This window comes from Pantoea sp. USMM079 (assembly GCF_037153115.1).
In the GTDB taxonomy this organism is placed as follows: Bacteria; Pseudomonadota; Gammaproteobacteria; order Enterobacterales; family Enterobacteriaceae; genus Pantoea; species Pantoea communis.
The window spans coordinates 1-115343 of sequence record NZ_JBBCKX010000008.1 but is presented as its reverse complement, the minus strand read 5'-3'; the positions used below and the strand labels follow the sequence as shown (position 1 = coordinate 115343).

Below are 115343 nucleotides of genomic sequence, written 5' to 3'. Positions count from 1 at the left end.
CCGAACGCCCGTCGTATGGCGGAAATGGTTCAGGCTGACTGGGCGAAAATTGGCGTGAAAGCCAAGATCGTCACCTTCGAGTGGGGCGAGTACCTGAAACGCGCCAAAGCCGGTGAACACCAGACTGTCATGATGGGCTGGACCGGTGACAATGGGGATCCGGACAACTTCTTCGCCACCCTGTTTAGCTGTGCCGCCGCCAAAGACGGTTCTAACTACTCACGCTGGTGCTACAAGCCGTTTGAAGATCTGATTCAGCCTGCACGTGCTGAAGCCGATCACAACAAACGTATTGAGCTCTACAAACAGGCTCAGGTAGTGATGCATGACCAGGCTCCGGCGCTGATTATTGCTCACTCCACCGTGTATGAGCCGGTGAGCAAGAAAGTGACTGGCTATGTGGTTGATCCATTAGGTAAACATCACTTCGAAAACGTCGATATCCAGGAATAACCTTTCGGATTATCGCGGTCTGGGCCAGCGCTGCTGGCCCTCGGGCGGCACCTTTGCCGCCCGGTCTCCGCACTTTTTTTCCGGCTAATTTCTTATATTGAAGCGCTTCTTGCGTCGCGATCGGCTTTGTCGATTGCGTGTTGTGAGCAATGTAGTCCCTGGCGGCAACGCCACGGGAAATGACTGAGAATCCGGCTTATGCTGCAATTCATACTTCGACGTCTGGGCCTTGTCATCCCAACGTTCATCGGTATTACCTTACTGACCTTTGCGTTTGTCCATTTGATCCCCGGTGACCCGGTGCTGATCATGGCGGGCGAACGCGGCATTTCTCCCGAGCGTCACGCCCAACTGATGGCCCAATTTGGCCTCGACCAGCCGATGTGGAAACAGTACATCACCTACATTAATGGTGTGCTGCACGGCGATCTCGGTATCTCGCTGAAAAGCCGCATCCCGGTATGGGATGAGTTTGTCCCTCGTTTCAAAGCCACGCTGGAACTTGGCATCTGCGCGATGCTCTTCGCGATTGCGGTGGGCATTCCGGTTGGCGTGCTGGCGGCGGTAAAACGCGGTTCGGTGTTTGACCACACTGCAGTGGGCATCTCGCTGACCGGTTACTCAATGCCGATTTTCTGGTGGGGCATCATGCTGATCATGCTGGTATCGGTGCAGCTCAACCTGACACCGGTATCCGGGCGTGTCAGTGACACGATTTTCCTTGATGACAGCCACCCACTCACCGGTTTTATGCTGATTGATACGCTGCTGTGGGGTGAAGAGGGCGATTTCAAAGATGCGGTGATGCACATGATTTTGCCGGCCATTGTGCTGGGCACTATCCCGCTGGCGGTGATCGTGCGTATGACGCGTTCTTCAATGCTGGAAGTGCTGGGTGAGGATTATATCCGTACCGCGCGCGCTAAAGGCCTGACGCGTATGCGCGTCATCGTGGTGCATGCGCTGCGTAACGCCATGCTGCCAGTGGTCACCGTGATTGGTCTGCAAGTCGGCACTTTGCTGGCGGGCGCGATTCTGACGGAAACCATCTTCTCGTGGCCGGGACTGGGTCGCTGGCTAATCGAAGCATTGCAGCGTCGTGACTATCCGGTGGTGCAGGGCGGCGTATTGCTGGTGGCAATTCTGATCATCGTGGTCAACCTGCTGGTTGATCTGTTGTACGGCGTGGTCAATCCGCGCATTCGACATAAGAAATAAGGGGGGCATCATGACAACTGTTGATCCCGCAAGCGTAAGCGCTGCACCCAAGCCGATGACCCCGATTCAGGAATTCTGGCACTACTTCAAACGCAATAAAGGCGCGGTGATTGGCCTGGTTTACATCATTCTGATGCTGCTGATCGCCATCTTCGCTGATGTGCTGGCGCCACACGCGCCGTCAGAGCAGTTCCGTGATGCGCTGCTGCATCCGCCGGTGTGGCAGGAAGGCGGCAGCTGGAAATTTATCTTTGGCACCGATGACGTGGGCCGTGATGTGCTGTCACGCCTGATGTTCGGCGCACGTTTATCGCTGCTGGTTGGCTGTCTGGTGGTGGTGCTGTCGCTGATCCTTGGCGTGGTGTTTGGTCTGATGGCAGGTTACCTCGGCGGCGTCGTCGACGCGGTGATCATGCGTCTGGTGGATATCATGCTGGCGCTGCCGAGTCTGCTGCTGGCATTGGTGCTGGTGGCGATTTTTGGTCCGTCGATTGTCAACGCCTCGCTGGCGATCACCTTCGTCGCGCTGCCGCACTATATCCGTCTGACGCGTGCTGCGGTGCTGGTGGAAGTAAACCGCGACTACGTCACCGCTTCCAGCGTGGCGGGTGCCGGTACGCTGCGCCAGATGTTCGTCAATATTCTGCCTAACTGCCTGGCACCGCTAATCGTGCAAGCATCATTAGGCTTCTCCAACGCCATCCTCGATATGGCGGCGTTGGGCTTTCTCGGAATGGGGGCGCAACCGCCAACGCCGGAGTGGGGCACCATGCTCTCCGACGTGTTGCAGTATGCGCAAAGTGCCTGGTGGGTAGTGACGTTCCCTGGTGTCGTCATCCTGCTCACCGTGCTGGCATTCAACCTCATGGGCGATGGTTTGCGTGATGCACTCGACCCGAAACTCAAGCAGTAAAGAGGCACCGAGATGGCACTATTAAATGTAGAAAAACTGTCGGTGCACTTCGGCGACGAAAAAACACCGTTCCGTGCAGTAGACCGTATCAGCTACCAGGTTGAACAAGGCCAGGTGGTGGGGATTGTGGGTGAATCCGGCTCCGGTAAGTCGGTCAGCTCGCTGGCGATTATGGGCCTGATTGATTATCCCGGTCGTGTGATGGCGGAAAAGCTGGAGTTCAACCAGCGCGACTTGCAGAAGATCTCTGAAAAAGAGCGCCGCCAGTTGGTGGGCGCAGAAGTGGCGATGATCTTCCAGGACCCGATGACCAGCCTCAACCCGTGCTACACCGTGGGCTTCCAGATCATGGAAGCGCTGAAGGTGCATCAGGGCGGCAGCAAAAGCACGCGCCGTCAGCGTGCTATCGACCTGCTGGATCAGGTCGGTATTCCCGATCCGGCCTCTCGTCTTGATGTTTATCCGCATCAGTTGTCGGGCGGTATGAGCCAGCGTGTGATGATCGCGATGGCGATCGCCTGCAAACCTAAGCTGCTGATTGCTGATGAACCGACAACTGCACTGGATGTGACCATTCAGGCGCAGATTATCGAGCTGCTGCTGGAGTTGCAGAAGCAGGAGAACATGGCGCTGATTCTGATCACCCACGATTTGGCGCTGGTGGCCGAAGCAGCCCAGCACATCATCGTGATGTACGCCGGACAGGTGGTGGAAAGCGGGAAAGCGGTGGATATCTTCAAAGCCCCGCGTCATCCCTACACCCAAGCGCTGCTGCGCGCGTTGCCGGAGTTTGCCGCAGATAAAGCGCGTCTGGCTTCGCTGCCGGGTGTGGTGCCGGGCAAATATGATCGTCCAACCGGCTGTCTGCTCAATCCGCGCTGTCCGTATGTGACCGAACGCTGCCGTCGTGAAGAACCTGAACTGCGTGACATTCCGGGTCGCCAGTCTAAATGCCATTTCCCACTGGATGATGCCGGGAGACCGACTTATGAGTCTTGATAATACTCAGCAGGATTACCTGCTGCAGGCGATCGACCTGAAAAAACACTACCCGGTGAAGAAAGGGCTGTTTGGCCAGGAGCGCCTGGTGAAAGCACTGGATGGCGTCTCGTTCAACCTTGAACGCGGCAAAACGCTGGCGGTGGTCGGTGAGTCGGGCTGTGGAAAATCCACACTTGGACGCTTGCTGACTATGATTGAAACACCGACCGAAGGCCAGCTTTACTGGCATGGTCAGGATTTGCTGAAACACGATCCACAGGCGCAAAAACTGCGTCGTCAGAAAATCCAGATCGTGTTCCAGAACCCGTACGGCTCGCTTAATCCGCGCAAAAAAATCAGCCAGATTCTCGAAGAACCGCTGTTGATTAACACCTCTCTGACTAAAGCGGAACGTCGCGAGAAAACGCTGGAGATGATGGCGAAGGTGGGCCTGAAAACCGAGCATTACGATCGCTATCCGCATATGTTTTCCGGTGGCCAGCGTCAGCGTATCGCCATCGCGCGTGGGCTGATGCTCGATCCGGACGTGCTGATCGCCGATGAACCGGTGTCTGCGCTCGATGTTTCCGTGCGTGCGCAGGTGCTCAACCTGATGATGGATTTGCAGCAGGATTTGGGTTTGTCCTATGTGTTCATTTCTCATGATTTGTCGGTGGTGGAGCATATCGCAGACGAAGTGATGGTGATGTATTTAGGTCGTTGCGTTGAGCGCGGCAGTAAAGAGGCCATTTTCAGCAATCCGCGTCATCCTTATACGCAGGCCTTGTTGTCAGCCACGCCACGTTTGAATCCAGATGAGCGTCGTGAAAGGATTAAATTGACCGGCGAACTGCCAAGTCCACTCAATCCGCCGCCGGGCTGTGCGTTTAACGCGCGCTGCCGCCGCCGCTTTGGTACCTGCGTCCAGTTGCAGCCCAAACTTAAGCAATATGGCGAGCAGCAAATTGCCTGTTTCGCGGTGGATCAGGACGAGAATCAGCCAGTGGGCGTGTAATTAACCACGCCAAAAATGAATAAAGGCTCCTGCGGGAGCCTTTATTTTTTCCTGCGTTATACTTCAGGAATGCTAACAAAAAAAATGTTTCTGCCAGAAGCGCCTGGAAATGTATTACTCCAGTGCATCAGTAATTGATTGGTCCTGATTAGGGGTTAAATCGTTAAGGCAAATTCCGAATAGCGTCAGGATTATGTGAGCATAATCACGCACCTGTAAAATCCGCAACTTGAACCACTTCTGCTTCATATCAGTAGCTTAGGTGAATATTTTTGTCGTTATTATTTCAGTTAATCGATATTAATAAATCTCCGGCCTTAAATATCTGCACGCTTTTTGCATTGCCAGAATTTCAATCATATTGATAAAAGTCTTTTGTTGAATACGCCGTTTTTGTAATCAGAATTCCCTCACTCTCTTTTAATGTGTGTGATATATTCGCGAAAAATTCCCTCCCGCTTTTACAGGCTCTGATCATGAAGAATTACGACGATCTGCAGCGTTTTAAAGAAAAGACCAAAACGCTCGATATCGCTTTTAAGGATATGTCTGGGCAATCGCAGGAAGCGGATCACAGCCAGTGGGCGATCATACGCCAATTAGCGACCGATAATGAGCCTGAGTTAGGCAGCGGCCAGCGTATTGACCTGCCACAGCCGCAGCCGATTCGCGGTGATGAGTTCAGCGCACCCGCTGCTGCACCGGCGGCAATTTCACCTGCGGCCAGCACTTCACGCGGTTCGATTCTCGACAGCCTGGCGGCCACTGCGCCTGCAGAACCTGCGCCAGCCACGCCGCCTGCGGGAGTCTCGTCTCTCTTCCCGCCTGCACCCGCGGCTAAACCGGCGCCTTCTGTGATCTCACAGGCACCGAAAGCGACCCATGTTGAGCGTCAGGCCACGACGTCGCTGTTTCCACCGCCGCCAGCGAAACCGGCGGCTGCACCTTTATCTGCATCCGCACCTATCGCTGCGGTACCTACAGTAACGCCGGCTCCCGCACCTGTAGCGAACTCTGCTCCAGCGCCTTTAGCCTCACCGATTGCCGCGACATCGGCTGAAGCGCCGCAGGCTACAACAACCTTCAGTGCGCCCGCGTCTACCTTTACCGCTCCGGTTGAACCGGCGCGTCCGGCAGCTTCTGCACCCTCACGTTTTGGTGCCCTGTTCCGCTCGCGTGCGACGGAACCTGCTAATCTTTCAAAAGAAACACCCTTAAAACCGCTATTGGAGAAGATTGCGCTATGCCGTTAGTTTGTGTGTGCTCGCCAAAAGGGGGAGTAGGGAAAACCACCATGGCGGCCAACCTTGCATGGAGCCTGGCTCGCGCTGGCAGCAAGGTGTTGGCAATCGATTTCGATGTCCAGAACGCATTGCGCCTGCATTTTGGTGTGCCACTGCACGATGGTCGCGGCTTTGTTGCGCGCTCTGAAGAGCAGGCTGACTGGAGCCAATCCATCCTCACCACCGGCGGTAATATTTTCGTCATGCCTTATGGCGATGTGACCGAAGATCAGCGTGAGCGTTTTGAAGAGAACCTGATTAAAGATCCGCATTTCCTGCGCCGCGGTCTGGACACGGTTTTAAATTACCCGGGACTGGTCATTATTGCCGATTTCCCGCCAGGTCCGGGTCCGGCACTTAAAGCTATGCAGGCATTGGCCGATATGCATTTAGTGGTGATGCTGGCAGATACTGCCTCGGTCTCTTTACTGCCGCAAATTGAAAATGACCGCATGATAGGTCAGCCGCTTAATAATAAGCGTGGTCATTATTTCGTACTTAATCAAAGTGACAATCGCCGCAATATTAGTCGCGAAGTCACCGGCTTTATGCAGCAGCGTTTGGGCGAAAATTTATTAGGCGTGGTGCACCGTGATGAAAATGTCGCGGAAGCCAATGCTTCACAACAATCAGTTTATGATTTCAGCCCGGCATCCGCCGCCGCATTTGATATCGAACTGGTGGCAAAGCGCGTAGCCAATATCCTGAATATTACCGTGGGTAACGGTGAAGTTCAGGCACCTATCCGCAGCCATTATTAATCGCCAGGCATTTGCCTGGCGGTATTAGCAATAATAACAACACAGCTTCTTTAGGGTGAATCATGAGTAAACTCGGGTTTTACCTGCTGCTGCTGGTGCTTGCACCTGTGGCTGCGGTAATCGTCATCACGCCTATGGACAGCCAAAAACAATATATTTTTGGCTTAATCAGCATCGGGATGATGTTTTTACTGGGCTTCAGCAAAAGCCGCAAAATAACTGTCATCATGGTTATCCTTTCTGCGCTGATGTCGACCCGATATATCTGGTGGCGCACCACGGAGACGCTGCAGTTTAATTCCGAGATTGAAGCGATTCTCGGCATCGGCTTATATCTGGCCGAACTGTATGTCTGGCTGATTCTGATTCTCGGCTTCCTGCAAACCACCTGGCCATTAAAACGCACCATTGAACCGTTGCCGGACGATACCAGCCTGTGGCCTACCGTTGACGTCTATGTCCCGACCTATAACGAAAGCCTCGACGTAGTGCGTGATACCGTGCTGGCGGCGCAGTGCATCGATTATCCGCGTGACAAGCTCAAGGTCTATCTGCTGGATGACGGCAAGCGCAGCGAGTTTGCGGTTTTTGCCGCCGATGTAGGGGTGGGCTATATCACCCGTGACGACAACAGTCATGCGAAAGCCGGTAACCTCAACCATGCGATGAAAATCACCAAGGGTGAGCTGATCTGCATCTTTGACTGTGACCACGTCGCCACTCGCACTTTCCTGCAGGCGACCGTCGGTCCGTTCCTGAACGATCCCAAGCTGGCGCTGTTGCAGACGCCACACTATTTCTATTCACCGGACCCGTTTGAACGTAACCTGCGTGCAGCGCGTACCATTCCGAACGAAGGCGCGCTGTTCTACGGCCCGGTTCAGCAGGGTAACGACAACTGGAACGCCACCTTCTTCTGCGGTTCCTGTGCGGTGATTCGCCGTAGCGCGCTGGAAGAGATTGGTGGATTTGCGGTGGAAACCGTGACCGAAGATGCGCACACCGCATTGAAAATGCAGCGCCTGGGTTGGGGGTCTGCCTTCCTGGCGATTCCGCTGGCTGCGGGTCTGGCCACCGAGCGTCTCGGTCTGCACGTGGTTCAGCGTAACCGCTGGGCGCGTGGCATGACGCAGATCTTCCGTGTGGATAATCCGCTGTTTGGCCGCGGTCTGAAATGGCAGCAGCGTCTCTGCTACCTCAACGCCATGCTGCACTTCCAGTTCGGTCTGCCGCGCGTGGCATTCCTGACCGCGCCGCTGGCGTACTTGCTGTTTAACCTGAACATTATTCACTCGTCGGCGTCGCTGATCTTCGCCTACGTATTGCCGCATCTGGTGATGTCGCTGTACGTCAACTCCCGCATGAACGGCAAGTTCCGTTACACCTTCTGGGGTGAAATCTACGAAACCGTGATGTGCTTCCACCTCGTGATCCCGACGTTGCTGACCATGCTGGCACCAAAGCGCGGTAAATTTAACGTAACGGATAAGGGGGGCCTGCTGGACCAGGGCTTCTTCGATTTCCACATCGTCCGCCCCCATGTGATTGTCGCGGTACTGCTGACCATTGGTATCGTCGCGGGTGTGGTGCGTGCAACGGCACATGATTACTTCGGTGTTGATCCCTATGTTATCGCCCTCAACGTCGGCTGGGCGGTGTTCAGCCTGATCATCCTGATGGCGGCGATTGCCGTGGCGCGCGAAACCAAACAGGTGCGTAAAACCATTCGTATCGAAGTGCAGATTCCGGCGGTGATTCACTACGCCAGCGGTATCTCATCACGCACCCAAACCAGCGACCTGTCGATGGGCGGCGCGCAACTGGATGCACCGGACAACCGTCATGAGCATGATGAAATTGAAGAGATTGATCTGCTGCTGAAATCCGGTGCCATCACTATTCCGGTGAGCAAAATCTCCGGCGATGAAGAGACCATTCGTCTGCGCTTTGGTGATATGCCGCTATCGCGTCGTCGTGAGCTGGTGCGTGTGGTACTGGCGCGCGCCGATGCGTGGATCCAGCCTGAGTATAAGCAGGACAACCCGCTGGTATCGCTGGGCACCATTATTCGTACCGTATTTGAGCTGTTCTGGCTGACCTGGAAAGATCGCCGTGAGAAGCATAAGCGTGAAAACCAGTCGGCAGTGAAAGAGGACAGCGCAGTATGAAGAATTTGACGCAAACGTTGCTGGCAAGCTCGCTGGCGACGGCGCTGATGCTCGCCCCGGCCTGGGCAGAAACCCCTGCGGTAACGCAGGATAGTTCGGCCTTGTCCAACGTGCCGCCACCGCAAGGCATCCAGAGTGAAGCGGATGCCCAGTTGCAGCAGGCGGCGGGTGCAACACCTTATGCGCCCACTGAAAATGCACCAGCAACTGAAAATACTGCCCCGGCTGTGACGGATATGCCAGCAGCCAACGCCACGAACTCGGCTGCACCACAGACGGAGCCGCCTGCTACCACGCTAGCGCCAGAGATGGTGCTGCCTGATGTGGCACCTGCGGCATCAGTCGCCGCACCCGTGGTTTCCGCTTCTGAGATGCTCAATCAACCTATCAGCAGCACCATTTCCGTGGCGCAGATGGGCCAGCCGCAGGGCATCACCTTAACGGGCGGTCAGCTGCAATCGGGCATCGTGTTTACTCTGCCGAGCGATGAAGTGATCACCAACGCGCGTCTGAATTTGTCGCTGCGCGTTTCAGCAGCACTGGCGGCGCGTAATACCTCGTTGCAGCTGATGCTGAATGGTCAGCCGCTGGGCACTTTGCCACTGGGTTCGAGCGACAGCGATGTCAGCGACTACCAGTTGGATATCCCAGCGGCAATGGTGGTCTCAAGCAACAACCTCAGCTTCAAAATTAACGATGCCGACAAACTGCTGTGCGAAAAAGAGAGTGCACAGCAGTATCAGGTGTCGATTCTGCCTAAAACCACGCTGAGCCTCGAAGGCCAGCAGTTGAATATCGGCACCAGCCTGCGCAACTTCCCGCGTCCGTTTATGGATGCGCAGCGTATGACGCCAGCCAGCGTGACCTTTGGCTTTGCCGCCAATGCCACGCCGGACAGCATCAGCGCGGCGGCGTTAGTGGCATCATGGATGGGTATTCAATCGGACTATCGCGGCATTCGTTTCCCGGTGGTGCGTGGCGATCTGCCTGAGCACAACGGCATTTTGATTGGTCATCCCGGTGAGAAGATCGGTTCTGTGACTTTACCTGCCACCAACGGTCCGCTGTTGCAGGTGATTGATAACCCGAACAACCCGGTTTACAAACTGCTGTTAGTTGTCGGTGCGGATGATGCTCAGCTGCGTCAGGCGGCAAACCGTTTGACCACGCAACCGCTGGCGACCGATGCCAGCAGCCTGAACGTGCAGCCGCAGCCGATTGGCCTGCGTAAGCCGTATGACGCGCCGCGCTGGATCAATACCACTCGTCCGGTGCGGTTGAGCGAGCTGCTGCGTAAAGATCAGAGTCTGACCACCACCGGCATCTGGCATGATGCGCTGAGCGTGAACTTCCGCGCGGCACCCGATTTGTTCATGTGGGATGGCGACACTATTCCGGTCGAGCTGCACTACCGCTTCCCGTCGGAAAGCTGGATTGATGAGAACAAATCGTTCCTCAACGTGATGCTTAACGGCACCTTCCTGCGCAACCTGACCGTAAACAAAGTCGGCTTGCTGGAGAGCGCCTGGCATCGTCTGGGCGGCGACGCCCGTCAGGAGCACTACACCCTGAAGCTAGAGCCGTATCTGATTTACGGTGATAACCAGCTGGCGTTGTACTTCAACATCAAACCGAAAGCGGACGCGCCATGTGGTGTGTTGCTCAACAACAACATCAAGAGCCGCATCGAAGATGATTCGTGGATCGACCTGAGCCACACGCGTCACTTCACCATGCTGCCGAACCTGTCGTACTTCGTTGGCGCATCATTCCCGTTCTCGCGTCTGGCGGACTTCTCGCAGACCACCTTGCTGCTGCCAGAAAAACCGACCGATGCAGAGATCTCCACGCTGCTGGATATGTCTTCACGTGCGGGTAACGCGACCGGTGTACCGCTGGTGCAGAACCAGGTGCTGTTTGGTTTGCCAAATGGTGGCACTAACCTGACACGCCTGCAGGACAGTGATCTGCTGGCGGTGAGCACCACACAGAACAGTGAATTCAATCAGCAGATGCTGGCTAACACGCCTTATCAGACCAGCGGTAATACGTTGGGCGTGAAAGATCCGACGACCTGGGACAAGCTGCGTGGCTGGCTGACCGGCGACTGGAACCTTCAGCAGCTGGATGCCGATCGTTACTTCTCCTCCAACGAAGCGTGGCGTGGCTTTGTCAGCTACCGCTCGCCGTGGAATGCCGATCGCCTGGTGGTGATGACGGTGGCAACCAGCGATCAACAGCTGCTGCGTTTGCATGAAGATCTCAACTCGGCGCGCATTAACGCGGGCATTCGTGGCGATACTGCCATCATCACTGATGAAAACGGTATTCGCAGTTTCCGCGTCGGCCCACAGTTCCCGAGTGGCGAAATGCCGTGGTACATGATGGTGGTGTGGTATGCCAACCAGCACTCGGTGCTGATGGCGCTGGCGGCTCTGGTGCTGGCAACGCTGGTCGGCGGTAGCGCGTGGGCGATGCTGAAGCGTCATGCATGGCGACGCCTCAACCCGAAAGCTGATAGCAAGTCCGGCAAGAAGTAAGGATAAAAACAATGAAAAAAAATCTGTTGAGTGCCGGTATTCGTCATGCCCTGATTCTGGGTGGGGCACTGGCGTTCTCTCAGCCGCTGCTGGCGGCGGAGAGCACCAATCCTGCGTTACAAGCGTTGTTTGATCAGGCGGCTTACTGGCATCAGAAAGCGCATGACGATTTGGCCAAATCTTCGCTGCAAAAAGTGTTGATGGTGGAACCCAACAACACTCAGGCGCTTTATTTGCTGGCGCTTTATTCCCAGCAGAGCGGCAGCAGCGCGGAAGCGGCGCAGTGGCGCGCGCGACTGAGTGCCGCATCGCCAAACGATCCGCACCTCACCGAGCTGGATAATGCGCGTCAGCTGCAAACCATCCCACAGGCGCAGCTGTCGTTAGCGCGCCAGCAGGCCCGCAGCGGCAATATTGCAGCTTCGCTGCAAACCTGGCGCAATACCTTTAATGGTAATGAGCCACCACCGAGCGTGGCGGCGGAATATTACCTGACCATGGCCGGAGACCGCTCGCTGCTGCCGCAGGCGGTCGAAGCGCTGCGTCAATTCGCGGCCGATCATCCACAAGATACCGGCGCGAAGCTGGCACTCGGCAAAGCACTGACCTATCAGGAATCGACCCGTCGTCAGGGTATTGATCTGCTGGGTACGCTGGCGGATGGCAATAAAGAGGCTGACCGTTCACTGCGTCAGGCGCTGCTGTGGCTCGGCCCGCAGGCGTCCGATGCCTCGCTATACCAAACCTGGCAGCAGCGTCATCCGCAAGACAATGCGGTGATGGATTACTACCGTAAAAATGTTGGCGGCGCTGAGAAGGGTGCTGGCTTCACCGCACTGAACAGTGGTGACGTCAGCAACGCGCAGAACAACTTTGAGAAAGTGCTGCAGGCGAACCCGCAGGATGCCGATGCACTGGCGGGTATGGGCTATGTGGCTCAGCGTGCCGGGCGCTATGCCGAAGCGGCTGATTATCTGACGCGCGCCGCGCAGATGGGCGGCGATCAGAGCGAGACGCGCCAAAAGCAGGCAGCCGATGCGCGCTTCTATGCTCAACTGGCGACCGCGCAGCAGGCGCTGAAAAACGGTGACAGCGCGCAGGCATTAGCCTTGAGTGAACCGCTGGCGCAGGCCGATGGCGAGAAAGGCGTTTCCGCTAAGCTGTTCCGCGCGGACGTGCAGCGTCGCAGCAATCAACTCGACCAGGCAGAACAAACTTATCGCTCTATCCTGCAAGCCGATCCGAACAACCGTAACGCCAAAGAAGGCCTGTTCTACGTGCTGCGTCAGCAGAACCGCAGCGCGGAAGCGAACACGCTGCTGGCTTCTCTGCCGGATAGCGTGCGCCAGAGCGTGGCCCCGCGCGGCAGCAGCACCGATCCGATTCGTGCGCAGGCTAAGCGTGAGCTGGCGGCGGGCAACAACAGCGCCGCGATAGCCACCTTGAACAGCGGTATTCAGCGCTTCCCGAATGATGGCTGGTTACGCCTCGACCTGGCGCGTATTTATCGCGCGCAAGGCGACAATATGATGGCTGCTAATATTATGCAGCCGTCGATGCGCAGCGGCGCCAGCACGGCAGAGCTGTATGCTGGCGCATTGAACGCCAGCGAGAGCGGTGCCTGGCAGCAGGCGAGTTTACTGCTGTCACGCATACCGAACGGCAGCAAGAGCAGCGATATGCGCGAGCTGGCGCAGCGTGTGAACTTCAACCTGCAGATGACCACCGCCGATCAGTATCTGGCGCAGGGCTCGAATGCTGCAGCGGCGAATACCCTGCGTGCGCTGGCCTCGTCACCTCCGTCCAACCCGGTGGATGCCGGTAACCTGGCACAGAAGCTGGCGAAAGCGGGCGATCTCACCACCGCTGTCTCTGTGGTGCGCAGCAATATGCAGCGCGGCATTCAGGGGAATGCCGGTGATTACGCTGCACAGGTTGCGGTGCTCAACCAGGCGGGTCTGAATACCGAAGCGCAGAGCTTCCTCAGCAGCCCGGAGTTGCAGGCGCGCAGTACACCAACGCAGCTGGCGGGTATTCGCAACGGTTACGTGATCAACGAAGTGGATCGTCTGCGTGAGCAGAAGCAGTACGCCGCGGCTTACGACAAGCTGGTGGGCGCGCTGCAGCACGATCCACAGAACCGCGATCTGATGTTCGCCATGGCGCGACTGTATCAGTCCGGCAAGATGAACAAAGAAGCGGGTGTGGTGTATGACTACCTGATGACCCAGGATACGCCAACGCAAGATGCGCGTACCGGTGCCATCAACGTGGCACTGGCGAACAATGACGTCAATAAAGCCAATACCCTGACACGCGGCTTGAACAATGAGCAGTCACCGGATCGCCAGCTGTTACTGGCGCGCGTGGCTGAAGCCAACGGCAATCACAGCCAGGCCATGAGCTATCTGCGCAGCGCGCGCGGGCAGTTGATTGGTCTGCAGGGTGCCACCAACGGTGATACGCCAAGCGTGGGTGGTCTGGCATTGGCGGATAACCCGTTCATCAACCGGGGTACTTCGCCGGTGGGGCGTTCTCCGTCTGCTTATGGCGCGGTGATGCCATGGCAATCGGCACCGGATGTCACCAGCAGCGCAACGGGGACCACGCTGGCCAGCAATACACCGGCAATCCAGCAGAGCCAGACGCTGCGCCAGATCGACAGTATGATGGACGATCTGCAAGAGAAAACCGGCACCTGGGTGCAGGGCGCAGTACAGGTGCGTGGGCGTGACGGAGAGTCGGGTCTGAGTAAACTGACTGAAGCGAAAGCGCCGTTGACGTTCTCCACCGTGCCATTTGGCGAATCGCGTTTCGATTTCACTATGACACCCGTATCTTTAACGGCTGGCAGCGCATCGGGTGATGCCTGGCGTCGCTTCGGAGCGAACCCCTTAATTCAGGGGCTAGTTGTCGCTACGGGTGGAGCCACCGTCAACGATGTACCAAGTGCATCTACCGATTCTCAGCGTGCGTCAGGCGTTGAACTTAACATGGCGCTTAAGGGCGACAGCTACAAGATTGATTTAGGGAGTACACCACTGGGCCAGGATCTCAGCACCCTTGTAGGTGGTGTGCAGTGGTCACCAAAACTCACTGATTTCCTGACGTTAGTATTGACGGGTGAACGTCGTGCGATGACGGATAGCCTGCTCTCTTATGTTGGCGTAACTGACAAGGCTACCGGTACGAAGTGGGGCCGCGTAACCAAGAACGGCGCAAACGCTTTACTTAGCTACGACAATGGCGATGCTGGCTTCTATGCTGGTGCAGGCGCTTATAGCTATATCGGTGAGAATGTTGCCAGCAACAATAGTTTGAATGCTACCGCCGGTGCTTACGTCCGTCCGTTCCACTACGACGATCGTGAGCTGAAAGTGGGCATGAGCTTGTCATGGATGGACTTCTCGAAAAACCTTAGCTATTTCACTTATGGTCAAGGTGGTTACTTCAGCCCGCAGAATTACGCATCGGTTTCATTCCCGATTGAGTTTTCGCGTAAATTTGACGACTTGAAAGTCAATGTAGGCGGTTCCATGGGTTACCAGACTTATAGCCAAGATAAAAGTGCATATTTCCCTAACGATCCTGATGCACAAACTGCCATGGAATTGCTGACTTCTGCAGGTTTTGCGAAAGAGGCTTATTACTCAGGCACTAGCAAGAACGGTATTGGCTATAACTTGCATGCTGGTGCGGACTATAAGATTAACAAAGATGTCACCATTGGCGGCCAGTTAGGCTACGACACCTTTGGCGATTACAACGAGAGCACAGCGAATCTGTACTTCCGTTATCTGTTCGGAGACAACTAAATGAGTGAGCAGGCAACCGCGCGCGTCAGCCATCCGCATCAGCCGGGTTGGTTTGATCTGGTCAGCGTGATGATTGAAGGGATGCTGGACAACGCGGGCGAGGAAGCCGAAGGCTTCCTCAACAATGTGGGCGCATCGCTGGCAGCACGCTATCCTTTAGCGGAAGCGCGCACCGTGCAGGATCTGGAACGCGAGATGAATCTGCAACTGGCGCGCTTTAGCTGGGGTTTCACCCAGCTTCAGCCGCTGGAAAATGCCATTCTGATTCAGCATCATGCGCTGCCGCAGGGCGCCAGCAAGGTGGGTGCAGAGCGCTGGCAGCTGGCGATGAGCGCCGTGCTGGCCGGTGTTTATTCACAGTGGCTGCAGGCACAGGGCGGCAGCGCTGCGGTGCCGGTCACCTTCGAAAAGAATGACGGCAACACGCTGCATTACCGATATCAATAGGATTGTTTGATGAGAGTCATGCGCTTCTGGCGTCAATGGATGCTGTGTTTCATGGTGATGTTTTTCAGCGCCCAGGCTGCTGCAGATGGCTGGAGCACCTTCAAAGGCCGCTTTATGAGCGGCGATGGACGTATCAGTGATACGGCCAACAATAATGTGAGTCACACCGAAGGTCAGGGCTATGGCATGCTGCTGGCCGTCGCGAACGACGACCGCACCACGTTTGATCTGTTGTGGAAGTGGACGCGCACCCATCTGCGTAATCCGCAAAACGATCTGTTCTACTGGCGTTACACGCCGGGTGCTTCAAACCCGATTGCCGACAAGAACAATGCCTCTGATGGCGATGTGCTGATTGCGTGGGCACTGCAGCGCGCAGGCCAAAAGTGGGGCGGTGATTATCAGTCAACTTCTGACCGTATTCAGCGCGCCATCGTCAAACAAAACGTGATCACGTTTGGCGGCCACACGGTGATGTTGCCAGGCGCACAGGGCTTCAATAAAAACAGCTATGTGGTGCTGAATCCCTCTTATTTCCTGTTTGCCGCCTGGCAGGAGTTTGCTGACCGCAGTCACCTGCGCGTGTGGAATAACCTGATCGATGACGGCATGGAATTGCTGGGTGATATGCACTTTGGCAAAACCGGTCTGCCACTGGATTGGGTGGCGCTGAATGCCGATGGTTCAGTGGCACCGGCAGTGGGTTACTCCAATCGCTTTAGCTACGATGCGATTCGTATTCCGCTCAATATCTGGTGGTATGACCCGCAAAGCCTGCGTCTGGTGCCGTTCCAGCGCGTCTGGCAGGGTTATGGTCGCCAGACGACTCCGGCCTGGTTTGATGTGCTCGCCAATACTCCTGCGCCATACAATATGGACGGCGGCTTGCTGGCGATTCGCGATCTGACCCTGAATCAAACCGGTTATCTCAGCGATCGCTTAGCGCCGGATCAGAATTACTTCTCCGCCAGCTTACAGTTACTGACCTGGCTGGCGTATCAGGAAAAGCGTTAAGTATTTCCAGGCCGCGACGCAGCGTCGCGCAATCTTAAAAGCCGCACCTCATTGATGAAGTGCGGCTTTTTTATTTCTGAATTTCACGTAGCAGCTCACGTTGTTTCTTTTTCTTACGACAATTTGTTTACGCTAATTGATCATGATCAAAGCTGAGCAACAAACATACATGTGAATTTGTCATGCTAAAATGTATAGACAAAAGTGTATGCTAAAATGCAAACGGAATTGGAGTTTGAATGGGATACCATCAAAGCGGAAACCAACATCCGCAAGCATGGCATCAGCTTTGAAATTGCAGCCAGAGTCTTTGATGACCCTTATCATATTGCTTGCCAGGATCGTGTTGAAAACGGCGAATATCGCTGGCAGACGTTGGGGAGTGTGTCGGGTTACCTCATCGTATTGGTTGCCCATACGGTCAGATTTGAACAGGGCACCGAGATTGTCAGGATCATCAGTGCTCGTTCTGCAACGCGAAATGAGAGGAGGCGTTATGAGCAAAGTCAGATTTAAACGCAGCGAACTGCCGCCGCTTACAGATAAACAGCAGTCGGAACTGGAAGCATTGAGTCAAAAAGCCGATGGTGACATTGATTTTGAGGACATTGCGCCCTTAGACGACACCTTCTGGAGCACTGCATCTCGCGGCCGCTTCTATCGTCCGATAAAAACGCAAGCATCGGTGCGGATTGATGCCGATGTGCTCGAATGGCTGAAAGCGCCAGGAAAAGGATACCAGACGCGCTTGAATGCGATTTTGCGCGCCGCCATGATGCGTGAGTTGCAAAGTAAATAGCCGTGCGATCTACTCTGCACATCATGGGGGCATTTTAGTCCCCCATGATGGCTACCGAACCGGGTGCATCCTTTGTCATCATTGAGTTATGTCGACTATTTAAAATCCGCGTACGGTTCAAGCGGTTGTGGTGGCATATCCATATCGCCATTCCAGCCGCCCATTGAATAACGCATGTAGATCAAGCCGTGGCTCGGGGTGTAATCCTTGGCTTGCTGAATATCCATCGCGAGACCGACTGACCAGTGCGGCGTGATGCGTCGCTCTACCACTGCTTGCAGGGTGTAACCAAAACCGTTGCCGGAGCTGCTGTCGGAGGTCGGGTTGGAAGCCAGCGTAAAGCCAGGATTGACCGGATAACGCTGCTGACCGTCGGTTTGCGATTGTGACCAGGAGACCGAGCCGCCCAGATCAAACGACCAGTTCTCGGTGCGCTGGCGATAAGTGACCGGCACCGCCAGCGAGAAATACTGCTGCGGACTGTAATAGCCCCCCTGGCCGAAGGTGTAGTCGCTAAGGTCTTTTTGGTAATGCCACAGCATGCTGTTCAGTCCGATGGTGGCACGGCGATTATCTTCGTTGATCAACTTGTAGTAATAGCCTGCCATCAGGCGTTCACGGCTGTTGTCTGCGACATTTTCCCCGGTAATTTGGTGGGCGCTGATATCGGCCCATACGCCATTCGCACCGCCCTGATCGTAACTCAGCCCCACCGAACCACCGGTTGCCACTACGCCGCCCCAGGTTTTACCGCCGTTGGCCGCCGGATCGCGTGCACCGGCATAGGCCAGCAGCGAGCTGGAGATCGGTCGGCGTGAAGCGGTGAACGTCACGCCAATATCTTCCACGTCGGTTTTCCAGCTCAGACCGCCCACCCAGTTAGTGACTTCAAAGCCGAGCGGTGTGGTGCCGATATCGCCAGACCAGCGATCGTTATGCCAGCCAACGCCTATCGCCGTGCCTTCATCACGCTGGGTAAAGTCGCGGCTACAGCCACCGGAGTTATCATCATTACAGCTACCAAAGCGTTCGCTGTGGCTGCCATTGCTGGTAGAGAAAGTGCCCGCTGATACCAGAACATGATCGACGCGTAAAAAGCTGCGCCCGTCGGCCAGCGGTGTCTCCGCCTGCATCATGGTGGTATGCGCGGTGAAATCGGAGATACCGCCGGTGCCTTTATCGCGCGAATAATCCTGTTCAAGCGTGAAGGTGGTGTCCTGCTGACGATAGAGATCGGCGGCATCGCTGCGAATGCCGCGCTTCAGCCAGTCATCACTGGCATCATTACGCGTTAGTCGGGTATAGCTGTCGTTATCCAGCGGCACGTCGGGGCTGATGCCGCTGGCCGTCATTGCCAGACGATAGTCCTGCTGCGCCGCATCCGGCTGTTGCTGCTGTGTTTCCAGCCGTGCGGCATCGCGATACACCAGCGCTTTGCTTTGCGACGGGGCTTCTTTTGCAGCACGGGTTTTTAAATCATTGAACAGCTGCTGCGCATGCGCCGTATCGCCGCTGTTTTGCCATGCCAGCGCCACGCGGCGTCCGCTGTTGATATTTTGCTGCGCCACGCTGGCGGGTAAAGCCTGCAGCGCTGTGCGTGCTTCGTCTTTGCGCTTCAGGGCGATGAGTGCTTCGATACGGCCCAGTGCTGCATCATTGTTGGTTGCATCCTGCTGCAGTACGTGTTGGTAACTCGCCAGCGCCGATTTCGCGTCGCCGCGTTCCAGAGCCCAATCCGCCAGGGTGATATCACGTCGCGTCGAGGCCGGTTGCTGCTGCAACAGTGCCAGCGCGGCAGATTCATTGCCGTTGGCGCGCAGCTCACTGGCACGGGCGTAGACTTTATCCTGCGTTAAGCGGTCCGCCAGCTCGTGCATATTGCTGTCCCAACGCGTTTCCGGCAGGCGATGCAGTGCCGCCAGTGCCGCATCATCCTGATCGCCGGACGAGAGCCACAGCGCCCAGGCATAGAGCGCGGCGGGTTCCTGCGCGTGCTGACGCACCATGGCATCCATCACCTGGGCGCCTTGTGCTTCTTCGCCACTGCTGCGTAGCGCACCGGCTAAACGATACGAGAGCCAGATATCGTTGGGGTTATCCTGCGCGGCCTGGCGATATTTTACCACCGCCTGATGCCACTGACCTTGTTGGGCCAGCGCATCGGCTTCTGCTCGCAGGCTGTCGCTGCGCAGTGAACGCAGCGTCTCCGCCAGCGACCGCTGTTGAGCGGCGGGCAGGGCATTGATAAACGCCATGGCGCGAGCAGGTGATTGCTGCTGATACAGCGCGGCCAGTCGGCGCACGGCGGTGGTATTGCTGCGATCCAGGCGCAGCGCCTGCTGCCAGTACTGTTCTGCCTGCGCGTCGTTTTTTCGCGCTTGCGCGACATCGCCGAGGCCAATCAGCGCCCAGCTGTCACGGTTATCGATGGCCTGTGCGTTGCGATACTGGCGCTCCGCACCGGCCACATCGCCTTTTTTCAGCGCGTCGTCACCGTTGTTGATCGCCAGCCAGTAGCGGTTGGTTTGCAACAGTGATTGCCACTTGCCAATCTGGGTGCTGGCCTGTCCGGCCTGAATCGCTTTCTGCAGCCAGCTTATTGCTGCTGCGCGGTTATTGGCTCGCGCCTGCGCCTGACCCATCGCGCCCATCAGTTCGGCATCATTCGGGTTGGCTTTCAGCGCGGCGCTGAGTGACGCGATGGCACCTGCGCCTCCACCAGCATCGACCAGCGCCAGCCCGCGCATGCGTTGACGATAAGCGGGATCGGCCAGCAGCTTCTGCTGTCGGGTCAGTTCTTCCTCGCCGCGTTGTTGCGCATCACCGGAAGTGAATACCTGCAGATACTGCTTCAGACTGGCAACCGTGCTGTCTGACACCGGCTGATTTTGAATCTGTTGCAGCCAGAGTTCGGAGGCGGCATCACGCCCGCCGTCACGATTGGCCAGACGACGCAGCTGCACCAGCGCCTCGCCTGGCTGATTGTTATCAAACGCCATGCGCGCCAGCTGCAGTTCAACCCCGATATTGCCGGGATAACGCGCTTCCAGCGCCTGCAACTGGCGATAAGCGGTGGGCTGCTGACCGGGTAAACGTGCCACCAGTCGCCAGTATTCCAGTTCAGTATTCACATCCGGGAACACGCCGTGGAACAAGGCATCCCAGGCCGTTTTCGCTTCTTCAACGCGACCTGCGGTGGCCAGCAAACGCGCCTGCTGCAGTTGCTGGCGCCCTTCAGCGCTCATCAGACGCAGGCCGGTTTCGGATTCACGCGTCGCCACGTCATTGGGCGCGACCTTCTTCAGTTCATCCAGCAGCGTCTGCGCTTTTGCCTGATCGCCCTGACGCAGTGCCATGCGAATTTGCGCTGCCAGCACCTGCGGATTATCAGGGTCGATTTTTTCCAGGCGATAAAGCGACTGCTGCACCAAATCATACTTGTTGGTGGATTCACCGGTGCGAATCTGCATGAGTAGCCATGCGACCGGTGACACCTGCGGACCCTCGGCAGCCATGCCGGAGCCCGCCAGGATAGTGGCAATCAGCAGACCGAGTGGCAGTTTATTCATCGTCTTCCAGCTCGGCCAGGCGGCGACGGCTCACCATGCGCATCAGGCGCCATGCCATCAGAGCAAACAAGATCACCACCACCACGGCACAAATCGCCAGCCACACCGGATGCGTTGCCAGCAGATTCCACAGCCGCTCCCACCACGGCAGATGACCGACGAAGTAGGTATCGCCGACGCGCACGCTGGTGACGCCCGACTCGCGCACAACGGTAGCAGACCCGAACACGGCGGCGCGCTTGCCGCTATCGAGCAGGGCATTATTCAGCAGATCCCAGCCGCGCGGGCTGTCGGCCAGCAGCGCAACCACGCTGCGCTGATCGTTAAACGGCGACTGGAAGCCGACGATGGCACCCATCGGGCCGCGTGAGCGGATACCGGTCTGGCTCTCTACCGCACGATCGCTGGCGGACACCGGTATGTTCTGCGCGGTAATCGGGCGTGATGGCATGTTGATCCAGCTACGCGCCGCATCCGCCAGCAGGTTGATCTTTTTGTCATCCTGCAGATCCTGCGGAATGCCGCCGATCATGAGCAGGTCTGCGTCTTTATCTTTTGCCTGGTTCCAGTCATCGCTCATCTGCACGCGCAGCGCCGGATAGCCGGTCTGGGCACCGATGGCGCCCAGTGCGTTCAGCATCGTGCTCACTTCACCGTTCGCGGGCTTCGGCTGTACTAACACCAGCGTCTGCGCCAAATCGGCATAACGGCTGTAAGGAAAACCGGCGTTGGCGTATGCACCCAGTGAAGGCATTTCGATGTAGTGGCGATAGCCGGAGAAGTCGATGCTGGAGTTGTCATCGATCACCACATGGTGGCCCACCGCGGTGACGGTTTCGCAACGGCCGTCGGCGGTGCCACCAATAAAGGTGTTGGCGTAATCAAAGCTGAAGCGCAGTTGGTTGACCACGCCGAGGCGCAGCGCCGGGATGGTCAACTGGCGGTTGCTGTCCTGCAGGCCTTGCATCAGCGGAATGCGCATGATCTGCTGGCCTGCCGTGTATTTCGGCGTCAGCGGGTAATCCTGCATGAACTGATTGTTCAGATGCACCGCCAGGCGCGAGCCATCTTGCTGGATCGGCGAGGTGTAACGGTAAATCAGATCCATGTCGATGCCGCGTGCGCGTACCAGGAACAGGTCCGGCGGCAGGTTCAGCGTCAGACTGATCGGGTTCGGTTGCAAACCATCGGCCTGTAGCTGGTTCTGATACTGCGTCAGCTCGGCAAACGTGGTGCGGCGATCGGTGCGCACCCAGTTTGGCGCATCATAGGCCTGACGCGGTGCCAGCATTTTTACACTGTCGATGGTTGAGGTATCCCCGCGCAGCAGCAGTTCGCCTTGCGCAATACCTTCGACGGCGGTCAGCAAATCGTTGTCATCGCGGCCGAGAATCAGCAGCATTTTTTCGTAGGGATTGTCCGGCTGGCTCACCATTTCCACCGTGGGTTTCTCCACCGGTGGCAGATCTTTCAGGAAGTCCGGGCGATGATCGTTGGTGGCAAACACCACCGCATGCTGTTCTTTTGGTAACTGGTTATACAGGACCGGGAAGGATTGACCACGCCACTGTGCTTTGCTGCCGAACCACGAAGCCAGAATCCCTGCGGCACGCTGCTGCAGCAGGTTAGGCTGATTGCTGAACACCATCGGCAATTGCAGTGGGCGGCTGTCGCGGGCATCAAAGAACGGTTCCGGGAAGTGCGACAGGTCGTTCTTCAACGGCAGCTTTTGCAGCGTCAGGTCGAGTTTGCTCTCTTTACCGATATCCATCCAGATGGTGCTGTTGGCCGGGTTTTCACACACGTTGGCGTAGTGGCCCACCAGTTCAAGGCGCACGCGGTTAAAATCGCCAATAAAACGCGGATCGATCGGCAACTGAGTTTGATTTTCTTTGCCCAGCTGATCGGCGGTCACGGTGACCAGTCCCACCAGCTCATCGTTGAGATAGACCTTGAGCTGCGACAGCGTCGGAATCAGCGCCGGTGAAGGGCGATAGCTGAGCGTCAGCATGGCGCGTGTCACCACTTCATCACTGCGCACGCCGAACTCGATCTGGCTGGTAGGCTCGGTGCCGCGCAGCGTCATGCTGCCCGGCGGCGGCGCGACCTGATTAAACAGCAGTTGGCTGTCGCGCAGCGGGGCATTGGCATCCAGCGGCTGGCTGACGACCGGCAGCGGTATCTGTGCGCTGGCGCGCGGTGCTTCAGGGGCAGAAGGCTGCGGTGCGGCCTGTGCCAGCGTTGCAGTGCCCAGCAGCAGGGCAGTAAACCAGCTCAGTTTTCTCGTCATGGTCATATCATCAACTTATGAAAAATCGGTTTTGATTGCCGCAGGTGCGCGGCTAATGCCCTGCGGCAGCAGTGTTGCCAGCCAGCTCACCAGGGAAGTCAGTGCACGGAAAAGACGGCGCAGCGGGGCAGGGCCATACTCCGCCAGACGCAGGTAACCTTTGAAACCCAGCACCATAATATCGGCCAGACTCTGCACCGGTTTATCTTCCGGGAAGCCGTCCTGCCACAGCGCCCAGGTGTCGGCGCGGGCGAAGGTACACTGGATAAATTCAATATGCTGGCGGGTGGTGAGCTGATGCAGGCGAATCCCCGCGCGACGGCCAAATACACGCTGAACCTGGCACGGGAAGCTGAACTCCTGCTGGCCACGGCGCAGCAGCAGCCACACCGGCTCATCCTCTTTCAGTGCATCCGCCTCACGCAGTTCAACACCGACACCACCATCTGAATAGTCGCGCAGGGTGCACGGCACCATATGGCCATCTTCACGTGCAATGGCGGCGGGCATGGCGATCTCCACGCGATGTGCTTCACGAATCTGGCGCGCTTCCACCGAAACGGCTACGGCACCGCCGAGAATAATCATGTTGTACACCACCCACACCAGGCTGACCCAGATGGTGAGTAACTCGTTAGCCGGGCCATACGCCATGCGCCAGAACGCCATGCCGATGCCCGCGATATTCAGCAGCACTAGCATCATGTAGGGTTTGGTGATCACCCAATCGAGGTGACGCTCTTCGACCAGGCCACCTTTTGCGGTGACGTTGAACTTGCCTTTGTGCGGGTTGAACAGCGCGACGGTGGTGGGACGCGCGATGTACCACGCCAGCACGGTTTCATACACTTCACTCCAGAACGAGTGACGCCAGCGTCCCTGAATTCGGGAGTTGGTCAGGCTGGTGTGCACCATGTGTGGCAGTACATAGATTGCAATCGCCAGCGCCGGCGCGTAGATGATGTAGGCGTGGCATAGCAGAAACGCCAGCGGTGCCAGCAGAAAGATCAGACGTGGAATCCCGGCGAGGAAGTGCAACATGGCGTTGACGTAGCACAGCCGCTGTACCAGCTTTAGGCCCTTGCCCATCAGCGGATTGTCGAGGCGGAAAATCTGCACCATGCCGCGCGCCCAGCGAATACGCTGGCCGATGTGTGCAGACAAACTCTCGGTGGCGAGGCCCGCCGCCTGTGGAATACGGATATAGGCGGAAGTGTAACCCTGACGATGCAGACGCAGCGAGGTGTGCGCATCTTCGGTTACGGTTTCCACCGCTATGCCGCCAATCTGATCCAGCGCGGTGCGGCGCAATAAGGCGCAAGAGCCGCAGAAGAATGCCGCATCCCAGGTATCGTTGCCGTCCTGCACCAGGCCGTAGAACAGCGATCCTTCGTTAGGCGTCTGGCGGAAGCGACCGAGGTTACGCTCGAACGGATCGGGCGAGAAGAAGTGGTGCGGCGTTTGCAGCATCGCCAGGCGGTGGTCTTTCAGGAACCAGCCCATAGTCATCTGCAGGAAAGAGCGCGTCGGTACGTGGTCACAGTCAAAAATCGCCACGTAATCGCTGCGGCAAGCCACTTTCAATGCATGGTTGATGTTGCCCGCTTTGGCATGCTCGTGAGTAGGGCGCACCACATAATTGACGCCCACGCTGGCGGCAAACTCGCGAAACTCCTCACGGGTGCCGTCATCCAGAAGATAGATGTTGAGCTTGTCCTGCGGCCAGTCGATGCCCATTGCGGCATAAATGGTCGGTTTCACCACGCTCAGCGGCTCATTGTAGGTGGGCACCAGGATATCTACGCTGGGCCAGGAGGTGATCTCTGGCGGCATAGACACCGGCTGGCGATTGAGCGGCCACAGCGTCTGGAAATAACCCAGCACCAACACCGTCCACGAATAGGTTTCAGCGCCAATCAGCAGCAGACCGAATGTCAGGCTGAGCGGATCGTCCCAGTTCAGGGTCTCGGTGTAGCGCCACCACAAATAGCGGCAGGAAATAGTGAGCGACAGCACAATCAGCATGATGGTGGAGAGGCGGCCCGGCACGCGGCGCACCAACATTGCCAGGCCCCACAGCAACAGCACGAAGACAAACTGCGTGGTGATGCCGAACGGCTGTGAAATGCACAATAGCGCCAACAGGCTGGCGACAATCGCCGCGACGATAAACAGCAACTGGCGCACCCGTGCAGGCAGCTTTTGCAACTGCTGTTCGGTGCGCAGGTGAATGCCCGTCTTAGCCACGCGCGCGGGAAGCGTTCCCAGCCATTGATAAAACTGCTGACGCCAGCGGAACAGGGGGCCAAACGCGTTAAACCGTTTACGCTCGCTGCGTGCGCTGTTGTCGAGCGGTAACACCAGCATCAGCCACAGGCTCTGCATGGCGTAACGCACAACGTCTAACGGGCGTGGACGTAGCGGCGAGATTTGCGGATAGTATCGCTGACGCTGTTGCAGCAAGCGCTGCCAGCCGGGCATTTCCAGCCGCAGCAGCGACCAGGCGAGCACGCACCATAGCAGATGCAACATCACGGTTAAGCGGCCCGCGCCGTGCTGGCGCGCCACGCCGGCACGGCTTTGCAGCGCCTGCCAGGCCTGAGGTACCAGCAGCCAGCGCAACGGATTCACGCCGCACCGCCCGCAACGTTCAGCAATAGCCAGTTCGCCAGCGTATTGATTTCTTCGCTTGCCAGCGCATGAGGACGATATTCGCCCACCGGTTGTTTCATCATCAAGGCTTCTGCCAGTGCTTCATCGCGGTGAATCACCTGCGGAATCAGATTCTTTAGCGTGCGCAGCCACAGCTGATGCAGATCCTGTTGCAGCTGACTGTTGGCGTTGAATTGATTGATCAGAAACAGCGTGTGCGGCAAAAAACGCGGATGGTGCAACCGCAACTGGCAGTTAGCATCCAGCGATAGCACCTGCAGCAGGCGATCGGCGTGGAGGGCGAAGGATCGTTGCCACGGCAGCAGATCCGCTGGAAGGTCGAGGATCACCCAGCGATAGTGCGATTTCAGGGCCGGCAACGCCTTCAGCAACGGCGTGGCGAACGAGGTGTCGGCGTTTTGCAGACTTAAGCACTGCTGAGAGGTTAATGCGCCAAACGGCAGGAAATCGAGACCGGTTTGATAGCGCTGCGCGCACTGCTGCCACGGCTGCTGTTCCAGCAGTGCGGGAACCCAGCCCAGGGTGTGATTGAGCGGCAAGTTAAAATGGGCAGCCAGTTGATTCGAATCAGAAAAGTCGATGACCAGCACCGACTCCTGTAAAGCATTGAGCGCCCAGCCAAGTGCCGCACTGAGTGATGTTGCGCCACAACCGCCGCGCAAACCTTGTAAGGCAATGACCGGCATTAGCGTTCAGGCTCCTGGTCGGCGGATAATTCACGCAGCAGCGGCCAGCGCGTCAGCAGACTATTCAGTCGCTCTTCGCGGGCAATATCAATGTAACGAAATGCCTTAAGGGAAAAGGCTTCGCTCAGGGTATTAATGTCATCCTGATCTTCAGTGGTAGACGCGATCAGCGAAAAGGCATTCTCTGTTTTCATTACTTTTTGCCACCAAAAAACAGCAATGGATGAATTGTGGTTCTATTTTTTGTAAAGTTTAAACCCGGAAAAATGCGCAGACTATGTAAAAATCGATATCATTTGAGATAGCGCAGGTTTTAATTATTTCAGCAGTTCCAATCGTTGCCGTCTATATTAAACTAGCCTGGATTGTTCTGATCGCGAAACAAATATGAAAAATCGCTATGCGCTTGGCCTACAACAGGTTCAGCAGGAATTAGTTACCCTGCAAAATCCGGGGTTTTATTGGATTACCAGTCAGCGTCAGGAAGACGCGCGGGTACTGCTGCGTCAGGTGGTGAGCCATCAACAGGCGGCAACCCTGGTCAGTTCAGATGAGAAGCCTCAGTCTTTACTTACGCCGGACCCATTGACGGGCCCAGCGCGCATTCCCTTATTTTCGCTGCCGGCCAATAAAACCGGCCTGCAGCATCTGGAGAATGATTTCGCGCGTTTACTGAATAGCCGCAGTGGTTTAGTGCTGTTTTACAGCAACGCTGCGCAGTGGAGTAAATTATCCGAGGATGAACTCACGCTCTGGGTGAAACGCATGCGGCGGTTGTTGATCAAAAAACAAATCACGCTGTTACTGATCACCTCGGGGGCGTCGATTATTCATCTGCGTAACCATCTACAGCGTTATTTTCGCCAACTTGATGGTGTCGCACATTTAGAATTTCAACAGGATAGCTGGCAATATCGAATTAACTGGTGGTACTCCGCAGACAAATTACTGGCTGACCGTGCGATTCGCCTGAGTTGTAATGATAATCAATTCATTGCCATTAATGACGTTGAGCAAACCACCCCCCTTAGCCTTAATGATGAAAATCAGTTTCTGGCACAAGAAGGGGTGCTGGAAGGCGCACCGCCGCTTTCCAGCCAGTGGCAGCTGTTTAGTGATAATGAAAGCGTATTTTCGCGTGCGCAACAGGCCAACGCCGCCACGGTCATTTTTAGTCTGGCCCATAACCAGGATATCAATGCCCTGGCAAAAATGGTCCACAGTTTGCGCCGCTCACGCGGTAACGCATTAAAGATTGTGGTACGCGAAATCAGTACCAGTCTTAGGTATAGCGATGAGCGATTGTTACTGGCGTGTGGTGTGAATGCCATCGTGCCCGGCGCTCAAACGCTGTCACGCTTTCTCACCACGCTGGAAGGGATTCAGGGCCAGCAGTTTACGCGTCATGTTCCGGCCAACTTGCCCGCGCTGATGCAGGCATTACAGCCGCTGCAGCAAAAAGGCTATTTGCAGCTGGAGCCGTTCTGCGCGGCGGTACAGCAGCTGATGAGCAATACGCTGCTGCCAGAAAACGACAAGGGGCTGATGGTGGCATTGCGCCCGGTGCCGCAGCTGAAACCTGAGCAGATTCTGACGCTGTGTAAACCGCGTCGTTTTGGTGATTTGGTGACGCTGATTAACGATCGCATCTATCTGTTTCTGTCATCCTGCCGCTTCAACGATTTGGATATCGCGTTGAAATCGATTTTCTCGCTGCCGCACGATGAGTTGTTTAGTAACCGCGTGGTGTGGTTCGAGGACAACCAGATTTTGTCGGAAGTGCACAAGATTCGCCAGCTGACGCCGGTGGCGCAGCGTGAAGTGCCGATGGCACCGATTGAGGCCCCGCGGGCAAACAAGGTGTCCGCTTCTGACCTGCGTGGGGCGCAAACCCCGCAACCTATTGTTCTCAACCTTGATGGAGATCGCCGCTGATGACACTGATGGATTGGGTGCAGGTGGCGATCCTGCTGTTATTAATTTTACTGTTCCTGAAATCGTTGTTTGTGCGCTGGTTACCGCGCAGTAGCACCAGCCTGCTGATGCGTCTGCTGCCACCGCGTGCGCTGAAGTCGGAAGGGCAGTGGCAACGCAAATCTGCTAAAACGGATACCAAACCGTAATGAGTGATAACAAACCTTCGACGCTGCACGCTTCGTGGTGGCGCGGTCTCGGCGGCTGGAATTTCTACTTCCTGATCAAATTTGGTCTGTTGTGGTACGGCTACCTTAATTTTCATGCGCTGAGCAATCTGGTGTTCCTGGCGTGGCTGCTGTTCCCGCTGCCGTCACGTCGTTTGCATCGTGTGCGTCACTGGGTATCCTTGCCGATTGGCTTTGCGCTGTTCTGGCATGACACCTGGCTGCCGGGGCTGGAATCGATCATGAGCCAGGGTAGCCAGGTCGCGGGCTTCTCCTCAGCTTATCTGCTCGATCTGCTGGAGCGCTTTATCAACTGGCAAATGATTGGCGCAGGCTTTGTGCTGCTGGTGATCTATATGTTCGTGGCGCAGTGGATCCGCGTCACGGTGCTGGTTTCTCTGATGCTGATCTGGCTTAACGTGCTGACCATTGCCGGACCGGCGATGAATCTGCTGCCAACCAAAGCGGCGACACCGGAAGTGGCATTGAATAACCCTCCAGCCGCGACCAAAGCACCGGAGGGACTGGACCAGTCTGCACCACCGACCAGTGCCAATCTGACCTCCTGGCTCAATCGTTTCTACGACAGTGAGCGCCAGCGCGCCACCCATTTCCCGGATGCGCTGCCCGCGGATTCTCAGCCGTTTGATATTTTAGTGATTAACATCTGTTCGCTGTCATGGTCGGACATGGATGTAGCACAATTGCGTGACCATCCGTTATGGAAGCATTTTGATATCCTGCTGGACAACTACAACTCTGCCACCGGCTACAGCGGTCCGGCAGGGATTCGTTTGCTGCGTGCCAGCTGTGGCCAGACTTCACACTCTAATCTGTATAAGGCCACCGATCAGCGCTGTTACCTGTTTGATAACCTGGCGAAACTGGGCTTTAAGCAGGAACTGATGATGGATCATACCGGCGTGTTTGGTAACTATCTCAAAGAGCTGCGTGAAGAGGGCAATTTGCAGGCACCGCTGATGTCACAAGCGGGAATTGCGCCAGAATTGACCTCCTTTGATGGTTCGCCAGTGTTCAATGACGGGCAATTGATGCAGCGCTGGCTCGACGATCGGACTAAAAGCAGCGATGCGCGCAGTGCCACCTTCTACAACCTGATTCCGTTGCATGACGGCACGCGCGAGTTGGGCAGCACGCGCACCGCTGACTGGCAGCCGCGCGCTAAAATGCTGTTTGATCAGCTGGATACATTCCTGACCAATCTGGAGAAATCAGGACGCCGCGTGATGGTGCTGGTGGTACCGGAGCACGGTGCTGCGCTGCAGGGCGATAAAATGCAGATGTCCGGTCTGCGTGATATTCCCAGCCCGAGCATTACGCATGTGCCGGTGGGCATTAAGTTTGTCGGGATGAAAGCGCCACACCAGGGACAGCCGTTGAGCATTGATACGCCGACCAGTCTGCTGGCGATTTCCGAAATCATTTCCCGTGTGGTGGATGGTCAGGTGTTTAACGCGCCGAACGTCAATATGTCGGTGTTAGCGGATAATTTGCCGCAATCACCGGTGGTGTCCGAGAATGATAATGCGGTGGTGATGATGTATCAGGGTAAACCCTGGATTCGTCTGAACGGCGGCGATTGGGTGCCTTATCCGCAATAGCAGGGGTCGCGGCGCAAACTTTGCGCCGCGACTTTAACGTGCACAATTCCTAATCACCACTTTATCTCGCCCTTCCTGCCTTTTTTCGACTTTATCCCGGCGCATAAAAATGCTGACCTGCGATATACTCGCTGCGCATTTCATCTATACCCGTCATTCTTCAAGTTGCAGGTGCGTTGGCTGTGCTCATTTATCCCAGTCACTTACCTGAGTAAGCTCCTGGGGATTCATTCCCTTGCCGCCTGCCTGCACCTTGAATAATTTAGGGTATACATAGTCGATTTAAGTGGTTGGGAGAGGGTTTTGTTGCGCGTCAGTCGCTCGTTAACGATAAAACAGATGGCAACGGTGTCCGCCGTGGCAATGGTGACCATCAGCATTTTTATCGTCATCCAGTTATTCCACTTTGTGCAGCAGCGCAGGATTGACTACGCCCAGCAGATGGAAAATATCGCGCATACGGTGCGCCAGCCGCTGTCAGAAGCCGTTCTGAAAGGCGATATTCCGCAAGCTGAACGCATCCTGAATACGTTGAAACCGGCGGGCATCCTGTCTCGTGCCGATGTAGTATTGCCGAATGCGTTTCAGGCGCTGCACGCCGATTTTTTGCCGGAAAAACCGGTGCCGCGTTTCGTGGCGCGTCTGTTTGAACTACCGGTGCAAATCACGCTGCCGCTTTATTCGGTTGAACGCACCGGGCTGCCCAAACCGATTGCCTATCTGGTGCTGCAGGCTGACTCGTCACGCGTTTATCAGTTTCTGCTGAGCACGTTATCGACGATGATCACTACCTATTTGCTGCTGGCGCTGATCCTCTCCGTGTCGATTAGCTGGTGTATCAATCGCCTGATCGTCCATCCTTTGAGAAGTTTGTCGCGTGATTTGCAGGAGTTGCCACCGCAGGCCATTCTCACGCACAAGCTCGACCTGCCGCATAATCATCGCGACGATGAAATCGGCATGCTGATCCGCAGCTACAACCGCAATCAACAGGTGCTGGAGTCGATTCATGATGAAATGAGTCGCATGACCACCCATTTTGCTGTCACCGATCTGCCTAATCGCGCCCTGTTCCTGGCGTTACTGGATCAGCATGCCAGTCATCGCCATAGCCGCCAGCCATGGGGATTGATGGTGATCCGCATCGAAACACTGCAGGAAGCCAATGGCGTTCTCAGTGATGAACAGCGCGACACCCTGATGCTGACGCTGGTGGAGAAGATTCGTAGCACCGTTGACGACCACACCCTGCTGGCGCAAACCGGACCCAGTGATTTCGCGCTGCTGATGAAGCGCGCGCACAACCCGTTCCGCGCCATGCGTCTGGCGCGCAACCTGATGATTCGCATTAACCAGCCGGTGAACCTGCATCAACTTCAGCTGCGTCCAAACGCCAGTATTGGCCTGGCGCTGCATGATGACAGCGTCGTCAGTGCCAGCGAGCAACTCGACCGCGCGACCTCGGCAATGATGTCGGCGCGTCATCAGGGCAAAAACCAGATTCTGTTCTTTGATCCGGCGCTGACTGAGCGGGCGCAAAAACGCCTGACGCAGGAGCACGATATCCTGCAGGGGTTGCAGGATGGTCAATTTGCACTTTATCTGCAGCCGCAAATCAATATGCAAACCGGTGAGCTGGCGGGCGCGGAAGCGCTATTGCGTATGCGTATGCCGGATGGCAGCTATGGTTTGTCAGAAGAGTTTATCGCCAGCGCGGAAGAGATTGGGGTGATTTCCGCGATTGGGCGCTGGGTGTTTGAAGAAGCCTGCCGCATCCTTGCCGCGTGGCAGAAGCTGGGCATCAATATTCCGCTGAGCGTCAATATATCGGCAGTTCAGTTGCGTGACCCCAGCATGGTGAGCCATTTGCAGGGCTTGCTGGAGCGCCATCGTATTGCACCCGGCAATTTCGTGCTGGAAATTACCGAAACCGCGCAGATTGGCGATGCCGAGCAAGCGATTTCGCTGCTGCGTTCATTGCAGCAAACCGGCGTGGCCGTGGCGCTGGATGATTTTGGCATGGGTTATTCCAATCTCAATTACCTGCATCAGTTTAAAGCGCTGCCGGTGAACAAGCTGAAGATGGACCGCAGTTTTGTCGCGGCGCTACCGGATGATGACACCATGGTGCGTATTGTCGCGGCGATTGCGGACATCATTCATCTGGATGTTATTGCTGAAGGCGTGGAAACCGATGAGCAGCGAGACTGGCTGCTGGCACGCGGAATTACTATAGGGCAAGGCTACTTATACGCTGAAGCGCTCCCTCTTAACGTCTTCAACCAACGCTGGCTTGACAGCTCGTCACATCCTGAATAATCACATTGTTTATTGATTTTCCTCACGAAATTGCAGTCAGATAGTTTGCTGAAGCGTTTCAGTTCATAGTTAGAGTTTTGTAACTTTTGTAAGGAATGTAAGGGTATATTAATCCTGTTATCGGAGTGTTATTTTCCCGCAATCGGTAAGGTTTTTCGCTTCCAGGCGGCTTGCCGCATGCGTTCTCCATAATAACGGCGGTGAATTCCGTCTATACCTGGACACCTGTTATGAAACTGTTCAAAAGCCTCTACTTCCAGGTGCTGGTTGCCATCGGCATCGGCGTCCTGTTAGGCCACTACTATCCTGAGTTAGGCGCGCAAATGAAGCCGCTTGGCGATGGTTTCGTTAAGCTGATCAAGATGATCATCGCCCCCGTGATTTTCTGTACGGTGGTGACCGGTATTGCCGGCATGGAGAGCATGAAAGCAGTTGGACGGACTGGCGCAGTTGCGCTGCTCTACTTTGAAATTGTCAGCACCATCGCACTGATTATTGGCCTGGTCGTGGTTAATGTGGTGCAGCCGGGCGCGGGGATGAACGTTGATCCCGCGACTTTGGATGCCAAAGCCGTGGCGGTTTACGCCCAACAGGCGCAAGAACAGGGTGTTGTTGCCTTCTTGCTTGATATTATCCCGGGTAGTGTGATCGGTGCCTTTGCCAGCGGTAATATCCTGCAAGTGCTGTTGTTCGCCATTCTGTTTGGTTTTGCCCTGCATCGTCTGGGTAACGCCGGTACTGTGATGTTCAACGTCATTGAGAGCTTCTCCAAAGTGATCTTTGGCGTTATCAATATGATTATGCGCCTTGCGCCGATCGGTGCCTTCGGTGCCATGGCGTTTACCATCGGTAAATACGGCGTGGGCTCACTGGTGCAGCTCGGTCAGCTGATCATCTGCTTCTACATCACCTGCGTGCTGTTTGTGGTGGTGGTGTTAGGTTTGATTGCACGCTGGGCCGGCTTCAACATCTTCAAATTTGTTGCCTACATCAAAGAAGAGCTGCTGATCGTGCTGGGTACCTCTTCATCTGAATCTGCGCTGCCGCGTATGCTCGACAAGATGGAGAAGCTGGGTTGTAAGAAATCGGTGGTGGGTCTCGTTATTCCAACGGGATACTCTTTTAACCTTGATGGCACCTCGATTTACCTGACCATGGCGGCGGTATTCATTGCCCAGGCCACCAATGCGCACATGGATATCTTCCACCAGATCACGTTGTTAGTGGTGCTGCTGCTCTCCTCAAAAGGCGCAGCGGGCGTAACCGGCAGTGGCTTTATCGTGCTGGCGGCCACCTTGTCTGCAGTCGGACATTTGCCGGTAGCGGGTCTGGCGCTGATTCTGGGTATCGACCGCTTTATGTCCGAAGCGCGTGCATTGACCAACCTGGTGGGTAACGGCGTGGCGACGGTTGTCGTGGCGAAGTGGGTCGGTCAGCTGGATGAGAAGCAGATGAAAGCGACGCTTTCTTCAGCGAAAAAGGTCAATAACGCCTCACAAACCAGCGTCTGATCGTCTATTTGCGTTAATTTCCCGAGAAATGCCCGCTGTCGCTTGCCCTGACAGCGGGCATTTGCATAATAAACCCCATTGATTTTTTTCCCGATTTTTTACCTCGTTGCGCGACATCCTGACCTTCCTGTGGTCAAAGAGTCTGTTCTTCATTAAACGTGGCGGCTATGGGCCGCGCCGGTCACCAAAGATGTGACCGTACATGTCGCGATAACGAGCGTTGATCTGTTTATGTAGGGGTTCACATGCAGGGCACCAGAATTCGACTTTTGGTTGGCGGATTAATCCTTGCGGCATCCGGCTTTGGCGCGCACGCCGAGACACTCCAGCCCGATCCCGCGTGGCAGGAAGGCAAACTGGACAATGGTTTTAGCTGGCAGTTACTCACCACGCCACAACGTCCAAGCGATCGTATTGAATTACGTCTGATTGTTAACACCGGTTCACTGGTGGAGAGCGCTCAGCAAACCGGTTTCAGCCATCTGATACCGCGTCTGGCAATGGTGCACAACACCGCGCTGGATACCAATCAACAGCGTGCACTGTGGCAGCAAGCCATGGATCCGCAACGCCCGTTGCCGCCAGCGATCTCATCGTACGATTACACCCAATATAACCTGAGCTTGCCCAACAACCGCCCGGAGCTGCTGAAAGAAGCGCTGAACTGGCTGGCGGCGACCGCAGGGAAAATGACCATCAATGAGCAGGTGGTATCAACCGCGCTGACCGCGACCGATCCGATTGCCACCTGGCCGCCAAATACCCAGGATGTCTGGTGGCGCTATCGCCTGAAGGGTTCAGCGATGCTGGCGCACGATCCGGGCGAGCAGCCGCGTGCGCCGGTGGATATTGCACAGCTCAACAGCTTCTATCAGCAGTGGTACACGCCGGATGGCATGACCCTGTATGTGGTGGGCAACGTTGACAGCCGCAGCATGGCAGAACAAATCAACAAAACCTTCTCCGCGCTGAAGGGGAAACGGGTTGCGCCCGCAGCGCTGCCTACGCTCTCTCCTTTGCCACATCAGCCTGTCAACCTGGTGAATGGCGGGATGAGTCAGGATCGCCTGTCTCTGGTGTGGGATACGCCGTGGCAACCGATTCGTGACTCTCAGAACTTACAGCACTATTGGCAGAGCGATTTGGCGCGTGAAGCGCTGTTCTGGCATGTGCAACGCGCGCTGGCGGACAGCAAAGCACAGAGCGTGCAGGTGGGCTTTGATTGCCGCGTGCTTTACCAGCGTGCGCAGTGTTCCATCAACATGGACAGCCCGAACGCATCGCTGGCGCAGAACATGAACCAGGTGGCGAAAGAACTGGCGGCAGTACGTGATAAAGGGTTACCGCAGGATGAGTTTGATGCGCTGATGGCGCAGAAGCTGCTGGAACTGAATAAGCTGTTCGCCACCTATGCGCGCACAGATACCGATATCTTGATGGGGCAGCGTCTGCGCTCGCAGCAAAATGCGGTGGTGGATATCGCGCCGGAGCAGTATCAAAAGCTGCGTCAGGCGTTTCTCAGTGGGTTGACGCGTGACCAGCTGAATCAGGAATTGCGCCAGCAGCTGACGCAGGAACTGACGATGGTGCTAATTCAACCCCAAGGTGAAGCTGAGACCAACGTGAAGATGCTGCAGGACGACTGGGATAAAGTGATGAAGGTACCGGATGCGCCTGCGGTACCGGCGGCTTCTGATGAAGCTAAACCGGAAAGTAACGGCAGCGCGAGCGCGACCGACCCGGCTCAACCCTCGTCATGACGCAGGATTTATCATTCATGGCCGAGTCATAAAGTCTTATGATTCATGGCATATGAGATCGCCAAAAAAATTTGAGTAGCAGCACAAAAGTGCCTTGAGGCGCTTTTGAACATCACATCCATGCAGCCACGTCGCTGCGTTTCAGGGCATGAATTATCCCTGAAATAATTTGAGCCGCATTAAGGCGGCAAGTATGTTCATCGCCAGTCACTGACTTAAGCCAGTGACTGGGGTGACTGCATGCAGCCAGCGCCGCTGCGGTTCAAATTATGAAGGGAATTATGTCTTAGCGCGTAGCCATTCGGTGACCAGCATCGGCCAACTGGCGAGGGGCAGATCCGCGACGCCGCGAATGCCAAATCCATGGCCGCCTTTCTGATAAAAGTGAATTTCCACCGGCACCTTGTGCTCACGCAGGGCGCTGAAAAACACCATGCTGTTGTTTACCGAAACCGCGTCATCATCGCTAGCGTGAATCAGCAGCGTGGGCGGTGTCTGCGCATGTACGCGCGTTTCCATGGAATACGCATCAATCAACCTCTGATCCGGCCATGCGCCGAGCAGGCGAGTGCGCGAGCTTTCGTGTGCCAGACCGTCGCGCATGCTGATCACCGGGTAGAGTAGCACCATGGCATCTGGACGTGGCGAGAAGCTGTCGGCCTGATCCTGCACTGGATAAATTTTCTCACCAAAGCGCGTCCCCAGGCTGGCAGCCACGTGCCCACCCGCTGAGAAGCCCATCATCACAATGTATTTGCCGTTCATGCCGCGCTGCGCACGATCGCGCAACACGCGCACCGCACGTTGTGCATCGGCCAGTGGGGCATCGGGACCTTCGTGATGGCCATCGTAGGGCAGGCGATAAGTCATCACTGCCAGCGTATACCCCATCGATGTGAAGAACGTGGCGAGGGCACTGCCTTCACGGTCAATCAGCACTCGCTGATAGCCGCCGCCGGGCGCCACCAGCAGCGTAATGCCGTTGGAGGTTTCCGGGTGCCAGATTGCCATTTCAGGGCAACGCACGCCGGTCGCGGCGCGGTCATAGGGTTCGTACTCTTTGGCGAGATCGACGATTTGCGGTTGAGCGCGCGAATCACTCGCGCCTGGCGCATCACCGTGTGGCCAGATATTAATGATTTCTGTGTGCATAAATCAGTCCTGAGCGAGTCGTGTTGTCATTATTTTGTTCGCGGCCGGATTAACAGCGTCCTGCTGTTGTTGATTAAAACATGGTCTGTTTTCGCGCTGGCGTCCAGCCGAAAACCCACCATTTCTGCAGTTTCGGACTATGCCTGGCGGCCCGATTTCTGTCCGTAATCTATTGAATTTAAATTGATATGGTAAGGGTTGCTAAACTGGCGTAGGCGGATATGAGCCAAAGATGGATCGCTGGCGAGGTTAGTTAAAATTCACAGTGTAATCTCGGGATTTAAGGCAAATTATCCTGTGCATTGTGTAAGTCGTGATTATCAAATCAACAGCGGCAAAGTGAACGATTGGCGCCATGTATCGTGCCAACGGATATCCAGCGGCGCCAGGCGTCGTGCCTGAAATAGCGCCGTTGGGAAATGCTGAAAGGAGGGTTATTGCGGCATAGCGCTTAAAGGGATAATGGCTCCGCGATGCTGGATCACCGTGCTGGCGGTGAGATGACCGCGCGCGGCCGCATATTCTGCCCTCCCTCCGGCTAAACGTACGGCCAGATAACCGGCGCTGAAAGAGTCGCCTGCGGCCGTGGTGTCGATCACCTTCTCTTTTGCCAGCTTGATGGCGGGCACTTCACGCAGCGGCTCATCGCCTATCGCTACTAAACAGGAATCGGCACCGCGTTTGATGGCAATTTCCTGCACACCGGCTTCGCGCGTGCGTGCAATCACTGCGTCCAGCGGCTGTTCACCCCACAGCAGGTGCTCATCATCCAGCGTCAGGAAGGCGATATCGGTGTGATGCAGCATCTCGGCATAAGCCTGTTGCGCGCTGGATTTGTCTGCCCACAGACGTGGACGGTAATTGTTATCGAAAATGACCTTGCCACCGTTTTGGCGACAGGCGCTGAGTAGTGCCATCAGTTTCTCTCGGCTGGTGGCCGGCAGAATCGCCAGGCTTATACCGCTGAGATAGAGGTAATCGTAGTGGGCCAACTGGGCGCAAATCGCGTCAGACTCTGGGCCATCCAGCCAGAAGCGCGCAGCGGCATCATTGCGCCAATACCAGAAGGTGCGCTCGCCGTGTTCGTCGGTTTCAATGAAGTAGAGGCCCGGCATTTTATTGTCGAGGCGCTGAATGAGCTGGGTGTGAACCTGCTCCTGCTGCCAGGCAGCGATCATCTGGTCACTGAAACTGTCGGTGCCCAGCGCGGTGACATAGTCCACCCGCAACTGCTGGCTATCTGACTGGCGTGCCAGATAAACCGCCGTGTTTAGCGTGTCGCCGCCAAAACCACGTTTGATGTTCTCACCTTTTTCGGACAGCTCAATCATGCATTCGCCAATGATGGCAATGTTCTTCTGCGTCATGGTCTTCGGCCTGTAGTGAATTCTGCCCTCGAGTCTCGCGTCTGGTATGGCAGCTGTCAATGGTTTTTAAAACGATGTTTTAATTTAACTTAAGGTGCCTGCACCCACTTTCCACGGCGATTTAACGGACAAAGCGCCGCTTGTTTTGCCGATTAAGCCTGAAACGCGCTGATACACTCAACTGCTCGTGAGGTGGCTGAGACCAATAAAGTTATCGTGTTACTCGCCGATACTTGCCGCTGAGAAACAATTTGCAGGCACCCACCACCTACCAGGAAAAAACCATGGTGATGAACAATTTAAGTCATCGGCTGCCTATTTCAATTGAACTGGAGCAACAACAGGAAACGCGTTTCTTCTGGCAGCAGTGCCAACGATTCTATACTTTCCAGCCGATTTACCAGGTCTCCGGCCGTTTACTGGCTATTGAATTACTGACTGCGGTGACACACCCCTCCGCACCAGAGAAAAGGTTGTCGCCCGAAACCTATTTTGATGCGCTGACTATCGCGCAGCGCCTTGATGTCGTCGAGGAACAGCTTGAGCTGTTATTACAGTGGTCACACTTTTTCAGTCAGCGTCAGCTGGTGGCCTCGGTGAATATTGATGGTCCGACGCTGTTAGCCATTGAGCAGCATGACGATATCCGCCAGTTGATTACGCAACTCCCCTGGGTGCGATTTGAACTCACGGAGCACCACGCATTGCCGCAGGAAGAGATGGTGGCGAAGATGCCTGAACTGGGCCCGCTGTGGCTCGATGACTTTGGATCAGGCATGGCAAACTTCTCTGCGCTGACTGAGCTGCGCTATGACTACATTAAACTGTCGCGCGAACTGTTCATGCTGCTGCGCTCTACCGATGAAGGCCGCTCGCTGTTCTCCATGCTACTGGCGTTGATCAATCGCTATTGCAACGGCGTTATTGTTGAAGGCGTGGAGACCGAAGAGGAGTGGCAGCAGGTACGCAATTCACCTGCAATGGCGGCACAAGGCTATTTCTTCTCGCGGCCTGTTCCCTTCAGCACGCTGGAATCCCTGGCGCTCGAGCTTCCCTGATCCCGATCCGCAACGTCTCGACTACAGTTATGTGAGACGTTGAGGGCAAGGAGGAAGCAGAATGTCACGTACGGGAAAAGTCCTGAGTTGGGTTTTCGGGATTTTATTGTTGTTGGTTGTGGTGGTGGTGGTGATTATCGCCACGTTTGACTGGAACCGCCTGAAGCCAACCATCAACCAAAAAGTCTCCACTGAGTTAAACCGGCCTTTCGCCATTCGGGGTGATCTGGGTGTTGCCTGGGTGCGCAATCGCGAAGAACCCGGTTGGCGCAGTTGGGTGCCGTGGCCGCAGGTGCATGCTGATGACATTATGCTGGGCAATCCGCCGAATATTCCCGATGTCACCATGGTGCATTTGCAGCGCGTTGAAGCTACGCTTGCGCCGCTGGCGCTCCTGCATAAACAGGTTTATTTGCCGTGGATTAAAATGCAGCTGCCCGATGCGCGGCTGGTGCAGACGGCGGATAAAAAGAATAACTGGACCTTCAACTTAGCCAGCAGCGAGAACAGCGATGCCAATGCGCCGCCTTCTGCCTGGTCTTTCCGCCTCGATAATATTCTGTTCGACAAAGGTCAGATTCGCTATCGCGATGCCATCAATAAAGCCGATGTGACCGTCACCCTTAATCCACTGGGCAAACCGGTGCCTTACGCGCAGGTAGCGGGCGGTAACGACCAGCAGAAAGGCGCGGGCGATTTTGTCTTTGGCTGGCAGGCGGAGGGGACATACAACGATCAGAAACTGACTGGCGACGGCAAGATCGGCGGCATGCTCTCGTTGCGCAGCAAAACCACACCGTTCCCACTGCAGGTGGATGTGCGCAACGGCACCACGCGCGTGCGCGTTGACGGGACGTTGCAGGATCCTTTAAATCTCGGCGGGCTGGATGTGCGTCTGCGCTTTGCTGGCGATACGCTGGCGAATCTGTACGGTTTAACCGGCGTGCTGCTGCCTGATACGCCGCCGTACGAAACTGACGGCCATTTGATCGCGCGCTTCAATGAAGAGAAAGGGCCGCTGTTCCGTTACGAAAACTTCAATGGGCATATTGGCGATAGCGATATTCACGGCTCGCTGGCTTATCACCAGGTGAAACCGCGCCCAACGTTGACCGGAGAATTAACCTCGAACCAGTTGCGCATGGCGGATTTAGGCCCGCTGATTGGCGTAAATTCGGGCAAGGGCAGTGAGAAAACCCAGCAGGCTAAAGCCCAGCGTGGTGACGCTTCGACGCAACCGGCCGATCGCGTTCTGCCACATGACAAGTTTGATACCAAAAGCTGGGACGTGATGGATGCGGATGTGAAATTCAGCGGAAAACGCATCGAACACAGCAGCAAGCTGCCGCTTAGCGACCTTTATACCCATCTGCAGTTGAAAAACGGTGACCTGCTGCTCGATCCGCTGCGCTTCGGCATGGCGGGCGGTAGTATCAACTCCACCATTCATCTGGAAGGGGATAAAAGCCCGATGCGCGGTCGCGCGGATTTGCATGCGCGTAAGCTGCAACTGCGTCAGCTGTTCCCGAATGTCACGGCGATGCAGCGTAGCCTGGGTCAGTTAAACGGCGATGCCAGCCTGAGCGGTACCGGCAACTCGGTGGCGGATATTCTGGGGACCAGCAACGGCGAGCTGAAACTGCTGATGAATGACGGATTGATCAGCCGTAGTCTGATGGAAATTGCCGGCCTGAATGTCGGTAACTATGTGGTCGGCAAACTGTTTGGCGATGATGAGGTGCGCATCAACTGTGCCGCCACCGATCTCAATATCCGTCAGGGTCTCGCCACGCCGAAAGTGTTTGTGCTGGATACGGAGAATGCGGTGATTAATGTCACCGGCAACGTTAACTTTGCCAATGAAAGGCTGGACTTATCCATTAATCCAGAGAGCAAAGGCATTCGTATCATCACCTTGCGATCGCCACTGTATGTGCGTGGCACCTTCAAAAATCCGGATGCGGGAGTGAAAGCCGGGCCGCTGATCGCACGTGGCGCTGCTGCGGTGGCGCTGGGCGCAGTAGTGGCGCCGGCCGCCGCACTGCTGGCACTGATTTCACCCAGTGATACAGATGCCAACCAGTGCAGCAACGTGTTGCAGCAGATGAAAAGTAAAAAGTGATCAGTTGCGCCACAGTACTTTGATGATGTGATAACCAAAGGCGGTTTTCACCGGCCCATAAGGTTGCAATAGCGGGCAGGAGAACACCGCCTTATCAAAGGCGGGCACCATCTGGCCTTTACGGAATTCACCCAGATCGCCGCCGTTACGTCCCGATGGACAGGTGGAGTGTTTTTTTGCCAGCTGCTGGAAGTTTGCGCCCTTTTCCAGCTGGGCCAGCAGGGATTTGGCCTGCGCTTCATCCTTGACGAGGATGTGCAAAGCTGCCGCGGTTTTCGCCATGTTGGTGTCTCTGTATGTATGTATAATGTTCGGCGCATTATATCCCCGTCCTACTTCAAATTGCAGGTGCGTTGGCTGCGTATGCTTGATACGGTGACTGATTGAGTCAGTTTCCGGGAGTCGCTCACCTGTCCATATTCCTGCCATGCGAAATCGTCAGGGGATCTCCTTTTCATTAGTTGAGTGATATTCCGTTATGCGTTTAAACCCCGGCCAACAACGTGCTGTCGAATTTGTCACCGGTCCCTGCCTGGTGCTGGCCGGTGCAGGCTCGGGTAAGACCCGCGTCATCACCAATAAAATCGCCCACTTGATCCGCGAGTGTGGCTATCAGGCGCGCCATATCGCCGCGGTGACCTTCACCAATAAAGCCTCGCGTGAGATGAAGGAGCGTGTCGCGCAAACCCTCGGGCGCAAAGAGGCGCGCGGCCTGATGATCTCCACCTTCCATACGTTGGGACTGGAGATCATCAAACGTGAATACAAAGCGTTGGGCATGAAAGCGAGCTTCTCGCTATTCGACGATCAAGATCAGCTGGCGCTGTTGAAAGACCTCACTAAACAGTGGCTGGAGGAAGACAAAACGCTGTTGCAGCAGCTGATTTCCACTATCTCCAACTGGAAGAATGATCTGGTCGATCCGCAGGGTGCGGCTGGCCTGGCTAAATCCCAGCGCGACCAGATTTTTGCCCACTGCTATCAGCTGTACGACCAGCATCTGAAATCCTGCAACGTACTGGATTTCGACGATTTGATTGCGCTGCCGACGCTGTTGCTGCAACGCAATCAGGAAGTGCGCGAGCGCTGGCAGCAGCGTATTCGCTATTTATTGGTGGATGAGTATCAGGATACCAACACCAGCCAGTATGAGCTGGTGAAACTGCTGGTGGGCGCGCGGGCGCGTTTCACCGTGGTCGGTGATGATGACCAGTCAATTTACTCCTGGCGTGGCGCACGACCGCAAAACCTGGTGCTGCTGAAAGAGGATTTCCCGACGCTGGAAGTGGTGAAACTGGAGCAGAACTATCGCTCAACTCAGCGCATTCTGAAGTCAGCTAACATCCTGATTGCCAATAATCCGCATGTGTTTGAGAAGCGCCTGTTCTCCGAGCTGGGTGAGGGCAGCGAGCTGAAGGTGCTGAGTGCCAACAATGAAGATCATGAGGCCGAAAGGGTCGCCGGTGAGTTGATTGCTCATCACTTCGTTAATAAAACCGCCTATAAAGATTATGCAATTCTCTATCGCGGCAACCATCAGTCACGCGTCTTTGAAAAGCAGCTGATGCAGAACCGTATTCCTTATCGCATCTCTGGTGGCACCTCGTTCTTCTCGCGGCCGGAAATTAAAGATTTGCTGGCTTATCTGCGTGTACTGACCAATCAGGAAGACGACAGCGCTTTCCTGCGTATCGTTAACACGCCGCGTCGTGAAATTGGCCCCGCCACGCTGCAAAAGCTGGGTGAATGGGCCAACCTGCGCAATAAAAGTCTGTTCAATGCCAGCTTCGATATGGGGCTGGAACAGACGCTGAGCGGGCGCGGTCTGGAGCATCTGCAGCGCTTTACCCAATGGCTTAACGAGATTATTCAACTGACGGAGCGCGAGCCAGTGAATGCGGTACGCGATCTGATTCGCGGTGTCGATTATGAAAGCTGGTTGTTTGAGACCTCGCCCAGCCCCAAAGCCGCTGAGATGCGCATGAAAAACGTCAATACGCTGTTCCAGTGGATGACGGAGATGCTGGAGGGCGATGAGCTGAATGAGCCGATGACGTTGGCGCAGGTGGTGACGCGCTTTACGCTGCGCGACATGATGGAACGCGGCGAGAGCGATGAGGAGAGCGATCAGGTGCAGCTGATGACCTTGCACGCCTCCAAAGGGTTGGAGTTCCCGTATGTTTATCTGGTCGGTATGGAAGAGGGGTTGTTACCGCATCAGAGCAGCATTGATGAGAACAACATCGAAGAGGAACGCCGTCTGGCCTATGTGGGCATTACCCGCGCGCAAAAAGAGCTGACCTTTACCCTGTGCCGTGAACGTCGTCAGTATGGCGAACTGGTGCGTCCGGAACCGAGCCGCTTCCTGATGGAGCTGCCGCAGGATGATGTGGTGTGGGAACGCGAGAAAAAAGTGATCAGCGCCGAGGAGCGGGTGAAAACCGGGCAGACGCGCGTCGCGGGTTTACGTGCGATGCTGGAGAATGCGAAGAAGGGGTAAATCCCCCGCCGTTCGTTCAGGCCAGGCCTGTAGCGAGAACCGTTGCGAGCGTAGCGGAGGCAAGACGAAAAGTTCCCGGCAAAGCGGAGTTCACATGCCGTCAATGAGCATTTAACGGGAGCTTTTCAACGCAGCATCAGCAAGCGCAGCAGGTTTAATTAAGAGATAGTCAGCAACCAGTGCACATAAGACTGGTAATGACTCTCTTGTTCCAGCAACTCGGCACGCAGCGGATGCGCATCCAGCCAGCCAGCAGGGAGTGTCAGGTGCAGCGCATCATCATCCGCCTGTAAACGAACCGCAGGCAGCGTGTCATCGCGACGACGGCTGGAGAAAATAATCGCCAGACGCAGTAAACGGCTTAAGCGTTCCGCCATACGTGGTGGCACAGCGTTCTGCTGCGTCAGTAAAGCGAGATCGATACTGCCACTCTGATTCTGCAGCAGGCAGGCGAGCATTTTTTTTTGTGCGGGCGTAAAACCAGGAAGATCGAGATGGCGAATCAGGTAAGCGGCGTGCTGGGGTGCCTGGCGGAAATCGACGCTCAGGCCTATTTCGTGAATTGAACAGGCGCTCAGCAGCAGATCGCGACATCGGTTATCCAGCTTCCAGGCAGTGCTCACCTGGCGGAAAAAGCTTTCAGCCAGCTGACGCACGCGGCTTGCCTGCTCCACATCGATAGAGAAGCGGCGCTGGACGTTTTGCAACGTGCGGCTACGAATGTCGCGGTCAATCGGCAGATGCAGCATGCCGTACACCAACCCCTCACGCAGTGCGCCACCGGCCAGCGTCATGCTGTCGATGCTTAGTTCATGGAAGATAGCGATCAGAATCGACAGGCCGCTCGGAAATACCAGCGCGCGCTCGAGTGTCAATCCTTCGATTTCCAGCTCTTCCAGCTTGCCGCACTGAATCGCACGCTGTTTTAGCTGCTGCAGCTTGCTCAGGGTGATGCGTTCATCCATGCCCTGCGCAACCATAATTTCCTGCAGTGCCTGCACGGTGCCAGAAGCACCGACGCAGATCTGCCAGCCTTTTTCGCGCAGTGCCGCCGCGACCGGACGAATCATGTCACGGGCCGCTAATTCAGCCTGCTCGAAATTCTCTTTCGCCAGGTGACGATCGCCAAAGTAGCGTTCCAGCCAGGTGACGCAGCCCATCGACAAACTAAACAACGTGGTCGCGTGCGAACCCTCGCCGGTGACCAGCTCGGTGCTGCCGCCGCCGATATCCACCACCAGGCGCTGATCAGAGCCTCCGGTAGTGTGGGCAACACCTTGATAAATCAGGCGTGCTTCTTCCTCGCCGCTGATGACATTCACCGGGCAGCCAAGGATTTCTTCGGCGTGAGTCAGGAAGTCCTGGGCATTTTCAGCAATACGCAGCGTAGCCGTGGCGACCACGCGGATTTGCTCGGGAGGAATATCTTGCAGCTGTTCAGAGAAGAGTTTCAGACATTGCCAGCCACGCTGCATCGCCTCGGCGGAGAGGTGATTGGCTTTGTCCAGACCGGCAGCCAGACGTACCTTACGCTTTATACGCGCAATGGTCTGAATACTGCCGGACACTTCGCGCACCACCAACATATGAAAGCTGTTAGAGCCTAAATCAATCGCAGCATAAAGTGACGATGCGCTCAGCATGGTGTGCTTAACTCGAACGTTTACGGTTGTTATTGCGCGGCGCGCCGCTACGACGGTTGCTGTTGTTCCCGCCACGGCGTGGGCCGTTTCCAGAACGGCTGCGCTGCAGACGTTTCGGCGGAGGCAGCTCACTCATCAGTGCTTCACTGCTGTACTTACTCACCGGAATACCGTGACCAATGTACTCTTCAATCGCTGGCAGGTTCAGTGCGTACTCTTCGCACGCCAGGCTGATGGAGTGTCCGCTGGCACCCGCGCGGCCGGTACGACCGATGCGATGCACGTAGTCTTCACGGTCGTCAGGCAGATCGTAGTTGAACACGTGGGTCACTGCAGGAATGTGCAGACCTCGCGCCGCAACGTCAGTCGCGACCAGAATATCCACATCACCTTTGGTAAAATCATCCAGAATACGCAGACGTTTTTTCTGTGCCACATCGCCCGTCAGCAGACCTACACGATGACCGTCCGCGGCCAGATGGCCCCAGATATCTTCACAGCGGTGTTTGGTGTTGGCGAAGATGATGGCGCGGTCGGGCCACTCTTCTTCGATCAAGGTTTGCAGCAGACGCATCTTCTCTTCATTCGAAGGGTAGAAAAGTTCTTCTTTGATGCGGTGGCCGGTTTTCTGCTCCGGTTCCACTTCCACGTATTCAGCGTTGTTCATATGTTCGAACGCCAGTTCACGTACGCGGTAAGAGAGGGTCGCCGAGAACAACATGCTCAGACGCTGGGTGGCCGGCGGCATGCGGCGGAACAACCAACGGATATCTTTAATAAAGCCAAGATCGAACATGCGATCGGCTTCATCCAGAACCACGACCTGAATGGCGCCGAGGTTGATGTGATTTTGTTTCGCATAGTCGATGAGGCGACCGGTGGTGCCCACCAGGATATCGACGCCATCGGCCAACACTTTCAGCTGTTTGTCGTAGCCGTCACCGCCATAAGCCAGACCCAGTTTCAGACCCGTGACTTTCGACAGTGGCTCTGCATCGGCATGGATCTGCACAGCAAGTTCACGCGTAGGGGCCATGATCAGCGCACGTGGCTGATTAATCTGGCGGCCTTCAGCGGCTGGATGAGAAAGAAGATGATGAAACGTTGACGTCAGGAACGCCATCGTTTTGCCGGTACCGGTTTGCGCCTGACCCGCAACATCACGCCCTGAAAGCGCAAAAGGCAGTGCCAACGCCTGAATAGGCGTGCAGTTAGAAAAGCCTTTGGTATCAAGGGCTTCAACCACCTGTGGGTGCAGGGCGAAGTCGGAAAACTTCTGTTCAGTTAAGTGTGTTTTGCTCATAGTGTGGTAGAATATCAGCTTACTAGCGCTTTACGAAAGCGTATCCGATGAAATAAAGTCAACCTACGTTGGTATATTTTACGCCAATTCGCCAGGCACAATCTTTGGAGTTAAACATGAGCAGCGATAAAATCGTTCACTTGACCGATGACAGTTTCGACACTGACGTGCTGAAAGCCGACGGTGTCACTCTGGTAGATTTCTGGGCTGAATGGTGTGGTCCTTGCAAAATGATCGCCCCAATTCTCGACGAAGTCGCAGAAGAGTACGACGGTAAGCTTACCATCGCCAAATTGAACATTGATGACAACCCGGGCACTGCGCCTAAATATGGCATTCGTGGTATCCCGACACTGCTGCTGTTCAAGAACGGTGAAGTGGCTGCGACCAAAGTAGGCGCCTTGTCTAAAGGCCAGCTGAAAGAGTTCCTGAACGCTAACCTGGCCTAAGCCCGGCGCGGTGTTGTTCCGCAGTGGTGAATTTTTTCGCCACTGCTGGACGTCTCCCTTCAGGCGTGTTAAGTTGACCTCACTGCATTACGCACTTACCTTGTAGTTTGCATCTAAAGTTTTCCCTTGTCAGACCCTGCTCGCATTGAACGTTATCGTGGTTTGGCAATCTGATGACTAGCACATTCGGCATCACCTTTCGACCATCTCTTCGTTTCCTATCGCCACATCAGACGATAATCGTCGAGCAGAGTTGAAAAAGAGCCATTAACGGCATGGAATTTTTGCCATACCACCCACGACAATCATTTCGAGAATTACCCCGAGTTTAAGAACCCTCACTATGAATCTTACCGAATTAAAGAACACGCCGGTTTCTGAGCTGATTACCCTCGGCGAAAATATGGGTCTGGAAAACCAGGCACGTATGCGTAAACAGGATATTATTTTCTCTATCCTTAAACAGCATGCGAAAAGTGGCGAAGACATCTTTGGTGATGGTGTGCTGGAGATATTGCAGGACGGATTTGGTTTCCTCCGCTCTGGAGACAGCTCCTACCTCGCCGGTCCCGATGATATCTACGTTTCTCCCAGCCAAATCCGCCGCTTCAACCTCCGCACTGGTGACACCATTTCTGGTAAAATTCGCCCGCCAAAAGAGGGTGAACGTTACTTTGCGCTGTTGAAAGTTAACGAAGTTAACTACGACAAGCCGGAAAACGCGCGTAATAAGATTCTGTTCGAAAACCTCACGCCACTGCACGCAAACAATCGTCTGCGTATGGAGCGCGGTAATGGCTCAACCGAAGATTTGACCGCTCGCGTACTGGATCTGGCATCGCCGATCGGTCGCGGTCAGCGTGGTCTGATCGTGGCACCACCGAAAGCCGGTAAAACCATGCTGCTGCAGAACATCGCACAGAGCATTGCGTACAACTATCCGGATTGCGTGCTGATGGTGCTGCTGATTGACGAGCGTCCGGAAGAAGTGACCGAGATGCAGCGTCTGGTGAAAGGCGAAGTCATCGCATCCACCTTCGACGAACCGGCTTCACGCCACGTTCAGGTCGCTGAGATGGTGATCGAGAAGGCTAAGCGCCTGGTCGAGCACAAGAAAGACGTTATTATTCTGCTTGACTCCATCACCCGTCTGGCGCGTGCTTACAACACCGTGGTACCGGCTTCCGGTAAAGTATTGACCGGTGGTGTGGACGCCAACGCCCTGCATCGTCCGAAGCGTTTCTTCGGTGCAGCACGTAACGTGGAAGAGGGCGGCAGCCTGACCATCATCGCGACTGCGCTGGTTGATACCGGTTCGAAGATGGACGAAGTGATTTACGAAGAATTTAAAGGTACAGGTAACATGGAACTGCACCTGTCGCGTAAAATTGCTGAAAAACGTGTCTTCCCAGCGATTGATTACAACCGCTCCGGTACCCGTAAAGAAGAACTCCTCACCACGCAGGAAGAGCTGCAGAAAATGTGGATCCTGCGCAAAATCATCCATCCAATGGGTGAAATTGACGCGATGGAGTTCCTCATCAATAAACTGGCGATGACCAAAACCAACGACGAATTCTTCGATATGATGAAGCGTTCGTAAGTTGGCGATATTGAATCGCTAAGCGAAGCGATTCGGTCGCACAATTTGCCAGGATTTATTGCTAACGCCACGTCTTAACGTGGCGTTTTTCATTTATGGGCATTAGGATTAGCCCAGTCAGGAAGAAATATAATGATTGTGCCAGAAAGGTGCTGGTTTTTTCAGCAATCAGACTTTTCTCAGGCAGAATTCGGACAAAGGATATACGGCAATGGCAAGAATCTTGCTTATTGTTGTCGATGATTTTAGCTGAGAGCGTTAACGTGAATTTACTCACTATGAGTACTGAGCTTGGTTTTGTTTTTCTGTTTACTTTAGTGTTCCTATTTTTTGCCCGTAAAGCCGCTAAAAAAATTGGGCTGGTAGACACACCTAATTCAAGAAAACGACACCATGGCGCCATTCCGTTAGTGGGTGGGATCTCCGTTTATGCGGGGATTTGCTTTGCTTTCGCTATTTCAGATTATTATTTACCCCATGCGGCACTCTATTTAAGTTGCGCAGGGGTGCTGGTGCTGGTGGGTGCACTGGACGATCGGTTCGATATCAGCGTTAAAATCCGCGCATTAGTACAAGCGGCGGTGGCCATCGTGATGATGGTCGGCTCAAAACTGTATCTGCTGAGCCTCGGATTTATCATTGGTCCGGTGGAATTGGTTGTTGGACCATTTGGCTATGTACTTACACTGTTCGCCGTTTGGGCGGCCATTAACGCCTTTAACATGGTGGATGGCATTGATGGCTTACTGGGTGGGCTGGCCAGTGTGACCTTTGCCGCCATGGGCATCATCCTCTTTTTCGACGGGCAAACCAGTCTTGCGATGTGGTGTTTCGCCATGATCGCCGCCACCATCCCCTATATTTTGCTCAATCTGGGTCTGATTGGTCGCCGCTACAAAGTGTTTATGGGCGACGCCGGCAGCACCATGATTGGCTTCACCATTATCTGGATCCTGCTGGAAACCACCCAGGGTCTGAGCCATCCGATTACGCCGGTCACGGCACTGTGGCTGATCGCCATTCCGCTGATGGACATGGTGGCGATTATGTATCGCCGCCTGCGTAAGGGGATGAGTCCGTTTTCAGCTGACCGCCAGCACATTCACCATTTGATCATGCGTGCCGGTTTCACTTCGCGTCAGGCCTTTGTGCTGATTACCGTGGCTGCAGCGCTGTTGGCCGGTATTGGTGTTCTGGGCGAATACCTTGCCTTCATCCCCGAGTGGGTGATGCTGGTGCTGTTCCTGATGGCCTTTTTCCTTTACGGCTATTGCCTGAAACACGCCTGGCGTGTGGCGCGCAAAATCCGTCGTATTAAACGCCGCTGGCAAAGCAGTGGCGAAGATAAAAAATAAATTACCCCGATCAGTACCCCGATAAGGACTTTTGTTATGACCTCTGTCGTTGTGGAGAACGAACTGGATGTGCGCGGCCTTGGCTGCACGCTGTGGCGCGGTAAGCGCTGGATCATCGGCTTTGCGCTGCTGTTTGCCTTACTGGCGTGGCTCGCCTCGATGCTGATGAAACAGGCATGGAGCACCACCGCCGTTACCGATCGTCCAACGGTTAACATGCTGGGTGACTTCTTCGTGCAGCAGCAATTCCTGAATAATCTTGATGTGCGTAACAACACGCTCAATCTCAACACGCCCGCACCCACCGTGATGGATGAGGTCTATCAGGAATTCACTATGCAGTTGGCCTCCTGGGACACGCGCCGTGATTTCTGGCAGCAGACCGATTACTTTAAAAGCCGCAAAAGTGGCAACGCGCATAAAGATGCCGCACTGCTGGATGATTTGATTACCAATATCCAGTTCACACCAGCGGATGCGGCGCATAACACGCTGGATAACATTAAGCTGATTGCCGAAACCGCTGGCGACGCGAATAACCTGCTGCGCCAATATATCGCCTATGCCAGCGAACGCGCGGCGCGCCATTTGAATGCGGAATTGAAGGGGGCATGGCAGGCGCGCAGCGCGCAGCTGCAAGCGCAGGTTACCCGTCAGCAGGAAGTGGCACAGGCGGTGTTTGATCGCCAGCGCCAACGTATTGAACAGGCCTTAAAGGTTGCTAGTCAGCAGGGCATCAAAGAAAACCGTGCACCGGCCATTGGCGAAGCGCTGCCTGACAGCGATCGCTTCCTGCTCGGGCAGCAAATGCTGCAGGCTCAGCTCGATACATTGCAGGCCAGCGGGCCCGCTTACGATTTGAGCTATGATCAGAATAGAGCGATGCTGGGCACGTTGCAGGCAGGCGCGCAGTTGGATAAGCCCTTCCAGACTTACCGCTATCTGCGTACGCCTGAAGAGCCGGTGTCGCGCGACAGTCCGCGCCGAGTGTTTATGATGATCATGTGGGGCGTCATTGGCGCGCTGGTGGGTGCAGGTGTGGCGCTGGTGCGCCGTCCTCGTCCAACGTCACCAACGAGCCATTAAGAGAAGCCACGTGAAAGTTCTGACCGTATTTGGCACGCGTCCTGAGGCGATCAAAATGGCCCCGCTGGTGCAAGCACTGGCGCAGGACCCGGCGTTTGAATCGCGCTTATGCGTGACCGCGCAGCATCGTGAAATGCTCGATCAGGTGCTGCGGCTGTTCAAGCTGCAGCCCGATTACGATCTCAATATCATGCGCCCGGAACAGGGGCTGACGGAGATCACCAGCCGCATTTTGCAGGGGATGAAAACGGTGCTCGCCGATTTTCAGCCCGATGTGGTGCTGGTGCACGGTGATACCACCACCACTTTTGCTGCTAGCTTAGCCGCTTTTTATCATCAGATTCCGGTGGGGCACGTCGAAGCAGGATTGCGCACCGGCAACCTGATGTCGCCTTGGCCGGAAGAGGCTAACCGCACCTTAACCGGTCATCTGGCGAGCTACCATTTCACCCCAACCGAGAGTTCGCGGCAGAATCTGCTGCGTGAAAATTTGCCGGATGACTGTATCGTAGTTACCGGCAATACGGTGATTGATGCGCTGCTATGGGTGCGCGATCGGGTGCTGGATGATGGCGATCTGAATGCACGTCTTGCAGCACGTTATCCGTTCCTTGATGCGGATAAAAAACTGATTCTGGTCACCGGCCATCGCCGTGAAAGCTTTGGCGGCGGTTTTGAACGCATTTGCAGCGCGCTGGCGCAGATTGCACGTCAGCATCCGCAGGCGCAAATCGTCTATCCGGTGCACCTCAATCCCAACGTCAGTGAGCCAGTAAATCGTATCCTGAGTGGGATCGACAATATCATTTTGATTGAGCCACAGGAGTATTTGCCGTTTGTCTGGCTGATGAACCGTTCCTGGCTGATCCTCACCGATTCCGGTGGTATTCAGGAAGAAGCGCCATCGTTGGGCAAACCTGTTCTGGTCATGCGTGATACGACTGAGCGTCCGGAAGCGGTGGATGCGGGCACAGTAAAACTGGTCGGTACCGATATCAACCGGATTGTCGAAGAAGTCAGCCTGCTGCTGCAGGACGAGGAAGCCTGGCAGAGGATGAGTCGCGCGCACAATCCGTATGGCGATGGACAAGCCTGCTCGCGCATCCTGCAGGCACTGAAACAACACAGAGTATAATTATGCGTTTTGAAACCATTTCCGTTATCGGACTGGGCTACATTGGGCTGCCAACGGCGGCCGTTTTTGCCTCAAAGGGAAAAAAAGTGATCGGCGTGGATATCAATGTCCGCGCGGTCGAGACCATTAATCGCGGCGACATTCACATTGTCGAGCCGGAGTTAGGTGACGTGGTGCGTGAAGCCGTGCAGGCAGGTTTTCTGCGAGCTACCACGCAAGCCGAAGCTGCGGATGCCTTCTTAATCGCCGTACCTACGCCGTTTATCGCCGGTCATCAGCCGGACCTGAGCTATGTACAGGCAGCCGCGTTGTCGATTGCACCGGTGCTGAAAACGGGCGATTTAGTGATCCTCGAATCGACCTCACCGGTTGGCGCGACCGAACAGATGGCCGCCTGGCTGGCAGAGGCACGTCCTGACCTGCGTTTCCCGCAGCACGGTGATAACTGTGACGTGTTTATCGCTTACTGCCCGGAGCGCGTGCTGCCCGGCAAAGTGATGGTAGAGCTGCTGGAAAATGACCGTGTGATTGGCGGCATGACGCCTGCGTGCTCAGCACGGGCCAGCGAACTGTATCGCATCTTCCTGCGCGGCGAATGTGTGGAAACCAACGCGCGTACTGCCGAGATGTGCAAACTCACGGAGAACAGCTTCCGCGATGTGAATATTGCGTTTGCCAATGAGCTATCGCTGATTTGTGCGGAACAGAAGATCAACGTGTGGGAGTTGATTGCGCTGGCGAACCGCCATCCACGCGTCAACATTCTGCAGCCCGGACCAGGTGTTGGTGGCCACTGTATCGCTGTCGATCCCTGGTTTATCGTGGCGCAAAATCCGGAACTGGCGCGTCTGATTCGTACCGCGCGTGAAGTGAATGATGCGAAACCGACGTGGGTGTTGGATCAGGTCAAACAGCAGTTGGCGGATTGCCTGACTGCCAGCGGCAAACGTGCTTCTGAGGTGACGATTGCCTGCTTCGGTCTGGCGTTTAAACCGAACATCGATGATTTGCGTGAAAGCCCGGCAATGACAGTGGCGCACCTGATTGCCGAGTGGCACAGCGGCAGCACGCTGGTGGTTGAACCGCATGTGGCAGAAATCCCTGCGCAACTGGCCCACGAAGCGGCTCTGGTTTCCACCCAGGATGCATTGCAGCAAGCAGATATCATCGTGATGCTGGTTGATCACGCGCAGTTCCGCGCTATCGATGCCAGCGAGATCACGCAGCAGTGGATTATCGATACCAAAGGTGTCTGGCGATGAAACAGTTCCTGGTGACAGGTGGCGCAGGCTTTATTGGTTCCGCACTGGTGCGATTTCTGATTGAGCAAACCGACCATCAGGTGGTGGTGGTGGATAAACTCAGCTACGCAGGCAACTTAGCCTCTCTGGCTCCAATACAGAATGATGCGCGCTATGCCTTTGAGCAGGTGGATATTTGCGACCGAGCCGAACTGGATCGTGTCATGGCCCAATATCAACCGGATTGCATTATGCATCTGGCCGCAGAAAGCCATGTGGATCGCTCGATTGATGGCCCGATTGCCTTCATCGAAACCAATATCGTGGGCACCTATCAGTTACTGGAAGCCGCACGCCATTACTGGAATGGTATGGCGGATGAGCGTAAAAAAGGCTTTATCTTCCATCACATTTCCACTGACGAAGTGTTTGGCGATTTGCATGGCAGCGATGATTTCTTTACCGAAACCACGCCGTATGCGCCCAGCAGCCCTTATTCAGCGACGAAAGCCAGCAGCGATCATTTGGTTCGCGCCTGGTTACGCACTTACGGCTTGCCGATCATCGTCACCAACTGTTCGAACAATTATGGCCCTTATCACTTTCCTGAAAAATTGATTCCACTGACTATCATCAATGCGTTGGCGGGTAAGCCTTTGCCGGTGTATGGCAACGGCAGCCAGATTCGCGATTGGCTGTATGTAGAGGATCATGCGCGAGCACTCTACAGTGTGGTGAGCAGCGGCAAAGTGGGTGAAACCTATAATATTGGTGGTCACAACGAACGCCGTAATATTGAGGTGGTGGAAACCCTGTGCGATCTGCTGGACGAACTGGCACCGCAGCAGCGCGCCACGCATCTGACGCGCTATCGAGATCTGATCACTTTTGTCACCGATCGTCCCGGTCACGATCTGCGTTACGCCATCGACGCCAGCAAAATTGCGCGTGAGTTAGGCTGGACGCCGCAAGAAACCTTCGAAAGTGGCATTCGCAAAACCGTGCAGTGGTATTTGGCAAACCCACAGTGGTGGCAGGCGATTCTCAACGGTAGCTATCGTGGCGAGCGGTTGGGTTTAACCACGCCGCGCTGAGGCGCAATACAGGAGCAGCAACGATGAAAGGTATCATCCTGGCGGGCGGTTCGGGTACGCGTTTGCACCCTATTACTCGCGCTATCTCAAAGCAGCTACTGCCGGTTTACGACAAACCGATGATCTACTATCCGCTGTCGGTGCTGATGCTGGCGGGGATCCGCGAGGTCCTGATTATCACCACGCCGGAAGATCGCGCGCACTTCGAGCGTTTGCTCGGTGATGGCAGCGAGTTCGGCCTGCAGCTAGAGTATGCTGAGCAACCCAGCCCCGATGGTCTGGCGCAGGCGTTTATCATTGGTGAGTCCTTCATTGGCAATGACAGCTGCTGTCTGGTGCTGGGCGACAACCTCTATTTTGGCCAGGGCTTCAGTCCGAAACTGAAAAAAGTGGCTGCGCGCAGTAGCGGTGCGACGGTGTTTGCCTATCAGGTGATGGATCCCGAGCGGTTTGGTGTGGTGGAATTTGATGACGACTTCAATGCGCTTTCCATCGAGGAGAAGCCGCAGCAACCCAAATCACGTTGGGCGGTAACCGGCCTCTACTTCTACGACAATCGCGTGGTGGAGTTTGCCAAACAGGTGCAGCCTTCTGCACGGGGCGAGCTGGAAATCACCGCGATTAACCAGATGTATCTTGAGCAGGGTGAACTCTCTGTCGAGTTGCTGGGACGAGGTTTTGCCTGGCTGGATACCGGTACACACGACAGTCTGATTGAAGCGAGTATGTTTGTTCAGACCGTGGAGAAACGTCAGGGCTTTAAAATTGCCTGCCTGGAAGAGATTGCGTGGCGCAATGGTTGGCTAAGTGACGAACAGTTGCTGGCGGCGGCGCAAGCGTTGACCAAAACCGGCTACGGCCAATACCTGATGGATGTTCTCCATGCCCGTCCGCGTCAGTATTAACCCCCTTGAGTGGGAAAGCGATTTCTTTGGCGTGAACAGCGCGCGTATCGACCTGGATGGCGACTTCACCCTTGCCGACGCGCTGCAACAGCCAGATACGTTGTGGCAGGCCAAAGTGCCCGCCGAGCGCACCGACGCCATTGATGCCTTAAGCCAGCACGGTTTTCAGTTGGTGGAAGGTGAGGCCGATCTGGCCATCAATATCAAACGCACCGAGCGCCAGGTTGGCGTGCGCATCGCGCGTGAAGCACAGATCCCGGCATTGCGTGAGGCGGCATCGCATGCCTTTCGCCAAAGCCGTTTTCGTGCGCCCTGGTTTAACGCCGATGACAGCGGTCGTTTCTATGCACAGTGGATTGAAAACGCGGTACGCGGCACCTTTGATCACCAATGCCTGGTGGCCAGCGACGAATCCGGCCAATTACAAGGCTATGTCTCGATGCGTGAAGTGAACGGTGATGCGCGTATCGGCCTGCTCGCCGTGCTGCCCGCAGCGCAAGGGCAGGGCATTGGTCAACGCTTGCTGTTGGCGGCAGCGGATTGGGGCCGCGTGCGGCAACTTGAACGACTGCGCGTCGCGACCCAGCTTAGCAATCTTACGGCGATGCGCCTCTATTTACGCAGCGGTGCACGCCTTGAAAGCACCGCCTACTGGTTTTACAGGACAGCTACATGATCCCATTTAATGCGCCGCCAGTCGTCGGCAGTGAACTTGAATATATGCAGTCGGCGATGGCCAGCGGCAAACTCTGCGGTGACGGTGGATTTACCCGCCGCTGTCAGCAGTGGATGGAGCAGCATTTTGGCAGCAAAAAAGTGCTGCTGACCCCCTCCTGCACCGCCTCGCTGGAAATGGCCGCACTGTTAATCGATATCCAGCCCGGCGATGAAGTGATCATGCCGAGCTACACCTTTGTTTCCACCGCCAATGCCTTCGTGCTGCGCGGTGCTGTGATCGTGTTCGTCGATGTGCGCCCCGATACGCTGAATATCGATGAAACGCTGATTGAAGCCGCGATCACTGAGAAAACCCGTGCGATTGTGCCGGTGCACTACGCGGGCGTCGCCTGCGAGATGGATAGCATTATGGCGCTGGCGGCGAAGCATCAATTATTTGTGATTGAAGATGCGGCGCAGGGCGTGATGTCGCTATACAAGGGGCGTGCGCTCGGCACGATTGGTCATATTGGTTGCTTTAGCTTCCATGAAACCAAAAACTACACCGCTGGCGGTGAAGGTGGAGCAACGCTGATAAATGACGCGAAGCTGGTTGAGCGTGCAGAGATCATCCGCGAAAAGGGCACTAACCGCAGCCAGTTCTTCCGTGGCCAGGTGGATAAATACACCTGGCGCGATATCGGTTCGAGCTATTTGATGGCGGATCTGCAGGCTGCCTACCTGTGGGCGCAACTCGAAGCGGCTGAGCGTATTAACCAGCAGCGTTTGCGCCTGTGGCAGCGCTATTATGATGCGCTGCAACCGCTGGCGGCGGCGGGACGCATTGCCTTGCCGGTGGTGCCGGAAAACTGCCGCCACAATGCGCACATGTTTTACATCAAACTGCGCGACAGCGACGACCGTCAGGCACTGATTAACTGGATGAAAGAGGCGGAAATCCTCACGGTGTTCCACTACATCCCCTTGCACTCTTCGCCAGCCGGTGAACGTTTTGGTCGCTTCCACGGTGATGACCGCTTCACCACCAAAGAGAGTGAGCGCCTGCTGCGCCTGCCGCTGTTTTATAACCTGTCGGATAACAATCAGCGCACCGTTATCAGCTCGCTGTTGAGTTTCTTTGCCTGATGTCGTTAGCCAAAGCTTCAGTCTGGACAGCCTCATCAACGTTGGTAAAAATCATTGCTGGTTTGCTGGTGGTGAAACTGCTGGCGGTCAGCTTTGGGCCAGAAGGGGTTGGCCAGGCCGGTAACTTTCGCCAGATGATTACCGTATTAGGTGTATTGGCCGGCGCGGGCATTTTCAACGGCGTGACCACCTACATCGCGCAATTTCAGCAGCAACCTGAGCAACTGCGTGCCGTGACGGGTACGGCATCCACCATGGTGATCGGCTTCTCCACGCTGGTGGCGCTGGTGTTCTTGCTGGCAGCGGGGCCGATCAGTCATGCGCTATTTGGTCACGACGACTATGCCAACGTGGTGCGCATCGTGGCTTTTCTGCAGTTTGGCATTGCCTGGGCCAATCTGACGCTGGCCTTGCTCAAGGGGTTTCGCGATGCGCGCGGCAATGCGCAGGCGCTGATTATCGGTAGTCTGGTGGGCGTGCTGGGTTATGTGTTGTGCTGGTGGCTGGGTGGATATGCCGGAGCGTTAGTCGGCTTAGCGCTAGTGCCTGCACTGTTGGTGTTCCCGGCACTGCTGATGCTGCGCCGTCATCGTCAGGTGCTGCCACTGCGCTGGTTAACACCGAGCTGGCAGCCGGATTTGGCGCGAAATCTGGCAAAATTCACCCTGATGGCGCTTATCACCTCCGTGACCCTGCCAGTGGCGTGGGTGATGATGCGTAATCTGCTGGCCGAACAGCAGGGGTGGGCGCAGGTAGGCCTGTGGCAGGGTGTGACCAGTATTTCCGATGCCTATCTGCAATTTATCACGGCGACTTTTAGTGTCTGGTTACTGCCGACGCTGGCGCGACTGGAAGGTAAGCCGCAGATTGCGCGTGAAATTGGGCGTGCGCTGCGTTTTGTGTTACCTGCAGTGGCGGCTGCGAGTTTCTGCGTGTGGTTACTGCGTGACATTGCCATCTGGCTGCTGTTTTCACCGCAGTTTACCGCGATGCGGGACCTGTTTATCTGGCAGTTATGCGGTGACGTCTTTAAAGTTGGCGCCTATGTTTTCGGATATCTGGTGATCGCTAAAGCTTCACTGCGCTTTTATATTTTGACGGAAATCAGCCAGTTTGTGCTGTTAACCGCGTTCTCACATTGGCTGATTCCCTTACATGGAACCGCCGGAGCCGCACAAGCCTATATGGCGACTTACGTGCTCTACTTCGCCATTTGCTGTGGCGCCTTTATGATTTATTGCCGAAAAAAATGACTTTATTTCACGTGCTGGGATCGGATATCCCACATCATAACCATACGGTGTTGCGCTTCTTTGATGAGGTGATGAGCACCGAATTGCCGGGTGCTGGACCGCGCCAGTTTATGGTGGTGACTTCAACGCCTGAAGCGATGCAAGCCTATACCGCGCTGCAAATCGAAAGCTATCCCAGCAAGCGCGCACTTGCACAGGCGGTAATGTCCCGTGCGGCTGATCGTGCGCAACGCTTCTTCTTTCATGGACAATTCAATCCGCAAATCTGGCTGGCTTTGCTCAGTGGTAAATTACGGCGTGAGCAGGCGTTCTGGCATATCTGGGGCGCTGATTTGTATGAAGAAGGGCGTGGCCTGAAGTATCAGTTGTTTTATCTGCTGCGCCGCCTGGCACAGCGTCGCATTGCTCACGTGTTCGCAACGCGTGGGGATTTGCACTTTTTTCAACAACGCCATCCGCGTGTGCCCACTTCACTGCTCTATTTCCCAACACGCATGCCCGATGCCGCAGTGCCGGGCGATAGCACGAGCGGTGATTTCACCGTACTGTTGGGTAACTCAGGCGATCGCAGCAACAACCATATTGAAGGCTTGCAGGCGATTCGAGCGCAGTTTGGCGATCGGGTGAAAATACTGATCCCGCTGGGCTACCCGGAAAATAATCATGAGTACATCGAAGAGATCAATACGGCCGCGCAGCGCCTGTTCCCCCAAGGTCAGGTAACCTTGTTGCGAGACAAGATAGATTTTGACACCTATCTGCAATTGCTCAGTGAATGCCAGCTCGGCTATTTTATGTTCGAACGTCAACAGGGTATTGGCACGTTATGTTTGCTGATTCAGGCCAACATTCCCTTTGTGCTGAACCGAAAAAATCCGTTCTGGCGCGACCTCAGCGAACAAGGGTTGCCGGTTCTTTTTAGTGAAGATGCACTGGATGCTTCGAGTGTGGCTGAAGCCCAGCGGCAGCTGGCGCAGTGTGATAAATCCGCGATTGCCTTTTTCGCCCCTGGTTATCTGGCTGGCTGGCGCAACGCGTTGAGCCTGAGTGAAAGGGAGAGAACATGAGCCTGATGCAGTTTAGTGGTCTGCTGGTGGTTTATCTGTTCTCGCTGGGCTTCATTTTGACGCTGACCTGGCGGGAATTTAAACGGGTGCGTTTTAACTTCCACCTGTTCTTCACCATCCTTTTTTTACTGACCTTTTATTTCGGGTTCCCCCTCACCAGTGTGCTGGTATTCCGCTTTAATGTTGAAGTGGTACCGCCGGAGTACCTGTTACAGGCGTTGCTGGCCGCGACCAGTTTTTATGCGATTTATTACGTCAGTTATAAAGTCCGGTTGAGGCCGATCAACGCTGCACCGCGCAAACCCTGGTTGCAGATGAACCGAGTCGAAACCCATCTTACCTGCCTGTTACTGGCGCTGGTGGCGATTGGCACGGTCACGGTGTTCTTCATGCACAACGGGTTACTGTTGTTCCGACTCTCTGCGTATAACCAGATTTTCTCCAGCGAAGTGTCCGGCGTAGCGCTCAAACGCTTCTTCTACTTCTTTATTCCGGCGATGCTGATTCGTTATTTCCTCAACCCCACGCAGCGCCAGTGGCTAGGGTTTTTGCTGGTATCGGTGGCATTTGGTTTACTGACCTATGCACTGGTGGGCGGGACGCGCGCAAATATCATCATCGCTTTTGCCCTGTTCCTGTTTATCGGTATTACGCGCGGTTGGATCACCTTGTGGATGCTGGTGGGCGCAGGCGTGATGGCGATTGCGGGTATGTTCTGGCTGGCACTGCGGCGCTATAACCTCGATGTGGTGGGCGATGAAGCGTTTTACACCTTCCTGTATTTAACGCGTGATACCTTCTCCCCCTGGGAAAACCTCGCGCTGTTGTTGCAGAACTACGACAAAATTGATTTCCAGGGCTTAGCACCGATCTGGCGTGACTTTTATGTCTTTATCCCGAGCTGGCTCTGGCCTGGCCGTCCATCGATGGTGTTAAACAGCGCCAACTACTTTACCTGGGAAGTGCTGAACAACCATTCAGGGCTGGCGATTTCGCCGACGCTGCTGGGTTCGTTGCTGGTAATGGGCGGCGTGTGGTTTATTCCGCTGGGTGCGATTGCCGTCGGCTGGCTGATGAAAGGGTTCGATAACCTCTATCTGCAAGGCCGTGATGCTTCAAACCGCTATAGCGGGGCGATTCTGCAGAGCTTCTGCTTCGGCGCGGTCTTCAATATGATCGTGCTGGCGCGTGAAGGGCTGGATGCTTTCGGTTCGCGCGTGGTGTTCTTTTGCATTATTTTTGCTGCCTGCATGGCGGTGGCTAAATTGCTGTACTGGCTGTTAGCGCGCGCGGGTTTAATTCGCTCACGTAGCGAGCCGGTGGTTCACAGCCTGTCTTAACCTTTGGGAACATGATTCATGAAAACCGATAAGCCGCGCTATAACCTGCGCGGTGTCGATCTTCACGCCTTTAACGACATGGACGGCTTCCTGCACTTCTTGCTGCCGGATGGCAAACCGCGCTGTGGCACGCTGGTGGCGATGAATGCAGAAAAGATGCTGACGCTGGAAGAAGATGCGCAACTGCGTGCACTGATTGCTGAAGCGGAATTTAAATATCCGGATGGCATTAGCATTGTGCGCTCCTTACGCAAAAAATATCCGCAGTTGCAGGTTAGTCGCATCGCTGGCGCCGATCTGTGGGAAGCCCTGATGGAGCGCGCAGGCCGCAGCGGCATTCCGGTGTTTCTGATTGGCGGTCGTCAGGCTGTGCTGGATGAAACCTGTGACAAACTGCGCCGTCAGTGGAATGTGAACATCGTCGGCAGTCAGGATGGCTATTTTGCCCCGGCAGAGCGTGAGGCGTTGTTTGCGCGCATTGCGGCCAGCGGTGCACAGATTGTCACGGTGGCGCAGGGCTCGCCGCGTCAGGAGTTGCTGATGCGTGATTGCCGCGCGCACTGGCCGCATGCGCTGTATATGGGCGTAGGCGGTACCTACGACGTTTTCACCGGCCACGTTGCGCGTGCACCGCGAATCTGGCAGAAATTAGGTCTGGAATGGCTCTATCGTTTGATTCGGCAGCCATCGCGTTGGCGCCGCCAGTTAAAACTGCTGAAATATTTGCGCTATCATTGGCGTGGCGATCTTTGATATCGCCGATTTATTCAGCAATATCATCAGTGCAGGCAGCAAAACTGCATTAATAATCGACGGAATGCACAAAGCGTAATCAAACGCGTTTTTTTTATAAAAAAGCGCTGGACAGTATGAGGTCAAGCCCGTAGTATGCCCATCCGCAACGGCGCTACGCGCCCGTAGCTCAGCTGGATAGAGCGCTGCCCTCCGGAGGCAGAGGTCTCAGGTTCGAATCCTGTCGGGCGCGCCATTTAGTTTGTGCGCAAGAGCTTCGGTGGTTGGTTTTAACCGCGTTATGCAGTGAAAATAGTAAGCAGAGATGCTTACGCACCAGAATTATGGTGGCTATAGCTCAGTTGGTAGAGCCCTGGATTGTGATTCCAGTTGTCGTGGGTTCGAGTCCCATTAGCCACCCCAAATTTTGCTGGGCACGCGATGGTGGCGGAATTGGTAGACGCGCTAGCTTCAGGTGTTAGTGTTCTTACGGACGTGAGGGTTCAAGTCCCTCCCTTCGCACCAGGCAAAATTACGCGGTAGCGTGAAGAAATAAGATACAGAAAAAATCGGCGAGTAGCGCAGCTTGGTAGCGCAACTGGTTTGGGACCAGTGGGTCGGAGGTTCGAATCCTCTCTCGCCGACCATATTCGAAAAGCCTGCTTGAAAAAGCAGGCTTTTTTTCGTTTTATCTTTCCCTAAACTGATCTTATCCTTTTCAGCAACTCAGCAACTCAGCAACTCAGCAACTCAGCAACTCAGCAACTCAGCAACTCAGCAACTCAGCAACTCAGCAACTCAGCAACTCAGCAACTCAGCAACTCAGCAACTCAGCATCCCGGCTTCTCAACACCATCCGGCTTCTTAAATCACGCCATCGGTTGTTGTCGTCATAATGAGACTCGCAACCCATTGATTTTAAATAGACTGACAATTCCTTGCATTGGTTGTCGTTGAGAGGAGACAGTTATTGAGGGGGAGTGTTGCGAGATCACGACACGCTTATCAGCTTGAAGTGAGCAAGCACAGTCATCTTGCTGATTTAAAATAACTTATCTCTGAATCTGCAATTCTGGCACGGCTTATGCAATAATAATCCTGTAGATGCTCATTCCACCTCTTATGTTTGCTGATGCTACATAAACCTGGGAATGATGCAGAGCCCCTTACGGTATCCGTTGTCCAGCCTGGCAGTTATTGCGCACGCTTTACTGCAGTAAGAAGGACATTACGTTGAGTCGGATACCATCAGTTGTCTGAACGACCTGATCTTACACCTGCTTATGGCAGGTGTTTTTTTATCTACGATTTACCCTCATGCCGCTCCTCTTCAGGCAAAAAAAAGCCGGGACAAGCCCGGCGTGCACAAAAGTAACAATCGTTAAATCAAGCGTTTGGATTCGTCTTCAAGGTGAGAAGCAGACCTTCACGGCGCATTTGAGCAGCGTCCTCGGGGCGATGCAGGCGATCATAGACATCGGCCAACCAGGCATAATCAAAAGCATCAGGGCGTTGTGCCAGTGCCTGCTGGAAAGCTTCAGCGGCCTGCTGCCACTCACCGTGGCGCATCAGCATCTGGCCCAAGGTGCTGTGCAGCAGCGGCGTTGCGCCATGTTGTTTGATTTGCTGGCGCAGCGCTTTCTCCAGCGATTGCGGATCGCCACTTTTAATGCGTGGCATTAACAGCACCAGGCGATCGTCATACTGACGCTTCAATCCTTCCAGCACGATGCTTTGTGCGGTATCAGGGTCATCACACTCAATCAGATGTTCCGCCATCGCCACCTGCAGCGCCGTTTCCTGACGCGTTTTACGGCTTTGGTTTTGCCACCACTTCTTCAGGCCTTCGCTGCCTTGATCGGCCATGGCCTGATTCATCATGCCTAGCCAGGCTTGCTGTTGTAGCGCCTCACGATGGGCTTCATCGTTAACCTGTGATTTCTGCATGGAGGGCAGAATATCCAGCAACGCGCCCCATGCGCCGGTGCGAATATAAGCCTGTTCAGCCAGACGCAGCACTTCCGGATGACGCGGTGCGACTTCCAGCAATCGGTCAATGCCATGACGGGCGGCGTGATCTTCATTACGTGCCAGTTGCAGGCGTACGCGGGTGATTTCAACCGGAATGGTGTCGTTCTCGGACAGCTCAGACGCACGTTCCAGATGTTGATTGGCACGCACTTCGTCACCACGCTGCTGCGCCGCTTCGGCTGCCAGCAGATAGTTAGCCACCGGCTGATCGGCGTGATCGGCATTCTTTGACAGCAGTTTTTCAACCTGCTTGTAATCACCTTCCGCCAGCTTCATCAGAGCGCTCTGCGTGTGACGCTGTGCGCTGCGGCGTTTACGTCCAGTGAACCAACCACGCGTGCGTGCACCGGTGCGGAATACGCGGCGTAAAATCCATTCAATGAACAGAATCACCAGCAGACTGAGGATCAGGATGATCGCCAGTCCTGTGACGCTGGTTTCCACGTTCCAGTTGTCGGTCTGAATCAGCACGTAGCCCTGATGGCCGGCAATCATCGGCCCTAAGACCACGCCCGCGATCAGCAGCAGGAAAAGCACCAATACTTTCAGCATGCTTAGCCTCCCTGTTGATCAGCCGGAACCGATGGCTGCGCCAGCAGGTTGCGCACGCGCGTCTGCATCAATTTTTCCAACAGCGCCTGACTTTCCAGCGTATCCGGCACATCCATTGAGATGTTTTGCTGACTCAGTTCATCCAGCTGTGCGAGGAAAGCTTTGGTGGCAGCGTCATTGGTGTCGTACCAGGCGCGCACCCAGGTCGAGACCGCATCAATCGACTGTTTGTAGATTTCATCCTGATGACGTGGCACAGCCTGGGCGGCAATCAGCAGACGTGAACGGATATTTTCACGCAGGTAAACGTCCTGATTCGGTGCCAGTAGCGGCTGTGCGGTGTTATCACGGCGGCGGATGGTAATGAAATCATCCATAAAGTTATGCCAGCTCTTCACCAGGTTTTGACGCCATTCGTGCAGCGAGCTGGAAAGCTCTCCGCCATCGGCATCCATCGGTGAATCATCACTGTCATTGTCGGCCAGACGCAGATTATCGACGCCGTTCGACAACTGATTGAGTTTGAGGATGATGCCATCGTAATCGACCTGGCTCACCGTTGAGAGAGAACTGATGTCCTGCGTTAAAGCACGACGCACATTCATCACGCTCGGGTCATTCATATCGGCGAGGCTGGTATCGGCGCTTTTCAACAGCGCGGCGGCGGTGGTGACATCCTGATCGCTCCACAGCTTGCGGCCCGCCAGTTTCACGAGATAATCCGCTTGCGCCAGCAGCCAGGTGCGGGTGTCATTGCCGGAGATCGTCGCGACTTTATCGCGCAGGGTTTCCAGCTCTTTGGCGCTGTTGTCCTGCTGGGTACGCGCTTCCTGCAACGCTGTGTTAGCGGTATCCAGTTGTTGCGTCAGCTGCTGTTTGTCGCTGCCCAGTTGCTGCTGCAGGGCGCTCAGCTGTTCACTCAGGTTCTGGTTTGTCTGAGCCTGTAATTCGGCCTGATGTTTCCCATTGAGGTAAAGTCCCGCGCCAATCGCCAGCGCAATCACGATCGCCACCGCGCTCAGTACTTTGCCATCGCTTTTTTTATCGCGAGGCTTTTTACCGTCTGGCGTGGGGGAAGTGTCCGCAGGGGTGGTTTCTTCAACCATGGCGGAGGAGGCTTTTTGTTCCGTCATTATGGCTCATCCCATTGTTAAGTTCAGCGTAACGCGCGCAGCAGCGCATCGTTATCAGCACCATCGGCTACCTCAATATCCTGCCAGCCTAATTCGGCGGCCTGAGTAGCCAAACGTTCACTGACGACCACCAGTCGACAGTGCAATAACCATTCCCGACGAACGATTGGCGGAAACAGTGCAAACAGTTGTTGTAACATCTCACCGCTGGTGACCACCAGCGTAGTAATTCCGCGATCGCGCCAGCGACGACCCTCAATCGCGCCCTCATAATACTTTTCACACCGTTGATAGCACTCGCAGTATTCCACCTCGGCGCCGCGTTTCAGCAGGGTTTCAGCCAGTAACTCACGGCCTGGGCTGCCGCGCAAAATCAGCGCACGCTTGCCTTTTACCTGTTGCAGACGGTTGAGGCGCACTAACTCTTCGCTGGTCTCCCGCGCATGAGGATAGTCTACTTTCAGATGACTGACGGTATGCAGTGCCAGCGCGGTGCTGCGCCCTATAGCATAGTAGTCGAGTGTTTCGGGCCAGGTGAGGGCACTCTGCTGTAGCGCTGGATGGGCAAACAGCACCACCTGCTGCGACAGCAAAAACACCAGATCGCCCGGCCGTAAAGCCGCCAGTTTTTGCGGCAATTGTTGCAGATCGCGACCCGGCGTGAATTCAATCAGCGGTAGAGTCCACGCCAGTTTTCCCTGGGTTCGCAGACGCGAAACCAGTTCACTGGCAGCGGGCTCCGGGCGGGTCACGAGAATGGTCATGCAGGCGTTTGCCCCTGATAAACGTCGCGCAGAATGTCGCGGGCGCCGCCATCCAGCAGCTCTTCTGCAAGGGAGATCCCCATTTGCACGGCGTTTTCGCGCGGACCACGGCGTTCACCTACCACCATTTGCTGGCCATCCGGTGAGCCGACTAAGCCACGTAACCATAGCTGATTATCTTCCAGCACGGCAAAGCTGCCGATCGGTACCTGACAACCGCCTTCGAGGCGTGTGTTCATCGCGCGTTCAGCGCGCACACAAACATCGGTGTCGGCGTGATTCAGCGCCTGCAATAAGGTAATCAGTTCGTGATCATCAAGGCGACATTCAATACCGACGGCGCCCTGGCCCACGGCGGGCAGCGAGATTTCAGCGGGCATCGCCTGACGAATGCGGTCGTCGAGGTTCAAGCGCTTCAGGCCTGCCGCGGCCAGAATAATGGCGTCATATTCTCCGGCATCCAGCTTACCCAAACGGGTGCCCACGTTCCCGCGTAACGAACGGATGATCAGATCGGGACGACGTGCGCTGAGCTGACACTGACGACGCAGACTGGACGTCCCCACAATCGCGCCCTGTGGCAGTTCATCAATGCTGTTATAAAGGTTGGAAACGAAGGCATCACGCGGGTCTTCACGCTCGCAGATGGTGACGAGGCCCAGGCCTTCCGGGAAATCCACCGGCACATCCTTCATGGAGTGCACCGCAAGATCGGCACGGTTTTCCAGCATTGCCAGTTCAAGCTCTTTAACAAACAGGCCTTTTCCACCGACTTTAGCCAGCGGTGTGTCGAGGATGATGTCGCCTTTGGTGACCATAGGCACCAGCTCAACCTGCACGCCCGGATGTGCTGCCATCAGGCGCTGTTGGACATATTGTGCCTGCCATAAAGCAAGGGGACTTTGTCTGGTAGCAATTCTGAAAATTTTGTTTAACATGCTGTTAACCATTTTGATCGTTCATCGATTATCCTATCATTGATAGGGGAATGCTGTCAGTTTCAACGGATTGAAAAGGCCTCGATGTCAGTTGTTACGCATTATTGCGTCATTTTCTGACGTCTAAGTCCGAAAAAGCAGGGCTACATGGGGAACGTGCTAAACTGTCATGTAGCGCAACTTTCTTTACGGTCAATCCTCCAGGTGTTAGATTGATCACGTTTCCAGCAATAATTTGCCCAACATCTTTATTATTAAGCGGCAGGTTTTGGAAACAGGGTGCTTAACACTGGGACAATCAGGCGAAACGTCTTGTACCTCTACATTGAGACACTGAAACAGAGACTGGATGCAATTAACCAGCTGCGCGTTGATCGCGCACTGGCTGCTATGGGACCTGCCTTCCAGCAAGTCTACAGTCTGCTGCCAACATTACTGCACTATCATCACCCGCTGATGCCGGGCTACCTTGAAGGTAGCGTTCCCCACGGCGTCAGCTTCTTCACGCCTGATGAAAACCAACAGCATCTGTTGCAACAGTTGGCGGGCGATCAGCCTCTGGATCTCAGCACTGCCGTCAAAGGTGAACGTCCGATTACCGGCATTTACTCGATGGGCAGTACCTCGTCTGTCGGTCAGAACAGCGTGTCCGATCTCGACATCTGGGTGTGTCATCAATCCTGGCTGGATAATGAAGAGCGCCTCAATCTGCAGCGCAAGTGTACCCTGTTGCAGAAATGGTGTGTGTCGATGGGTGTGGAAGTCAGTTTCTTCCTGATCGACGAGAATCGTTTCCGCCACAATGAGAGCGGCAGCCTCGGTGGTGAAGACTGCGGTTCTACCCAACATATTTTGCTGCTGGATGAGTTCTACCGTACCGCTGTGCGTATGGCCGGTAAACGCATCCTGTGGAACATGGTACCCGGCGAAGAAGAGCACCATTACGACGATTACGTGATGTCACTCTATTCACAAGGCGTGTTGACGCCGAATGAGTGGCTGGATCTCGGCGGCCTCGGCACGCTGTCAGCCGAAGAGTACTTCGGGGCCAGCTTGTGGCAGCTGTATAAAAGCATCGATTCACCGTACAAAGCGGTGCTGAAAACCCTGTTGTTAGAAGCGTACAGCTGGGAATACCCGAACACGCAGCTGCTGGCGATGGATATCAAACAGCGCCTGCACGATGGCGAAATCGTCTGCTTCGGCCTCGACCCCTATTGCATGATGCTGGAGCGTGTGACGCGCTATCTGACCAGCGTGGATGACATGGCGCGCCTTGATTTGGTGCGCCGATGTTTCTATTTAAAAGTGTGTGAGAAGCTCTCGAGTGACGATCACCACCATCACCGCTCAGGCTGGCGTCGCGAGATTCTGTCGCAGCTGGTGAAAGAGTGGGGTTGGGATGAAGAGAAAATTGCGGTATTGGATAACCGCGCCCAGTGGAAAATTGAGCGTGTGCGTGAAGCGCACAACGAGTTGCTGGATGCGATGATGCAGAGCTATCGCAACCTGATCCGTTTTGCCCGTCGTAACAATTTAAGCGTCAGTGCCAGCCCGCAGGATATCGGCGTGCTGACGCGTAAACTGTATGCCGCGTTTGAAGCGTTGCCGGGCAAAGTGACGCTGGTGAACCCACAGATTTCGCCTGACCTGTCGGAAGATAATCTGACCTTTATTCATGTGCCGGAAGGCCGCGCCAATCGCGCCGGTTGGTATCTTTACAACCAGTCGCCGGACATGAGTTCGATCATCAGCCATCAGCCGCTGGAATATAACCGCTACCTGAACAAGTTAGTGGCGTGGGCGTGGTTCAACGGTTTGCTGACCAGCAAAACGCGTTTGCATATGAAGGGCAACGAATTCTGCGATCTGCCGCGTTTGCAGGAGTTGGTCAACGATGTGTCGAGCCACTTCCCGCTGCGCGTGCCTGCGCCGACGCCAAAAGCGTTGTACAGCCCGTGCGAAATCCGTCATCTGGCGATTATCGTTAACCTCGAACACGATCCGACCTCCGCCTTCCGCAATCAGGTGGTGCATTTTGATTTCCGCAAGCTGGATGTGTTCAGCTTCGGTCAGCAGCAACAGTGCCTGATTGGTAGCATTGATCTGCTGTACCGCAACTCATGGAATGAAGTGCGTACGCTGCACTTCAGCGGTGAGCAGGCGATGATCGAAGCGCTGAAAACCATTCTCGGCAAAATGCATCAGGATGCCGCACCGCCGGATACGGTGGAAGTGTTCTGCTACAGCCAGCATCTGCGCGGTTTGATTCGTACCCGCGTACAGCAGCTGGTGTCTGAGTGTATTGAGCTACGCCTGTCTAGTACCCGTCAGGAGCCAGGCCGCTTTAAAGCGCTGCGCATGGCGGGCCAGACGTGGGGCTTGTTCTTCGAGCGCATGAGCGTCTCGGTGCAGAAACTGGAAAATGCGGTGGAGTTCTACGGCGCGATTTCCAACAACAAGCTGCACGGTTTGTCGATCAAAGTGGAATCGAATCAGACGCCATTACCGCCGGTGGTGAACGGCTATGCCAGCGAAGGCATCATTCAGTTCTTCTTTGAAGACACCAATGACGATCGCGGCTTCAATATTTATATCCTCGACGAAACCAATCGCGTTGAGGTTTATCACCATTGTGAAGGCAGCAAAGAAGAGTTGGTGCGTGACGTGAGCCGTTTTTACTCCTCGTCGCATGACCGCTTCACCTATGGCTCCAGCTTTATCAACTTCAACCTGCCGCAGTTCTACCAGATTGTGCACGCGGGCGATCGCTTCCAGGTGATTCCATTCCGCAGCCAGACGCTGACACAGCTCTGTGCAACGCAGCCCGATAACGACAACGGCGATTTCCAGCCGCGCTACCAAATGCACTGATCCCGCCTGCGTTCGCGTGGTGGGATTGGCTTTTCCTCTGACATGCGCCCGGATTTGCGGGTATTTCCTGTTGCTTTTACAACGTCAACTGCGATGATAAGCAGCCAAGGCTTAAGGACAGGAAGAGCAGACAGAATGAGACATATGATAAGTCAGCTGGGTATGGCGCTGGCACTGGTCAGCCTCGCAGGCTGTGGCCTGAAAGGACCGCTGTATTTCCCGCCCAAAGATCAGCCGACCAAACAAAACCAGCAGGTCACCGAACAGCAGCAAAAAGCGGCGCAGGATGCTGACGTTAACGGTTTGGTCACCAGCAAATCGGGTTCACAGGCGAACTAATCTCTATGAGTAATCCGGCGGAGCAGAAAATGCAGTTCTCGAAAATGCACGGTCTCGGCAACGATTTCATGGTTGTGGATGCCGTGACGCAAAACGTCTTTTTTTCGCCGGAACTGATTCGCCGTCTGGCGGATCGGCATCTGGGGATCGGTTTCGATCAGCTGCTGATCGTCGAACCGCCTTATGATCCGGATCTCGATTTTCATTACCGAATTTTCAACGCGGATGGCAGTGAAGTGGCCCAATGCGGCAACGGCGCGCGCTGTTTTGCTCGCTTTGTGCGCCTGAAAGGGCTGACCAACAAAAGCGACATTCGCGTGAGTACGCAAACCGGTCGCATGGTGCTGAGCGTGACCAGCGATGAGCTGGTACGTGTCAACATGGGTGAACCCAACTTCGATCCGCAACAGGTGCCGCTGCGCGCCAATAAAGCGGAAAGCCTGTATCTGCAACGTGTTGCGGAGCAGACCGTGATGTTTGGTGCGGTGTCGATGGGCAACCCGCACTGTGTGATTCAGGTTGAGAGTGTGAAAACGGCCGCCGTGGAAACCCTCGGTCCGCTGCTGGAAAGCCACGAACGCTTCCCGGAGCGTGTCAACGTGGGCTTTATGGAAGTGGTTAATCCTGAACACATTCGTCTGCGCGTGTATGAACGCGGCGCGGGTGAAACCCAGGCTTGTGGCAGCGGCGCTTGCGCAGCCGTTGCCTGCGGCATTCAGCAAGGCATTCTGGCGGAAAAAGTTCGCGTTGATTTGCCTGGCGGAACCTTGCATATCGCCTGGAAAGGGGCAGGTCAGCCGCTGTTTATGACCGGCCCAGCCACACACGTCTACGATGGGTTTATTCATCTATGAAAAATGTCGAAGAGCAAACCGACAGCGCGGTTTTGCTGGACGATCAGTCGGTAAGCGCCTTCCTGCGCCAGAACCCCGATTTCTTTATTCGCAATGCGCGCCAGGTTGAACAGATGATGGTGCCGCACCCGGTGCGCGGCAGCGTGTCGCTGGTAGAGTGGCACATGGCGCGTCAGCGCAACCACATCCAGCAGCTGGAAGAGGAAATCACGCTGTTGATGGAGCAGGCTACGGCCAACCATCAACTGTTCGATCGTCTGCTGGGGTTGCAAGGCCATCTTGCCGCGGCGGACAGCCTGCAGGAAATGTTAACGCGTCTGCACCGTTGGGCGCGTGAGTTGGGTCTGGCCGGCGCCAATGTGCGGGTGTTCAACGACCATTGGCACATCGGCGCACCTTCTGATTTCACCCAGTTGGGTCTTTCTCGTCAGGCTTTTGAGCCGCTGCGTATTCAACGCTTTGGTGCTGAACATCATTACCTTGGCAGCCTGAATGGCCCGGAGTTACTGCTGTTGTTGCCTCAGGCGAAAGCCATCGGGTCGGTGGCGATGTCGCTGATGGGCGAACGCGGCGAGCTTGGCGTGCTAATTTTCAGCAGCCGCGACAACCAGCATTATCAAGCGGGCATGGGCACTTTGCTGTTACAGCATCTGGCGCAAATGCTGCCGGATCTGCTGTCTCGCTGGATTGAACGCGCATGAGTGACGTCAGCCCGTTGCAGCCTGCCGTTGAGGGCTTTCTGCGTTATCTGAAAGTCGAACGCCAGCTCAGCCCGTTGACCCAAAAGAATTACACTCGCCAGTTGCAGACGATGACCGCGATGGCCGATGAGATGAAGATCGCCTCATGGGCACAACTGGAGCCCGCACAGGTTCGTCAGCTGGCGGCTCGCAGCCGTCGTGCCGGACTCGGGCCCAGCAGCCTGGCGCTGCGCATGTCGGCGCTACGCAGTTTTCTCGACTGGCAGGTCAGTCAGGGGATGCTAAGCGCCAATCCGGCCAAAGGCATCTCCACGCCGCGCAATGCTCGTCATCTGCCAAAAAATATGGATGTCGACGAGGTTAACCAGCTGCTGGAGATCGACCTGAACGATCCGCTGGCGGTGCGCGACCGAGCGATGCTGGAAACCATGTACGGCGGCGGTTTACGTTTGTCGGAGCTGGTGGGCATGGATTGTCGTCATGTCGATCTCGACGCCGGTGAAGTGTGGGTGTTGGGGAAAGGCAGTAAAGAGCGACGTGTGCCGATTGGTGGCACGGCGGTGACCTGGCTGCAACACTGGCTGCCACTACGTGCAAGCTTCGCGCCGCAGGATGATGCGATGTTTGTTTCCAGTCGCGGCACGCGTATTTCGGCGCGTAACGTGCAAAAGCGCTTTGCCGAGTGGGGCATCAAGCAGGGCGTGGCCAACCATATTCATCCGCATAAACTGCGTCACTCGTTTGCGACCCATTTGCTCGAATCGAGTGGCGATCTGCGTGCAGTGCAGGAACTGCTCGGGCACGCAAATCTGTCGACCACGCAAATCTATACCCATCTCGATTTCCAGCATCTGGCGACCGTGTACGACGCGGCGCATCCACGTGCTAAACGAGGAAAGTCTGAATGAAGTTCTACCGCCCGCTGGGCCCGATCAAAGCGATCACTTTCGATCTCGACGATACGCTGTATGACAACCATCCGGTGATCCGTAAAACCACCGCCGAATCCCACGCCGCGTTGCAGGCCTTCCATCCGGCACTGCGTGAATTCACCCCCGCTGATTATCAGGCGCTACGTGACGAACTGCTGGCGCGTGAGCCGGAAATTTACCACGACGTGTCTGAGTGGCGCCGCCGCTCGGTTGAGCTGGCAATGATCAATATCGGCTTATCCGCTGCTGAAGCCCGCGCCGGTGCCAGCGAAGTGATGGGTGTATTCCATCAGTGGCGCAGCGAAGTCGAGATGCCGAATGAGACGCATCAAACGCTAACGTGGCTGGGCGAGCGCGTCCCGCTGGTGGCGATCACCAACGGCAATGCCTGTCCGGAAAAACTGGGAATTAACCACTACTTCCAGTTCGCCCTGCGCGCCGGCCCGCACGGCCGTGCTAAGCCGTGGCAGGATATGTATCAGCTGGCGGCTGAGCGTTTGAACATCGCACCTGAGCATATTCTTCATGTGGGCGACGATCTCACCACCGATGTGGTCGGTTCAATAAACGCGGGCATGCAAGCCTGCTGGATCAACCTGCGCGATGGCAATCTGATGAAGATTGATGATGCGCGTTTGCTGCCGCACGTCGAAATTCATCAGTTGGCATCGCTGACCTCGCTGCTATAATGCTGTATGTTCATCCAGCTAATGGCTGGATGATGGCAGGCATTTCCTGACGCACAAATCGTAGCGGCACCCTTCATTTTGCGATGAATAGCGCCGCTACAAATGGTGCGTTGACTGAATGCTGAGAAACCGCATTTCTCAATCCTCCTTTTATTATTTTGGCAAAACGGTGCTTATGGACGTTTCTGATCTGCTTAACGGCTTGAATGACAAACAGCGCGAGGCGGTCGCCGCGCCGCGCAGCAATCTGCTGGTGCTGGCCGGGGCAGGCAGTGGCAAAACGCGCGTGCTGGTGCATCGCATTGCCTGGCTGCTGTCGGTAGAGAATTGTTCGCCTTACTCGATCATGGCGGTGACCTTTACCAACAAAGCGGCGGCTGAAATGCGCCATCGTATTGATCAACTGATCGGCACCAGTCAGGGCGGTATGTGGATTGGCACCTTCCACGGACTGGCGCACCGTTTACTGCGTGCCCATCATCTTGATGCCAATCTGCCGCAGGATTTCCAGATTCTTGATAGCGACGATCAGCTGCGCCTGCTCAAGCGTCTGATCAAAGCCATGAACCTTGATGAGAAGCAGTGGCCTGCACGCCAGGGCATGTGGTACATCAACGGCAAAAAAGATGAAGGGCTGCGTCCTAAGCATATCGAAAGCTACGGTAATCCGATTGAACAAACCTGGCTGCGCATCTATCAGGCTTATCAGGAGGCTTGCGATCGCGCGGGCTTAGTGGATTTTGCCGAACTGCTGCTGCGTGCGCATGAGCTGTGGCTGAACAAGCCGCATATCCTGAATCATTACCGCGAGCGTTTTAGCAACGTGCTGGTGGACGAATTCCAGGATACGAACAACATCCAGTACGCGTGGATCCGCATGCTGGCGGGCGATACCGGTCGTGTGATTATCGTCGGGGATGACGATCAGTCGATTTACGGCTGGCGTGGCGCGCAGGTCGAGAACATCCAGCGCTTCCTGCAGGATTTCCCTGGCGCGGAAACCATTCGCCTGGAGCAAAACTACCGCTCGACCAATAACATCCTGAAAGCGGCCAACACGCTGATCGCCAATAACAATGGTCGCCTCGGTAAAGAGCTGTGGACCGATGGCAGTGACGGCGAAAAGATATCCCTCTACTGCGCGTTTAATGAATTAGACGAAGCGCGCTTCGTGGTAAACCGTATCAAAACCTGGCATGAGAACGGCAATGCGCTGCAGGATTGCGCCATTCTCTACCGCAGCAACGCCCAGTCGCGCGTGCTGGAGGAGGCGCTGTTGCAAGGCAGCATGCCGTACCGTATTTACGGCGGCATGCGCTTCTTCGAACGCCAGGAGATCAAAGATGCGCTGGCGTATCTGCGCCTGATGGCGAACCGCAATGACGATGCCGCGTTTGAGCGCGTGGTGAACACGCCAGTGCGCGGCGTGGGCGATCGCACATTGGATGTGGTGCGCCAGACCGCGCGCGAACAGCAATTAACGCTGTGGCAAGCGACGCGTGAACTGCTGCAAAACAAAGCCCTGGCGGGACGTGCGGCTTCCGCGCTGCAGCGCTTCTGCGAGCTGGTGGATTCGCTGGCCACGGAAACCGCCGATATGCCACTGCACGTGCAGACCGATCGCGTGATCAAGGATTCCGGCCTGTGGATCATGTACGAGCAGGAAAAGGGCGAAAAAGGCCAGGCACGTATCGAAAACTTAGAGGAGCTGGTGACGGCAACGCGTCAGTTCAGCTATCAGGACGAGGACGAAGATCTGATGCCGCTGCAGGCGTTTCTGTCACATGCGGCGCTGGAGGCCGGTGAAGGTCAGGCCGACAAATGGCAGGATGCGGTACAGCTGATGACCATGCACTCGGCGAAAGGTCTTGAGTTCACTCAGGTATTTATCGTGGGTATGGAAGAGGGCATGTTCCCAAGCCAGATGTCGCTGGATGAAGGCGGACGTCTTGAAGAGGAGCGTCGTCTTGCCTACGTTGGCGTCACGCGCGCGATGGAGAAGCTCACGCTGACCTACGCCGAAACTCGCCGCCTTTATGGTAAAGAAGTGTATCACCGTCCATCGCGTTTCATCGGCGAATTGCCGGAAGAGTGCGTCGAGGAAGTGCGTCTGCGCGCCAGCGTCAGCCGTCCGGTGAGCCATCAACGCATGGGCACGCCGATCACGGAAAACGACAGTGGTTTCGCGCTGGGCCAGCGTGTACGCCATGCCAAATTCGGTGAAGGCACCATCATCAACCTCGAAGGCAGCGGTGAACACAGCCGCTTGCAGGTGGCATTTCAGGGCCAGGGCATCAAGTGGCTGGTGGCGGCGTACGCGCGTCTGGAAACGGTGTAGCGCCGTTGCGTTACCTTGACGACTTTTTCGTCTCAGCGTAACATGCGCGCACTATTATCATGAGAGGACAATGCCTTGGACGCGCCCAGTCGATGCTGGCTCAACCGCCTGTTTAACAGGAATAACATCTAAGGCTACCTCTATACGCGGGTAGCCTTAGCGGTTATCAGCGACCTCCCTTTACACTCTCGTCGCACGAGTCAGCACTGATTTACCCTTGAAGCGAAAGTTTCCGCGTTCAGGCTTTGCCGTGCCCGTTTTGCCTTCGGCATCACGGTGTGCCGCCTTGTCCCATTAAGTCTGCAATGGGGAGTATTGCTATGCTGAGCGCTTTTAAACTCGAACGCGATCGCCTGACGCGCATCGAACTGGAAGATAACAACGACACACTCAACACCTCGGTGTGGGTCGATCTCATCGAGCCCGACGACACTGAGCGTGATCGTGTGCAATCCGAGCTGGGTCAAAGCCTGGCGACGCGTCCGGAGCTGGAAGACATCGAGGCCTCCGCACGTTTCTTCGAAGATGAAGATGGTCTGCACATTCACTCCTTCTTCTTCTTTGAAGATGCGGAAGACCACGCTGGCAACTCCACCGTGGCATTCACCATCCGTGAAGATCGCCTCTATACATTACGCGAGCGCGAACTGCCGGCTTTTCGTCTGTATCGTATGCGTGCGCGCAACCAGACGCTGACCGATGGCAACGCCTACGAGCTGTTGCTGGATCTGTTTGAGACGAAAATCGAACAGCTGGCGGATGAGATCGAGAACATCTACAGCGCGCTGGAAAAACTCAGCCGCGTGATCATGGAAGGGCAACAGGGCGAAGAGTACGATCAGGCGCTGTCGCGTCTGGCGGAGCTGGAGGATATCGGCTGGAAAGTGCGTTTGTGTCTGATGGATACCCAACGCGCGCTTAACTTCCTGGTGCGTAAAGCCCGTCTGCCAGGCAATCAGCTGGAGCAGGCGCGTGAAATCCTGCGCGATATCGAATCCCTGCTGCCGCATAACGAATCGCTGTTCCAGAAGGTCAACTTCCTGATGCAGGCGGCGATGGGCTTTATCAACATCGAGCAGAACCGCATCATTAAGATCTTCTCAGTGGTGTCGGTGGTGTTCCTGCCACCCACGCTAGTGGCATCCAGCTACGGGATGAACTTCGAGTTTATGCCTGAGCTGAAATGGAGTTTTGGTTATCCTGGCGCGATTACGCTGATGATCCTTGCCGGTCTGGCGCCGTACCTCTATTTCAAACGGAAAAACTGGTTGTAACCCTTTCGGGGCCGCATTTGCGGCCCTTTAAACTGGCGCTGCATCACAATTCTGCGTAGGCTGTTGTCACTTCTCACTTTCTGATTTCCACCCTATGGCGCGTTTTTCTTTGCGACAGCAGTGGACCATTCTGCTGATTGCTTCGTTAGTACTGGGGATCATTCTCCAGCTGTTTCACCTTCCTGCTGCACTGCTTTTAGGTCCGATGATCGTCGGAACCGTCATGGGCCTTTCTGGCGCGACCGTACGCATCGACAAACGTTTGTTTGTGCTCGCACAAGCGGTGTTGGGTTGCATGATCGGGCAAACACTCTCACCGGCTATTCTCTCACCGCTGTTAGCGGATTGGCCGGTGGTGCTGGCGGTGTTGGTGCTTACGCTGGCGGCCAGCGGTTTGTCAGGTTTTCTACTGGTGCGCTTTAGCAACCTTCCAGGGCCAACCGGTGCGTGGGGATCGTCTCCCGGCGGCGCTTCTGCGATGGTGGCGATGGCCGGTGATTTCGGTGCGGACGTGCGCTTAGTGGCGTTTATGCAGTATCTGCGCGTGCTGTTTGTGGCGACTGCAGCGGCAGTGGTGGCGCGCATTGGGCTGGGCACCAACGGTGGTGCATTGGAGCTGGTATGGTTCCCTGCCTTACAAAGCAGCTTCATTCTGACATTGGTGGTGATGTTCGCGGGTGCCTGGCTGGGACAAAAACTGCGTATCCCTTCGGGTGCGCTGCTGCTGCCCGCGCTGATTGGTGCGACGCTCCACGGCACCGATGTCGCCACTTTGCAGGTGCCGGAGTGGTTGCTGGCGCTGGCCTATGCGTTGATTGGCTGGAGCGTGGGTTTGCGCTTTACGCGCCCGATCTTCCTGCTGGCGCTGCGCACCCTTCCGCAAATGCTGGTGTCGATTTTCGGCTTGATGTTGCTGTGTGGTGGATTGGCGTGGATGCTGACGCAGGTGTTGCACGTCGATCTGATGACGGCGTATCTGGCAACCAGCCCGGGCGGGCTGGATACCGTGGCGATTATTGCGGCGGGCAGCCGGGTCGATATCGCGTTTGTGATGGCATTGCAGACATTACGCCTGTTCACCATCCTGCTGACCGGCCCGGCTATCGCACGCTTTATCTCACGTTACGCGCACGCGGGTGCGAGCTGAAAACGCGACGGCATCAACGATAAACACGGCGAGCGCCAGCCAGATAAAGCCGAAGGTGACCATCTTGTCCGGCGTCAGGCTCTCGCCGTAGAACAGCACGGCCAAAAGGAACATCAACGTGGGACCGAGGTATTGGAAAAAGCCCACGGTCGACAAACGCAGACGCGCACAGGCGGCGGCAAACAGCATCAGCGGAATCGTGGTGACGATGCCCGCCGCGATCAGCTTGAAATTGAGGCTCATTGGATTGGCGCTGAGGTGGCTGGTGGCGCTGTCAGCAAAGCCAAACAAGTAGATGGCCGCCAGCGGGAATAACCATGCGGTCTCGATCAGCATGCCGCTCTGCGCATCCACCTGAATTTTTTTCCTCAGCAAACCATAGACGGCAAAACTTAGCGCCAGTCCCAGGCCAATAATCGGCAGCGAGCCAAATTGCCACAGCTGCACCAGTACGCCAATCGTTGCCAGCAACACCGCCAGCCACTGCAAGCGGCGGAAGCGCTCGCGCAGGAACAGCATGCCAAACACTACGTTGATTAGCGGGTTGATAAAGTAGCCGAGGCTGGCTTCCAACATGTGCTGATTATTCACTGCCCAGATAAACAGCAGCCAGTTGCCGCCAATGGTGACGGCAGTGACGGCCAGCAACAGCACTTTCTTTGGCTGAGCGAGCACCGTGCGCACCTGCTGCCAGCTGTGGCTCAGGGTAATCAGTACCAGCATAAACAGTGCCGACCAAATCACGCGATGCGTCATGATTTCTGTTGGCGGGACTTCTTTCACCAGCTTGAAGTAGGCTGGCGCAATGCCCCAGATAAAATAAGCGCCGAGCGCATAGCCAATGCCCTGACGCGTTTGTTGCGTATCCATCATGCTTTCCAAAAAAGGTAACTAGCCAATCAAATAGGTGGCGGTTGCTGTGGCGATATAATCGCCCTGCTGGTTGTGCAGTTCCACTCGCGCTACCGCCACTTTATTGCCGGCGCGCAGCAGGCTGCTGGTGGCGATAAAGCGATCGCCGCGTCCGGGACGTAAATAATCAACGCGCATATCGATAGTGCCCATGCGCGACAGACGCTGACGCAGTTCCTCTTCGCTGATGCTTTCCTGACGCGACAGTGCATGACTGACGCACACCAGACCGGCGGCGACATCCAGTACTGAGGCAATCACGCCGCCGTGCAAAATCTGCTGCGCCGCATTGCCGACCAGCATGGTTTTGTTGGCAAAGCCCAACTCGGCGTAATCCGCTTCGAGTCGATCCAGCTCTAAACCCAGCGCCTGGTTGAAGGGCATGTGATAAACAAAGATTTCGCCAATCAGGCGGCGAGCTTCCTGCTGTGACAGCAACGGGGATGACATGTTTTCTGCCTTAAGATGTTAAAGAGTTGTGTATATTATGCCGCGTTCGCGCGGCTTTCCAGTTTCAGAAATCGGCACTGATCAACCTGTCTCTTTGCGTGTAGAATGGCGTGCTTTTTGAACATGGGCCTAATAATGACAACACGTAGTTCCCTGGAGAATGTTATGCGTAAGCTATACGCGTTGCTGACCGCAGCTTTGATGATACCTGCGCTGGCACAGGCTGATGAAGCCACCATAAAAGAGGTGCATGACGCCCCGGCAGTGAAGGGCAGTATTATTGCGAACCTGTTGGAGAAACACGATAACCCGTTCGTGCTCTATCCTTACGAAAACAACTATTTGCTCTACACCTACACCAGCGACATGAACAAAGAGGCGATCTCTTCGTACAACTGGGCGGACAAAGCAAAAAACGATGAAGTAAAATTCCAGCTCAGCCTGGCGTTCCCGCTGTGGCGTGGCATTCTGGGTGATAATTCGGTGCTGGCCGCATCCTATACGCAACGCTCGTGGTGGCAGCTCTCTAACCGTGGAGCCTCATCGCCGTTCCGTGAAACCAACTATGAGCCGCAGATTTTCCTTGGCTGGGCAACGGATTACACCTTTGCCGGCTGGACTCTGCGCGACATCGAAACCGGTCTTAACCACGAGTCGAATGGACGTAGTGATCCGACTTCACGCAGCTGGAACCGCGTCTATGCGCGCCTGATGGCGCAGAACGGTAACTTCCTCGCGGAAATCAAACCCTGGTATCGCATTCCAGAAAATGAAAATAATGATGATAACCCCGACATCACCAAGTACATGGGCTACTATCGCGCCAAGCTCGGTTATGAAATGGGTGAAAGTATTTTCAGCGTGGAAGGTAATTACAACTGGAACAGCGGCTATGGCGGCGCGACTTTCGCCTGGAGCTATCCTATCTCTGAACATGTGCGCTTTTACACCCAGCTGTTCAGCGGGTATGGTGAATCGCTTATCGACTATAACCACCGCCAGACCCGTTTTGGCGTGGGCGTAACACTTAACGATCTGTTCTAACCAGTCAGAAAAACAGGATTACCGTGGCAACATCGGCAGTGCTTAATCAGGAAATGCTGGCGCAGCAGGTATTACAAGATACCTTCGGCTACCAGCAATTTCGTCCCGGTCAGCAAACCATCATCGAAACCGCTCTTGCCGGGCGTGATTGTCTGGTGGTGATGCCGACCGGCGGCGGGAAATCGCTGTGCTATCAAATCCCGGCGCTGGTGCGCGAAGGGTTGACGCTGGTGGTTTCACCGCTGATCTCACTGATGAAAGATCAGGTCGATCAATTGCTGGCCAACGGCGTGGCAGCGGCGTGTCTTAACTCGACGCAAACGCGTGAGCAGCAGCAACAGGTCTTTGCGGATTGCCGTACCGGCAAGCTGAAACTGCTGTATATCGCGCCTGAACGTCTGATGATGGATAACTTCCTCGACAGCCTGCACCAGTGGAATCCGGTGATGTTGGCGGTGGATGAAGCGCACTGTATCTCGCAATGGGGCCATGATTTCCGCCCGGAATATGGCTCGATTGGTCAACTGCGTCAGCGTTTCCCGGATCTGCCGGTGATGGCGCTGACGGCAACTGCTGACGAAACCACGCGTAATGACATCGCTCATCTGTTGCAGATGGACGATCCGCTGATTCAAATCAGCAGCTTTGACCGCCCGAATATTCGCTACACGCTGGTGGAGAAATTCAAACCCACCGATCAGCTGTTGCGCTACGTGCAAGAGCAGCGCGGTAAGAGCGGCATTATTTACTGTAACAGCCGTGCCAAGGTGGAAGACACGGCTGCGCGTCTGCAAAGCCGTGGGCTGAGTGTCGGCGCGTATCACGCCGGTATCGACAGCGCCCAGCGCGCGCACGTGCAGGAAGCCTTCCAGCGTGATGACTTGCAAATTGTGGTCGCCACTGTGGCATTTGGTATGGGCATCAACAAGCCTAACGTGCGTTTCGTGGTGCACTTCGATATTCCGCGCAATATCGAATCCTACTATCAGGAAACCGGCCGCGCCGGGCGTGATGGCCTGCCCGCAGAAGCGATGATGCTTTACGATCCGGCGGATATGGCGTGGCTCCGTAAATGTCTGGAGGAGAAGGCGCCCGGCCCGTTACAGGATATTGAGCGTCACAAGCTCAATGCGATGGGCGCGTTTGCCGAAGCGCAAACCTGCCGTCGTTTAGTGCTGCTCAACTACTTTGGTGAAGGGCGTCAGCAGCAGTGCGGCAACTGCGATATCTGCCTTGATCCTCCGCGTCGCTATGATGGTTTGGTGGAGGCGCAGAAGGCGCTTTCCAGCATCTATCGTACCGGCCAGCGCTTCGGTATGGGCTATATTGTCGACGTGCTGCGCGGTTCCACTAACCACCGCGTTCGCGATAACGGGCACGACAAATTGCCGGTGTACGGCATTGGTCGTGAGCAGAGCCAGGAGCATTGGGTCAGCGTGCTGCGTCAGCTGATCCATCTTGGTATGGTGACGCAAAATATCGCCATGCACTCCGCTTTACAGCTGACGGAGGCAGCGCGCCCGGTACTGCGTGCCGAAGTGCCGCTGATGCTGGCGGTGCCGCGTATCGTCACGGTGAAGAGCCGCAGCAGTTCGCCAAAAGTGCACAGTGGCAATTACGATCGCACGCTATTTGGCAAACTGCGTAAATTGCGTAAGGCGATTGCCGACGAATCCAACATTCCGCCGTATGTGGTGTTTAACGATGCCACATTGATTGAGATGGCGGAGCAAATGCCGATTACCGCGTCAGAAATGTTGAGCGTGAACGGTGTCGGTCATCGCAAGCTGGAACGTTTTGGTAAACCGTTCCTGGTGATGATCAAAGAACATGTCGATGAAGAGTAAAGGAAAGAAACCATGTTGATGTTATTCGCCACCGTCGCGCTGGTGCATTTGGTTGCGCTGATGAGTCCCGGCCCGGACTTCTTCTTTGTGTCGCAAACGGCGGCCAGCCGTTCACGCAAAGAGGCGATGATGGGCGTGTTGGGCATTACGCTGGGAATCGTAATCTGGGCCGGTGTGGCGCTGATGGGCTTGCATCTGATCCTGCAAAAAATGGCCTGGCTGCATGAAATCATCATGGTGGGCGGTGGTTTGTACCTGCTGTGGATGGGTTGGCAACTCCTGCGCTCGGCACGTCAGCAGCATAAAGCCCCGCAGGTTGATGCGCCGGTGGTGGAGCTGCCAAAAAAAGGCATGAGTTTCCTGAAAGGTTTTCTGACTAATCTGTCGAACCCGAAAGCGATTATCTATTTCGGCAGCGTGTTCTCGCTGTTTGTGGGTAATGATGTGGGCGCGATGGAGCGTTGGGGGTTATTCCTGCTGATTATCGGTGAGACCTTTGCCTGGTTCACGCTGGTCGCGGCGATTTTTGCACTACCGTGGATGCGTGATAAGTATCAGCGTATGGCGAAGTGGGTCGATGGGATGGCGGGTGTGCTGTTTGCCGGATTCGGCATCCACCTGATTATCTCGCGTTAAATCGGGTTTACTTGCCATTTCGCCACCGGGCAGTGCTCGCGTGCTTTACGTTCAGCATCTGTGCATTAGAACTTGCGCACTGACTACCTTGAAATAGCTGCGGCACTGACGGTTATCACCTCGGTGCCGCGGTTTTTTAAAGCCTCTTACGCGATTCTGCGCGCACTTGCCAGCAAGGCCCCGACGGCCATAAACAAGCCACCGAAGGTGCGGTTCATCAGCTTCATCTGTTTTGGCCCTTTAATCCAGCCCGCAATACGGGTTGCCAGCGTGGCGTAACCAATCATCACGATAATATCGACCACGATGGTGGTGACACCGAGCACCAGATACTGCATCAACTGCGGCTGGTGTGGCTGAATAAACTGCGGGAACAGTGCGGCGAGAAACACGATGCTTTTCGGGTTGGTGAGATTCACCAGGATGGCGCGTTTGAACAGACGACGACGCGGCATCGCTTTTGCCACGGCATCCAGATCAATACCGCCTGCGGAACGCCACTGCTGAATGCCCAGCCATACCAGATATGCAGCGCCTGCCCACTTCAGCACTTCAAACGCCATGATCGATTGTGAAAATAGCGCGCCCAAACCGGCACCCACCAGCACAATGTGAATCGCCAGGCCAAGCTGTAAGCCAGTAATGGAAGCCGCCGCGCCGCGATAGCCATGGCTGATGCCGGTGCTCATGGTGTTAATGGCACCGGAACCGGGTGAAAGGCTGAGGATAGTTGTGGTCAACAGGTAGGTTAACCACCATTCAATGGTCATGTGTGACATTCCCTGAAGTGAACGAAGTGTGACACAATACGCCAGAATATCGCGGTGCGCTATGGCGTACAGACGCGCGATGAGGCTTTTTTTCAGGGGGACGGATGCAGCATCACAAACAGCGTTGGCTCGGGCGAGAGAAAGGCTTTTCCGCCTTTGCTACCGGTCCGCTGCTCGACTTCTGGCGTCGTCGTGAAGAGTGCGAATTCACCGGCGTCGGTAACCTGATGATTCGCTATGTTCGTTTCACCTCACCGCAACATCGCCGTGTCATCCTGATTGTACCTGGCCGCATCGAAAGCTATATCAAATACCCGGAACTGGCTTACGATCTGTTCCACTGCGGCTATGACGTGGTGATTATTGACCATCGCGGGCAGGGCCGCTCCGATCGCTTGCTGGCGGACTCGCATCGCGGCCATGTGGTGGAGTTCAGCCACTATGTTGACGACTTAGAAACGCTGTATCTGAAAGAGATGGTAAGCAACCATTATCAGCAACGCTACGTGCTGGCGCATTCGATGGGCGGCGCGATTTTAGCGCTGTTTCTGGCGCGTCAGCCGCAGGCTTTTCATGCGGCGGTATTCTCGGCACCGATGTTTGGCATTGTGCTGCCGTTGCCTGACTGGATGGCGCACCCGATTTTGGACTGGGCGGAAAAACTGCCGGCGATTCGTGAACGCTATGCGCTTGGCACCGGCCGCTGGCGCGCCAGCCCGTTTGGCATTAATCGCCTGACGCACAGCCGGGAACGTTATCGGCGCAACCTGCGTTTTTACGCGGACGATCCGGGACTGCGCGTCGGTGGCCCGACCTATCATTGGGTGCGCGAAGGCGTGCATGCCGGACGCAGTATCATCAGCCAGGCGGCGAAAATCACCACGCCTTCCCTGGTATTGCAGGCCAGTGAAGACGATGTGGTGGATAACCGCTCGCAAGATATTTTTTGTACGGCGATGGCTGACGCGGGACATCCCTGCGAAGGCACCGTGCCGTATGTGATTCAAGGTGCGCGTCACGAGATTTTGTTTGAAACAGACGCCATGCGCGCTGAAGCGCTCAACCTGGTGGTCGATTTTTTCGAGCGCCACGTTTAACTCATTTTCCGACATCAATACCAGAGGTTTACATGTACCACATCGTCGCATCCGACCTGGATGGCACGCTGCTCTCACCGGAACACCGCCTGACGCCTTTTGCCCGTACCACGCTGCAGGAACTGGTGGCGCAAGATGTCCACTTCGTTTTCGCCACCGGCCGCCACTATATCGACGTAGGCCAGATGCGCGATAACCTTGGCATTCCGGCGTACATGATTACTTCCAACGGGGCTCGCGTGCACAACGCAGACGGTGAACTGGTGTTTAGCCATAACCTCGACGCCGATATCGCCAGCGAGCTTTACGGTCTGCAGTACCACGATGAACATATCCTGACGCACGTGTATCGTGACGATGAGTGGTATATGAGCCGCCATCGCCCGGAGGAGCAGGACTACTTCCGTGAGTCGGTGTTTAACTATCAGGTTTATCAGCCGGGCATGCTTGAAACCGACGGCATCAGCAAGGTGTTCTTTACCTGCGACGATCCCGAACGTCTGGTGCCGCTGGAGCTGGCGATCGAAGCGCGCTGGGGCGATCGCGTTAACGTCAGCTTCTCACTGCCGACCTGTCTGGAAGTCATGGCGGGTGGCGTATCGAAAGGTCACGCGCTGGAGGCGGTATCAAAGCAGCTTGGCTTCTCATTGAAAGAGTGCATCGCTTTTGGTGATGGCATGAATGACGTGGAAATGCTGAGCATGGCGGGTAAAGGCTGCATTATGCGCAATGCGCAGCAGCGGTTGAAAGATACCTTGCCGACGCTGGAAGTGATTGGCAGCAACGCTGAAGATGCGGTGCCGCATACGCTGCGCAAGTTGTTCCTTGCTTAAAAAAATGGGCCGGTGATACCGGCCCACTTTTGTTATGCCATCTGTTTCTTATGTTTATGCTCGCTGACCATGGTGAGCAGCAACAAAATCACCGCCAACACCGATCCCGCAATCATCACCATGAAACCGCCATCCCAGCCGAAGTAATCCACGGTGTAACCGACAATCGCACTGGCTGCCACCGATCCTCCGAGATAACCAAACAAACCGGTAAAGCCTGCTGCCGTGCCAGCCGCTTTCTTCGGCGCTAACTCCAGCGCATGCAGACCAATTAACATTACCGGACCGTAGATCAGGAAGCCGATGACGATCATGCACAGCATATCGATACCTGGATTGCCTGGCGGGTTAAGCCAGTACACCACGGTGGCGATGGTTACCAGCGTCATAAAGAACACGCCGGTGGCGCCACGATTGCCTCTGAACACCTTGTCCGACATCCAGCCGCACAGCAAGGTGCCGGGAATGCCCGCATATTCATAGAAGAAGTAAGCCCACGAAGATTTATCCAGCGTGAAATGCTTTACCTCTTTCAGGTAGGTCGGTGACCAGTCGAGAATGCCGTAGCGCAGCAGGTAAACGAACACGTTGGCCAGCGCGATATACCACAGCAGCTTATTAGGCAGGATGTACTGCATAAAAATCTGCTTCGCCGTCAACTCCTCCTCATGATCCTCGCTGTAGTCTGGCGGATAATCATTCTTGTACGCCTCAATCGGCGGCAAACCACAAGACTGCGGCGTATCGCGCATCAGGGCAAAGGCAATAATCGCGATGAGGATGGCACCAAACGCCGGCATGTAGAGCGCGGCTTTCCAGTCGTTAAACCATGCCATACCCAGCAGAAACAGTAAGGGCGGAATACCACCACCCACGTTATGGGCGCAGTTCCAAACTGAGACAATCCCGCCGCGTTCCTTCTGCGACCACCAGTGCACCATAGTGCGACCGCACGGTGGCCAGCCCATGCCCTGGAACCAACCGCACAGGAACAGCAGCACAAACATCACCATGATGCTGGAGGTGGCCCAGGGTACAAAGCCCATAAACAGCATCACCGCAGCGGCCAGAATCAGTCCGGCAGGTAAAAAGACACGCGGGTTTGAACGGTCAGAGACGGAACCCATGATGAACTTGGAAAAACCGTAGGCGATGGAGATTCCGGACAGCGCAAAGCCAAGATCGCCACGCGAAAAGCCCTGCTCAACCAAATAGGGCATTGCCAGCGCAAAGTTTTTACGGACCAGGTAATAGGCGGCATAGCCAAAGAAAATGCCGATGAAGATTTGCCAGCGTAGCCGACGATAGAGCGGATCGACACGATCGTCAGCGACTTGCGGCTGATGCGGTGCCGGTTTGAAGATACTTAACATGAAGGTGGCCCTCCAGGGCGCAATATTTTTATAAATTCCCAGCAGGTTGGGTCAAAAGCCCTCTGGCGTAACAACAAAACCAAAGTTCCATTTCGCGCAAAGGATAGTGATGGTTGCGCCACGTTACTGTGATGTGTGACACAATTGTTACAGTTTGATGACATTAAAGAGCGATATAAACCAGGAAATGTTGGTATTCGCGCATGAAGCGTCGGGGCTTTTGGGTTTGTAAGGGGAATCCGTTGCCGTGTCGAATCAGATTCACTGCATCTGCAACCAGCGACCTGATTTCAGCAATGGACCTTATCTCAATGAGTGACGGGGATACGGCGATTTGTTTGATTTTAATTTGACCACTCGTCAACCAGATATTTCAGCCCGTCCACGACAGTTTGTTTACACTAGCGCCACTGTTCATTTTGGGATCAATACCGTGCTGTTACTGATCGTTACCACCATTTTGTGGGCTTTTTCCTTTAGTTTGATAGGGGAATACCTTGCGGGCCAGGTTGACTCCTGGTTCTCTGTACTGATGCGCCTTGGGTTGGCTGCGCTCGTTTTTTTGCCCTTCCTGCGCTGGAAGGGCTATCGCGCCTCAACCATCCTGCTTTATATGCTGGTGGGGATGCTGCAACTTGGCGTCATGTATCTGCTGAGTTTTGAGGCTTATACCTACCTCAGCGTGACAGAATTCCTGTTGTTTACCGTGATGACGCCGCTCTACGTCACGCTGATTTACGATTTGCTCAGCAGACGTCGGCTGCGAATCGGCTATGCCTTCAGCGCGCTGTTGGCGGTAGCCGGGGCGGCCATCATTCGCTATGACAAAGTCAGCGATCATTTCTGGTTCGGTTTGCTGCTGGTTCAGGCGGCTAACATCTGCTTCGCCATTGGTATGGTTGGTTACAAGCGCTTGCAGGAAACCCGCCCAATGCCGCAACACACGGCCTTCTCGTGGTTCTATCTTGGCGCGGTGATCATCGCCATCATTGCGTGGAGCCTGTGGGGTAATCCGAACAAACTGCCGACCACTAACCTGCAATGGGGTATTCTGGTCTGGCTGGGCGTGGCGGCTTCCGGGCTGGGCTACTTTATGTGGAACTACGGTGCGACGCAGGTTGATGCCGGTACGTTGGGCATCATGAACAACATGCACGTGCCGGCGGGCTTGCTGGTGAATCTGGCGATCTGGCAGGAAAAACCGCACTGGCCGAGCTTTATTGCCGGGGCGATCGTCATTTTCGCTTCACTATACGTGCACAAGCGTTGGGTGGTGGGAAAAAGCGACACCTAAAGCTAAAGGGAAGGGATAGCGTGGCAGAGGAGCAAAGCGTCCGAGCCATGGATGGCGAAGCCGACCCACAGGGATGTGGGTTTCCTTTGCGATCTGCCACGCTATCCCTGACTGAGCACAAAACCCGCAGCAATTACGCCTTCTTAACTGGCCCCGGACGATTCATCATCGTCAATCCCTTCAAAAAGTTACGTAGAATCTGGTCACCGCACTCGCGGTAGTTTTTATGATCCGGATTGCGGAAAATCGCACCGACTTCAGCCTGTGAAATCTTAAAGTTTGCCTTCTCCAGCACCACCGGAATATCCGTGGTCTTCAGCGCAAACGCGATACGCAGCTTCTTGATGAAAATATTGTTATTCATACGGCGTTCAACTGAAGGTGCGGGCGCATCTTCACTCTTACCGCGACGGAAGAAAATCAAACCGTTGAGGAAATAGCCCATCAGCACGTCCGGCAACTTACGGAACGCCGCATCCTCATCCTTCTTCATCCACGCCTGCACATCCTCCAGCGGCACTTCACTGCCCGCTAAGGCAAAAATCTCCACCACTTTGCTATCGCTTAAATCAAGCATATAGCGCACGCTGCGCAGAACATCGTTACTCGTCATGGTGAAACTCTCTTGGTCGCGGATTGAGGCGGCGCATTATAGAGCAGGCCGGGCAGGGATAACAGCACGGGCGACACAGGTCGCCCGTGGGATGATCAAGAAATTGACTGCAATGAACCCGGGCGAGCGGCATCACGTACAAACGGCAGATGGTCACAGGCGTGCTGGCGGGCGAAGCGTACAAAGGCTTCTAACACCGGCTGACGCTGCTCACCATCGCGCACGGCGGCATATAAACGGCTCCACAAACCCTCACCCAATGTCTTGGTCACCACCAGACCCTGCTTTTCAAAACTCTCCACCACCCAATGCGGAAGGGCCGCAATACCCATCTGTGCTGACACCATCTGAATCAGCAACAGCGTATTATCCACACTCTTCAGCGCCGGGCTGATGCCTGCAGGCTGCAGGAAATGACGCCAGATATCGAGACGCTGACGCTGCACCGGATAGATCATCAGTACCTCATCGGCCAAATCTTCCGGTGAGATATGTTCCAGCTTCGCCAGCGGATGGTCCGGGGCCAGCACCAGACGTACCTCAAAATCAAACATCGGCGTATAGAACAAACCGCTGCGCGGCAGGATATCGGAGGTCAACACCACATCCAGTTCGCCCTGTTGCAGGGCGGGCTGGGGATCAAAAGTCACGCCCGATTTAAAATCGACCACCACTTGCGGCCAGCTCTGGCGGAAATTATTGAGGGCTGGCGTCAGCCACTGAATGCAGCTGTGGCACTCAATGGCAATGCGTAACGTGGTCTGATGCGGCTCGTGGCATGCCTGCAACGCTTGCTGAATCTGCGGCAAAATCTGCTCGGCCAACTGCAGCATGATTTCCCCCTGCGGCGTAAACCGCAACGGCTGGCTCTTGCGCACAAACAGGCGAAAGCCCAGCCGCTGTTCCAGATCGCTGAACTGATGCGATAACGCCGATTGTGTCTGATGAAGCTGAGCGGCGGCAGCGGCCAACGAGCCGGTATTTTGCAACGCCTGCAGCGTTCTCAGATGTTTGAGTTCGATCATGAGAGTCCTTCACATCGAGATTGAACAAATTGCGCTTGAGGAACATACAGTACCCGCAGATTATGGCGGTGTAAACATCTGGACGGCTAAACATCTCAAGCAAGCGCCACCGCCACATGACTTTCGTCCAGTTCAGGCGTTCAGCGGACGGCAATGTCACTCGCTGGATGAACGTAAACGGGCTCGACCCGTTAAGCATATCTGGAGATCACTAAATGACCATTCTGAACCATACGCTCGGTTTCCCTCGTGTCGGTCTGCGTCGTGAACTGAAAAAAGCACAGGAAAGCTACTGGGCAGGTAACAGCTCACAGGAAGCGCTGCTGGCCGTGGGGCGCGAGCTGCGCGCTCGCCACTGGCAACAGCAGAAAGACGCGGGGGTGGATCTGCTGCCCGTGGGCGATTTCGCCTGGTATGATCATGTGCTGACCACCAGCCTGATGCTGGGCAATGTGCCGGCGCGCCATCGGAACCAGGATGGATCGGTCGATCTCGATACGCTGTTCCGTCTGGGACGTGGCCGTGCCCCCAGCGGCAATCCTGCCGCCGCCGCTGAAATGACCAAATGGTTCAACACCAACTATCACTATATGGTGCCGGAATTCACTCAGGGCCAGCAATTCTCACTAAGCTGGACACAGCTCCTTGAAGAAGTGGACGAAGCATTGGCGCTGGGTCACCCGATCAAACCGGTGCTGCTGGGACCGGTCACTTACCTGTGGTTGGGCAAAGTCAAAGGTGAGCCGTTTGACCGCCTGTCGTTGCTGAAAGCGATACTGCCGGTCTATCAGCAAGTGCTGGCTGAACTGCATCAGCGCGGTATTGAATGGGTGCAGATCGATGAACCCGCGCTGGTGCTGGAGCTGCCACAGGAATGGCGTGATGCGTTCAAGCCTGCCTACGATGCGCTGCAAGGTCATGTAAAACTGCTACTGACGACCTACTTTGACAGCATCGGTCAAAATCTCGACGTGATTAAGACGCTACCGGTTCAAGGTTTACACGTTGACCTGGTGCATGGCAGAGATGACATCCAGCATATCCACCAACAGCTCCCCGCCGACTGGCTGCTCTCAGTCGGGGTGATCAACGGCCGCAATGTCTGGCGTGCCGAGCTCAGCTGCTGGTTCGATCGCCTGCAACCGCTGGTCGGGCAGCGTGAAAATCTGTGGATTGGTTCCTCCTGCTCGCTGCTGCACAGCCCGATCGATCTCAGTGTCGAAACCCGGCTCGATGCGGAAGTGAAAAGCTGGTTTGCCTTTGCTTTACAGAAGTGTGCTGAGCTGAGGTTGTTGAGCCAGGCGCTCAATAATAACGATGCGGCCTCGCTGACGGAGTGGAGCGCGCCGATTCGTGCCCGTTCTCATTCTTCGCGCGTGCACAATGCCGCAGTGGGCGCACGTCTGGCGAATATTCAGGCCAAAGACGTTGAGCGCGTCAGCCACTATGACGAACGCGCCAAAGCGCAGCGCCATCGCTTTAATCTGCCTGCCTGGCCGACCACCACGATTGGATCCTTCCCGCAAACCACCGAAATTCGCGGCCTGCGACTCGACTTCAAAAAAGGCAATATCGATGGAGGCCACTATCGCACCGGCATCGCGGAGCACATCAAGCAGGCGATTGCCGAACAGGAACGGCTCGGGCTGGATGTGCTGGTGCACGGCGAAGCAGAGCGTAATGACATGGTGGAATACTTCGGCGAAAACCTCGATGGCTTCGTGTTTACGCAAAATGGCTGGGTGCAAAGCTATGGCTCTCGCTGTGTGAAGCCGCCGGTGATCATCGGTGATGTCAGTCGTCCGCAGCCGATTACCGTTGAGTGGGCGAAGTACGCGCAATCGCTGACTGAAAAGCCAGTGAAAGGCATGCTCACCGGCCCGGTCACGATTTTGTGCTGGTCGTTCCCGCGTGAAGACGTGACGCGGGAAACCCTTGCTAAACAGATTGCACTGGCGCTGCGTGATGAAGTGGAGGACCTGGAAAAAGCCGGGATCGGGATCATCCAGATTGATGAACCCGCGCTGCGCGAAGGCTTACCCTTGCACCAGTCGGATTGGGCGGCGTACCTGACCTGGGCAGTGGATGCCTTCCGCCTCAACGCGGCTGTGGCGCAGGATGAAACGCAGATCCACACGCACATGTGTTATTGCGAGTTCAATGACATCATGGAATCGATAGCGGCACTGGACGCGGACGTGATTACCATCGAAACCTCACGCTCGGATATGGAATTGCTGGATGCGTTTAAAGCGTTCGAATACCCGAACGAAATTGGGCCAGGTGTGTATGACATTCATTCCCCGAACGTACCCAGCGTCGAATGGATTGAAGATCTGCTGCACAAAGCGGCGCAAAGCATTCCGCCCGCACGTTTGTGGGTCAACCCGGACTGCGGTCTGAAAACCCGTGGCTGGAGTGAAACCCGGCAGGCGCTGGCGAACATGGTGACCGCCGCGAAAAAGCTGCGCGCGGAATCGGCTTAATCGTGAGAATCAGGGGCGCCTTGCAGCGCCCCTTGTTATTACGCGTTGGGTGCAACGCCATACTGCTTAAACCAGGCCAACATTCGTACCCAGCCATCAGCGGCTGAGTCAGCATGGTAGCTTGGGCGATAATCGGCATTAAACGCGTGTCCCGCTTCCGGATACACCACGATTTCCGCTTTGGCATTGGCGGCATGCAGTGCCTGACGCATCTTATCAATGGTCTCTAACGGGATGCTCTCATCCTGACCGCCGTACAATCCGAGCACCGGTGCGTTAAGATCGACGGCTACATCGATAGGATGTTTTTGTTGTTTGAGGGTTTTCTCACCCTCTAACCGACCATACCAGGCCGCTGCCGCCCGCACCTGCGGATTGTGCGCGGCGAACAGCCAACTGATGCGTCCGCCCCAGCAGAAGCCCGTGATGGCCATGCGACGAATATCGCCATCGTGGCGTGCGGCCCAGTTGGCAACGTGATCGAGATCGGACAGCACCTGAGAATCGGGCACCTTGCTGACCAGTTCTTTGAACAGTGTCGGGATATCACTGTAGTCACCGGGATCGCCTTCACGGAAGTAGAGTTCAGGTGCGACCGCCAGATAGCCTTCCAGCGCCAGACGACGGCAGATATCTTTAATATGTTCATGAACGCCAAAAATCTCCTGCACCACCAGAATTACCGGTAGTTTGCCTTCATAGGATTTGGGGCGAGCATAATAAGCCGGAAGGTTTTCTCCCTGGCTGGGAACAGAAGTTTCACCGGTGTGAATAGCGTCACTGACGGTGGTGATGGTGCTGCTGGCGATGGGCTGAACGGCAGGGGCAAAGCCACCGGCTACTGATTTTTGTGCCATATTGTCTTCGGTTTTCATGGTTCTCTCCGTGCTAGCAAATGCGCAATCACGTAACTATAGCCTGCTTCGGGAGCAAGGCTGACGTAGGGTTCAGAGGGATGTGTACTTATGTTCTTCTTCTCTATTAACACTGCCACCCGAACTTACACAGCACCGCTTGTAGCAATTCAGAATTGCCGAGCTGCAATGTGTGATGTGAATCACATAATAATTTTCTGATAATGTAAGTTTCATTGTCGATGGTGAAATAAATCACATATTTATATGGCGCTCTGGCGTAGAGTGACACGCATATCCCTTATCTATCAGGAGTCTGTTATGGCCCAGTCTGACGTTTTCCACCTTGGTATCACTAAAGCCGATCTGAAAGGAGCCACACTGGCTATCGTTCCCGGCGATCCGGAGCGTGTGAAAAAAATCGCTGCGCTGATGGATAATCCGCAGCATCTGGCTTCGCACCGTGAATTCACCACTTACCTGGCGGAAGTGGATGGCAAGCCGGTGGTGGTCTGTTCTACCGGGATCGGCGGTCCATCGACCTCTATTGCCGTGGAAGAACTGGCGCAGCTCGGCGTGCGCACTTTCCTGCGTGTGGGCACGACCGGGGCGATCCAGCCGAATATCAATGTAGGCGACGTGCTGGTGACTACTGCTTCGGTGCGTCTTGACGGTGCCAGCCTGCACTTTGCGCCGATGGAGTTCCCGGCAGTGGCCGATTTCACCTGCACCACCGCGCTGGTGGCCGCAGCAGAAGCCTGCGGTGCCAAAACGCACATTGGTATCACCGCTTCATCTGACACCTTCTATCCGGGGCAGGAACGTTACGACACGTTCTCAGGACGTGTGGTGAATCGCTTCCAGGGCTCAATGCAAGAGTGGCAGCAAATGGGGGTTCTTAACTATGAGATGGAATCCGCTACACTGTTAACCATGTGCGCCAGTCAGGGGCTGCGAGCGGGCATGGTGGCGGGTGTTATCGTTAACCGTACGCAAAAAGAGATCCCGGATGCCGCGACCATGAAACAGACCGAAAGCGATGCGGTGAAAATTGTTGTAGAAGCCGCGCGTCGCTTAATTTAGTGCGCCAGTCAGGGGATGATTACGAGACCAGGCTTATAGGGAGCTCAACAACTGCCTGATTAGAATGTGCGCAATTTCAGCCAATACTGAGACACAGCTTATGCGCAAAATGGTTTCATCTCCACGTCCCGCTTTTATGAATACCCCTGCTGCTGCGCAATCGCGTATTGAGGGCGCAGCAGCACGTTTTCGCGAGGCGATGGCGGCTTCTGACTTTCCTGTGGCACGTCAGTGCTGCGAAGAGGTTTTGCGCGTCATGCCGCAAAACATGCAGGTACTGAGTGACTATGCGCTGACGCTAATGCGCGTGGGGGAGTACAAAAAATCCTACAAAACTTATCAAAAGATCTATCAGGCATCGGCAGCGCAGCGTGCGCAGGCTTCCGACACCTGGCTCGATGGCTTAACCGAAGTGTGTGGCTGGCTGGAAAAGCACGATGAAGTGGCACGTTACGGCCGTGAGTCGCTGGAGAAGTCTGACGCGATCTTTCGTCAGGGCCACACAGTGGCGTATCCCGCAGAAGCACCGCCGTGTTTCAATCCCACCAATCCAACTGAAAATATCATCTCTTTCAGTCTGTATGGTGGCCAACCACGCTACTGTGAAACGCTGATCAAAAATATCGAGGTTGCGCGCGAGTTCTATCCCGGTTGGATGTGTCGCATCTATCTTGACGACAGCGTGCCGCAACACGTCTGGCAGCGTCTGAAGCAGTCAAATGTCCAGTTAGTGGATATGTCACATGAGAAGACCATATTCCCGACGCTGTGGCGCTTTCTGGTGATGGATGATCCATGTGTAAAGCGTTATATCGTGCGAGATGCGGACTCCCTGCTGTCGGAGCGTGAAGTGGCGGCGGTAGAAGCCTGGCTGCAATCGCCCTGCTGGTTCCATCACATGCGTGACTACTTTACGCATACCGAACTGCTGCTGGCAGGCATGTGGGGCGGCTGTCATGGCGTATTCCACAACGTTGAACAGCAGATACGCGACTTTATCGCCCAGTACAGCGGCAGTGAACGCTTCACCGATCAATACTTCCTCAAAGTGGCGTTGTGGCCGACGGTGCGCGAAAGCCTGCTGAATCATGATGACATCTTCCGATTCCATCATGCCCAGGCGTGGCCCGCACATCCGCCAATTCGCTGGCAAACCGAGCGTTTTCACGTCGGCAGCAACGCAGGGTATTCCAGCATGGCGGGCAAGGTGGAGAATGTTGATAACGGCTGGCAGCAGGTTGAACTCACTCACAACGGACAAAGCTGGTGCTATCCCGCCAAAGTGAAAGGCAGTGAATGGCTGTTGCCGATGCCGTTTTTCCTGATTGATGCGTGGAAGGCGGGTGATTTGACGGTGAAAGCGCTGTAAATCATCTGCCAGCTACACAACTGTCTGGACATTCATACAGTAGCGACTTACCTTTTCCCTCAGCGAAACGATCCGCGGGGGGATTATGGATCAGCAACTTATCATTAACGGCGCACTGGCGCTGGCCGGACTGGGTCTCGGCTGGATTTTGGCCCAGTTGCGGGCCGGGCACCAGCACGCCAGCTTCACTACCGAACGCCGCCTGCTGGAAGAGGCGCAACAGCGCCAGCAGCAGCAACTCGAACGGTTACAACAACAAATTCAGCAGCGCGAGCAAGAACTGCGGCAGCTTCATGGCACGCTTAGCGGTGCACAGGAACGGCTGCAACAGCTCGATTACTGGCGTGGTGAGAGCGAACAGCTTAGCCGGGAATTGCGTAATCAGCTGGAAGTGAACAGTGCGCAAGAAGCTGAACTGCGTGAAGTCACCATCCGTTTAGAAGAGACGCGTTTTGGCGCAGAAGAGAAGCAGCGCCTGCTCACTAACAGCGAACAGCGTCTCAGCGCACAGTTTGAGAATCTGGCCAACCGCATCTTTGAAAACAGCGGACGTCGGGTGGATGAGCAGAATCGGCAAAGCCTCAACGGGCTGATTGGTCCACTGCGTGAACAGCTGGATGGTTTCCGTCGCCAGGTGACGGATAGCTTTGGCCAGGAAGCCCGCGAACGCCACACGCTGGCCCATGAAATTCGGCAACTGCAGCAGCTGAACGCGCAAATGGCGCAGGAAGCGGTCAACCTCACCAAAGCGCTAAAAGGCGACAATAAAATCCAGGGCAATTGGGGCGAAGTGGTGCTGGCGCGGGTGCTGGAAGCCTCCGGTCTGCGCGAAGGTTATGAATATCAGACGCAGGTCAGCGTGCAGCTGGAGCAGCAGGGCAGGATGCAACCGGATGTGATCGTGCGGTTGCCGCAGGGCAAGGATGTGGTGATTGACGCCAAAATGACGCTGGTGGCTTACGAACGCTATTTCAACGCAGAAGATGAAGCCACGCGCGAGCAGGCGATCCAGGAGCACGTTAACGCCATGCGCGGCCATATTCGGCTGCTGGGGCGAAAAGATTATCAACAATTGCCCGGTTTACGCTCTTTGGATTATGTGTTGATGTTTATTCCGGTCGAGCCCGCGTTCTTGTTGGCGATTGATCGGCAGCCAGAGCTGATCAGCGAAGCGCTGCAGCAGAACATCATGCTGGTAAGCCCTACGACATTATTGGTGGCGTTGCGCACCATCAACAACCTGTGGCGTTATGAGCATCAGAGTCGCAATGCGCAACGCATCGCCGACCGAGCTACGCGGTTGTACGATAAAATGCGGCTGTTTGTGGATGATATGAGCGGTATCGGTCACAGCCTCGATAAAGCGCAGCAGAGTTATCATCAGGCGATGAAAAAGCTGGCAGAAGGGCGCGGCAATTTGATTGCGCAAAGCGAATCCTTCCGCGCGTTAGGCGTGGAGATTAAACGGCCGATCAATCCCCAATTGGTCGAACAAGCGCAGCCGGAAGAAGCGGGCGAAGATTGGGCGGACGATCCCGAGCCCAATGAAAATGTGGCAGATTCTCCCACCGCTTCACTGCGCCGCATCAACGAATAGCACGGTGGTCGCGTGCTCGCGTAGCGCGACTCTGATACACTTCGGCAAGAATTGTTTGTGGAACAGGTAAACCCGATGGCAGATGAATCACAGCAGGAAACTACTCATTTTGGCTTTCAGACCGTCGCGAAAAGCGAAAAGGCCGATAAAGTCGCGGACGTGTTTCATTCCGTAGCGGCAAAATATGACCTGATGAACGATTTGATGTCGTTTGGCATCCATCGTGTCTGGAAGCGTTTTACCATCGACAGCAGCGGCGTGCGTCGTGGTCAGCGTGTGCTGGATCTGGCCGGCGGCACCGGTGATTTGACAGCAAAATTCTCTCGCCTGGTGGGCGAGACGGGTCAGGTTGTTTTGGCGGATATCAACAGCTCGATGCTGAAGATGGGCCGCGAGAAGCTGCGCAATATGGGCGTGTCAGGCAACGTCAGCTATGTGCAGGCCAACGCCGAAGCGCTGCCGTTCCCGGATAACTATTTCGATTGCATCACCATCTCTTTCGGTTTGCGTAACGTCACCGAAAAAGAGAAGGCACTGGCCTCGATGTTCCGGGTGCTGAAACCAGGCGGACGCTTGCTGGTGCTGGAGTTTTCCAAACCGCTGCTGGAACCGCTGAGCAAAGCCTACGATACCTATTCCTTCCACATCCTGCCGCGTATTGGGCAGTTGGTGGCGCAGGATGCCGATAGCTATCGCTATCTGGCAGAATCGATTCGTATGCATCCCGATCAGGAAACCCTGAAGGCGATGATGAACGATGTGGGTTTTGAAAATACCACTTACTTCAACATGACTGGCGGTATTGTGGCGTTGCATCGCGGCTTTAAGTTCTGATTGATCATGACTTTTACCCCGCTAATCACGGGCGGCCTTGAAACCGCCCTCAATCGTGTTCTGTATCGTGATCGTAGCCTGAAAGCCGCGCGTCAACGTCTGGCAGGTAAAGTGCTGATGCTGCGCCTGCAAGAGCTGGATTTCCCGCTGGTGCTGGTGTTTAGCGAATCGCAGCTGGATGTGCTGAGTGACTGGCAGGACAGCAGCGACTGTAGCGTGAGCCTGCGCCTCAGCACCTTGCCGAAACTGCGCGATCGCCAGCAGCTGACCAGTTTGATCCGTAGCGGTGAGCTGGACGTGGAAGGCGATCTGCAAGTGGTTCAGCAATTCTCTGCGCTAATGGATCTCGCTGAGCTCGATCCAGCCGAGTATCTGGCGCCGTGGATCGGCGACATTGCCGCGCAGGGTGTCAGTCAGGCTGCTCAGCAGGCGCTGAAATTTGTGCAGCGACAGGTGACACGTCGGCAGGATTATCTCGGTCAGGTGCTGACGGAAGAGTGGCGGGTTGCGCCCGGTGCACTGGAGCTGGCGTGGTTCTGTGAAGAGGTTGAAGCGATGGAACGTTCGCTTAATGCGCTCGAAGCGCGTTTAGCACAGCTGGAGGCGAAATGACGCTGGGAGAAATTCGGCGCTTATACTTCATCATCAAGGTCTTTCTGACTTACGGGCTTGATGAACTGATTCCTCACATGCGCATCACGTTGCCGCTTCGTATCTGGCGACGTTGTATTTTCTGGATCCCTAACAAGCACAAAAATGAATCGACGGGCGTGCGCATTCGTCTGGCAATGGAGCAACTTGGTCCAGTGTGGATCAAATTTGGTCAGATGCTTTCGACGCGCCGCGATCTCTTCCCACCGGCCATCGCCGATGAACTGGCGGTGTTGCAGGACCGCGTGGCGCCTTTTGATGGTCTGAAAGCCCAGCAGCAGATTGAACAATCCATTGGCGGTCCTGTCGACACCTGGTTTGACGATTTTGATATTAAGCCGCTGGCTTCTGCTTCGATTGCGCAGGTTCACACTGCTACGCTTAAGTCTAACGGCCGTGACGTCGTGATCAAAGTGATTCGCCCGGACATCCTGCCGGTGATCAAAGCGGATATGAAGCTGATTTACCGCATGGCGCATTGGGTTCCTCGTCTGTTGCCGGATGGTCGTCGTCTGCGCCCGGTTGAAGTGGTGCGCGATTACGAAAAGACCCTGATTGATGAACTCAATCTGCTGCGCGAATCGGCGAACGCCATTCAGCTGCGTCGTAACTTTGAGCAGAGCCCGATGCTGTATGTGCCGGAAGTGTTCTCGGATTACTGCAGCGAATCGATGATGGTGATGGAACGTATTTACGGCATTCCGATTTCTGATGTGGCGACGCTGGAGAAGCATGGTGTCAACATGAAGCTGCTGGCAGAACGCGGCGTGCAGGTGTTCTTCACCCAGGTGTTCCGCGATAGCTTCTTCCATGCTGACATGCACCCCGGCAACATCTTCGTTAGCTATGACCATCCAGAAGATCCGCAGTACATCGCGATTGACTGCGGTATTGTCGGTTCGCTGAATAAAGAAGATAAGCGCTATCTGGCGGAAAACTTCATTGCCTTCTTTAACCGTGATTACCGCAAAGTGGCGGAACTGCACGTGGATTCTGGTTGGGTTCCGCCGGATACCAATGTAGAAGATTTTGAGTTCGCCATTCGTACCGTCTGTGAGCCGATTTTCGAGAAGCCGCTGGCTGAGATCTCTTTTGGCCACGTGCTGCTGAACCTGTTTAACACCGCGCGTCGCTTCAATATGGAAGTGCAGCCGCAACTGGTGCTGTTACAGAAAACGCTGCTCTACATTGAGGGCATTGGCCGTCAGCTTTATCCGCAGCTCGATCTGTGGAAAACCGCGAAGCCGTTCCTCGAAGACTGGATCAAAGATCAGATCGGCATTCCTGCGATTCTGCGCGCAGTGAAAGAGAAGGCGCCATTCTGGGCTGAAAAACTGCCGGAGTTGCCTGAACTGTTCTACGACAGCATGCGTCAGCATAAATTATTGCAGCACAGCGTCGATAAACTGGTCAGCGATATGAATGCGCAACGTACGCGCCATCACAAGGCACGTTATCTGTTTGGCGTAGGGGCTACACTGTTATTAAGTGGCACCGCGGTGCTGTTAAGTCGACCCGACTGGGATTTCTTCCCAGCCTTACTAATGGCCGCTGGCATCGTCACCTGGCTGATAGGCTGGCGCAAGACAAACTGATTGTTTGACTGGTGCAAATCGCGTAATGTCGCAGGCTAAAGCCCGAATTCATACGGGCTTTCTGTGCGTTTCAATTCAGAGTTTTTCACAGAATATTAGAGGCATATCTCATGGGCGGTATCAGTATTTGGCAATTGATCATCATTGCCGTCATTGTTGTACTTCTGTTCGGTACCAATAAACTTCGCAACCTGGGTTCGGATTTAGGTTCTTCTATTCGTGGCTTCAAAAAAGCCATGGGCGATGAGGACGATAAAAAGGATCAACCGAAAGAGCAGGACGCTGACTTCAACGCCAAGACTCTGGCAGACAAACAGCAAACCTCGGCGAGTAAAGACGACGCCCGGGACAAGTAAGGGTTAACTGTGTTCGATATTGGTTTTAGTGAACTGGTATTGGTGTTCGTTATCGGGCTGATCGTTCTTGGCCCGCAACGATTACCGGTTGCGGTGAAAACCGTCGTGGGCTGGATTCGGGCGATTCGCTCCCTGGCTGCTAACGTGCAAAACGAACTGGCGCAGGAGCTGAAACTGCAGGAATTGCAGGACAGCCTGAAAAAGGTTGAGGAAGCGGGCCGTGGCTCACTGTCACCGGAACTGAAAGAGTCGATGGAAGAGTTGCGTAAAACCGCCGATTCGATGAAGCGTTCTGTGCAGCAGAGCATCGATATCGAAAAAGCGGAAGATGAAGCGAACACCATTCATCAACCGTCGTCTGCAGGCACATCTTCTGAATCGGTAAGCCAGCCTCCGGTCACCCCCGCGGCGGCAGAGCATCAGGCTAGCGCACCGGCTCAGGCACCTCAGGCGGTGACGGCAGAGCACAAGGCTAGCGCACCGGCTCAGGCACCTCAGCCAGCGGCGGCAGAGCACCCGGCCAGCGCACCGGCTCAGAAACCTCAACCGGTAACAGCAGAGGCTGCGGCACCTGTTAATACCGCGCAGAATGCGACGCCCACCCCCACCGTAAAAGATGAAAGATAAACATGGCCGTTGAAGATACCCAACCGCTCATCAGCCACCTGATTGAGCTGCGTAAGCGTTTGCTGAACTGCATTATTGCGGTGTTTGCTATCTTTTTGTGCCTGGTTTATTTCGCCAACGACATCTATCACTTAGTGGCTTCGCCGCTGATTAGCCAGATGCCAGCCGGTGCCAGCATGATCGCCACTGACGTGGCTTCACCGTTCTTCACCCCCATTAAGCTCACCATCATTGTTTCGGTGTTCCTTGCGGTGCCGGTGATCTTGTATCAGGTGTGGGCTTTTGTGGCGCCTGCGCTGTATCGCCATGAGCGTAAGCTAGTGATGCCGCTACTGTTCTCCAGTACGCTGCTGTTCTACGTTGGCGTGGCTTTCGCTTACTTCATCGTGTTCCCGCTGGCGTTTGGCTTCTTTGCCAAAACCGCGCCACAGGGCGTCACCATTGCTACTGATATCACCAATTATCTCGACTTCGTCATGACTCTCTTCATGGCATTTGGCGTAGCGTTTGAGGTACCGATTGCGATTGTTCTGCTGTGCTGGACCGGCATTACCTCGCCAGAGGATTTGAAAAAGAAACGTCCCTACATTCTGGTTGGCGCGTTCGTTGTTGGGATGCTGCTCACACCGCCGGATGTTTTCTCGCAAACTTTGCTCGCTATTCCGATGTACTGCCTGTTTGAAGTCGGCGTATTCTTCTCCCGTTACTATGTGGGTAAAGGGCGCAAGGCGTCAGATTCAGAGGATGAGGAACAGAATACCGAATCCTGACAAGGCATTCCCGCACGCGAGCGGGATGAGCGTTAAGAATCTAAACCGCCCACACATTGGGCGGTTTTTTATTTGGGAGAAGACATGTTTGATATCGGTGTAAACCTGACCAGCACGCAATTCGCAAAAGATCGCGATCAGGTGGTTAAACGCGCGCGCGAAGCAGGCGTCACCGGCCTGCTGATTACCGGCACCAATGCGCTGGAGAGCCAGCAGGCGCGTCAGCTCGCGGCACAGCATCCAGGCTACTGCTGGTCTACAGCCGGCGTACATCCGCATCACGCCAGTGAATGGTCGGCAGAGACGGCGAACACGCTGCGCCGTCTGGCTGAGAGTGAGCAAGTGGTGGCCATCGGTGAATGCGGCCTCGATTTTAACCGCAATCTCTCGGCGCACGACCAGCAGGAATACGCCTTTGATGCACAGCTGGCGCTGGCAGCAGAGTTACAACTTCCGGTGTTCCTCCACTGCCGCGAAGCACACGATCGTTTTGTTGCAGTGCTGGAGCCGTGGCTGCCGAAATTGACGGGCGCGGTGGCACACTGTTTTACCGGCACGCGTGATGAACTGGAATCGTGCCTGGCCTTGGGCTTATCGGTGGGCATTACCGGCTGGGTGTGCGATGAACGTCGTGGCCTGGAATTGCGTGAGATGCTGCCATTGATTCCAGCCGAGCGTCTGCTGCTGGAAACCGATGCGCCTTATCTGCTCCCGCGTGATATGCATCCACGGCCGCCTTCGCGTCGAAACGAGCCCTGTTTCCTGCCGCATATTGTGCAGCAGGTGGCGAACTGGCGTGGGGAAGAGGCTGAAGCGCTGGGTGCGCAGGTCAATCACAACGCACGTCAGCTGTTTAAACTGGTTTAAAGCTTACGGAACTGTTTGTTGTCGACGCTGCGCATCACTTGTTTGTTGAGCAGGTTTAGCAGTAACACCGAGCGGGTTTCGCCATCAGGCTCGGCAAAAATAGCGCGCAGCCCCTCAAAAGTCCCTTCGGTGATGATCACTTCATCACCGCTTTGTGGCGTTTCTGGATCCAGCATAATTTGCGGCACATCGGTTTGCAGCGCTTCAATCACTTCGCTGGAGACCGTTGCCGGTTGCGCGCCAAAGCGCACAAAGTGGCTGACGCCGCGCGTGCTACTGATAGTGGTGGTGTGAATCGCTTCCGGATCGAATTCGATAAACAGATAGTTGGGAAAAAGCGGCTCACTCACCGTGGTGCGTTTACCGCGCACAATCTTTTCCAGAGCGATCATCGGGCTGAGGCAATTCACCTCCTGCCGCTCAAGATGCTCTTTCGCGCGCAACAGCTGTCCACGTTTGCAATAGAGTAAGTACCAGGATTCCATAACTGCTCCCAAATATTGGACGCTAAGAATAACAAACCTGCTGTCAGAGTTATAGCGCATCGGCCAGTGGAAACGCGGCTGTGAAATAAAAATCACTACGAATTTTCCGATTGGTGCGGCTTATTAACGCTTTCTTGCAAGAAAATTGACGGCTGATGACCATCTGTATCAGACTCCTTCCCCATCTTTCGCTCTCATTTGAAAAAGGACTGGCTGATGGAACTGTTCTTATTAAGTAATGGCAAAGTGGCCGAAGACGCGCCACTGTTGAGCTACGCTCACCCACAACTGCACGCAATGATCGCCCAACGCGGTATCACCTCGGCCGTACTGGTACCCTATGCCATCATTCGTGGTGACCATGCGCAGCGTGCACAAGACCTGTCTGACTCATTGGGTATTCAGGTGCGCACCGTGCATGAGTTTGACTCCCCGGTGGCGGCGATTGAACAGGCGGAGTTGATCCTGGTGAGCGGCGGCAACACCTGGTTCCTCAATCAGATGCTGCATGAGCACGGACTGATCGTGGCGATTCAGCGTGCCGTGCGTGAGCGAGATGTGCCTTACATCGGCTGGAGCGCCGGTTGCAATGTGGCTACGCCATCGATCCGTACCACCAACGATATGCCGGTGCGCAGCAGCGTGGTCTTGCCTGCATTAGGCCTGTTCCCGGTGCAGATCAATCCGCACTATCTGGATGCTCACGTCAGCGGGCATATGGGGGAAACGCGTGATGAGCGTCTGGCGGAGTTCTGCGCCGTCAATCCACATGAGTCGGTGATCGCCCTGCGAGAAGCCAGTTTCCTGCACGTCAGTGAAAACCGCCTGCGTTACTACAGCGCGCGCGGCGAAGACTTTAAAGTGTTCCGTCATGGTGAGCCAATCGCCGCACATCACGATGTGCTGGCCATTCAATCGCTGGTGCCTTTCTCCTGTCAGCCAGCTTGAACCACAAACCACAACACGCCGGCGTAAATCAGACCTATAATGGCCAATTCACCCTGGCTGGAAGCTAACGCCGCATGAAATATCAGGATTTACGAGACTTCCTCGCGTTGCTGGAGCAGCGCGGCGAGTTAAAGCGCATCACTCAGGAGATCGATCCTGAGCTGGAGATGACCGAAATTGCCGATCGCACCCTGCGTGCCGGCGGTCCGGCGCTGCTGTTTGAGAACCCGAAAGGGTACGACATGCCCGTATTGTGTAACCTGTTTGGCACACCTAAGCGTGTGGCGATGGGCATGGGACAGGAAGAGGTCAGCGCGCTGCGTGAAGTGGGCAAGCTGCTGGCGTTTCTGAAAGAACCCGAGCCGCCAAAAGGTTTCCGCGATCTGTTCGATAAAATGCCGCAGTTCAAACAAGTGCTGAACATGCCGACCAAGCGCCTGCGCAATGCACCTTGTCAGGAAGAAGTGTTCAGCGGTGATGATGTCGATCTGTCGCGCATTCCGGTGATGAAGTGCTGGCCGGGCGATGCCGCGCCGTTGATTACCTGGGGCTTAACCGTCACGCGTGGTCCGCATAAAGAACGTCAGAATCTGGGTATTTATCGCCAGCAGGTGATCGGTAAAAACCGCGTGATCATGCGCTGGCTGTCGCATCGCGGCGGCGCGCTGGATTTCCAGGAGTGGTGCAAAGCCCATCCGGGCGAACGCTTCCCGGTGTCCGTGGCGCTGGGTGCCGATCCGGCCACGATTCTGGGCGCCGTGACGCCGGTACCCGATACGTTGTCGGAATATGCTTTTGCTGGCTTGCTGCGCGGTAATAAAACCGAGGTGGTGAAGTGCCTGTCTAACGATCTTGAAGTGCCAGCCAGCGCAGAGATCGTTTTAGAAGGTTACATCGAACCGGGTGACATGGCGCCAGAAGGCCCTTACGGCGACCACACAGGCTACTACAATGAAGTAGACAGCTTCCCGGTATTTACCGTGACGCACGTAACGCAACGTCGCAACCCGATTTATCATTCAACGTATACCGGTCGTCCGCCGGATGAACCTGCGGTATTGGGTGTGGCGCTGAATGAAGTGCTGGTGCCGATTCTAATTAAGCAGTTCCCGGAGATTGTCGATTTTTACTTGCCGCCGGAAGGCTGTTCTTATCGCCTCGCGGTGGTGACGATCAAGAAGCAGTATGCCGGGCATGCCAAACGCGTGATGTTTGGCGTCTGGTCTTTCCTGCGCCAGTTTATGTACACCAAGTTTGTGATTGTGTGCGACGACGACGTTAACGCACGCGACTGGAACGACGTGATTTGGGCCATTACCACGCGGATGGATCCGGCGCGTGATACCGTGATGGTGGAGAACACGCCTATCGATTATCTCGACTTCGCCTCACCGGTTTCCGGCCTGGGCTCGAAGATGGGGCTCGATGCCACCAATAAGTGGCCCGGTGAAACCACTCGTGAGTGGGGCACGCCGATTGTGAAAGATCCGGCAGTGACCGCGCGTATTGACGCCATTTGGGATGAGTTAGCTATCTTTGCCGAGCCGCCGCAGCGCTAAAGGCGGCAGAAAACCATAAAAAAGGGCACGTATGACGACGTTAAGCTGCAAAGTGACTTCTGTCGAAGCGATTACGGACACGGTGTACCGCGTCCGTTTGATTCCGGCCGCGGATTTTAGCTTCCGCGCAGGGCAATATCTGATGGTGGTGATGGATGAGCGCGATAAGCGTCCGTTTTCGCTGGCTTCAACGCCAATGGAAAAAGACATTGTTGAGCTGCACATCGGCGCTTCCGATCTTAACCTCTACGCGATGGCGGTGATGGATCGCATCAAAAACGATCGTCAAATCACGGTGGATATGCCGCATGGCGATGCCTGGCTGCGTGAAGACAGCGATCGCCCCATTATTCTGATCGCGGGCGGCACCGGTTTCTCCTATGCACGTTCGATTCTGCTGACGGCACTGGCGCAGCAGCCAGACCGCGATATCGCCATCTACTGGGGCGGCCGGGAATTGATGCATTTGTACGATCTGGATGAGTTGAACGCGTTGGCGGTCAAGCATCCTCATCTCAAGGTGATTCCGGTGGTAGAACAACCCGCAGAGGGTTGGGATGGACGTAGTGGCACGGTGTTGACCGCCGTGATGCAGGACTATGAAACTCTCAGCGAGCACGATATCTATATTGCGGGCCGCTTTGAGATGGCAAAGATTGCACGTGAGCGTTTTTGTGCGGAACGTGGTGCAGTTGAAGCGCAGATGTTTGGCGATGCGTTTGCCTTTATCTGAGTAAAAAAGCCCGCCCGAAAGGGCGGGAACACGTGCTTCAACGTATTAAACGCGTTCGAACACCGTCGCGATCCCCTGGCCTAAGCCAATGCACATGGTCGCCAGACCAAATTGCGCATCACGACGTTCCATCAGATTGAGCAGCGTCGTGCTGATACGCGCCCCCGAACATCCCAGCGGATGCCCCAGCGCAATCGCGCCGCCATTCAAATTCACTTTCTCATCAAGCTGATCCAGCAATCCCAAATCCTTAATGCACGGCAGTGTCTGCGCGGCAAAGGCTTCGTTAAGCTCAAACAGATCGATATCCTGCACGCTTAACCCGGCGCGCTTCAGTGCCAGTTTGCTGGCCGGCACTGGACCGTAACCCATGATGGAAGGATCACAGCCGACCACCGCCATGCTGCGGATGCGTGCACGCGGGGTCAGTCCGAGTTCGCGCGCGCGGCTTTCACTCATGATCAACATGGCGGCGGCGCCATCGGAGAGTGCCGAAGAGGTGCCTGCGGTGACGGTGCCGTTAACCGGATCAAACGCGGGGCGCAGCGCAGCCAACCCTTCCAGCGTGGTATCTTCGCGGATCACTTCATCCGTTTCATAGCGTTTCAATACGCCGTCGGCATCGTGGCCATAGGTCGGCACGATTTCGCGTTTGAAATCGCCGCGTTGAGTCGCAGCCCAGGCGCGCTGATGTGAACGCAGCGCAAAGGCATCCTGCTGCTCACGGGTGATGTGATGCATGCGCGCCAGCATTTCAGCGGTTAATCCCATCATGCCAGCGGCTTTTGCCACGGTGCGGCCCAAACCCGGATGGAAATCAACGCCGTGGCTCATGGGCACATGGCCCATATGTTCGACGCCGCCAATCAAACAGCTATGCGCATCGCCCACCATAATGGCGCGTGCCGCATCGTGCAGCGCCTGCATTGACGAACCGCACAAGCGATTCACCGTGCTGGCTGGCACGCGGTGCGGAATTTCGGCCAGCAGTGCTGCGTTACGTGCAATGTTGAAGCCCTGTTCCAGCGTCTGCTGCACGCATCCCCAAATGATGTCATCCAGAGAGGCCGGATCAACGCCGGGGTTGCGGCTCAGCAATTCGCGCATCAGATGCGCCGAGAGATCTTCCGCGCGGACCTGACGAAACGCGCCGCCTTTTGAACGGCCCATCGGTGTACGTACCGCATCAACTATGACTACCTTTTCCATATTCTTTACCTCAGGCACTTTGCAGTGTCGCTTCGTCAATCGGTTGGGCTGCGGGATACCAGCTTTGATGCTGATGCGCTTTGTGCACTAACAGTTCAGGTACCGCATACAACGGGCCGAGTGGGGTGTAGCGTTTGGCTTGATCAACCAGATTGCTAAGGCCGAGCGTATCCATATAGCGGAAGGCACCCCCTCGGAACGGAGGGAAACCGAGGCCGTACACCAGCGCCATATCGGCTTCAGCCGGTGAGGCGATAATCTTCTCTTCGAGGCAGCGCACCACTTCATTGAGCATTGGCAGCATCATGCGGTTAGCAATGTCCTCATCGCTGAACACGCGTTTCGGCTCGCAAATCGGTTCCAGCAGCGCATCAACAGCCGGATCGGTTTTCTTCTGGGCTTTGCCTTTTTTATCTTGCTCCCAGCTGTAAAAGCCCAGGCCGTTTTTCTGGCCGTAACGTTTGGCTTCAAACAGCACATCAATCGCGTCGCGGTAATCCTTCTGCATGCGGGAAGGGAAGCCTTGCGCCATGACCTGTTGTGCGTGATGGGCGGTATCAATGCCCACCACATCCAGCAACCAGGCCGGGCCCATAGGCCAGCCGAACTGTTTCTCCATCACCTTATCGATCTGACGGAAATCAGCGCCATCGCGTAGCAGCAGGCTGAAAGCGGCAAAGTAGGGGAACAACACACGGTTCACAAAGAAACCTGGGCAGTCATTCACCACGATCGGCGTTTTGCCCATCTTGCTGGCCCAGGCCACCACTTTACTGATGGTGGCTTCTGAAGTCTGCTCGCCACGGATGACCTCAACCAGTGGCATGCGTGGTACGGGATTAAAGAAGTGCATGCCGCAGAAGTTTTCTGGACGCTGCAGCGATTGCGCCAACTGGCTAATCGGAATGGTCGATGTGTTGGAGGCGAGTACGGCATCATCGCGCAGATGTTGCTCGGTTTCTGCCAACACTTTGGCCTTGATTTGTGGGTTCTCGACCACGGCCTCGACCACCACATCGGCACGTTCGAAACCGGCGTAATCCAGCGTGGGCTGAATCGTCGTGAGAACGCTTGCCAGTTTGGCACCGTTAATCTTGCCGCGTTCCAGTTGCTTGTTAAGAAGGTTGCTGGCTTCCGTCATCCCCAGCGTCAGCGCCTGCGGATTAATATCTTTCATTTTCACCGGCACGCCTTTCCATGCCGACTGATAAGCAATCCCACCCCCCATAATGCCTGCGCCTAACACGGCGGCCTGCTGCGGTGCACCGGCTGCGTTGCTGTGCTTTTTCGCCAGGCCTTTGACATATTGATCGTTCAGGAAGATACCGACCAGCGCGCGCGCCACATCGCTTTGTGCCAGCGGCACGAATGCAGCGGTTTCCAGTTTCAATGCATCGTCACGACGTAAACCGGATGCCGCTTCAATGGTTTTCACCGCGGTGATAGGCGCGGGATAATGCTTGCCTGCGGTTTGCATCACCATGCTTTTGGCAATGGTGAAGCTCATCGCCGCTTCAATCGGGCTTAATTTCAGTGGGGCCAGCTTAGGTGCCCGACGCGCCTGCCAGCTGCCTTGCGCAACGGCATCCTGTAACATTGTGAGTGCTGCAGCGCGTAGCTTTTCGCTGCTCACGACCGCATCGACCAGGCCGAGTTGCAGGGCGCTGGTGCCATCAACATCTTTTCCTGCGGCAATGATTTCCAGTGCGCTATCAGCGCCGAGCAAACGTGGCAAGCGCACGCTGCCGCCAAACCCCGGCATGATGCCCAGTTTGGTTTCCGGTAAGCCGATGCGTGCAGCAGGCGTCGCGACGCGGAAATCTGTCGCCAGCACACACTCGCAGCCGCCGCCCAGCGCGTAGCCGTCAATCGCAGCGACAGTCGGCACCGGCAAATCTTCCAGGCGATTGAAGATGCTGTTGGCAAACGCCAGCCATTGGCTCAGCTTCTCTTCTGGCGCATCAAATAGCGACAGGAATTCGGTGATATCGGCACCGACAATGAATGCCGGTTTGGCCGAGGTGAGCAGCAGGCCACGCAACTCGGGCTGTTGCTCCAGCACGCTGAGTGCATCGCCCAATGAGGCAACTGTTTTGGTGTCGAGTTTGTTCACTGAACCGGGGGCATCGAAAATCAGCTCGGCAATGCCGTCATCAAGCCAGTGAACTGAAAGGGTATCGCCTTGGTAGAGCATGTCCGTCTCCTGAAACCGCGAAAGGTGATCTGGTCATACCAGATGAGTTGGAGTGTGGGCGGCATGTTAATTTTTTGCAAACGAGTCTTTGCTTATTTGATACGCCGATCACAGCGAGTGCAGCACGGCAACAGACTTGAGGCTGTGCTACACTGCGGCCAATTTCGCGATATCGGAGACAAGTCCATGGATTCACTGAAAACCCTGTATCACGCGCATATCAATACGCTGCAACAGCGAGCGCAACAGGTGCTGGCACGCTTTAAACTTGATGCGATGTTGATTCACTCTGGCGAGCTGTTAACCGTTTTTCTCGACGATCACGACTACCCGTTTAAGGTGAATCCGCAATTCAAGGCTTGGGTTCCTGTCACGCAAGTGCCTAACTGCTGGTTATGGATCGATGGCGTTAACAAGCCAAAGTTGTGGTTCTACTCGCCTGTGGATTACTGGCATAACGTCGAGCCATTGCCCAACAGCTTCTGGACTCAGGATGTTGAGGTGGTGGGCCTGAAAGATGCCGATGAGATTGGGCAACTGCTGCCGGCTCAGCGCGACAATGTGGCTTATATCGGACCTGTGCCCTCCCGCGCCACACAACTCGGCATCAATAGCGATCGCGTGAATCCCAAAGGCGTGATCGACTTCCTTCATTACCATCGCAGCATCAAAACGGATTACGAACTGGCCTGTATGCGCGAAGCGCAGAAGCTGGCGGTAGCAGGACATCGTGCGGCAAAAGAAGCCTTCTTCTCAGGTATGAGTGAGTTCGATATCAACCAGGCGTATCTGACGGCGACTGGCCATCGTGATACGGATGTGCCCTACGGCAATATTATCGCGCTTAACGAACATGCTGCGGTGCTGCACTACACCAGGCTCGACCATCAGCCACCGGCGAAGCGCCACAGTTTCCTGATTGATGCGGGTGCGGAATACCTTGGTTACGCCGCCGACCTGACGCGCAGCTATGCAGCCCAAAGCAAATCGCGTTATGCCGAAATGGTAGAGGCGATGAATAAAGAAGAGCTGGCGCTGATTGCGACGTTGAAAGCGGGCGTGCGTTACACCGATTACCATTTGCAAATGCATCAGCGTATTGCCCGTCTATTGTTAAAATTCGATTTGGTGAAAGGTCTGACCGAAGAGACGCTGGTGGCGGAAGACCTGACCGGTCCGTTTATGCCGCACGGTTTGGGCCATCCGCTGGGCTTACAGGTGCATGACGTCGCAGGCTTTATGCAGGATGACAATGGCACGCACCTGGCGGCACCATTACAGTATCCTTATCTGCGTTGTACCCGCGTGCTCGAGCCGGGCATGGTGCTGACCATCGAGCCAGGCTTCTACATTATCGATTCACTACTGGCAAAACTGCGTGGCGGTAAATACAGCCAGTACTTTGACTGGCAGGCGATCGACGCATTGAAACCGTACGGGGGTATTCGTATCGAAGACAATGTGGTGATCCATGCCAATCGCGTTGAAAACATGACGCGCGATCTGCATCTGGCCTGATGGATGCGTACGATATTCCCGCTGAGGCTGTGAGCCTCAGTGAGGAAACCATTAAGAAAAGCCGCTTTATGACTTATCTGGCGCATACCGTTGGCGTTGAGGCGGCGCGTGCTTTTGTCCAGCAGGTGAAGTTGGAACATCCTGCGGCGCGCCATCACTGCTGGGCGTGGGTTGCCGGTGCGCCAGATGATTCGCAGCAGCTGGGTTTCTCCGATGATGGTGAGCCTTCTGGCACGGCGGGCAAACCGATGCTGGCACAGCTAATGGGTAGCGGCGTCGGTGAAATTACCGCAGTGGTAGTGCGCTATTATGGCGGCATCATGCTGGGGACCGGTGGATTAGTGAAAGCGTATGGCGGCGGCGTGCAGCAGGGGCTGAAGCAACTGATGCGTGCGCGTAAAGTGCCGATGCAATCTTTTACCTTGCAATGTGATTATGCCCAGTTGAGTGATATCGAGCGTCTGTTGCAACGCTTTGACGGCATCATTGAAGAGAGCCATTATCAGGATCGTATCGCGCTACGTCTGGCGTTGCCGCATCCGCAAATTGATGGCTTTCGGCAAAACCTTTCTGATTACAGCCGGGGCGCGCTGACGCTCATCCCGCTGGACAACTAAAAGCATCTGTATAAAGGAACGGCTGAATGCATTTTCGCGCCATTACCCGCATCGTGGGACTGTTGGTAATTTTATTCTCGGTGACGATGATCCTACCGGGGCTGGTGGCCTTAATTTATCGCGATGGCGCCGGACGTGCGTTTAGCCAGACCTTTATGATGGCGATTGTGATTGGTTCGCTGCTGTGGTGGCCTAATCGCAAAAAGAAAACCGAACTTAAACCGCGCGAAGGGTTTCTGATCGTCGTGCTGTTCTGGACGGTGCTGGGTAGTGTGGGTGCGATGCCTTTCATTTTTGCCGAACAGCCGCACCTTTCGGTTACCGATGCTTTCTTCGAATCCTTCTCTGGGCTGACTACCACGGGCGCCACTACGTTGGTGGGCCTTGATACCTTACCGAAAGCGATTTTGTTCTATCGTCAGATGCTGCAATGGCTGGGCGGTATGGGGATCATTGTACTGGCGGTGGCCATCTTGCCGATTCTTGGCGTGGGTGGCATGCAGCTTTATCGTGCTGAGATGCCGGGGCCGTTAAAAGATAACAAGATGCGCCCGCGTATTGCGGAAACGGCTAAAACGCTGTGGCTAATCTATGTCTTACTTACCGTGGCCTGTGCGGTGGCGCTGTGGCTGGCGGGCATGCCGGTGTTTGATGCCATCGGTCACAGCTTCTCGACCATCGCGATTGGTGGCTTTTCTACACATGATGCGAGTATCGGCTACTTCAACAGTCCTACCATCAATACCATCGTGGCGGTGTTCCTGCTGATCTCGGGCTGTAACTATGGCTTGCACTTCTCTTTATTGAGCGGCCGCAGCCTCAAAGTTTACTGGCGCGATCCCGAATTTCGCATGTTTATTGGCGTACAGCTGACGTTAGTGCTGATCTGTACGGTAGTGCTGTGGTTCCACAACGTCTATGCCAGCGGTTGGCAAACATTGAACCAGGCCTTTTTCCAGGTGGTGTCGATGGCAACGACTGCTGGCTTTACCACCGATAGTATTGCGCGCTGGCCATTATTCCTGCCTGTACTGTTGCTCTGTTCGGCTTTTATCGGCGGTATGGCGGGATCGACTGGCGGTGGCTTGAAGGTGATTCGTATTCTGCTGCTGTTTAAGCAGGGGTCGCGTGAGCTTAAGCGTTTGGTGCATCCGAACGCGGTCTACACCATCAAGTTGGGTAATCGCGCACTGCCGGAGCGTATCCTTGAAGCGGTATGGGGATTCTTCTCTGCTTATGCGCTGGTGTTCTTACTCAGCATGCTGGCGATTATCGCGACGGGCGTCGATGACTTCTCCGCTTTCGCTGCGGTTGCCGCAACGCTGAATAACCTCGGCCCAGGCTTAGGTGTTGTAGCGGATAACTTCACGTCTATGAATGACGTCGCTAAGTGGATTTTGATTTTAACCATGCTTTTTGGACGCCTTGAGGTGTTCACACTGCTGGTCCTGTTCACCCCGACCTTCTGGCGTGAATAAGAGAAACAGGATTATCTAATGAAAGCATTGATTCTATATTCCAGCCGTGATGGGCAAACCCGTGAGATCGCAGCGCGTATTGCACAGACGCTAGCGCCGCAGCAGCTGTGTGACGTGATTGATTTACTGGAAGTACAGCAGGTTGAGTGGTCGCAGTATGATCGCGTGCTGATTGGCGCTTCAATTCGTTACGGACATTTCCATCCTGCATTAATGAAGTTTGTTACTCAGCATAAAGCTGAGCTGCATCAGCGCGTCAGTGGCTTCTTCAGCGTCAATCTTACGGCGCGTAAAGCAGATAAGTGCACGCCAGCAACCAACGCCTATACGCATAAGTTCCTGGAGCAGTCACCCTGGCAGCCAGATTGCTGTGCGGTGTTTGCCGGCGCGTTGCGTTATCCCCACTATCGCTGGTTTGACCGTGTCATGATTCAACTGATTATGCGTATGACGGGCGGTGAGACCGATACCTCTAAAGAAGTGGAATACACCGATTGGAATAAAGTGGCGGTTTTTGCCCAGGATTTTGTGCAGTTACCAGGCAAATCGTTGTGAAATAGAGCGTTGTGGCTAAATTTAGGTCGAACGATCATTTTTTTGCAATAAACCCTTGTCAGCTCCGAATAACTCCCTATAATGCGCCACCACTGAGACGGCAAAGCGGCAAAGCGGCAAAGCGGCAAAGCGGCAAAGCGGCAAAGCGGCAACGCAGGCGGCTCAGCAGGGAGTGAAGAAATTCATCCCGCCGGAGAAAAGCGCTGAAAAAAGTGTTTGACTCTGAAGGAGGAAAGCGTAATATACGCCACCTCGCAACAGCAGCTTAAGGCGCTGATTGCACCGCTCTTTAACAATTTATCAGACAATCTG

The 115343-nt window shown here is 55.3% G+C and carries 94 protein-coding genes and 4 tRNA genes (1 of these 98 running past the window's edge); 74 read left to right on the top strand and 24 right to left on the bottom strand.

Features of this window, described 5'->3' with window-relative positions:
* The 14 genes from dppA to WFP70_RS13590 all read left to right on the top strand — a co-directional run.
* A protein-coding gene (dppA, locus tag WFP70_RS13655) for a dipeptide ABC transporter periplasmic-binding protein DppA (RefSeq protein ID WP_034827775.1) crosses the window boundary here: on the top strand, positions 1-453 show its 3' end. The gene continues 1158 nt to the left of window position 1, outside the view; 453 of the gene's 1611 nt are visible here — the last part of the coding sequence; its start codon lies beyond the left edge, outside the window; it ends in the stop codon at positions 451-453.
* Positions 454-651: 198 nt separating this feature from the next.
* Complete coding sequence (dppB, locus tag WFP70_RS13650; RefSeq protein ID WP_034827777.1) at positions 652-1671, top strand: dipeptide ABC transporter permease DppB; 1020 nt, start codon at positions 652-654, stop codon at positions 1669-1671.
* A gap of 10 nt (positions 1672-1681) precedes the next feature.
* Positions 1682-2584 carry a dipeptide ABC transporter permease DppC gene (gene dppC, locus WFP70_RS13645; protein WP_034827779.1) on the top strand — a complete coding sequence of 301 codons (903 nt, stop codon included), beginning with the start codon at positions 1682-1684 and terminating at the stop codon, positions 2582-2584.
* Positions 2585-2596: 12 nt separating this feature from the next.
* Positions 2597-3583 carry a dipeptide ABC transporter ATP-binding protein gene (gene dppD, locus WFP70_RS13640; RefSeq protein WP_038643846.1) on the top strand — a complete coding sequence of 329 codons (987 nt, stop codon included), beginning with the start codon at positions 2597-2599 and terminating at the stop codon, positions 3581-3583.
* Entirely contained in the window at positions 3573-4580 is a 1008-nt protein-coding gene (dppF, locus tag WFP70_RS13635; RefSeq protein WP_160868678.1) for a dipeptide ABC transporter ATP-binding subunit DppF, read from the top strand. The genes dppD and dppF overlap by 11 nt, the downstream gene beginning before the upstream one ends.
* Positions 4581-5056: 476 nt before the next feature.
* Entirely contained in the window at positions 5057-5833 is a 777-nt protein-coding gene (bcsO, locus tag WFP70_RS13630) for a cellulose biosynthesis protein BcsO (RefSeq protein ID WP_337023585.1), read from the top strand.
* Entirely contained in the window at positions 5824-6624 is an 801-nt protein-coding gene (gene bcsQ, locus WFP70_RS13625; protein WP_337023586.1) for a cellulose biosynthesis protein BcsQ, read from the top strand. The genes bcsO and bcsQ (WFP70_RS13625) overlap by 10 nt, the downstream gene beginning before the upstream one ends.
* A 62-nt stretch (positions 6625-6686) precedes the next feature.
* Positions 6687-8792: a UDP-forming cellulose synthase catalytic subunit gene (gene bcsA, locus WFP70_RS13620; protein ID WP_160868680.1), complete on the top strand. Its 2106-nt coding sequence runs from the start codon at positions 6687-6689 to the stop codon at positions 8790-8792.
* On the top strand, positions 8789-11332 hold the full coding sequence (gene bcsB, locus WFP70_RS13615; protein ID WP_337023587.1) for a cellulose biosynthesis cyclic di-GMP-binding regulatory protein BcsB: 2544 nt from the start codon (positions 8789-8791) through the stop codon (positions 11330-11332). The genes bcsA (WFP70_RS13620) and bcsB (WFP70_RS13615) overlap by 4 nt, the downstream gene beginning before the upstream one ends.
* A gap of 11 nt (positions 11333-11343) precedes the next feature.
* Positions 11344-15147 carry a cellulose biosynthesis protein BcsC gene (locus tag WFP70_RS13610; protein ID WP_337023588.1) on the top strand — a complete coding sequence of 1268 codons (3804 nt, stop codon included), beginning with the start codon at positions 11344-11346 and terminating at the stop codon, positions 15145-15147.
* Positions 15148-15594, top strand: a complete 447-nt coding sequence (bcsD, locus tag WFP70_RS13605; protein ID WP_337023589.1) for a cellulose biosynthesis protein BcsD — start codon at positions 15148-15150, stop codon at positions 15592-15594. It abuts the gene before it with no gap.
* Positions 15595-15603: 9 nt separating this feature from the next.
* Positions 15604-16608 (top strand): glycosyl hydrolase family 8, encoded by a 1005-nt coding sequence (locus WFP70_RS13600; RefSeq protein WP_337023590.1) that lies wholly within the window; start codon positions 15604-15606, stop codon positions 16606-16608.
* A 216-nt stretch (positions 16609-16824) separates the two neighbouring features.
* Positions 16825-17124, top strand: coding sequence for a BrnT family toxin (locus WFP70_RS13595; protein WP_034827799.1), 300 nt, complete (start codon positions 16825-16827; stop codon positions 17122-17124).
* Positions 17105-17407 carry a BrnA antitoxin family protein gene (locus tag WFP70_RS13590; RefSeq protein WP_337023591.1) on the top strand — a complete coding sequence of 101 codons (303 nt, stop codon included), beginning with the start codon at positions 17105-17107 and terminating at the stop codon, positions 17405-17407. The genes WFP70_RS13595 and WFP70_RS13590 overlap by 20 nt, the downstream gene beginning before the upstream one ends.
* A gap of 95 nt (positions 17408-17502) precedes the next feature.
* Here the strand turns inward: WFP70_RS13590 and bcsC are convergent, their stop codons facing one another.
* The 5 genes from bcsC to bcsR are packed head-to-tail and all read right to left on the bottom strand — an operon-like array spanning position 17503 to position 26819.
* Positions 17503-20976, bottom strand: a complete 3474-nt coding sequence (gene bcsC / locus WFP70_RS13585) for a cellulose synthase complex outer membrane protein BcsC (protein WP_337023592.1) — start codon at positions 20974-20976, stop codon at positions 17503-17505.
* On the bottom strand, positions 20969-23272 hold the full coding sequence (gene bcsB, locus WFP70_RS13580; protein WP_337023593.1) for a cellulose biosynthesis cyclic di-GMP-binding regulatory protein BcsB: 2304 nt from the start codon (positions 23270-23272) through the stop codon (positions 20969-20971). Before bcsB (WFP70_RS13580) ends, bcsC begins: the two co-directional genes overlap by 8 nt.
* A gap of 9 nt (positions 23273-23281) precedes the next feature.
* On the bottom strand, positions 23282-25897 hold the full coding sequence (gene bcsA / locus WFP70_RS13575; protein WP_337023594.1) for a UDP-forming cellulose synthase catalytic subunit: 2616 nt from the start codon (positions 25895-25897) through the stop codon (positions 23282-23284).
* A complete protein-coding gene (gene bcsQ, locus WFP70_RS13570; RefSeq protein ID WP_337023595.1) occupies positions 25894-26625 on the bottom strand; it encodes a cellulose biosynthesis protein BcsQ in 732 nt (243 codons plus the stop codon). Before bcsQ (WFP70_RS13570) ends, bcsA (WFP70_RS13575) begins: the two co-directional genes overlap by 4 nt.
* Positions 26625-26819 carry a cellulose biosynthesis protein BcsR gene (bcsR, locus tag WFP70_RS13565; RefSeq protein ID WP_034827811.1) on the bottom strand — a complete coding sequence of 65 codons (195 nt, stop codon included), beginning with the start codon at positions 26817-26819 and terminating at the stop codon, positions 26625-26627. Before bcsR ends, bcsQ (WFP70_RS13570) begins: the two co-directional genes overlap by 1 nt.
* Before the next feature lie 193 nt (positions 26820-27012).
* Here bcsR and bcsE point away from each other — a divergent pair, with 193 nt between their 5' ends.
* The 6 genes from bcsE (at position 27013) to WFP70_RS13535 (ending at position 35978) form a co-directional block, all read left to right on the top strand.
* Positions 27013-28560, top strand: coding sequence for a cellulose biosynthesis protein BcsE (gene bcsE, locus WFP70_RS13560; RefSeq protein ID WP_337023596.1), 1548 nt, complete (start codon positions 27013-27015; stop codon positions 28558-28560).
* Complete coding sequence (gene bcsF, locus WFP70_RS13555) at positions 28560-28748, top strand: cellulose biosynthesis protein BcsF (RefSeq protein ID WP_038643825.1); 189 nt, start codon at positions 28560-28562, stop codon at positions 28746-28748. Before bcsE ends, bcsF begins: the two co-directional genes overlap by 1 nt.
* The gene (gene bcsG, locus WFP70_RS13550) at positions 28748-30388 is read left to right on the top strand and encodes a cellulose biosynthesis protein BcsG (RefSeq protein ID WP_166933249.1); all 1641 of its coding nucleotides are present in this window, start codon (positions 28748-28750) and stop codon (positions 30386-30388) included. Before bcsF ends, bcsG begins: the two co-directional genes overlap by 1 nt.
* A 306-nt stretch (positions 30389-30694) precedes the next feature.
* Positions 30695-32707, top strand: a complete 2013-nt coding sequence (hmsP, locus tag WFP70_RS13545) for a biofilm formation regulator HmsP (protein WP_337023623.1) — start codon at positions 30695-30697, stop codon at positions 32705-32707.
* A 230-nt stretch (positions 32708-32937) separates the two neighbouring features.
* On the top strand, positions 32938-34218 hold the full coding sequence (locus tag WFP70_RS13540) for a dicarboxylate/amino acid:cation symporter (RefSeq protein WP_034827821.1): 1281 nt from the start codon (positions 32938-32940) through the stop codon (positions 34216-34218).
* A 245-nt stretch (positions 34219-34463) separates the two neighbouring features.
* Entirely contained in the window at positions 34464-35978 is a 1515-nt protein-coding gene (locus WFP70_RS13535; RefSeq protein WP_337023597.1) for a M16 family metallopeptidase, read from the top strand.
* Between the two features lie 279 nt (positions 35979-36257).
* On the opposite strand, the gene WFP70_RS13530 is transcribed toward WFP70_RS13535, so the two are convergent.
* Both WFP70_RS13530 and WFP70_RS13525 read right to left on the bottom strand, forming a co-directional pair.
* On the bottom strand, positions 36258-37130 hold the full coding sequence (locus tag WFP70_RS13530; protein WP_034827823.1) for an alpha/beta hydrolase: 873 nt from the start codon (positions 37128-37130) through the stop codon (positions 36258-36260).
* Positions 37131-37564: 434 nt separating this feature from the next.
* The gene (locus WFP70_RS13525) at positions 37565-38497 is read right to left on the bottom strand and encodes a sugar kinase (protein WP_337023598.1); all 933 of its coding nucleotides are present in this window, start codon (positions 38495-38497) and stop codon (positions 37565-37567) included.
* A 284-nt stretch (positions 38498-38781) separates the two neighbouring features.
* Between WFP70_RS13525 and pdeH the strand changes: the two genes are divergently transcribed.
* Together pdeH and WFP70_RS13515 are read left to right on the top strand one after the other, a co-directional pair.
* Entirely contained in the window at positions 38782-39555 is a 774-nt protein-coding gene (gene pdeH, locus WFP70_RS13520; protein ID WP_038643818.1) for a cyclic-guanylate-specific phosphodiesterase, read from the top strand.
* A gap of 61 nt (positions 39556-39616) precedes the next feature.
* A complete protein-coding gene (locus WFP70_RS13515) occupies positions 39617-41677 on the top strand; it encodes an AsmA family protein (RefSeq protein ID WP_337023599.1) in 2061 nt (686 codons plus the stop codon).
* Here WFP70_RS13515 and ppiC read toward each other — a convergent pair whose 3' ends face one another.
* Complete coding sequence (gene ppiC, locus WFP70_RS13510; RefSeq protein ID WP_034827827.1) at positions 41678-41959, bottom strand: peptidylprolyl isomerase PpiC; 282 nt, start codon at positions 41957-41959, stop codon at positions 41678-41680.
* A gap of 196 nt (positions 41960-42155) precedes the next feature.
* Between ppiC and rep the strand changes: the two genes are divergently transcribed.
* Positions 42156-44177, top strand: a complete 2022-nt coding sequence (gene rep / locus WFP70_RS13505) for a DNA helicase Rep (RefSeq protein ID WP_160868691.1) — start codon at positions 42156-42158, stop codon at positions 44175-44177.
* Between the two features lie 158 nt (positions 44178-44335).
* On the opposite strand, the gene gppA is transcribed toward rep, so the two are convergent.
* Both gppA and rhlB read right to left on the bottom strand, forming a co-directional pair.
* Entirely contained in the window at positions 44336-45820 is a 1485-nt protein-coding gene (gene gppA / locus WFP70_RS13500; protein WP_034827830.1) for a guanosine-5'-triphosphate,3'-diphosphate diphosphatase, read from the bottom strand.
* A gap of 7 nt (positions 45821-45827) precedes the next feature.
* Positions 45828-47123, bottom strand: coding sequence for an ATP-dependent RNA helicase RhlB (rhlB, locus tag WFP70_RS13495; protein ID WP_038643814.1), 1296 nt, complete (start codon positions 47121-47123; stop codon positions 45828-45830).
* Positions 47124-47239: 116 nt separating this feature from the next.
* Between rhlB and trxA the strand changes: the two genes are divergently transcribed.
* The 18 genes from trxA (at position 47240) to WFP70_RS13405 (ending at position 62833) form a co-directional block, all read left to right on the top strand.
* Positions 47240-47572, top strand: coding sequence for a thioredoxin TrxA (trxA, locus tag WFP70_RS13490; RefSeq protein WP_003851963.1), 333 nt, complete (start codon positions 47240-47242; stop codon positions 47570-47572).
* A gap of 343 nt (positions 47573-47915) precedes the next feature.
* A complete protein-coding gene (gene rho, locus WFP70_RS13485) occupies positions 47916-49175 on the top strand; it encodes a transcription termination factor Rho (protein ID WP_034827837.1) in 1260 nt (419 codons plus the stop codon).
* 278 nt (positions 49176-49453) lie between these two features.
* Complete coding sequence (gene wecA / locus WFP70_RS13480; protein WP_034827962.1) at positions 49454-50530, top strand: UDP-N-acetylglucosamine--undecaprenyl-phosphate N-acetylglucosaminephosphotransferase; 1077 nt, start codon at positions 49454-49456, stop codon at positions 50528-50530.
* A gap of 36 nt (positions 50531-50566) precedes the next feature.
* Complete coding sequence (gene wzzE / locus WFP70_RS13475) at positions 50567-51616, top strand: ECA polysaccharide chain length modulation protein (protein ID WP_337023600.1); 1050 nt, start codon at positions 50567-50569, stop codon at positions 51614-51616.
* Between the two features lie 10 nt (positions 51617-51626).
* Complete coding sequence (gene wecB, locus WFP70_RS13470) at positions 51627-52751, top strand: non-hydrolyzing UDP-N-acetylglucosamine 2-epimerase (RefSeq protein ID WP_034827841.1); 1125 nt, start codon at positions 51627-51629, stop codon at positions 52749-52751.
* Positions 52752-52753: 2 nt separating this feature from the next.
* Positions 52754-54013, top strand: coding sequence for a UDP-N-acetyl-D-mannosamine dehydrogenase (gene wecC / locus WFP70_RS13465; RefSeq protein ID WP_337023601.1), 1260 nt, complete (start codon positions 52754-52756; stop codon positions 54011-54013).
* The gene (gene rffG / locus WFP70_RS13460) at positions 54010-55086 is read left to right on the top strand and encodes a dTDP-glucose 4,6-dehydratase (RefSeq protein WP_160868695.1); all 1077 of its coding nucleotides are present in this window, start codon (positions 54010-54012) and stop codon (positions 55084-55086) included. Before wecC ends, rffG begins: the two co-directional genes overlap by 4 nt.
* Before the next feature lie 23 nt (positions 55087-55109).
* Positions 55110-55991: a glucose-1-phosphate thymidylyltransferase RfbA gene (rfbA, locus tag WFP70_RS13455; protein WP_097118511.1), complete on the top strand. Its 882-nt coding sequence runs from the start codon at positions 55110-55112 to the stop codon at positions 55989-55991.
* A complete protein-coding gene (gene rffC / locus WFP70_RS13450) occupies positions 55969-56667 on the top strand; it encodes a dTDP-4-amino-4,6-dideoxy-D-galactose acyltransferase (protein ID WP_034827844.1) in 699 nt (232 codons plus the stop codon). Before rfbA ends, rffC begins: the two co-directional genes overlap by 23 nt.
* The gene (gene rffA / locus WFP70_RS13445; RefSeq protein ID WP_337023602.1) at positions 56664-57794 is read left to right on the top strand and encodes a dTDP-4-amino-4,6-dideoxygalactose transaminase; all 1131 of its coding nucleotides are present in this window, start codon (positions 56664-56666) and stop codon (positions 57792-57794) included. The genes rffC and rffA overlap by 4 nt, the downstream gene beginning before the upstream one ends.
* Entirely contained in the window at positions 57794-59047 is a 1254-nt protein-coding gene (gene wzxE, locus WFP70_RS13440) for a lipid III flippase WzxE (protein WP_337023603.1), read from the top strand. The genes rffA and wzxE overlap by 1 nt, the downstream gene beginning before the upstream one ends.
* Positions 59044-60114 carry a TDP-N-acetylfucosamine:lipid II N-acetylfucosaminyltransferase gene (locus WFP70_RS13435; protein WP_337023604.1) on the top strand — a complete coding sequence of 357 codons (1071 nt, stop codon included), beginning with the start codon at positions 59044-59046 and terminating at the stop codon, positions 60112-60114. The genes wzxE and WFP70_RS13435 overlap by 4 nt, the downstream gene beginning before the upstream one ends.
* On the top strand, positions 60111-61454 hold the full coding sequence (wzyE, locus tag WFP70_RS13430) for an ECA oligosaccharide polymerase (RefSeq protein WP_337023605.1): 1344 nt from the start codon (positions 60111-60113) through the stop codon (positions 61452-61454). Before WFP70_RS13435 ends, wzyE begins: the two co-directional genes overlap by 4 nt.
* A gap of 18 nt (positions 61455-61472) precedes the next feature.
* Positions 61473-62207 carry a lipopolysaccharide N-acetylmannosaminouronosyltransferase gene (wecG, locus tag WFP70_RS13425; protein WP_337023606.1) on the top strand — a complete coding sequence of 245 codons (735 nt, stop codon included), beginning with the start codon at positions 61473-61475 and terminating at the stop codon, positions 62205-62207.
* Positions 62208-62365: 158 nt separating this feature from the next.
* A tRNA-Arg gene (locus WFP70_RS13420) sits at positions 62366-62442 on the top strand.
* Between the two features lie 91 nt (positions 62443-62533).
* A tRNA-His gene (locus WFP70_RS13415) sits at positions 62534-62609 on the top strand.
* Positions 62610-62624: 15 nt separating this feature from the next.
* Positions 62625-62711 (top strand) — tRNA-Leu (locus tag WFP70_RS13410).
* Between the two features lie 45 nt (positions 62712-62756).
* Positions 62757-62833, top strand: a tRNA-Pro gene (locus WFP70_RS13405).
* Between the two features lie 739 nt (positions 62834-63572).
* On the opposite strand, the gene hemY is transcribed toward WFP70_RS13405, so the two are convergent.
* The 4 genes from hemY to hemC are packed head-to-tail and all read right to left on the bottom strand — an operon-like array spanning position 63573 to position 67604.
* On the bottom strand, positions 63573-64769 hold the full coding sequence (gene hemY, locus WFP70_RS13400) for a protoheme IX biogenesis protein HemY (RefSeq protein ID WP_058960370.1): 1197 nt from the start codon (positions 64767-64769) through the stop codon (positions 63573-63575).
* Positions 64770-64771: 2 nt separating this feature from the next.
* On the bottom strand, positions 64772-65902 hold the full coding sequence (gene hemX / locus WFP70_RS13395) for a uroporphyrinogen-III C-methyltransferase (protein ID WP_337023607.1): 1131 nt from the start codon (positions 65900-65902) through the stop codon (positions 64772-64774).
* A 23-nt stretch (positions 65903-65925) separates the two neighbouring features.
* Positions 65926-66666, bottom strand: a complete 741-nt coding sequence (gene hemD, locus WFP70_RS13390) for a uroporphyrinogen-III synthase (protein WP_337023608.1) — start codon at positions 66664-66666, stop codon at positions 65926-65928.
* The gene (gene hemC / locus WFP70_RS13385) at positions 66663-67604 is read right to left on the bottom strand and encodes a hydroxymethylbilane synthase (RefSeq protein ID WP_058960399.1); all 942 of its coding nucleotides are present in this window, start codon (positions 67602-67604) and stop codon (positions 66663-66665) included. Before hemC ends, hemD begins: the two co-directional genes overlap by 4 nt.
* A 312-nt stretch (positions 67605-67916) precedes the next feature.
* Between hemC and WFP70_RS13380 the strand changes: the two genes are divergently transcribed.
* The 9 genes from WFP70_RS13380 (at position 67917) to WFP70_RS13340 (ending at position 78752) form a co-directional block, all read left to right on the top strand.
* Positions 67917-70478: a class I adenylate cyclase gene (locus tag WFP70_RS13380; RefSeq protein ID WP_160833378.1), complete on the top strand. Its 2562-nt coding sequence runs from the start codon at positions 67917-67919 to the stop codon at positions 70476-70478.
* Between the two features lie 135 nt (positions 70479-70613).
* Positions 70614-70817: an LPS translocon maturation chaperone LptM gene (gene lptM / locus WFP70_RS13375; RefSeq protein ID WP_038643799.1), complete on the top strand. Its 204-nt coding sequence runs from the start codon at positions 70614-70616 to the stop codon at positions 70815-70817.
* Between the two features lie 29 nt (positions 70818-70846).
* On the top strand, positions 70847-71671 hold the full coding sequence (gene dapF, locus WFP70_RS13370) for a diaminopimelate epimerase (protein ID WP_166933384.1): 825 nt from the start codon (positions 70847-70849) through the stop codon (positions 71669-71671).
* Positions 71668-72372: a DUF484 domain-containing protein gene (locus WFP70_RS13365; protein ID WP_034827865.1), complete on the top strand. Its 705-nt coding sequence runs from the start codon at positions 71668-71670 to the stop codon at positions 72370-72372. The genes dapF and WFP70_RS13365 overlap by 4 nt, the downstream gene beginning before the upstream one ends.
* A complete protein-coding gene (xerC, locus tag WFP70_RS13360) occupies positions 72369-73280 on the top strand; it encodes a tyrosine recombinase XerC (protein WP_058960365.1) in 912 nt (303 codons plus the stop codon). The genes WFP70_RS13365 and xerC overlap by 4 nt, the downstream gene beginning before the upstream one ends.
* Complete coding sequence (yigB, locus tag WFP70_RS13355; RefSeq protein ID WP_097118520.1) at positions 73277-73993, top strand: 5-amino-6-(5-phospho-D-ribitylamino)uracil phosphatase YigB; 717 nt, start codon at positions 73277-73279, stop codon at positions 73991-73993. The genes xerC and yigB overlap by 4 nt, the downstream gene beginning before the upstream one ends.
* Positions 73994-74168: 175 nt before the next feature.
* Complete coding sequence (gene uvrD / locus WFP70_RS13350; RefSeq protein WP_058960397.1) at positions 74169-76331, top strand: DNA helicase II; 2163 nt, start codon at positions 74169-74171, stop codon at positions 76329-76331.
* 320 nt (positions 76332-76651) lie between these two features.
* Positions 76652-77605, top strand: a complete 954-nt coding sequence (corA, locus tag WFP70_RS13345; protein ID WP_034827871.1) for a magnesium/cobalt transporter CorA — start codon at positions 76652-76654, stop codon at positions 77603-77605.
* 94 nt (positions 77606-77699) lie between these two features.
* The gene (locus WFP70_RS13340) at positions 77700-78752 is read left to right on the top strand and encodes an AbrB family transcriptional regulator (protein WP_337023609.1); all 1053 of its coding nucleotides are present in this window, start codon (positions 77700-77702) and stop codon (positions 78750-78752) included.
* Here WFP70_RS13340 and rarD read toward each other — a convergent pair.
* Both rarD and WFP70_RS13330 read right to left on the bottom strand, forming a co-directional pair.
* The gene (gene rarD / locus WFP70_RS13335) at positions 78723-79622 is read right to left on the bottom strand and encodes an EamA family transporter RarD (RefSeq protein ID WP_337023624.1); all 900 of its coding nucleotides are present in this window, start codon (positions 79620-79622) and stop codon (positions 78723-78725) included. The genes WFP70_RS13340 and rarD overlap by 30 nt on opposite strands.
* A gap of 21 nt (positions 79623-79643) precedes the next feature.
* Positions 79644-80114, bottom strand: a complete 471-nt coding sequence (locus tag WFP70_RS13330; RefSeq protein ID WP_337023610.1) for a thioesterase family protein — start codon at positions 80112-80114, stop codon at positions 79644-79646.
* Positions 80115-80279: 165 nt separating this feature from the next.
* Between WFP70_RS13330 and pldA the strand changes: the two genes are divergently transcribed.
* The 3 genes from pldA to rhtC are packed head-to-tail and all read left to right on the top strand — an operon-like array spanning position 80280 to position 83641.
* Complete coding sequence (gene pldA, locus WFP70_RS13325) at positions 80280-81158, top strand: phospholipase A (protein ID WP_034827877.1); 879 nt, start codon at positions 80280-80282, stop codon at positions 81156-81158.
* A 23-nt stretch (positions 81159-81181) separates the two neighbouring features.
* Positions 81182-83005, top strand: coding sequence for an ATP-dependent DNA helicase RecQ (gene recQ / locus WFP70_RS13320; RefSeq protein WP_058960360.1), 1824 nt, complete (start codon positions 81182-81184; stop codon positions 83003-83005).
* A gap of 12 nt (positions 83006-83017) precedes the next feature.
* On the top strand, positions 83018-83641 hold the full coding sequence (gene rhtC, locus WFP70_RS13315; protein ID WP_034827887.1) for a threonine export protein RhtC: 624 nt from the start codon (positions 83018-83020) through the stop codon (positions 83639-83641).
* Between the two features lie 146 nt (positions 83642-83787).
* Here rhtC and rhtB read toward each other — a convergent pair whose 3' ends face one another.
* A complete protein-coding gene (rhtB, locus tag WFP70_RS13310; protein WP_034827889.1) occupies positions 83788-84411 on the bottom strand; it encodes a homoserine/homoserine lactone efflux protein in 624 nt (207 codons plus the stop codon).
* 104 nt (positions 84412-84515) lie between these two features.
* On the opposite strand from rhtB, the gene pldB reads away from it, so the two are divergent.
* Positions 84516-85508, top strand: a complete 993-nt coding sequence (gene pldB, locus WFP70_RS13305) for a lysophospholipase L2 (protein ID WP_337023611.1) — start codon at positions 84516-84518, stop codon at positions 85506-85508.
* A gap of 32 nt (positions 85509-85540) precedes the next feature.
* Entirely contained in the window at positions 85541-86341 is an 801-nt protein-coding gene (yigL, locus tag WFP70_RS13300; RefSeq protein ID WP_034827894.1) for a sugar/pyridoxal phosphate phosphatase YigL, read from the top strand.
* A 32-nt stretch (positions 86342-86373) separates the two neighbouring features.
* On the opposite strand, the gene glpT is transcribed toward yigL, so the two are convergent.
* Complete coding sequence (gene glpT, locus WFP70_RS13295; protein WP_097118522.1) at positions 86374-87714, bottom strand: glycerol-3-phosphate transporter; 1341 nt, start codon at positions 87712-87714, stop codon at positions 86374-86376.
* A 433-nt stretch (positions 87715-88147) separates the two neighbouring features.
* On the opposite strand from glpT, the gene WFP70_RS13290 reads away from it, so the two are divergent.
* On the top strand, positions 88148-89008 hold the full coding sequence (locus WFP70_RS13290; RefSeq protein ID WP_337023612.1) for a carboxylate/amino acid/amine transporter: 861 nt from the start codon (positions 88148-88150) through the stop codon (positions 89006-89008).
* A gap of 133 nt (positions 89009-89141) precedes the next feature.
* On the opposite strand, the gene WFP70_RS13285 is transcribed toward WFP70_RS13290, so the two are convergent.
* Both WFP70_RS13285 and metR read right to left on the bottom strand, forming a co-directional pair.
* Positions 89142-89621: a DUF1456 family protein gene (locus WFP70_RS13285; RefSeq protein ID WP_337023613.1), complete on the bottom strand. Its 480-nt coding sequence runs from the start codon at positions 89619-89621 to the stop codon at positions 89142-89144.
* 95 nt (positions 89622-89716) lie between these two features.
* Positions 89717-90646: an HTH-type transcriptional regulator MetR gene (gene metR / locus WFP70_RS13280; protein WP_034827906.1), complete on the bottom strand. Its 930-nt coding sequence runs from the start codon at positions 90644-90646 to the stop codon at positions 89717-89719.
* Between the two features lie 215 nt (positions 90647-90861).
* Here metR and metE point away from each other — a divergent pair, with 215 nt between their 5' ends.
* On the top strand, positions 90862-93132 hold the full coding sequence (metE, locus tag WFP70_RS13275; protein ID WP_337023614.1) for a 5-methyltetrahydropteroyltriglutamate--homocysteine S-methyltransferase: 2271 nt from the start codon (positions 90862-90864) through the stop codon (positions 93130-93132).
* A 38-nt stretch (positions 93133-93170) separates the two neighbouring features.
* On the opposite strand, the gene WFP70_RS13270 is transcribed toward metE, so the two are convergent.
* Positions 93171-94007 carry a dienelactone hydrolase family protein gene (locus tag WFP70_RS13270; RefSeq protein WP_211728840.1) on the bottom strand — a complete coding sequence of 279 codons (837 nt, stop codon included), beginning with the start codon at positions 94005-94007 and terminating at the stop codon, positions 93171-93173.
* 300 nt (positions 94008-94307) lie between these two features.
* Between WFP70_RS13270 and udp the strand changes: the two genes are divergently transcribed.
* The 10 genes from udp to tatD all read left to right on the top strand — a co-directional run bounded on the left by udp (position 94308) and on the right by tatD (position 103735).
* Positions 94308-95069 carry a uridine phosphorylase gene (gene udp, locus WFP70_RS13265; RefSeq protein WP_038643781.1) on the top strand — a complete coding sequence of 254 codons (762 nt, stop codon included), beginning with the start codon at positions 94308-94310 and terminating at the stop codon, positions 95067-95069.
* A 100-nt stretch (positions 95070-95169) separates the two neighbouring features.
* Positions 95170-96438, top strand: a complete 1269-nt coding sequence (locus WFP70_RS13260) for a tetratricopeptide repeat protein (RefSeq protein ID WP_337023615.1) — start codon at positions 95170-95172, stop codon at positions 96436-96438.
* An 85-nt stretch (positions 96439-96523) separates the two neighbouring features.
* Positions 96524-98035 carry a DNA recombination protein RmuC gene (gene rmuC / locus WFP70_RS13255; protein ID WP_337023616.1) on the top strand — a complete coding sequence of 504 codons (1512 nt, stop codon included), beginning with the start codon at positions 96524-96526 and terminating at the stop codon, positions 98033-98035.
* A 75-nt stretch (positions 98036-98110) separates the two neighbouring features.
* A complete protein-coding gene (gene ubiE, locus WFP70_RS13250; RefSeq protein ID WP_097118527.1) occupies positions 98111-98869 on the top strand; it encodes a bifunctional demethylmenaquinone methyltransferase/2-methoxy-6-polyprenyl-1,4-benzoquinol methylase UbiE in 759 nt (252 codons plus the stop codon).
* A gap of 6 nt (positions 98870-98875) precedes the next feature.
* On the top strand, positions 98876-99481 hold the full coding sequence (ubiJ, locus tag WFP70_RS13245) for a ubiquinone biosynthesis protein UbiJ (protein WP_097118528.1): 606 nt from the start codon (positions 98876-98878) through the stop codon (positions 99479-99481).
* Positions 99478-101115, top strand: coding sequence for a ubiquinone biosynthesis regulatory protein kinase UbiB (gene ubiB / locus WFP70_RS13240; protein WP_097118529.1), 1638 nt, complete (start codon positions 99478-99480; stop codon positions 101113-101115). Before ubiJ ends, ubiB begins: the two co-directional genes overlap by 4 nt.
* Before the next feature lie 110 nt (positions 101116-101225).
* Positions 101226-101471, top strand: coding sequence for a twin-arginine translocase TatA/TatE family subunit (gene tatA, locus WFP70_RS13235; RefSeq protein WP_034827923.1), 246 nt, complete (start codon positions 101226-101228; stop codon positions 101469-101471).
* Positions 101472-101480: 9 nt separating this feature from the next.
* Entirely contained in the window at positions 101481-102098 is a 618-nt protein-coding gene (gene tatB / locus WFP70_RS13230) for a Sec-independent protein translocase protein TatB (protein ID WP_337023617.1), read from the top strand.
* A gap of 2 nt (positions 102099-102100) precedes the next feature.
* Positions 102101-102868, top strand: coding sequence for a Sec-independent protein translocase subunit TatC (gene tatC / locus WFP70_RS13225; protein WP_034827926.1), 768 nt, complete (start codon positions 102101-102103; stop codon positions 102866-102868).
* A gap of 84 nt (positions 102869-102952) precedes the next feature.
* Positions 102953-103735, top strand: a complete 783-nt coding sequence (gene tatD / locus WFP70_RS13220) for a 3'-5' ssDNA/RNA exonuclease TatD (RefSeq protein WP_034827928.1) — start codon at positions 102953-102955, stop codon at positions 103733-103735.
* Here tatD and rfaH read toward each other — a convergent pair.
* Positions 103732-104220, bottom strand: a complete 489-nt coding sequence (gene rfaH / locus WFP70_RS13215; protein ID WP_038643771.1) for a transcription/translation regulatory transformer protein RfaH — start codon at positions 104218-104220, stop codon at positions 103732-103734. The two genes, tatD and rfaH, sit on opposite strands and share 4 nt — an antisense overlap.
* A gap of 216 nt (positions 104221-104436) precedes the next feature.
* Between rfaH and pepE the strand changes: the two genes are divergently transcribed.
* The 3 genes from pepE (at position 104437) to fre (ending at position 107460) form a co-directional block, all read left to right on the top strand.
* A complete protein-coding gene (pepE, locus tag WFP70_RS13210) occupies positions 104437-105168 on the top strand; it encodes a dipeptidase PepE (protein ID WP_097118531.1) in 732 nt (243 codons plus the stop codon).
* Positions 105169-105242: 74 nt separating this feature from the next.
* Positions 105243-106727 carry a 4-hydroxy-3-polyprenylbenzoate decarboxylase gene (gene ubiD, locus WFP70_RS13205; RefSeq protein ID WP_039329276.1) on the top strand — a complete coding sequence of 495 codons (1485 nt, stop codon included), beginning with the start codon at positions 105243-105245 and terminating at the stop codon, positions 106725-106727.
* A gap of 31 nt (positions 106728-106758) precedes the next feature.
* On the top strand, positions 106759-107460 hold the full coding sequence (gene fre, locus WFP70_RS13200; RefSeq protein ID WP_160868719.1) for an NAD(P)H-flavin reductase: 702 nt from the start codon (positions 106759-106761) through the stop codon (positions 107458-107460).
* A gap of 45 nt (positions 107461-107505) precedes the next feature.
* Here fre and fadA read toward each other — a convergent pair whose 3' ends face one another.
* Both fadA and fadB read right to left on the bottom strand, forming a co-directional pair.
* Positions 107506-108669, bottom strand: coding sequence for an acetyl-CoA C-acyltransferase FadA (fadA, locus tag WFP70_RS13195; RefSeq protein ID WP_182056795.1), 1164 nt, complete (start codon positions 108667-108669; stop codon positions 107506-107508).
* Between the two features lie 10 nt (positions 108670-108679).
* Positions 108680-110863, bottom strand: a complete 2184-nt coding sequence (fadB, locus tag WFP70_RS13190) for a fatty acid oxidation complex subunit alpha FadB (RefSeq protein ID WP_337023618.1) — start codon at positions 110861-110863, stop codon at positions 108680-108682.
* Positions 110864-111049: 186 nt separating this feature from the next.
* Between fadB and pepQ the strand changes: the two genes are divergently transcribed.
* The 4 genes from pepQ to hemG are packed head-to-tail and all read left to right on the top strand — an operon-like array spanning position 111050 to position 115031.
* The gene (pepQ, locus tag WFP70_RS13185) at positions 111050-112381 is read left to right on the top strand and encodes a Xaa-Pro dipeptidase (RefSeq protein ID WP_337023619.1); all 1332 of its coding nucleotides are present in this window, start codon (positions 111050-111052) and stop codon (positions 112379-112381) included.
* On the top strand, positions 112381-112998 hold the full coding sequence (locus tag WFP70_RS13180; RefSeq protein WP_034827946.1) for an IMPACT family protein: 618 nt from the start codon (positions 112381-112383) through the stop codon (positions 112996-112998). Before pepQ ends, WFP70_RS13180 begins: the two co-directional genes overlap by 1 nt.
* Before the next feature lie 26 nt (positions 112999-113024).
* Positions 113025-114476 carry a Trk system potassium transporter TrkH gene (gene trkH / locus WFP70_RS13175; protein WP_034827948.1) on the top strand — a complete coding sequence of 484 codons (1452 nt, stop codon included), beginning with the start codon at positions 113025-113027 and terminating at the stop codon, positions 114474-114476.
* Between the two features lie 18 nt (positions 114477-114494).
* Entirely contained in the window at positions 114495-115031 is a 537-nt protein-coding gene (gene hemG, locus WFP70_RS13170) for a menaquinone-dependent protoporphyrinogen IX dehydrogenase (protein ID WP_283216856.1), read from the top strand.
* Positions 115032-115343: the final 312 nt, after the last annotated feature.

What these genes read in the sequence shown, in the direction of transcription:
- dppB (WP_034827777.1), top strand. Translation starts at nt 652, where the DNA reads ATGCTGCAATTCATACTTCGACGTCTGGGCCTTGTCATCCCAACGTTC.
- dppC (WP_034827779.1), top strand. Translation starts at nt 1,682, where the DNA reads ATGACAACTGTTGATCCCGCAAGCGTAAGCGCTGCACCCAAGCCGATG.
- dppD (WP_038643846.1), top strand. Translation starts at nt 2,597, where the DNA reads ATGGCACTATTAAATGTAGAAAAACTGTCGGTGCACTTCGGCGACGAA.
- dppF (WP_160868678.1), top strand. Translation starts at nt 3,573, where the DNA reads ATGAGTCTTGATAATACTCAGCAGGATTACCTGCTGCAGGCGATCGAC.
- bcsO (WP_337023585.1), top strand. Translation starts at nt 5,057, where the DNA reads ATGAAGAATTACGACGATCTGCAGCGTTTTAAAGAAAAGACCAAAACG.
- bcsQ (WP_337023586.1), top strand. Translation starts at nt 5,824, where the DNA reads ATGCCGTTAGTTTGTGTGTGCTCGCCAAAAGGGGGAGTAGGGAAAACC.
- bcsA (WP_160868680.1), top strand. Translation starts at nt 6,687, where the DNA reads ATGAGTAAACTCGGGTTTTACCTGCTGCTGCTGGTGCTTGCACCTGTG.
- bcsB (WP_337023587.1), top strand. Translation starts at nt 8,789, where the DNA reads ATGAAGAATTTGACGCAAACGTTGCTGGCAAGCTCGCTGGCGACGGCG.
- WFP70_RS13610 (WP_337023588.1), top strand. Translation starts at nt 11,344, where the DNA reads ATGAAAAAAAATCTGTTGAGTGCCGGTATTCGTCATGCCCTGATTCTG.
- bcsD (WP_337023589.1), top strand. Translation starts at nt 15,148, where the DNA reads ATGAGTGAGCAGGCAACCGCGCGCGTCAGCCATCCGCATCAGCCGGGT.
- WFP70_RS13600 (WP_337023590.1), top strand. Translation starts at nt 15,604, where the DNA reads ATGAGAGTCATGCGCTTCTGGCGTCAATGGATGCTGTGTTTCATGGTG.
- WFP70_RS13595 (WP_034827799.1), top strand. Translation starts at nt 16,825, where the DNA reads ATGCAAACGGAATTGGAGTTTGAATGGGATACCATCAAAGCGGAAACC.
- WFP70_RS13590 (WP_337023591.1), top strand. Translation starts at nt 17,105, where the DNA reads ATGAGCAAAGTCAGATTTAAACGCAGCGAACTGCCGCCGCTTACAGAT.
- bcsC (WP_337023592.1), bottom strand. Translation starts at nt 20,976, where the DNA reads ATGAATAAACTGCCACTCGGTCTGCTGATTGCCACTATCCTGGCGGGC.
- bcsB (WP_337023593.1), bottom strand. Translation starts at nt 23,272, where the DNA reads ATGACCATGACGAGAAAACTGAGCTGGTTTACTGCCCTGCTGCTGGGC.
- bcsQ (WP_337023595.1), bottom strand. Translation starts at nt 26,625, where the DNA reads ATGCCGGTCATTGCCTTACAAGGTTTGCGCGGCGGTTGTGGCGCAACA.
- bcsR (WP_034827811.1), bottom strand. Translation starts at nt 26,819, where the DNA reads ATGAAAACAGAGAATGCCTTTTCGCTGATCGCGTCTACCACTGAAGAT.
- bcsE (WP_337023596.1), top strand. Translation starts at nt 27,013, where the DNA reads ATGAAAAATCGCTATGCGCTTGGCCTACAACAGGTTCAGCAGGAATTA.
- bcsF (WP_038643825.1), top strand. Translation starts at nt 28,560, where the DNA reads ATGACACTGATGGATTGGGTGCAGGTGGCGATCCTGCTGTTATTAATT.
- bcsG (WP_166933249.1), top strand. Translation starts at nt 28,748, where the DNA reads ATGAGTGATAACAAACCTTCGACGCTGCACGCTTCGTGGTGGCGCGGT.
- WFP70_RS13540 (WP_034827821.1), top strand. Translation starts at nt 32,938, where the DNA reads ATGAAACTGTTCAAAAGCCTCTACTTCCAGGTGCTGGTTGCCATCGGC.
- WFP70_RS13535 (WP_337023597.1), top strand. Translation starts at nt 34,464, where the DNA reads ATGCAGGGCACCAGAATTCGACTTTTGGTTGGCGGATTAATCCTTGCG.
- WFP70_RS13530 (WP_034827823.1), bottom strand. Translation starts at nt 37,130, where the DNA reads ATGCACACAGAAATCATTAATATCTGGCCACACGGTGATGCGCCAGGC.
- WFP70_RS13525 (WP_337023598.1), bottom strand. Translation starts at nt 38,497, where the DNA reads ATGACGCAGAAGAACATTGCCATCATTGGCGAATGCATGATTGAGCTG.
- pdeH (WP_038643818.1), top strand. Translation starts at nt 38,782, where the DNA reads ATGGTGATGAACAATTTAAGTCATCGGCTGCCTATTTCAATTGAACTG.
- WFP70_RS13515 (WP_337023599.1), top strand. Translation starts at nt 39,617, where the DNA reads ATGTCACGTACGGGAAAAGTCCTGAGTTGGGTTTTCGGGATTTTATTG.
- ppiC (WP_034827827.1), bottom strand. Translation starts at nt 41,959, where the DNA reads ATGGCGAAAACCGCGGCAGCTTTGCACATCCTCGTCAAGGATGAAGCG.
- rep (WP_160868691.1), top strand. Translation starts at nt 42,156, where the DNA reads ATGCGTTTAAACCCCGGCCAACAACGTGCTGTCGAATTTGTCACCGGT.
- gppA (WP_034827830.1), bottom strand. Translation starts at nt 45,820, where the DNA reads ATGCTGAGCGCATCGTCACTTTATGCTGCGATTGATTTAGGCTCTAAC.
- rhlB (WP_038643814.1), bottom strand. Translation starts at nt 47,123, where the DNA reads ATGAGCAAAACACACTTAACTGAACAGAAGTTTTCCGACTTCGCCCTG.
- trxA (WP_003851963.1), top strand. Translation starts at nt 47,240, where the DNA reads ATGAGCAGCGATAAAATCGTTCACTTGACCGATGACAGTTTCGACACT.
- rho (WP_034827837.1), top strand. Translation starts at nt 47,916, where the DNA reads ATGAATCTTACCGAATTAAAGAACACGCCGGTTTCTGAGCTGATTACC.
- wecA (WP_034827962.1), top strand. Translation starts at nt 49,454, where the DNA reads ATGAGTACTGAGCTTGGTTTTGTTTTTCTGTTTACTTTAGTGTTCCTA.
- wzzE (WP_337023600.1), top strand. Translation starts at nt 50,567, where the DNA reads ATGACCTCTGTCGTTGTGGAGAACGAACTGGATGTGCGCGGCCTTGGC.
- wecC (WP_337023601.1), top strand. Translation starts at nt 52,754, where the DNA reads ATGCGTTTTGAAACCATTTCCGTTATCGGACTGGGCTACATTGGGCTG.
- rffG (WP_160868695.1), top strand. Translation starts at nt 54,010, where the DNA reads ATGAAACAGTTCCTGGTGACAGGTGGCGCAGGCTTTATTGGTTCCGCA.
- rfbA (WP_097118511.1), top strand. Translation starts at nt 55,110, where the DNA reads ATGAAAGGTATCATCCTGGCGGGCGGTTCGGGTACGCGTTTGCACCCT.
- rffC (WP_034827844.1), top strand. Translation starts at nt 55,969, where the DNA reads ATGCCCGTCCGCGTCAGTATTAACCCCCTTGAGTGGGAAAGCGATTTC.
- rffA (WP_337023602.1), top strand. Translation starts at nt 56,664, where the DNA reads ATGATCCCATTTAATGCGCCGCCAGTCGTCGGCAGTGAACTTGAATAT.
- wzxE (WP_337023603.1), top strand. Translation starts at nt 57,794, where the DNA reads ATGTCGTTAGCCAAAGCTTCAGTCTGGACAGCCTCATCAACGTTGGTA.
- WFP70_RS13435 (WP_337023604.1), top strand. Translation starts at nt 59,044, where the DNA reads ATGACTTTATTTCACGTGCTGGGATCGGATATCCCACATCATAACCAT.
- wzyE (WP_337023605.1), top strand. Translation starts at nt 60,111, where the DNA reads ATGAGCCTGATGCAGTTTAGTGGTCTGCTGGTGGTTTATCTGTTCTCG.
- wecG (WP_337023606.1), top strand. Translation starts at nt 61,473, where the DNA reads ATGAAAACCGATAAGCCGCGCTATAACCTGCGCGGTGTCGATCTTCAC.
- hemY (WP_058960370.1), bottom strand. Translation starts at nt 64,769, where the DNA reads ATGCTGAAAGTATTGGTGCTTTTCCTGCTGCTGATCGCGGGCGTGGTC.
- hemX (WP_337023607.1), bottom strand. Translation starts at nt 65,902, where the DNA reads ATGACGGAACAAAAAGCCTCCTCCGCCATGGTTGAAGAAACCACCCCT.
- hemD (WP_337023608.1), bottom strand. Translation starts at nt 66,666, where the DNA reads ATGACCATTCTCGTGACCCGCCCGGAGCCCGCTGCCAGTGAACTGGTT.
- hemC (WP_058960399.1), bottom strand. Translation starts at nt 67,604, where the DNA reads ATGTTAAACAAAATTTTCAGAATTGCTACCAGACAAAGTCCCCTTGCT.
- lptM (WP_038643799.1), top strand. Translation starts at nt 70,614, where the DNA reads ATGAGACATATGATAAGTCAGCTGGGTATGGCGCTGGCACTGGTCAGC.
- dapF (WP_166933384.1), top strand. Translation starts at nt 70,847, where the DNA reads ATGCAGTTCTCGAAAATGCACGGTCTCGGCAACGATTTCATGGTTGTG.
- WFP70_RS13365 (WP_034827865.1), top strand. Translation starts at nt 71,668, where the DNA reads ATGAAAAATGTCGAAGAGCAAACCGACAGCGCGGTTTTGCTGGACGAT.
- xerC (WP_058960365.1), top strand. Translation starts at nt 72,369, where the DNA reads ATGAGTGACGTCAGCCCGTTGCAGCCTGCCGTTGAGGGCTTTCTGCGT.
- yigB (WP_097118520.1), top strand. Translation starts at nt 73,277, where the DNA reads ATGAAGTTCTACCGCCCGCTGGGCCCGATCAAAGCGATCACTTTCGAT.
- uvrD (WP_058960397.1), top strand. Translation starts at nt 74,169, where the DNA reads ATGGACGTTTCTGATCTGCTTAACGGCTTGAATGACAAACAGCGCGAG.
- corA (WP_034827871.1), top strand. Translation starts at nt 76,652, where the DNA reads ATGCTGAGCGCTTTTAAACTCGAACGCGATCGCCTGACGCGCATCGAA.
- WFP70_RS13340 (WP_337023609.1), top strand. Translation starts at nt 77,700, where the DNA reads ATGGCGCGTTTTTCTTTGCGACAGCAGTGGACCATTCTGCTGATTGCT.
- rarD (WP_337023624.1), bottom strand. Translation starts at nt 79,622, where the DNA reads ATGGATACGCAACAAACGCGTCAGGGCATTGGCTATGCGCTCGGCGCT.
- WFP70_RS13330 (WP_337023610.1), bottom strand. Translation starts at nt 80,114, where the DNA reads ATGTCATCCCCGTTGCTGTCACAGCAGGAAGCTCGCCGCCTGATTGGC.
- pldA (WP_034827877.1), top strand. Translation starts at nt 80,280, where the DNA reads ATGCGTAAGCTATACGCGTTGCTGACCGCAGCTTTGATGATACCTGCG.
- rhtC (WP_034827887.1), top strand. Translation starts at nt 83,018, where the DNA reads ATGTTGATGTTATTCGCCACCGTCGCGCTGGTGCATTTGGTTGCGCTG.
- rhtB (WP_034827889.1), bottom strand. Translation starts at nt 84,411, where the DNA reads ATGACCATTGAATGGTGGTTAACCTACCTGTTGACCACAACTATCCTC.
- pldB (WP_337023611.1), top strand. Translation starts at nt 84,516, where the DNA reads ATGCAGCATCACAAACAGCGTTGGCTCGGGCGAGAGAAAGGCTTTTCC.
- yigL (WP_034827894.1), top strand. Translation starts at nt 85,541, where the DNA reads ATGTACCACATCGTCGCATCCGACCTGGATGGCACGCTGCTCTCACCG.
- glpT (WP_097118522.1), bottom strand. Translation starts at nt 87,714, where the DNA reads ATGTTAAGTATCTTCAAACCGGCACCGCATCAGCCGCAAGTCGCTGAC.
- WFP70_RS13285 (WP_337023613.1), bottom strand. Translation starts at nt 89,621, where the DNA reads ATGACGAGTAACGATGTTCTGCGCAGCGTGCGCTATATGCTTGATTTA.
- metR (WP_034827906.1), bottom strand. Translation starts at nt 90,646, where the DNA reads ATGATCGAACTCAAACATCTGAGAACGCTGCAGGCGTTGCAAAATACC.
- metE (WP_337023614.1), top strand. Translation starts at nt 90,862, where the DNA reads ATGACCATTCTGAACCATACGCTCGGTTTCCCTCGTGTCGGTCTGCGT.
- WFP70_RS13270 (WP_211728840.1), bottom strand. Translation starts at nt 94,007, where the DNA reads ATGAAAACCGAAGACAATATGGCACAAAAATCAGTAGCCGGTGGCTTT.
- udp (WP_038643781.1), top strand. Translation starts at nt 94,308, where the DNA reads ATGGCCCAGTCTGACGTTTTCCACCTTGGTATCACTAAAGCCGATCTG.
- WFP70_RS13260 (WP_337023615.1), top strand. Translation starts at nt 95,170, where the DNA reads ATGCGCAAAATGGTTTCATCTCCACGTCCCGCTTTTATGAATACCCCT.
- rmuC (WP_337023616.1), top strand. Translation starts at nt 96,524, where the DNA reads ATGGATCAGCAACTTATCATTAACGGCGCACTGGCGCTGGCCGGACTG.
- ubiE (WP_097118527.1), top strand. Translation starts at nt 98,111, where the DNA reads ATGGCAGATGAATCACAGCAGGAAACTACTCATTTTGGCTTTCAGACC.
- ubiJ (WP_097118528.1), top strand. Translation starts at nt 98,876, where the DNA reads ATGACTTTTACCCCGCTAATCACGGGCGGCCTTGAAACCGCCCTCAAT.
- ubiB (WP_097118529.1), top strand. Translation starts at nt 99,478, where the DNA reads ATGACGCTGGGAGAAATTCGGCGCTTATACTTCATCATCAAGGTCTTT.
- tatA (WP_034827923.1), top strand. Translation starts at nt 101,226, where the DNA reads ATGGGCGGTATCAGTATTTGGCAATTGATCATCATTGCCGTCATTGTT.
- tatC (WP_034827926.1), top strand. Translation starts at nt 102,101, where the DNA reads ATGGCCGTTGAAGATACCCAACCGCTCATCAGCCACCTGATTGAGCTG.
- tatD (WP_034827928.1), top strand. Translation starts at nt 102,953, where the DNA reads ATGTTTGATATCGGTGTAAACCTGACCAGCACGCAATTCGCAAAAGAT.
- rfaH (WP_038643771.1), bottom strand. Translation starts at nt 104,220, where the DNA reads ATGGAATCCTGGTACTTACTCTATTGCAAACGTGGACAGCTGTTGCGC.
- pepE (WP_097118531.1), top strand. Translation starts at nt 104,437, where the DNA reads ATGGAACTGTTCTTATTAAGTAATGGCAAAGTGGCCGAAGACGCGCCA.
- ubiD (WP_039329276.1), top strand. Translation starts at nt 105,243, where the DNA reads ATGAAATATCAGGATTTACGAGACTTCCTCGCGTTGCTGGAGCAGCGC.
- fre (WP_160868719.1), top strand. Translation starts at nt 106,759, where the DNA reads ATGACGACGTTAAGCTGCAAAGTGACTTCTGTCGAAGCGATTACGGAC.
- fadA (WP_182056795.1), bottom strand. Translation starts at nt 108,669, where the DNA reads ATGGAAAAGGTAGTCATAGTTGATGCGGTACGTACACCGATGGGCCGT.
- fadB (WP_337023618.1), bottom strand. Translation starts at nt 110,863, where the DNA reads ATGCTCTACCAAGGCGATACCCTTTCAGTTCACTGGCTTGATGACGGC.
- pepQ (WP_337023619.1), top strand. Translation starts at nt 111,050, where the DNA reads ATGGATTCACTGAAAACCCTGTATCACGCGCATATCAATACGCTGCAA.
- WFP70_RS13180 (WP_034827946.1), top strand. Translation starts at nt 112,381, where the DNA reads ATGGATGCGTACGATATTCCCGCTGAGGCTGTGAGCCTCAGTGAGGAA.
- trkH (WP_034827948.1), top strand. Translation starts at nt 113,025, where the DNA reads ATGCATTTTCGCGCCATTACCCGCATCGTGGGACTGTTGGTAATTTTA.
- hemG (WP_283216856.1), top strand. Translation starts at nt 114,495, where the DNA reads ATGAAAGCATTGATTCTATATTCCAGCCGTGATGGGCAAACCCGTGAG.